Annotated in this window: 95 protein-coding genes and 1 tRNA gene (2 of these 96 cut by a window edge); 42 read left to right on the top strand and 54 right to left on the bottom strand. The window is 65.9% G+C overall.

Going from position 1 to position 115,343, the window contains the following annotated elements; translation table 11 throughout:
• The 4 genes from nagA to AC3WJR_RS12365 all read left to right on the top strand — a co-directional run.
• On the top strand, nucleotides 1–223 hold the 3' end of the coding sequence (gene nagA / locus AC3WJR_RS12350) for an N-acetylglucosamine-6-phosphate deacetylase (protein ID WP_492725336.1). It extends 935 nt beyond the left edge of the window; only the last 223 of its 1,158 coding nucleotides appear in the window; its start codon lies beyond the left edge, outside the window; the stop codon is at nucleotides 221–223.
• Nucleotides 224–263: 40 nt separating this feature from the next.
• Nucleotides 264–2,801, top strand: a complete 2,538-nt coding sequence (gene ptsP, locus AC3WJR_RS12355; RefSeq protein ID WP_492725337.1) for a phosphoenolpyruvate--protein phosphotransferase — start codon at nucleotides 264–266, stop codon at nucleotides 2,799–2,801.
• Nucleotides 2,798–4,528, top strand: coding sequence for an N-acetylglucosamine-specific PTS transporter subunit IIBC (gene nagE, locus AC3WJR_RS12360; RefSeq protein ID WP_492725338.1), 1,731 nt, complete (start codon nucleotides 2,798–2,800; stop codon nucleotides 4,526–4,528). Before ptsP (AC3WJR_RS12355) ends, nagE begins: the two co-directional genes overlap by 4 nt.
• A gap of 100 nt (nucleotides 4,529–4,628) precedes the next feature.
• A complete protein-coding gene (locus AC3WJR_RS12365; RefSeq protein ID WP_492725339.1) occupies nucleotides 4,629–5,519 on the top strand; it encodes a DMT family transporter in 891 nt (296 codons plus the stop codon).
• Nucleotides 5,520–5,602: 83 nt separating this feature from the next.
• On the opposite strand, the gene galA is transcribed toward AC3WJR_RS12365, so the two are convergent.
• A complete protein-coding gene (gene galA / locus AC3WJR_RS12370; protein WP_492725340.1) occupies nucleotides 5,603–8,515 on the bottom strand; it encodes a beta-galactosidase GalA in 2,913 nt (970 codons plus the stop codon).
• A gap of 36 nt (nucleotides 8,516–8,551) precedes the next feature.
• Nucleotides 8,552–9,289: a GntR family transcriptional regulator gene (locus AC3WJR_RS12375; protein WP_492725341.1), complete on the bottom strand. Its 738-nt coding sequence runs from the start codon at nucleotides 9,287–9,289 to the stop codon at nucleotides 8,552–8,554.
• Nucleotides 9,290–9,530: 241 nt separating this feature from the next.
• Here AC3WJR_RS12375 and AC3WJR_RS12380 point away from each other — a divergent pair, with 241 nt between their 5' ends.
• From AC3WJR_RS12380 to AC3WJR_RS12405, 6 genes are read left to right on the top strand one after another with little or no spacing between them, the layout of a single operon-like run.
• A complete protein-coding gene (locus AC3WJR_RS12380) occupies nucleotides 9,531–11,882 on the top strand; it encodes a beta-N-acetylhexosaminidase (RefSeq protein WP_492725342.1) in 2,352 nt (783 codons plus the stop codon).
• Complete coding sequence (locus tag AC3WJR_RS12385) at nucleotides 11,882–14,485, top strand: beta-mannosidase (RefSeq protein ID WP_492725343.1); 2,604 nt, start codon at nucleotides 11,882–11,884, stop codon at nucleotides 14,483–14,485. Before AC3WJR_RS12380 ends, AC3WJR_RS12385 begins: the two co-directional genes overlap by 1 nt.
• Entirely contained in the window at nucleotides 14,482–17,031 is a 2,550-nt protein-coding gene (locus AC3WJR_RS12390) for a glycoside hydrolase family 3 C-terminal domain-containing protein (RefSeq protein ID WP_492725344.1), read from the top strand. The genes AC3WJR_RS12385 and AC3WJR_RS12390 overlap by 4 nt, the downstream gene beginning before the upstream one ends.
• The gene (locus AC3WJR_RS12395) at nucleotides 17,028–18,458 is read left to right on the top strand and encodes a glycoside hydrolase family 125 protein (RefSeq protein ID WP_492725345.1); all 1,431 of its coding nucleotides are present in this window, start codon (nucleotides 17,028–17,030) and stop codon (nucleotides 18,456–18,458) included. Before AC3WJR_RS12390 ends, AC3WJR_RS12395 begins: the two co-directional genes overlap by 4 nt.
• Nucleotides 18,455–20,773: a GH92 family glycosyl hydrolase gene (locus tag AC3WJR_RS12400; protein WP_492725346.1), complete on the top strand. Its 2,319-nt coding sequence runs from the start codon at nucleotides 18,455–18,457 to the stop codon at nucleotides 20,771–20,773. The genes AC3WJR_RS12395 and AC3WJR_RS12400 overlap by 4 nt, the downstream gene beginning before the upstream one ends.
• Nucleotides 20,774–20,787: 14 nt before the next feature.
• Nucleotides 20,788–22,725: an alpha-L-fucosidase gene (locus AC3WJR_RS12405; protein WP_492725347.1), complete on the top strand. Its 1,938-nt coding sequence runs from the start codon at nucleotides 20,788–20,790 to the stop codon at nucleotides 22,723–22,725.
• A gap of 368 nt (nucleotides 22,726–23,093) precedes the next feature.
• Here AC3WJR_RS12405 and AC3WJR_RS12410 read toward each other — a convergent pair whose 3' ends face one another.
• The 5 genes from AC3WJR_RS12410 to madL all read right to left on the bottom strand — a co-directional run bounded on the left by AC3WJR_RS12410 (nucleotide 23,094) and on the right by madL (nucleotide 29,062).
• On the bottom strand, nucleotides 23,094–25,136 hold the full coding sequence (locus tag AC3WJR_RS12410) for an L-dopachrome tautomerase-related protein (protein ID WP_492725348.1): 2,043 nt from the start codon (nucleotides 25,134–25,136) through the stop codon (nucleotides 23,094–23,096).
• A 109-nt stretch (nucleotides 25,137–25,245) separates the two neighbouring features.
• On the bottom strand, nucleotides 25,246–27,150 hold the full coding sequence (gene acs / locus AC3WJR_RS12415) for an acetate--CoA ligase (protein ID WP_492725349.1): 1,905 nt from the start codon (nucleotides 27,148–27,150) through the stop codon (nucleotides 25,246–25,248).
• A gap of 25 nt (nucleotides 27,151–27,175) precedes the next feature.
• The gene (locus tag AC3WJR_RS12420) at nucleotides 27,176–27,862 is read right to left on the bottom strand and encodes a GntR family transcriptional regulator (protein WP_492725350.1); all 687 of its coding nucleotides are present in this window, start codon (nucleotides 27,860–27,862) and stop codon (nucleotides 27,176–27,178) included.
• 1 nt (nucleotide 27,863) lies between these two features.
• Nucleotides 27,864–28,631, bottom strand: a complete 768-nt coding sequence (madM, locus tag AC3WJR_RS12425; protein ID WP_492725351.1) for a malonate transporter subunit MadM — start codon at nucleotides 28,629–28,631, stop codon at nucleotides 27,864–27,866.
• A complete protein-coding gene (gene madL, locus AC3WJR_RS12430; RefSeq protein ID WP_492725352.1) occupies nucleotides 28,628–29,062 on the bottom strand; it encodes a malonate transporter subunit MadL in 435 nt (144 codons plus the stop codon). Before madL ends, madM begins: the two co-directional genes overlap by 4 nt.
• A 154-nt stretch (nucleotides 29,063–29,216) precedes the next feature.
• Here madL and mdcA point away from each other — a divergent pair, with 154 nt between their 5' ends.
• The 7 genes from mdcA to AC3WJR_RS12465 are packed head-to-tail and all read left to right on the top strand — an operon-like array spanning nucleotide 29,217 to nucleotide 35,178.
• Complete coding sequence (mdcA, locus tag AC3WJR_RS12435) at nucleotides 29,217–30,884, top strand: malonate decarboxylase subunit alpha (RefSeq protein ID WP_492725353.1); 1,668 nt, start codon at nucleotides 29,217–29,219, stop codon at nucleotides 30,882–30,884.
• Between the two features lie 14 nt (nucleotides 30,885–30,898).
• Nucleotides 30,899–31,216 (top strand): malonate decarboxylase acyl carrier protein, encoded by a 318-nt coding sequence (gene mdcC / locus AC3WJR_RS12440; RefSeq protein WP_354279324.1) that lies wholly within the window; start codon nucleotides 30,899–30,901, stop codon nucleotides 31,214–31,216.
• Complete coding sequence (locus AC3WJR_RS12445) at nucleotides 31,213–32,118, top strand: biotin-independent malonate decarboxylase subunit beta (protein WP_492725354.1); 906 nt, start codon at nucleotides 31,213–31,215, stop codon at nucleotides 32,116–32,118. Before mdcC ends, AC3WJR_RS12445 begins: the two co-directional genes overlap by 4 nt.
• Nucleotides 32,105–32,827 (top strand): biotin-independent malonate decarboxylase subunit gamma, encoded by a 723-nt coding sequence (locus AC3WJR_RS12450; RefSeq protein ID WP_492725355.1) that lies wholly within the window; start codon nucleotides 32,105–32,107, stop codon nucleotides 32,825–32,827. The genes AC3WJR_RS12445 and AC3WJR_RS12450 overlap by 14 nt, the downstream gene beginning before the upstream one ends.
• The gene (gene mdcG, locus AC3WJR_RS12455; RefSeq protein ID WP_492725356.1) at nucleotides 32,820–33,437 is read left to right on the top strand and encodes a malonate decarboxylase holo-[acyl-carrier-protein] synthase; all 618 of its coding nucleotides are present in this window, start codon (nucleotides 32,820–32,822) and stop codon (nucleotides 33,435–33,437) included. The genes AC3WJR_RS12450 and mdcG overlap by 8 nt, the downstream gene beginning before the upstream one ends.
• Nucleotides 33,434–34,270, top strand: coding sequence for a triphosphoribosyl-dephospho-CoA synthase MdcB (mdcB, locus tag AC3WJR_RS12460; protein WP_492725357.1), 837 nt, complete (start codon nucleotides 33,434–33,436; stop codon nucleotides 34,268–34,270). The genes mdcG and mdcB overlap by 4 nt, the downstream gene beginning before the upstream one ends.
• Entirely contained in the window at nucleotides 34,267–35,178 is a 912-nt protein-coding gene (locus AC3WJR_RS12465) for an acyltransferase domain-containing protein (protein ID WP_492725358.1), read from the top strand. The genes mdcB and AC3WJR_RS12465 overlap by 4 nt, the downstream gene beginning before the upstream one ends.
• A 5-nt stretch (nucleotides 35,179–35,183) precedes the next feature.
• On the opposite strand, the gene AC3WJR_RS12470 is transcribed toward AC3WJR_RS12465, so the two are convergent.
• Entirely contained in the window at nucleotides 35,184–35,783 is a 600-nt protein-coding gene (locus AC3WJR_RS12470) for a CC0125/CC1285 family lipoprotein (protein ID WP_492725359.1), read from the bottom strand.
• A gap of 86 nt (nucleotides 35,784–35,869) precedes the next feature.
• Nucleotides 35,870–39,274: a TonB-dependent receptor gene (locus AC3WJR_RS12475; RefSeq protein WP_492725360.1), complete on the bottom strand. Its 3,405-nt coding sequence runs from the start codon at nucleotides 39,272–39,274 to the stop codon at nucleotides 35,870–35,872.
• A gap of 308 nt (nucleotides 39,275–39,582) precedes the next feature.
• Here AC3WJR_RS12475 and AC3WJR_RS12480 point away from each other — a divergent pair, with 308 nt between their 5' ends.
• The 4 genes from AC3WJR_RS12480 to AC3WJR_RS12495 are packed head-to-tail and all read left to right on the top strand — an operon-like array spanning nucleotide 39,583 to nucleotide 45,684.
• On the top strand, nucleotides 39,583–41,145 hold the full coding sequence (locus tag AC3WJR_RS12480; RefSeq protein ID WP_492725361.1) for a tryptophan halogenase family protein: 1,563 nt from the start codon (nucleotides 39,583–39,585) through the stop codon (nucleotides 41,143–41,145).
• A gap of 8 nt (nucleotides 41,146–41,153) precedes the next feature.
• Nucleotides 41,154–42,653 carry a tryptophan 7-halogenase gene (locus AC3WJR_RS12485; RefSeq protein ID WP_492725362.1) on the top strand — a complete coding sequence of 500 codons (1,500 nt, stop codon included), beginning with the start codon at nucleotides 41,154–41,156 and terminating at the stop codon, nucleotides 42,651–42,653.
• Complete coding sequence (locus AC3WJR_RS12490; protein ID WP_492725363.1) at nucleotides 42,650–44,164, top strand: tryptophan halogenase family protein; 1,515 nt, start codon at nucleotides 42,650–42,652, stop codon at nucleotides 44,162–44,164. Before AC3WJR_RS12485 ends, AC3WJR_RS12490 begins: the two co-directional genes overlap by 4 nt.
• Nucleotides 44,143–45,684: a tryptophan halogenase family protein gene (locus AC3WJR_RS12495; protein WP_492725364.1), complete on the top strand. Its 1,542-nt coding sequence runs from the start codon at nucleotides 44,143–44,145 to the stop codon at nucleotides 45,682–45,684. Before AC3WJR_RS12490 ends, AC3WJR_RS12495 begins: the two co-directional genes overlap by 22 nt.
• A gap of 16 nt (nucleotides 45,685–45,700) precedes the next feature.
• Here AC3WJR_RS12495 and AC3WJR_RS12500 read toward each other — a convergent pair whose 3' ends face one another.
• Nucleotides 45,701–46,717, bottom strand: a complete 1,017-nt coding sequence (locus AC3WJR_RS12500) for a cupin-like domain-containing protein (RefSeq protein ID WP_492725365.1) — start codon at nucleotides 46,715–46,717, stop codon at nucleotides 45,701–45,703.
• A gap of 476 nt (nucleotides 46,718–47,193) precedes the next feature.
• Here AC3WJR_RS12500 and AC3WJR_RS12505 point away from each other — a divergent pair, with 476 nt between their 5' ends.
• From AC3WJR_RS12505 to AC3WJR_RS12520, 4 genes are all read left to right on the top strand, one after another.
• Nucleotides 47,194–49,695: a TonB-dependent receptor plug domain-containing protein gene (locus AC3WJR_RS12505; RefSeq protein ID WP_492725366.1), complete on the top strand. Its 2,502-nt coding sequence runs from the start codon at nucleotides 47,194–47,196 to the stop codon at nucleotides 49,693–49,695.
• A 75-nt stretch (nucleotides 49,696–49,770) separates the two neighbouring features.
• Complete coding sequence (locus AC3WJR_RS12510) at nucleotides 49,771–51,375, top strand: flavin monoamine oxidase family protein (RefSeq protein WP_354279310.1); 1,605 nt, start codon at nucleotides 49,771–49,773, stop codon at nucleotides 51,373–51,375.
• Between the two features lie 5 nt (nucleotides 51,376–51,380).
• Nucleotides 51,381–51,812, top strand: a complete 432-nt coding sequence (locus AC3WJR_RS12515; RefSeq protein ID WP_492725367.1) for a c-type cytochrome — start codon at nucleotides 51,381–51,383, stop codon at nucleotides 51,810–51,812.
• A gap of 22 nt (nucleotides 51,813–51,834) precedes the next feature.
• Entirely contained in the window at nucleotides 51,835–52,344 is a 510-nt protein-coding gene (locus AC3WJR_RS12520) for a RidA family protein (RefSeq protein WP_492725368.1), read from the top strand.
• Between the two features lies 1 nt (nucleotide 52,345).
• Here the strand turns inward: AC3WJR_RS12520 and AC3WJR_RS12525 are convergent, their stop codons facing one another.
• From AC3WJR_RS12525 to AC3WJR_RS12555, 7 genes are all read right to left on the bottom strand, one after another.
• The gene (locus AC3WJR_RS12525; RefSeq protein WP_492725369.1) at nucleotides 52,346–52,927 is read right to left on the bottom strand and encodes a PilZ domain-containing protein; all 582 of its coding nucleotides are present in this window, start codon (nucleotides 52,925–52,927) and stop codon (nucleotides 52,346–52,348) included.
• A gap of 5 nt (nucleotides 52,928–52,932) precedes the next feature.
• Complete coding sequence (locus AC3WJR_RS12530; protein WP_492725370.1) at nucleotides 52,933–53,463, bottom strand: hypothetical protein; 531 nt, start codon at nucleotides 53,461–53,463, stop codon at nucleotides 52,933–52,935.
• Nucleotides 53,463–58,502 (bottom strand): hypothetical protein, encoded by a 5,040-nt coding sequence (locus tag AC3WJR_RS12535; RefSeq protein WP_492725371.1) that lies wholly within the window; start codon nucleotides 58,500–58,502, stop codon nucleotides 53,463–53,465. The genes AC3WJR_RS12530 and AC3WJR_RS12535 overlap by 1 nt, the downstream gene beginning before the upstream one ends.
• Before the next feature lie 75 nt (nucleotides 58,503–58,577).
• On the bottom strand, nucleotides 58,578–59,702 hold the full coding sequence (locus AC3WJR_RS12540; protein ID WP_354279304.1) for a hypothetical protein: 1,125 nt from the start codon (nucleotides 59,700–59,702) through the stop codon (nucleotides 58,578–58,580).
• A gap of 44 nt (nucleotides 59,703–59,746) precedes the next feature.
• Complete coding sequence (locus AC3WJR_RS12545) at nucleotides 59,747–60,220, bottom strand: hypothetical protein (protein ID WP_492725372.1); 474 nt, start codon at nucleotides 60,218–60,220, stop codon at nucleotides 59,747–59,749.
• Nucleotides 60,221–60,231: 11 nt separating this feature from the next.
• Nucleotides 60,232–61,122, bottom strand: a complete 891-nt coding sequence (locus tag AC3WJR_RS12550; protein ID WP_492725373.1) for a hypothetical protein — start codon at nucleotides 61,120–61,122, stop codon at nucleotides 60,232–60,234.
• 252 nt (nucleotides 61,123–61,374) lie between these two features.
• The gene (locus AC3WJR_RS12555; protein ID WP_492725374.1) at nucleotides 61,375–62,124 is read right to left on the bottom strand and encodes a response regulator; all 750 of its coding nucleotides are present in this window, start codon (nucleotides 62,122–62,124) and stop codon (nucleotides 61,375–61,377) included.
• Nucleotides 62,125–62,143: 19 nt separating this feature from the next.
• On the opposite strand from AC3WJR_RS12555, the gene AC3WJR_RS12560 reads away from it, so the two are divergent.
• Nucleotides 62,144–62,794, top strand: coding sequence for a response regulator transcription factor (locus tag AC3WJR_RS12560; protein WP_492725375.1), 651 nt, complete (start codon nucleotides 62,144–62,146; stop codon nucleotides 62,792–62,794).
• Between the two features lie 149 nt (nucleotides 62,795–62,943).
• Here AC3WJR_RS12560 and AC3WJR_RS12565 read toward each other — a convergent pair whose 3' ends face one another.
• From AC3WJR_RS12565 to AC3WJR_RS12580, 4 genes are all read right to left on the bottom strand, one after another.
• Nucleotides 62,944–63,255, bottom strand: a complete 312-nt coding sequence (locus AC3WJR_RS12565) for a hypothetical protein (RefSeq protein WP_354279299.1) — start codon at nucleotides 63,253–63,255, stop codon at nucleotides 62,944–62,946.
• A gap of 879 nt (nucleotides 63,256–64,134) precedes the next feature.
• Nucleotides 64,135–64,545, bottom strand: coding sequence for a hypothetical protein (locus AC3WJR_RS12570; RefSeq protein WP_354279298.1), 411 nt, complete (start codon nucleotides 64,543–64,545; stop codon nucleotides 64,135–64,137).
• Nucleotides 64,535–65,428: a DNA/RNA non-specific endonuclease gene (locus AC3WJR_RS12575; RefSeq protein WP_492725376.1), complete on the bottom strand. Its 894-nt coding sequence runs from the start codon at nucleotides 65,426–65,428 to the stop codon at nucleotides 64,535–64,537. The genes AC3WJR_RS12570 and AC3WJR_RS12575 overlap by 11 nt, the downstream gene beginning before the upstream one ends.
• A 242-nt stretch (nucleotides 65,429–65,670) precedes the next feature.
• Nucleotides 65,671–65,757, bottom strand: a tRNA-Leu gene (locus AC3WJR_RS12580).
• A gap of 97 nt (nucleotides 65,758–65,854) precedes the next feature.
• Between AC3WJR_RS12580 and AC3WJR_RS12585 the strand changes: the two genes are divergently transcribed.
• The 8 genes from AC3WJR_RS12585 to AC3WJR_RS12620 all read left to right on the top strand — a co-directional run bounded on the left by AC3WJR_RS12585 (nucleotide 65,855) and on the right by AC3WJR_RS12620 (nucleotide 76,480).
• Nucleotides 65,855–66,790: a complex I NDUFA9 subunit family protein gene (locus tag AC3WJR_RS12585; protein ID WP_492725377.1), complete on the top strand. Its 936-nt coding sequence runs from the start codon at nucleotides 65,855–65,857 to the stop codon at nucleotides 66,788–66,790.
• An 80-nt stretch (nucleotides 66,791–66,870) separates the two neighbouring features.
• Complete coding sequence (locus AC3WJR_RS12590) at nucleotides 66,871–67,680, top strand: undecaprenyl-diphosphate phosphatase (protein ID WP_492725378.1); 810 nt, start codon at nucleotides 66,871–66,873, stop codon at nucleotides 67,678–67,680.
• Between the two features lie 159 nt (nucleotides 67,681–67,839).
• The gene (locus AC3WJR_RS12595; protein WP_492725379.1) at nucleotides 67,840–69,282 is read left to right on the top strand and encodes an NAD(P)-dependent oxidoreductase; all 1,443 of its coding nucleotides are present in this window, start codon (nucleotides 67,840–67,842) and stop codon (nucleotides 69,280–69,282) included.
• The gene (locus tag AC3WJR_RS12600) at nucleotides 69,279–70,034 is read left to right on the top strand and encodes a DUF2059 domain-containing protein (protein WP_492725380.1); all 756 of its coding nucleotides are present in this window, start codon (nucleotides 69,279–69,281) and stop codon (nucleotides 70,032–70,034) included. The genes AC3WJR_RS12595 and AC3WJR_RS12600 overlap by 4 nt, the downstream gene beginning before the upstream one ends.
• Nucleotides 70,031–74,551, top strand: coding sequence for a glutamate synthase large subunit (gene gltB, locus AC3WJR_RS12605; protein ID WP_492725381.1), 4,521 nt, complete (start codon nucleotides 70,031–70,033; stop codon nucleotides 74,549–74,551). The genes AC3WJR_RS12600 and gltB overlap by 4 nt, the downstream gene beginning before the upstream one ends.
• A gap of 189 nt (nucleotides 74,552–74,740) precedes the next feature.
• On the top strand, nucleotides 74,741–75,181 hold the full coding sequence (locus AC3WJR_RS12610) for a hypothetical protein (RefSeq protein ID WP_492725382.1): 441 nt from the start codon (nucleotides 74,741–74,743) through the stop codon (nucleotides 75,179–75,181).
• Between the two features lie 284 nt (nucleotides 75,182–75,465).
• Nucleotides 75,466–76,137 (top strand): glutathione S-transferase family protein, encoded by a 672-nt coding sequence (locus tag AC3WJR_RS12615; protein WP_131526591.1) that lies wholly within the window; start codon nucleotides 75,466–75,468, stop codon nucleotides 76,135–76,137.
• Nucleotides 76,124–76,480 carry a tRNA-binding protein gene (locus AC3WJR_RS12620; protein ID WP_492725383.1) on the top strand — a complete coding sequence of 119 codons (357 nt, stop codon included), beginning with the start codon at nucleotides 76,124–76,126 and terminating at the stop codon, nucleotides 76,478–76,480. Before AC3WJR_RS12615 ends, AC3WJR_RS12620 begins: the two co-directional genes overlap by 14 nt.
• Here the strand turns inward: AC3WJR_RS12620 and AC3WJR_RS12625 are convergent.
• The 12 genes from AC3WJR_RS12625 to AC3WJR_RS12680 form a co-directional block, all read right to left on the bottom strand.
• Nucleotides 76,472–77,941, bottom strand: a complete 1,470-nt coding sequence (locus AC3WJR_RS12625; protein WP_492725384.1) for a hypothetical protein — start codon at nucleotides 77,939–77,941, stop codon at nucleotides 76,472–76,474. The two genes, AC3WJR_RS12620 and AC3WJR_RS12625, sit on opposite strands and share 9 nt — an antisense overlap.
• A gap of 55 nt (nucleotides 77,942–77,996) precedes the next feature.
• The gene (locus AC3WJR_RS12630; protein WP_492725385.1) at nucleotides 77,997–78,425 is read right to left on the bottom strand and encodes a hypothetical protein; all 429 of its coding nucleotides are present in this window, start codon (nucleotides 78,423–78,425) and stop codon (nucleotides 77,997–77,999) included.
• A 12-nt stretch (nucleotides 78,426–78,437) separates the two neighbouring features.
• Complete coding sequence (locus tag AC3WJR_RS12635; protein WP_354279286.1) at nucleotides 78,438–78,971, bottom strand: demethoxyubiquinone hydroxylase family protein; 534 nt, start codon at nucleotides 78,969–78,971, stop codon at nucleotides 78,438–78,440.
• Nucleotides 78,972–78,973: 2 nt separating this feature from the next.
• A complete protein-coding gene (locus AC3WJR_RS12640) occupies nucleotides 78,974–79,441 on the bottom strand; it encodes a disulfide bond formation protein B (protein ID WP_492725386.1) in 468 nt (155 codons plus the stop codon).
• A 1-nt stretch (nucleotide 79,442) separates the two neighbouring features.
• Nucleotides 79,443–80,786, bottom strand: coding sequence for a S41 family peptidase (locus AC3WJR_RS12645; RefSeq protein ID WP_492725387.1), 1,344 nt, complete (start codon nucleotides 80,784–80,786; stop codon nucleotides 79,443–79,445).
• Nucleotides 80,787–80,893: 107 nt separating this feature from the next.
• Nucleotides 80,894–82,087 (bottom strand): murein hydrolase activator EnvC family protein, encoded by a 1,194-nt coding sequence (locus AC3WJR_RS12650; protein WP_492725388.1) that lies wholly within the window; start codon nucleotides 82,085–82,087, stop codon nucleotides 80,894–80,896.
• On the bottom strand, nucleotides 82,088–82,510 hold the full coding sequence (locus AC3WJR_RS12655) for a 23S rRNA (pseudouridine(1915)-N(3))-methyltransferase RlmH (protein WP_492725389.1): 423 nt from the start codon (nucleotides 82,508–82,510) through the stop codon (nucleotides 82,088–82,090).
• Between the two features lie 48 nt (nucleotides 82,511–82,558).
• On the bottom strand, nucleotides 82,559–82,969 hold the full coding sequence (gene rsfS / locus AC3WJR_RS12660; protein ID WP_238542218.1) for a ribosome silencing factor: 411 nt from the start codon (nucleotides 82,967–82,969) through the stop codon (nucleotides 82,559–82,561).
• An 8-nt stretch (nucleotides 82,970–82,977) separates the two neighbouring features.
• A complete protein-coding gene (locus AC3WJR_RS12665; protein WP_354279281.1) occupies nucleotides 82,978–83,595 on the bottom strand; it encodes a nicotinate-nucleotide adenylyltransferase in 618 nt (205 codons plus the stop codon).
• Nucleotides 83,592–83,876 carry a type II toxin-antitoxin system RelE/ParE family toxin gene (locus AC3WJR_RS12670; RefSeq protein WP_492725390.1) on the bottom strand — a complete coding sequence of 95 codons (285 nt, stop codon included), beginning with the start codon at nucleotides 83,874–83,876 and terminating at the stop codon, nucleotides 83,592–83,594. The genes AC3WJR_RS12665 and AC3WJR_RS12670 overlap by 4 nt, the downstream gene beginning before the upstream one ends.
• A 7-nt stretch (nucleotides 83,877–83,883) precedes the next feature.
• Complete coding sequence (locus AC3WJR_RS12675; RefSeq protein ID WP_354279279.1) at nucleotides 83,884–84,138, bottom strand: CopG family ribbon-helix-helix protein; 255 nt, start codon at nucleotides 84,136–84,138, stop codon at nucleotides 83,884–83,886.
• A gap of 30 nt (nucleotides 84,139–84,168) precedes the next feature.
• The gene (locus AC3WJR_RS12680) at nucleotides 84,169–85,437 is read right to left on the bottom strand and encodes a glutamate-5-semialdehyde dehydrogenase (RefSeq protein ID WP_492725391.1); all 1,269 of its coding nucleotides are present in this window, start codon (nucleotides 85,435–85,437) and stop codon (nucleotides 84,169–84,171) included.
• Nucleotides 85,438–85,508: 71 nt separating this feature from the next.
• On the opposite strand from AC3WJR_RS12680, the gene AC3WJR_RS12685 reads away from it, so the two are divergent.
• A complete protein-coding gene (locus AC3WJR_RS12685; RefSeq protein ID WP_492725392.1) occupies nucleotides 85,509–86,576 on the top strand; it encodes a DUF3667 domain-containing protein in 1,068 nt (355 codons plus the stop codon).
• A gap of 159 nt (nucleotides 86,577–86,735) precedes the next feature.
• On the opposite strand, the gene ftsH is transcribed toward AC3WJR_RS12685, so the two are convergent.
• From ftsH to ruvB, 6 genes are all read right to left on the bottom strand, one after another.
• On the bottom strand, nucleotides 86,736–88,688 hold the full coding sequence (gene ftsH / locus AC3WJR_RS12690; RefSeq protein ID WP_354279276.1) for an ATP-dependent zinc metalloprotease FtsH: 1,953 nt from the start codon (nucleotides 88,686–88,688) through the stop codon (nucleotides 86,736–86,738).
• An 81-nt stretch (nucleotides 88,689–88,769) separates the two neighbouring features.
• The gene (gene tilS / locus AC3WJR_RS12695; RefSeq protein ID WP_492725393.1) at nucleotides 88,770–89,795 is read right to left on the bottom strand and encodes a tRNA lysidine(34) synthetase TilS; all 1,026 of its coding nucleotides are present in this window, start codon (nucleotides 89,793–89,795) and stop codon (nucleotides 88,770–88,772) included.
• A gap of 1 nt (nucleotide 89,796) precedes the next feature.
• Entirely contained in the window at nucleotides 89,797–90,795 is a 999-nt protein-coding gene (locus AC3WJR_RS12700; protein ID WP_492725394.1) for a tetratricopeptide repeat protein, read from the bottom strand.
• Between the two features lie 52 nt (nucleotides 90,796–90,847).
• Nucleotides 90,848–91,768 (bottom strand): helix-turn-helix domain-containing protein, encoded by a 921-nt coding sequence (locus AC3WJR_RS12705; RefSeq protein ID WP_492725395.1) that lies wholly within the window; start codon nucleotides 91,766–91,768, stop codon nucleotides 90,848–90,850.
• Between the two features lie 108 nt (nucleotides 91,769–91,876).
• Nucleotides 91,877–94,147, bottom strand: coding sequence for a phosphoenolpyruvate--protein phosphotransferase (gene ptsP, locus AC3WJR_RS12710; protein WP_492725396.1), 2,271 nt, complete (start codon nucleotides 94,145–94,147; stop codon nucleotides 91,877–91,879).
• A gap of 68 nt (nucleotides 94,148–94,215) precedes the next feature.
• On the bottom strand, nucleotides 94,216–95,238 hold the full coding sequence (gene ruvB / locus AC3WJR_RS12715; RefSeq protein WP_492725397.1) for a Holliday junction branch migration DNA helicase RuvB: 1,023 nt from the start codon (nucleotides 95,236–95,238) through the stop codon (nucleotides 94,216–94,218).
• Nucleotides 95,239–95,297: 59 nt separating this feature from the next.
• Here ruvB and AC3WJR_RS12720 point away from each other — a divergent pair, with 59 nt between their 5' ends.
• Nucleotides 95,298–96,203, top strand: coding sequence for a 2-hydroxyacid dehydrogenase (locus tag AC3WJR_RS12720; RefSeq protein ID WP_492725398.1), 906 nt, complete (start codon nucleotides 95,298–95,300; stop codon nucleotides 96,201–96,203).
• A gap of 16 nt (nucleotides 96,204–96,219) precedes the next feature.
• On the opposite strand, the gene AC3WJR_RS12725 is transcribed toward AC3WJR_RS12720, so the two are convergent.
• The 7 genes from AC3WJR_RS12725 to AC3WJR_RS12755 form a co-directional block, all read right to left on the bottom strand.
• A complete protein-coding gene (locus AC3WJR_RS12725) occupies nucleotides 96,220–96,438 on the bottom strand; it encodes a type II toxin-antitoxin system HicA family toxin (RefSeq protein WP_492725399.1) in 219 nt (72 codons plus the stop codon).
• Nucleotides 96,416–96,643, bottom strand: coding sequence for a type II toxin-antitoxin system HicB family antitoxin (locus AC3WJR_RS12730; protein ID WP_492725400.1), 228 nt, complete (start codon nucleotides 96,641–96,643; stop codon nucleotides 96,416–96,418). Before AC3WJR_RS12730 ends, AC3WJR_RS12725 begins: the two co-directional genes overlap by 23 nt.
• Nucleotides 96,644–96,657: 14 nt before the next feature.
• The gene (gene ruvA / locus AC3WJR_RS12735; RefSeq protein WP_242138679.1) at nucleotides 96,658–97,254 is read right to left on the bottom strand and encodes a Holliday junction branch migration protein RuvA; all 597 of its coding nucleotides are present in this window, start codon (nucleotides 97,252–97,254) and stop codon (nucleotides 96,658–96,660) included.
• A 133-nt stretch (nucleotides 97,255–97,387) separates the two neighbouring features.
• Nucleotides 97,388–97,873 (bottom strand): crossover junction endodeoxyribonuclease RuvC, encoded by a 486-nt coding sequence (ruvC, locus tag AC3WJR_RS12740; RefSeq protein WP_492725401.1) that lies wholly within the window; start codon nucleotides 97,871–97,873, stop codon nucleotides 97,388–97,390.
• Nucleotides 97,874–98,161: 288 nt separating this feature from the next.
• Nucleotides 98,162–98,905, bottom strand: a complete 744-nt coding sequence (locus AC3WJR_RS12745; RefSeq protein ID WP_277968114.1) for a YebC/PmpR family DNA-binding transcriptional regulator — start codon at nucleotides 98,903–98,905, stop codon at nucleotides 98,162–98,164.
• A gap of 136 nt (nucleotides 98,906–99,041) precedes the next feature.
• Nucleotides 99,042–99,281, bottom strand: coding sequence for a DUF2312 domain-containing protein (locus tag AC3WJR_RS12750; RefSeq protein ID WP_010160912.1), 240 nt, complete (start codon nucleotides 99,279–99,281; stop codon nucleotides 99,042–99,044).
• A gap of 206 nt (nucleotides 99,282–99,487) precedes the next feature.
• A complete protein-coding gene (locus AC3WJR_RS12755) occupies nucleotides 99,488–99,784 on the bottom strand; it encodes a DUF1244 domain-containing protein (RefSeq protein ID WP_354279266.1) in 297 nt (98 codons plus the stop codon).
• Between the two features lie 82 nt (nucleotides 99,785–99,866).
• Between AC3WJR_RS12755 and pyk the strand changes: the two genes are divergently transcribed.
• Entirely contained in the window at nucleotides 99,867–101,321 is a 1,455-nt protein-coding gene (gene pyk / locus AC3WJR_RS12760; protein WP_492725402.1) for a pyruvate kinase, read from the top strand.
• Between the two features lie 148 nt (nucleotides 101,322–101,469).
• Here the strand turns inward: pyk and AC3WJR_RS12765 are convergent, their stop codons facing one another.
• Nucleotides 101,470–102,087 carry an HAD family hydrolase gene (locus AC3WJR_RS12765; RefSeq protein ID WP_492725403.1) on the bottom strand — a complete coding sequence of 206 codons (618 nt, stop codon included), beginning with the start codon at nucleotides 102,085–102,087 and terminating at the stop codon, nucleotides 101,470–101,472.
• A gap of 7 nt (nucleotides 102,088–102,094) precedes the next feature.
• Nucleotides 102,095–102,220: a type B 50S ribosomal protein L36 gene (gene ykgO, locus AC3WJR_RS12770; RefSeq protein WP_004210176.1), complete on the bottom strand. Its 126-nt coding sequence runs from the start codon at nucleotides 102,218–102,220 to the stop codon at nucleotides 102,095–102,097.
• Between the two features lie 151 nt (nucleotides 102,221–102,371).
• Here ykgO and AC3WJR_RS12775 point away from each other — a divergent pair, with 151 nt between their 5' ends.
• Complete coding sequence (locus AC3WJR_RS12775) at nucleotides 102,372–103,061, top strand: DUF4136 domain-containing protein (RefSeq protein ID WP_492725404.1); 690 nt, start codon at nucleotides 102,372–102,374, stop codon at nucleotides 103,059–103,061.
• Nucleotides 103,058–104,206, top strand: a complete 1,149-nt coding sequence (locus tag AC3WJR_RS12780) for a M14 family metallopeptidase (protein ID WP_492725405.1) — start codon at nucleotides 103,058–103,060, stop codon at nucleotides 104,204–104,206. Before AC3WJR_RS12775 ends, AC3WJR_RS12780 begins: the two co-directional genes overlap by 4 nt.
• Nucleotides 104,207–104,268: 62 nt before the next feature.
• Here AC3WJR_RS12780 and AC3WJR_RS12785 read toward each other — a convergent pair whose 3' ends face one another.
• Complete coding sequence (locus tag AC3WJR_RS12785; protein ID WP_354279261.1) at nucleotides 104,269–105,990, bottom strand: tetratricopeptide repeat protein; 1,722 nt, start codon at nucleotides 105,988–105,990, stop codon at nucleotides 104,269–104,271.
• A gap of 175 nt (nucleotides 105,991–106,165) precedes the next feature.
• Nucleotides 106,166–108,274, bottom strand: a complete 2,109-nt coding sequence (locus AC3WJR_RS12790) for a tetratricopeptide repeat protein (protein ID WP_492725406.1) — start codon at nucleotides 108,272–108,274, stop codon at nucleotides 106,166–106,168.
• Between AC3WJR_RS12790 and gpmA the strand changes: the two genes are divergently transcribed.
• The 3 genes from gpmA (at nucleotide 108,189) to AC3WJR_RS12805 (ending at nucleotide 111,032) form a co-directional block, all read left to right on the top strand.
• A complete protein-coding gene (gpmA, locus tag AC3WJR_RS12795; RefSeq protein WP_354279259.1) occupies nucleotides 108,189–108,875 on the top strand; it encodes a 2,3-diphosphoglycerate-dependent phosphoglycerate mutase in 687 nt (228 codons plus the stop codon). The two genes, AC3WJR_RS12790 and gpmA, sit on opposite strands and share 86 nt — an antisense overlap.
• Before the next feature lie 437 nt (nucleotides 108,876–109,312).
• A complete protein-coding gene (gene purE, locus AC3WJR_RS12800) occupies nucleotides 109,313–109,792 on the top strand; it encodes a 5-(carboxyamino)imidazole ribonucleotide mutase (protein ID WP_492725407.1) in 480 nt (159 codons plus the stop codon).
• 172 nt (nucleotides 109,793–109,964) lie between these two features.
• On the top strand, nucleotides 109,965–111,032 hold the full coding sequence (locus AC3WJR_RS12805) for a 5-(carboxyamino)imidazole ribonucleotide synthase (RefSeq protein ID WP_492725408.1): 1,068 nt from the start codon (nucleotides 109,965–109,967) through the stop codon (nucleotides 111,030–111,032).
• 173 nt (nucleotides 111,033–111,205) lie between these two features.
• On the opposite strand, the gene AC3WJR_RS12810 is transcribed toward AC3WJR_RS12805, so the two are convergent.
• From AC3WJR_RS12810 to AC3WJR_RS12825, 4 genes are all read right to left on the bottom strand, one after another.
• Nucleotides 111,206–111,508 carry a hypothetical protein gene (locus AC3WJR_RS12810; protein ID WP_354279256.1) on the bottom strand — a complete coding sequence of 101 codons (303 nt, stop codon included), beginning with the start codon at nucleotides 111,506–111,508 and terminating at the stop codon, nucleotides 111,206–111,208.
• Between the two features lie 20 nt (nucleotides 111,509–111,528).
• Nucleotides 111,529–114,342: a M16 family metallopeptidase gene (locus tag AC3WJR_RS12815; protein WP_492725409.1), complete on the bottom strand. Its 2,814-nt coding sequence runs from the start codon at nucleotides 114,340–114,342 to the stop codon at nucleotides 111,529–111,531.
• A gap of 127 nt (nucleotides 114,343–114,469) precedes the next feature.
• Nucleotides 114,470–115,042, bottom strand: coding sequence for a serine acetyltransferase (locus AC3WJR_RS12820; RefSeq protein WP_492725410.1), 573 nt, complete (start codon nucleotides 115,040–115,042; stop codon nucleotides 114,470–114,472).
• A 140-nt stretch (nucleotides 115,043–115,182) separates the two neighbouring features.
• Nucleotides 115,183–115,343, bottom strand: partial view of a penicillin acylase family protein gene (locus AC3WJR_RS12825; protein ID WP_492725411.1) — the 3' end only. It continues 1,975 nt past the right edge of the window; only the last 161 of its 2,136 coding nucleotides appear in the window; its start codon lies off the right edge, out of view; the stop codon is at nucleotides 115,183–115,185.

Raw genomic sequence — 115,343 nt, forward strand, 5'->3', positions numbered from 1 at the left:
GGTCCGTAACACCGTCGCAAAGCTCGGCGTTGCACCCGAACAAGCGGCGGCAATGGCGGCGACCAATCCGGCTGCCTTCCTTGGCCTGTCGCAAACGCACGGCAGTCTCGCCGTCGGGCAACGCGCGGATTGGGTCGTGCTGGACGCGGGCTTCCACCCGGTATCCACGACGATCGGCGGCACCCGAAGCGAAGGCACGCGGCACGACGCCGGTCCGGCCTGAACGCACGACCGCCCCTACCCACCCCTATTAAGGAGACATCATGGCGCCGATCATCCTGGCCGCACCCCTAGAAGGTTGGGTTACGCCGCTCGAGGCGGTGCCCGATCCGGTGTTCGCAGGTCGGATGATGGGCGACGGAATCGCGATCGACCCGACCGGCGATACGCTCCATGCCCCCTGCGCCGGGCGGATCGTCGGCCTGCAGGCGACGCGCCATGCGGTCACGATCGAGACGGAGAGCGGCGCGAAGATCCTGATCCATCTCGGGATCGATACGGTCGCGCTCGACGGCAAGGGTTTCACCACGCTGGTCGCGGTGGGTGACCAGGTGGCCGCGGGCGATCCGCTGATCCGCTTCGACCTCGATCTGCTCGTGCGCGAGGCCCGCGCTGTCGTCACGCCGATCCTGCTGACCGATGCCACGGGCTTCACGCTCACAGCGTTCGCGCCCCCCGGCGCGATAACCGTCGGCGCCCCGTTGATGACCCTGCACCGCACGGCCCCGCCCCAAGAGAAGCAGCAGCAGCCGCAAGAGCCGGAACTTGAATTCGGACGCCATGACGACGACCCCACCATCGTCCGACGCACGCTCCGCATCGATCTGCCCCACGGCATTCACGCCCGCCCCGCCGCCCGGATTGCAGCACTTGCCCGCGAAACCCGCGCCGCCCTCTCAATCGAGAAGGATGGACGCAGCGCCTCCGCGCGCAGCCTTACCGGCATGCTCGGGCTTGGCATCGCGCTCGGCGACGAGATTGCGGTTGTCGCGCGCGGCGGCGATGCCGATGGCGCGGTCGATGCGCTGGTCACGCTGTTGTCGACCGGGCTCGCCGAAGCGCCCGCCCCCGTTGCGCGCGTCGCCGCCGTGGCGGATAGCGCGCCCCTGCCGCCGGGCGCACTCCGCGGTGTCCCCGCGGCCCCCGGGCTTGCGGTCGGACCCGTGCAGCATCACCGCAACAGCGACATCGACGTCCCGCGCGAAGGCCGTGGCATCGCGCTCGAACAGGCCGCGTTCGGCGATGCACGCGCCGCGCTCCGCGCCGACCTCATCGAACAATCCGCAACCCAGAAGGGCGCTGCCCGCGAGATCCTCGTCGCGCACGAGGGGTTGCTCGACGACCCCGACCTCCACGCCGCGACCGAGGCCGGGATCGCGCGCGGCGAAAGCGCGGCCTATGCGTGGCGCAGCGCGATCCGCGCGCAAGCCGATGCGCTGCGCTCGGGCGGCAACGCCCGCCTTGCCGAACGCGCGGGGGATCTGCTCGATCTCGAACGACGGCTGCTGGCAAAGCTGGTCGGCGTGACGAACGACCGGCATGCCTATCCCGCCGGGACGATCCTCGTCGCCGACGACCTGCTGCCGTCCGACCTGATCGCGATCGCCGACGGTCTTGCAGGGCTGTGCATCGCACGCGGTGGTCCCACGTCGCATGTCGCGATCCTCGCGGCGTCGATGGCGCTGCCCACGCTGGTCGCGGTCGGCGATGCCGCATTGGCGATCCCGGACGGTGCGCGCGTCGTGCTCGACGCCAGCAACGGGATGATCCTGCCTACGCCCGACACGCAACAGCTCGCGCAGGCGGAGGTGGAACAAGCCGTCACCGCACGCAAACGCGCCGACGCTTTGTCGCAGGCCGCGATCGCCTGCCACACTGCGGACGGCACCCGGATCGAAGTGTTCGCCAATCTCGGTGCCGCCGCCGAAGCCGGCCCCGCGGTCGCCAACGGCGCCGAGGGTTGCGGTCTGCTCCGCACCGAATTTCTCTTCCTCGAGCGCGACACTGCGCCGACCGTTGCCGAACAGCATCATGAGTATCAGACGATCGCCGATGCGCTCGAAGGCCGTCCGTTGATCGTGCGGCTGCTCGACATCGGCGGGGACAAACCCGCGCCGTATCTTGCGATGGCGGCCGAGGAAAACCCGGCGCTCGGGCTGCGCGGCATCCGCGTCGGACTGGCGCACACCGGCTTGCTCGAGGATCAGCTGCGCGCGATCCTCGCGGTCAAGCCGATCGGCCAGTGCCGCATCATGCTGCCGATGATCTCGCGCGTCGAGGAAGTCCGCAGCGTCCGCCTCGTGCTCGACCGGCTGCGCGACGAACTCGGGATTTCCGCCGCGATCGAACTTGGCATCATGGTCGAGACCCCCGCCGCCGCGGTCACCGCGGACACGCTCGCGCGCGAGGCGGATTTCCTGTCGATCGGCACCAACGACCTGACGCAATATACGCTCGCAATGGACCGCGCCAATCCGGCGGTGGCAAGCGCGCTCGACGGCCTGCACCCCGCGGTGCTCCGCCTGATCGAGCAGACCTGCCGCGGCGGCGCGATGCGCGGTCGCTGGACCGGCGTCTGCGGCAGCCTCGCGTCGGACCCGCTCGCGGTGCCGATCCTGCTCGGGCTCGGCGTCACCGAATTGTCCGCGGCCCCCGGCGTCGTGCCGACGATCAAGGCGCGCGTCCGCGAGGTTTCGCTCGATGCCTGCCGCGACCACGCGCGTGAAGCGCTGGCCTGCGCGTCCGCCACCGAAGTCCGTGCACTTGCCCGCCGCTTTGCCTCCAGGGAGATCCCGGCATGAAGACGCTCCTCGCCGGACTCCAGTCGCTCGGTCGCGCGTTGATGTTGCCGATCGCGGTGCTCCCGATCGCGGGGCTGCTGCTGCGGCTCGGCCAGCCCGATTTGCTCGGCATCCCCTTCATGGGTGCGGCAGGTCAGGCGATCTTCGACCATCTCGGGCTGCTGTTCGCGCTCGGCGTCGCGACCGGCTTCGCGCGCGACGGCAATGGCGCGGCGTGTCTCGCAGGCGTCACCTGTTTCCTGGTGACGACCGAGGCGGGCAAGACCTTGCTCGTCGTGCCCCCATCCGAACTGACGGGCTTCACCGGCCCCGCGGTCGACCTCGCCACCGCGGCGTGGAAGGCGAAGGTGATGGCGCGGCTCGACGTGCCGATCGGGATCCTCTCGGGGCTCGTCGGCGGTCTCTTCTACAACCGCTTCTCCGCGATGAAGCTGCCTGAGTATCTGGCGTTCTTCGGCGGGCGACGCTTCGTACCGATCGTCAGCGGGCTTGCCGGACTGGTACTCGCCGCGATCATCGGCTTCGCGTTCCAGGGGATCAGCGCAGGGATCGACGCGATCAGCCTCGCCGCCACCGGCGCGGGCGCGACCGGCGTATTCATGTTCGGGCTGCTCAACCGGCTGCTGCTCGTCACCGGGCTGCACCATCTGCTCAACAACATCGCGTGGTTCGTGGTCGGCGACTATCACGGCACGACGGGCGATCTGCGGCGCTTCTTCGCGGGCGACCCGACCGCCGGAAGCTTCATGGCGGGGTTCTTCCCGGTGATGATGTTCGGCCTGCCCGCCGCCTGTCTCGCCATGTATCACGCCGCAAGGCCAGAGCGGCGCAAGGCGGTCGGCGGGATGCTGTTCAGCCTCGCGCTCACCTCGATGCTGACCGGCGTGACCGAGCCGATCGAGTTCAGCTTCATGTTCCTCGCCCCCGTGCTGTTCGGCATCCACGCGGTGCTGACCGGCCTGTCTATGGCGGTGATGGACGTGCTCGGCGTCAAGATGGGGTTCGGCTTCTCGGCGGGGCTGTTCGATTACGTCCTCAACTTCGGCAAGGCGACGCGGCCGCTGATGCTGCTGCCGGTGGGCGCGGTGTATTTCGCGCTCTATTACGGGCTGTTCCGCTTCTTTATCGCACGCCTCGACTTGCAGACGCCGGGGCGCGAGCCGCTGACGGATACGCCGTTGGCGGCGGCTCCTGTTGCAGCGGGCGGGCGCGGTCAGGCGTTTACCGATGCGCTTGGCGGCGCAGGCAATCTCGCCTCGGTCGGCGCGTGCACGACGCGGTTGCGGCTGGTCGTGCGCGATCAGGCGCTGGTCGATGATGCGGCGCTCAAGGCGCTCGGCGCGCGCGGGATGATCCGCCCGTCGGCCACCGCGCTGCAAGTGGTGCTGGGTCCGGTCGCGGATATCGTCGCGGTCGAGATCCGCGATGCGATCGACGCCGGGGTTGCCGAACCGGTCGCCGCGGTCGCCGCCCCCGCCGTCGTGGAGGAAGCCCCCGCCTCGGCGCTGACCCTGGCCCCGGCGCTGGCAACGGCGTTGGGCGGTACGGACAATATCGCGGACAGCACACAGCATCACGGTCGCCTGCGCGTCACCCTCCGCGATGGCGCGCGCGTCGACGCTCCCGCGCTGGATGCGCTCGGGGTCCACGGCGTGGCGCGGCCTGCGCCGGGCGTGCTGCACTTGCTCGGGGACGAGGCGGTGCTGAATCGTCTGGTAAGCGCGTAACGCCAAACGCGCTCGCGCCGCGCGTCCGCTCACGACCACGCGTTATTTCCGGCAACCATAAACGGGGCGACGACGATCGCCGCGCAAGGTAGGCGACTTCATGGCTAACCCTATCTGGATACCGGCGACGCTGTTGGCAGCGACCTTCCAGGTCGGTCGCAATGCCCTGCAACGCAGCGTCATGACGACATCCGGCCCGTGGGGCGCAACCCTCGTGCGCTTCCTGTTCGGCCTTCCCTTTTCGGTCGTCTTTGTGCTGGTGGCGTTGCTGTTCGTGCCGAATGTCGACCTTCATTGGTCGGGCGCGTTCTGGCTTTCGGCATCGGTCGGGGCAGCAAGCCAGATTCTCGCCACCGCCGCGCTGTTGAACGCAATGCATCGTTCCGGCTTTGCGGTCGGCACGGCGCTCCAGCAAAGCTCGCTGCCGCTGGCGGCCCTGCTCGGGCTGGTCATCTATGACGATCGGATCAGCGGCATTGCGTGGCTGGGTGTGGGAATCACGACGGTCGGGCTTGCAGCGCTGAGCTGGCCTTCTCCCCGGCAGTTTGGCGCCTCGCTTTCCGGGGCGGCGTTCGGTCTGGCGTCGGGCGTGTTCTTCGGCTTTTCGCTCAACGCTTTCCGACACGCCGCCCTCGCGCTTGACGCGCAGCATCCGATCTTTGCAGCGATCGTCTGCGTCGCGGTGGTGCAGGCGATGCAGACCGCGGCAATGGTCCTGTTCCTGGCGTGGCGCGACCCGGCGACGCTTGCCAACGTGCTGCGCGCCTGGCGGCCGTCGCTGGGTGCCGGATTGTGCGGCGCCTGTGCGTCGGTCGGGTGGTTCGTGGCGCTTGCGCTCTCGCCAGCTGCACCCGTCCGCGCGCTCGGCATTATCGAGGCGCCGATCGCCGCCATCGCCGGGCACAGGTTCTTCAGCGAGACGGTGAGCGCCCGGCAGATTGTCGCAGGCACCGCGATCATCCTTGGCGTGTTGCTCACCTCCCTTTTCTAAGGGTCGGGCTTGCGACGTTCGGCGGGGTGCGCGACTGAATGCCGGCCCCCTTTGTCTCAAGCCACGGGCACACCCCGCAGACCCTACAGCGCCGACAGCGTCACTGGCCCCATCACCCCTGATGCCGAAGCCACATCCGCTTCCACCAGCAGCACGATCCGCCGTGTTCCCCCGCCGGGCGAGATCCGCGCGTCGATCGGCGCAGGCGCAGCACCCGGTTTGTCCGCGACCCGCACGCCATCGACCCACAGTTCCGCACGCCCGCCGACCGCCGCGAAGCGCAACCGCCCCCCGCCAGCACCAACCGCCCGCCACGGCACGATCGACGACCGATAGACGCGCCAGCGCCCGCCAGACCCCGAAGGGGTCGCCGTGCCGCTCGCAACGAACGCCCAGCTGTTATTGTCGCCATCGCTTGGCGCGAGCTCAGGCGACGGGCGCGCGTCGAACGGCATCGACCGCCGCCATTGCGCGATGCGTTGCTGCGCGGGCGTGACCTCCACCTTCGGCGGCGGCGCGACCGCAAGCTGGTCGATCGTGAGCCGTGCCGCGGCCAATCCGGGCGCACGCGCCTCGACCGTGATCCGCCCACGCCCCTCCCCCGCGCGCACGATCACCTGCGCCAGTCCGTTGAACAAGGAGCGCGCGCCCGATCCAGCTGCCGACTGCTCGGGCTCGTGGCTATTGGGGTCGCCATTCCCCAACCCGATGATCGCGGCCCCCGTGACCGTGAACTGCACCGGCAAGTTCGCGGTCGGCACATGCCGCCCGCGCGCGTCGACAGCATCGACCGTGATCGGCTGCGCATCCTCGCCATCCCCCGCCATCACGCTTCGCGCAGGCGTCAGGCGGAGCGCAACCGCAGCCCCCACGGTCTCGTTCGCCGCCCGCGCGACGATCCGCCCACCGCGCAACGCGACGACCTCGATCCGCCCGGGCGCATAAGGCACCGTCCAGCTGTTCCCCATCCAGCGATCCACCGCCTGCGTCCCGAGCTCGCGCCCGTTGAGCCGCAGCGCCACCTGTTCGGCATTGCTCATCACCAGCACCATGATCGGCTGCCCCTCGCGCCCCGGCCAGCTCCAGTGCGGCGCGAGGCTGACGACGGGCGCATCATCGACCCAATGCGCGCGATGGATGTCGAAGGCGGTCTTGGGGAAACCGCACAGGTCGAGGATCCCGAAAAAGCTCGCGATCGTCGGCCAGGCATAAGGCGTCGGCTCACCGTGGTAGTCGAACCCGGTCCACACGAACCCGCCCGCGACGAAGGCGCGCTCGGCGATCTTCTTCCACGTCGCTCGGTGGGTGTCGCCCCAGCTCGCATTCTCGACATCATAGGAGGAAGCGATGTGCTTCGCCGGATCGCCCGCAAACGCGCCGCGCGTCTCATAGGCGCTGGTGTCCTCCGAACTCGTCATCGCGCGCTTGGGGAATTGCGCGTGGAAGCGATCGTAATCGTTCTGGTAGTAATTGAACCCGGTGACATCGACCACGTTGGCGACCGTCACCGGATCGAAGAACGACCCGTTGAGCGCGGCGGTGATCGGGCGGCTGTCATCGAGCTTGCGCACCGCATGCGCCATCCGCCGGACCATCTCCACGCCCGCCTCGGTTGCCTGCATCGGTTCCTCGTTGAACACCGACCACAGGATGACGCTCGGATGATTGCGGTCGCGCCGGATCAGCCATTCGAGCTGCGCGAGGTAGTCGGGGGCCGGGTTGAACTGGCGGTTCTCGTCCATCACGACGAACCCCATCCGGTCCGCCAGATCGAGCAGTTCGGGCGCGGGCGCGCCATGCGAACAGCGGATCGCATTGCACCCCATCGCCTTCAGCCGTTCGAGCCGCCAGCGCAGCACCGCATCGGGCACCGCGACGCCGACGCCCGCATGATCCTGATGCAGGCAGACGCCCTTGATCTTCACATGCCGGTCGTTGAGGTGAAAGCCCTGCGCCGGATCGAACCGGATCGTGCGGAAGCCGATCGCGACGCGGCGTTCGTCCACCACCGCACCATCGCGCCGCACCGTGGCGACCAGCGTATAGAGCTGCGGCGTCTCAATCGACCATAGACCCGGTGCCGCCACGTCGAGCGTCAGCGTCGCGTCGGCATCGTCCAACGGCGTAACCGTGACCGAAGATTCGCCTCGCGCCACCGTTCGCCCTTCCGGGTCGTGCAAAACCGCCTCAAACGTGACCGAAACCGGCGCGCGATCGACACTGAACAGCGTCGCGACGACTGGAACCTGCCAGCGTCCGTCTGCTTTCCGACGCGGATCGGCGTGCAAACCGTCGCTCGCAATCGCGACCGCCGCGCGCCTGACAAGCCAGGCGTGGCGGTAGATCCCGGCGCCTTCATACCACCAGCCTTCCATCGCCTGCGCATCGACGCGGATCGCGATGACATTCTCCGCATCCCCAAACCGCGCGAACGGGGTCAGGTCGACGATGACCCCGGTATAGCCCGACCAGCTGTGCGCCGCGACGCTCCCATTGACCCAGATCGTCGCATTGGTCGCGATTCCATCGAAGTGCAGCTCGATCTTCTTACCGCGATCCGCTGGATCCAGCCGCAGCGTGCGGCGATACCAGCCGATCCCGCGCGGGCGATAGCCCTGCGAGATATTCGCTGTCTCGACAAAGGGTTGCGCCGCCGCCCAGTCGTGCGGCAGCCGCACCGCGAGCCAGTCGGAATCATCGAACGCCATCGCCGCAGCGCCCTGCGCATTGCCCGCCTTGACGCTCAGATAGGTCTGTTCGTGATTGGCGGGTGGCGGCGGGACGACATCGCCTTCATGGAACCGCCAGCCGCGTTCGAGCCGGATCCGCGCCGGATCGATCTCGGGCAGCATCGGCGGCAGCACTCGCGTCGGTTGCGGCATCGGCAGCGCGCCCGCGTCGTCCGGCGCGATCTGCCGTGGGGCGGCGGCGAGACTGCCGCTCGCGGCTCCCGCCGCGCTCGCGGCGGACGCGAGCAGGAGCTGACGACGGTTCATGGCAAAACTCCGGGGTAGGGACAGGCGCGCTGGCGATCAGAGATCCGACAATTCCGCCACGAAATCATAGGCATCGCCGCGATAATAGGACCGCGTGAATTCCGCCGCGCGCCCGTCTTTCAGGAACCCCCGCCGCTCGATCAGCAAGCCCGGATGCCCCGCATCGACCCCGAGCATCCGCGCATGTTCCGCCCCGAACGGGATCGCGCGCAGCCGCTGGAGCGCGCGAACCGGTCGGCTGCCGGCCTTGTCGAGCGCGGTGTACAGCGATTCCTCGACCGCGCCGATCGCGGGCAGGCAATAGCCCGCGATGGTCGAGAATTCGAGCGCCATCGGCTGTTCGTCGGCAAAGCGGATACGGTGGAAGCGAAACACCGGCGTCCCCGGCGACAGCCCCAGCGACATCGCTTCCTCCGGATCGACCGTCCCCGTCGTCCGGCTGATCCAGCTGCTCGACGCGGTCTTGCCGCGCGCCGCCATGTCCTCGGAAAAAGACGACAATTTGGAGAAGCTCTTCTCGACACGCCCGGTCACGAAGGTGCCCGCGCCGCGCCGCCGTGTCAGCAACCCTTCCTCGACCAGCCCGCCGATCGCCTTGCGCACCGTAATACGCGAAACATCATAATCGGTCGCCAGATCGCGTTCGGCCGGGATCGCATCGCCCTGCGCGAGCACGTCCTGACCAATGGCATCGCGGATCAGTTGCTGCAGCTGAAGGTACAATGGCGCAGGATTTCCCTCGCGGAACGTCCCGATCTGATGTGTAAAAGCCACTGCCCACCCCTTGTCGAGCGCGCGATGCCCCGCGCCCGCGCGACGTTCGTTGGAGGCGAGACTAGTCAATGTTCCGATGGTGATCAATCGGCATAGTCCGCAACCAAATTGGTATGCGGAAACGAGGGCGCCCGCCGGGATTGCCTGACGAGCGATCTGCGACGGTCGCTTGCAAGTGGACCTATATTGGTTACACCTCTTAGCAAGACGCGGGAACACTCGACGGGGCGGAGGAATGGGCTTGGCAAGATTTGCGCAGACTATTGGCTGGATGCTGGGTGCGGTCGGCGCGATCGGCGTCGCGCCAGTCGCCGAAGCGCAGCCGATGTCGCCGGCCAAGCCCTTGGCGGTGCTGCCTCTTCCAGCGAGTATAGCGGCGAAACCCGGCACTCTCGTCATTTCGTCGAAATCTGCAATCGCCACGCCGCCCGGGGATGCCGAGGCCGCTTCGGCCGCCCGCCTGTTGATCGCGCACGTCATGACGACCCGCGGGATCACGCTGCAAACGGGCAAGAACGATGCGCCGATCCGCTTCGTCCGGGACCGAACCATCACCGGACCGGAAGCGTATCGGCTCGACGTCGACGCGACCGGGATCCGCATTGCCGCCGCGTCCCGCAACGGGTTCGTGTACGGCGCAATGACGCTGGCGCAGATGCTCAGTCCCGATCAGGCGTTCGGCAAGCCTGTGACGGTCGCGGGCGTCACGATCACGGATGCCCCCCGCTTCGCCTGGCGCGGCCTGATGGTTGATGTCGCGCGGCACTTCCAGCCGATGCCGTCGCTGTACAAGATCGTCGACCAGATGGCGGCGGTGAAGCTCAATACGCTCCATCTGCATCTGACCGATGACCAGGGCTGGCGGTTCGAAGTCAAACGCTATCCGAAACTTACAGAGATCGGCGCGTTCCGGTCGCCGCCGTCCACCGGCGGCCCCGCCCCGACGACCCGGGTCGGCGGTTTCTACACCCAGGTCGAACTCCGCGCGCTGGTGCGCTACGCCGCCGATCGTGGGATCACGATCGTTCCCGAAATCGACCTGCCCGGCCATGCTCAAGCGTTGGTCGCAGCCTACCCCGAGCTGGGCGTATTGGGTGACCGGCCCGCAGTCTCGCACGACTGGGGGATCAACCCGTATCTGCTCAACCCCGGCCCCAAGGGCGTCACCTTCGTCAAGAACGTGCTCGACGAACTGATCGCCGTCTTCCCCGGCAGCTACGTCCATCTCGGTGGCGACGAGGCGATCAAGGATCAGTGGCAACGCTCGCCGCAGGTGCAGGCGCAAATGGCGTCGCTCGACATCAAGACCGAGAACGCGCTGCAAAGCTGGCTGATCGACACGTTCGGACGCTATCTCGCGAGCAAGGGTCGCCGGCTGATCGGCTGGGACGAGATCCTCGAGGGCGGCTTGCCCCCGTCCGCGTCGGTGATGTCGTGGCGCGGCGAGCAGGGCGCGGTCGATGCGGCGAATGCGGGGCACGATGTCGTCCTGTCGCCCGATCCGATGCTGTACCTCGACAATCTGCAGAGCGGCAGCGCGGACGAACCGCCGGGGCGGCTCAAGGTCCAGACCCTCGCCGCGATCTACGGCTATGATCCGATGCCCAAGGGGATCGACGCCGCGCACGCCCGACACGTGCTCGGCGCGCAGGCGAATGCGTGGAGCGAGTATCTCGTAACGCCGTACCAGATGCAGCACGCGCTGTTCCCGCGCGCGGCGGCGCTCGCCGAGACGACCTGGTCGCGTGCGCCGCGCGACTTCGCCAGTTTCGCGAACCGGCTGTCGCCGCAGGTCGCGCGCTGGCGGCGGGGCGGGATCGAAGTCGCGGACAGCGCCTTCGCGGTCGGCTACACGCTGCAAAGCACGCGCGGCGACGCACTCCGCACCGGCAAGACGACGGTCGCGCTGGCGACGCAAGTGCCGGTCGGCACCATCCGCTACACGCTCGACGGTAGCGCGCCGACCCCGCGGTCCGCCGCTTATGCTACCCCGCTGACCGTCGCGCCCGGCGTCACGATCAAAGCCGCCGCGTTCGATGCCGACGGAATCGCCACCGCGAAGGTCCGGGACTTCGCCACGAGCCGCGCCGCCTTGCTATCACGCACGCCGTCCGATCTCGTCGCCTGCCCGGGGCGGTCGTTCGGGTTGCGGATGCCGATGACCGCGGATGCCGAGACCAACGGTCCCGCGGTCAACATCGGCGTGTTCGACACGTGCAGCGTCTATCCCGCCGCCCCGCTCGACGTCGCGGGCGGCTTCACCGTCGACGTCGCACGGATCGCGCGCAACTTCGGGCTGGCGCACGATACTGCGGACGTGCGCCAGCATTTCCGCGTCACGCCTTACGGCGAACTGCTCGTTTCGCTCGGGTGCCGCGACACGAGCGGTCGCGCGGCCGCCAAGGACGCGCCGCCGACCAAGGTGATCGCAAGCTTTCCGCTCCCCGATCCCGCGACCGCGCCGACACGCATGACCTTTTCCGCTACGCTTCCACGAATGACGGGTGACCACGACCTATGCTTCCAATTCACGTCGCCAGCCGAGGGGCCCAATTACGCGCCGCTGTCCGTCCAGCTGACCGAGCGCCGCTGATGCGCCGGGCTTTGCGCAGCGCCTTCGCCCTGACGTTGCTCGCCTCGGTCGCCGCACCGCTCGCTGCCGCGCCGCGTTCGGCGATCCAGCTCGACGACGGCTGGCAGGCGCGGATCGCGCCGTCGGACGGTGCTGCGATCGCCGCGCACCGTCCCGAGGCGCGCTGGTTCCCCGCGCGCGTGCCCGGCAGTATCCAGCAGGACCTGATCGCGCGCCACCGCGTGCCCGACCCGTTCCTCGCCACCAACGAAGCCGCGATCCAGTGGGTCGGGCGGGCCGACTGGCAATATCGCCGGACGCTCGCGGTGACGCCCGCGCTGCTCGCGCGCGATCATCTCGATCTGGTGTTTGACGGGCTCGACACCTTCGCGACCGTGACGATCAACGGGCATGCGGTGCTGACCGCCGACAACGCGCATCGCCGCTGGCGGATCGCCGCGAAACCGTTCCTTAAAGTCGGCGCGAACGAGATCCTCGTCACCTTCGCCGCGCCGATCAAGACGTTGCAGCCGATGGTGATGGCGCAAAAGGCGTCGCTTCCGGGCGAATATGATTCCGCGTTCGGCGACGAGCCCAAGGGCCGCCAGACCTCGCCCTACATCCGCAAGCCAAAGTATAACTACAGCTGGGACTGGGGCCCGCGCATTCTCAACGTCGGGCCGTGGCGCCCGGTGCGGCTCGAGGCGTGGGACAGCGCACGGATCGATACGCTGCGGGTCGAGCAGGATGCACTGTCCGATGCCGAAGCACGATTGCTCGCGAAAACCACGATCCAGGCCGATCGCCCCGGCCCCGCGCAGATCCGCGTCACGCTGACCGGCCCCGGCGGCACCAACCAGACCGTCACGCAAGCAGTGACACTCGCCGCAGGATCGAACGCCGTCTCGCTGCCGATCACGGTCGCGCACCCGCAACGCTGGCAGCCCGTCGGTTACGGCGCGCAGGCCCTGTACAGCGTGTCCGCCGCGCTCGAACAGGACGGGGCCGCAACCGACACCGCGGACCGCCGCATCGGGCTGCGCACGGTCGAGCTGATCCGCGACAATGGCGCGATGGGGTTCCGCGTCAACGGCATCCCGATTTTCGCCAAGGGCGCGAACGTCATTCCGTTCGACAGCTTCCCGACCCGCGTCACGCCCGCATCGATGCGCCTGCTGGTGACCGCCGCGCGCGACGCGAACATGAACATGCTGCGCATCTGGGGCGGCGGCTATTATCTCGACGACGCCTTTTACGACATGGCGGACGAGATGGGCCTGATGGTGTGGCAGGACTTCATGTTCGGCGGATCGGTCACCCCGCCCGATGCCGCCTTCCGCAAGAACGTCCAGATCGAGGCGGAGGAACAGGTCGAGCGGCTCGGCAACCATCCCTCGATCGTCCTGTGGGCGGGCGGCAACGAAATTTTGTCGGGCTGGGAAAACTGGAGCGATCGCAAGGCGTTCAAGAAAATCGTCGGCGCGGACGAGCAGGAGCGGATCGGCGTCGGCATGGCGGTGCTGTTCGATCGCGTGTTGCGCGATGCGGTGCTGACCCGCTCGCCGGGCACGCCCTATTGGCCGGGCTCGCCCTCGAACGACTATGACGGCCCGGCCGATACCGACAAAGCGGGCGACCGGCATTTCTGGGACGTCTGGTCGGGCTCCAAGCCGGTCGAACGCTATCTCGACGCCTGCCCGCGCTTCATGTCGGAATATGGCTTTCAGGCCATGCCCGACATGGCGACGGTGCGCGGCTTCGCGGGCAACGGCCCGCTCCAGCCGACCAGCCCGGTGCTCAAGGCGCACCAGAAGTTCCTCGCCGGCGAAGGCAATGACCGCCTGTTGCTCTACATGCGCGACCGGCTGGGCGAGCCCAAGGACATCGCCGACTTCGTCTATCTGAGCCAGGTCAACCAGGCCGAGGCGATTGCGCTGGCGGCGCTTCACCATCGCTCCTGCCGCCCGGTGACGATGGGGTCGCTCTACTGGCAGCTCAACGACGTCTGGCCGTCGATTTCCTGGTCGAGCATCGATTACGACGGGCGCTGGAAACTGCTCCATTATGCCGCGCGCCGCTTCTTCGCGCCGCAGGTGATCGTCGCCGAGCATAAGGACAATGCGACCCGGATCGCATTGGTCTCGGATGCGACCACCCCGATCGCCGCGCGCTGGCGCGTCCGCGCGTTCGATATGACGGGCAAGCCGCTCGCCGAGCAAGGCGCGGAAACCACGCTCCCCGCGCTGTCCGCCACCGACGTCGCCAAGCTCGACGATGCGGCGCTGTTCGCCGGAGCCGACCCCGCGACGAGCTATGCGGTCGCCGAACTGATGATCGGCGATGCGGTCGTCAGCCGCACGATCATCGAACGCGGCGTCCCCAAGACGATGCGCTACCCCGACCCTGGCCTGACCGCGACTTGGTCCGGCGACACGGTCACCGTGCGCGCAACCGCGCTCGCGCGCGCGGTGATGCTCGATTTCGGCAGCATCGGCGCGCACCCGTCCGACGACGGGTTCGACCTGTTGCCTGGCGAAAGCCGCACGATCACCGTCACGTCCAAGGCCACGCCAAAGGCGCTTGCCGCCGCCCTCACCCTCCGTTCGCTGGGATCCCGCCGATGATCTGGTTGTTGCTCGCCGCCGAGGCCGCGCAAGTCTCGCCCAACCTCGCCACCATGACCCCCCAGCAGAAAGCGGCGCAACTCCAGAGCAGCGCGCCCGCCGACCCCGCCGCCGGGCTGCCCGCCTATGACTGGTGGAGCGAGGGCCTCCACGGGATCGCGCGCAACGGCTATGCGACGGTCTTCCCGCAAGCGATCGGCATGGCCGCAACGTGGGACGCGCCGCTGCTCAAGCGGATCGGCGACGTCGTCGCGACCGAGGCGCGCGCCAAGTTCAATGCGCAGCCGGTGAATGCGGATCGCAAGATCTACGAAGGGCTGACGATCTGGTCGCCCAACATCAACATCTTCCGCGATCCGCGCTGGGGCCGCGGGCAGGAAACCTATGGCGAGGATCCGTATCTGACCGGGCGGCTCGGCGTCGCCTTTGTCACAGGTCTGCAGGGTCCCGACCCCGCGCACCCCAAGGTCATCGCCACGCCCAAGCATTTCGCGGTCCACAGCGGCCCCGAGGCGGGCCGCGACAGCTTCGACGTCGATCCGTCGCCGCAGGATCTGGAAGCGACCTATCTCCCCGCGTTCCGCCTCGCAGTGACCGAGGGCAAGGCGCAGTCGCTGATGTGCGCGTACAACTCGATCCTCGGCGTCCCCGCATGCGCCAACGCGCCGTTGATGATCGATCGGCTGCGGCGCGACTGGGGCTTCAAGGGCTTTACCGTGTCCGATTGCGATGCGGTCGCCAACGTCCACATGTACCACCATTACCGGCTCGATGCCGCGGGTGCCGCCGCGGCTTCGCTCAAGGGCGGGACCGACCTCAACTGCGGCAACACCTATGCCGCGCTGCCCGAGGCCCTGAAGCGCGGGCTGGTCACGCAGCAGGAGATCGACACCTCGCTGCAACGCGCGCTCGACGCCCGCCGCGCGCTCGGCATCGCTTACGGCGCGACCAGCCCGTGGTCGAAGATTTCGCCCAAGGAGATCGGCACGCCCGACCATCATGCGGTCGCGCTGGAGGCCGCGCGCAAGGCGATCGTCCTGCTCAAGAACGACGCCAACCGCTTGCCGCTCAAGGCCGGCACCCGGATCGCGCTGATCGGTGCGGACGCCGATGACGTCGGTGTGCTCCAGGGCAATTACCACGGCACCGCGATCACGCCGGTCACGCCGCTGGAAGGGATCCGCCGCGAATTCGGCGCGGCCAACGTCCGCTATGCGCAAGGCTCGCTGCTAGCCGACGGCTCGGCCGTACCGATCCCCGAGACCGCACTCCGCTCGAATGGCGCGCCCGGCTTGCAGGCCGAATATTTCGCCACCCCCGGCGCGACCGGCACCCCCGTCGCGACGCGGCGCGAGCGCCACATCGATCATGACACCAACCGCGCCGCCCCCGCCCCCGGCCTCGGCGCACAATGGAGCGCGCGCTGGACCGGCGAGCTCGTGCCACCGGGGCCGGGCAATTATCGCCTGATCGTCGATGCCCCCGCCTGCTGGAAATATTGCAAGTCGCACGATGCCGCGCGGCTGTGGATCGACGGCAAGCCGCTGTCGCAAGGCGAGATCAAGAAGGGCCGGATCGACGTTCCGTTCACAAGCGATGGCCGCCCAGTCGCGTTCAAACTAGAGTTCGACCATGTCAGCGACGACGAAGGCGTTCGCCTGCTGTGGCTCCCCCCCGCCGAACCGCTGATCGCCGAGGCAGTCGCCGCAGCGAACGCGTCCGACGTCGTGGTCGTGTCGGTCGGCCTGTCGCCCGATCTCGAAGGCGAGGCGCTGTCGGTCAGCGTTCCCGGTTTCGTCGGCGGTGACCGCACCGACATTGCGCTGCCGTTCGCACAGCAGCGCCTGATCGCGGCGCTCAAGGCGACGGGCAAGCCGATCGTGCTGGTGCTCACCAGCGGCAGTGCGGTCGCGCTCGACCCCGCCAATGCCGATGCGATCCTCGCCGCCTGGTATCCCGGAGAATCGGGCGGCACCGCGATTGCCGACACGCTCGCCGGACGCAACAATCCGTCGGGTCGCTTGCCGGTCACTTTCTACGCCAACACGACCGACCTGCCCGCCTTCGTCGATTACGGGATGAAGGAGCGGACCTATCGCTACTTCACCGGCACGCCGACCTGGGGCTTCGGTCACGGCCTGAGCTACACCAGCTACGGCTATACCGCGCCGGTCGCGCGCGTCAGCGTCGCCGCGGGGCAAAGCGCCACGGTACAGGTCCGCGTCGCCAATACCGGTGGCCGCGATGGCGAGGAAGTCGTCCAGGCATATCTCGTCCCGACCACCACCGCCGCAGGGGGCGGGACCACCCCGGTCCTCCAGCGTCAGCTCGTTGGCTTCACCCGCCTCGCGGTGCCGCGCGGTAAGACCCGCACCGCCAGCTTCACGCTCGATCCACGCAGCCTCAGCCTCGTCGCGCGCGACGGCACGCGCACGGTCGAGCCGGGCGCGTATCGCGTTTTCGTCGGCGGCGGTCAGCCCGGCACCGCGCCGGGCGCGTGGATCGACCTCACGATCACCGGCACCCGGCAGGAGCTCCCGAAATGATCGTGACACGCCGCGAAGCCATCCTCGGGGGCGTGGCGGGGGCTACGCTCGCCGCAACGCCCGCGCTCGGTGCGACCCCGCTACCGAGCAAGCGCCCCGCGGTCGACGCGCGCCGCTTCACCAGCCGCGCGGTCGAGCGCGAGATCGCGCGGGTCTCGGCGAAGATCGGCGATCCCAAGCTGCGCTGGATGTTCGCCAATTGCTATCCGAACACGCTCGATACCACCGTCAGACTGAGCACGGTCGATGGCGGCCCCGATGCGTTCGTCATTACCGGCGATATTCCGTGTCTGTGGCTGCGTGATTCCTCCGCGCAGATGACCCCCTATCTCCATCTCGCACGCGCGGATGCGCCGCTGCGGCAAGTCTTCCACGGTCTGATCGCGCGCCAGGCGCGCTCGATCCTGATCGACCCCTATGCCAATGCGTTCATGGAAGATCCGTCCGCCAAGACCGACCTGAGCTGGTCGCTGTCCGACAAGACCGACATGAAACCCGGCGTCGCCGAGCGCAAATGGGAGATCGATTCGCTCTGCTACCCGATGCGGCTCGCGCACGGCTATTGGCAGGCGACCCGCGACCGCGCGCCGTTCGACGCACGCTGGGCCGAAGCCGCGCGGCTGAGCATCGCGACCTTCCGCGTGCAACAACGCAAAGACGGTCCCGGGCCGTACAGCTTCCTGCGCAAATCGGATCGCAATATCGAGACGATGCCGCTCGACGGCTACGGCAACCCGTCGCGACCGGTCGGGCTGATCCATTGCGGGTTCCGCCCGTCGGACGATGCGTGCCTCTATCCCTTCCTGATTCCGTCCAACCTGTTCGCGGTCACCGCGCTTCGCGAACTCGCGGTCGTCGCACAGGGCGCGCGCGGGGACTCGGCGCTCGCGCAGGACGCCACCGCGCTCGCCGATGAAGTCGCGCGTGCGCTGGTCGAACATGGCCGGATGCGGCTGCGCGATGGCAGCGAAGTGTGGGCCTATGAGGTCGACGGCTTCGGCAATGCGATCTTCATGGACGACGCCAACGTCCCCTCGCTGTCGGGTCTCGGCTATCTCGGCTGCGTCCCCGCGAACGACCCGCTGTGGCTGCGCACCCAGGCCGCGGCGTGGAGCCCCGCCAATCCCTATTTCTTCCGGGGGAAAGCGGGCGAAGGGATCGGCGGCCCGCATGTCGGCCTGCGCCAGATCTGGCCGATGTCGCTCATCATCCGCGGCCTTTCCAGCGACGACCCCGCGACGATCCGCGCCTGCCTCAAGACCCTGCGCGATACCGACGCGGGCACCGGCTTCATGCACGAAACCTTCGACCAGGATGATCCCGCGCAATTCACCCGCTCGTGGTTCGCCTGGGCCAACGGCCTGTTCGGCGAGCTGATCGTCCGTGTCGCCAACACCCGCCCCGCTTTGCTGGAAGGCACCTTGTGAGCATCGACCGTCGTACCCTGATCGGCAGTTCCGCCATCGCCCTTCTCGCCAGCGCAATGCCACTCCGCGCCGCCACGCGCCCTGCCGCCACCGCGCCCAATTTGTTCGTCGGCACCGGCGGCGACGGGCATACCTACCCCGGCCCGACCCTGCCGTTCGGGATGGTCCAGCTCAGCCCCGATACCGACGTCACGCGCTGGGATACGTGCTCGGGCTACCACCACGGCGATAGCTCGATCATGGGGTTCAGCCACACCCATTTGTCGGGCACCGGGATCGGCGACATGCTCGACGTGCTGGTCGTGCCGACGACGGGTCCGGTGCAGTTGCTCCCCGGGCCGATCGACAATCCCGACGCGGGCTACCGGCAGCGCTATTCAAACGAAGTCGCCGAGCCGGGCTCGTACCGTGTCCAGCTCGAATCGGGGGTGCGTGCCGAACTCACCACGACCGAGCGGACCGGCTGGCATCGCTACACCTTCCCGCACGGCGCCGGGCATGTGCTGATCGACCTGTCGCATCTCGTCCACGACACCTCCGACAAGGCCCCGTTGATCGACGATGCGACGCTCGCGATCGACGCCGACGGGACGATCACCGGCGGTCGCCGCGTGTTCCGCTGGGCGAAGGGCCGCCGAATTCACTTCGCGCTGCAATGCTCGCGCCGCCCCGACCGCGTGACCTTCTATGGCGACGGCGATGTCGAGCAGCCCGCCGGCACCCGGCAAGTCGCAGGCAAGCGGCTCAAGCTCGCGCTTCACTTCGACGATGCGGGGGCGGCACCGCTGCTGCTGCGCTGTGGTATTTCGGGTGTCGATGTCGCGGGCGCGCGCGCCAACCTTGCGGCGGAAGCGTCGCATTGGGACTTCGACCGCACCTTGCGTGCCGCGCGCAAAAGCTGGGCCGACACATTGGGCGCGGTCCAGGTCGAGGGCGGGACTGCCGACCAGCGCACGATCCTCGCCTCGGCGCTGTATCACGCGCAGCTTGCCCCCACGCTGTTCTCGGACGTCGACGGGCGGTACGTCGGGCTCGATGGGCAGACGCACACGGTCCCGCGCGGCGGGGCCGCCTACAGCAGCTGGTCGCTGTGGGACACGTATCGCGCGCTCCACCCGCTGCTCACACTGATCGCGCCCGTGCGCACCAAGAGCCTGATCGACGACCTGATCCGCCAGACGCAGCAATCCCCTTATGGCCCGCTGGTGTGGCCGTTGCAGGGCAAGGAAACCGGCACGATGATCGGCTGGCACGGCGTCGTCCCGCTCGCCGAAGCCCGCGCGAAAGGCATTCCCGCCGACTACGCCGCCGCCTGGCCCGCAATCGCCAAGCGCAGCTTCGATTTCGCCGCCCCCGACAAGGACAACAGCCTCGGGCGCGACCTGTACGACCGGCTCGGCTATGTCCCCGCGGACAAGGTGTTCGAAAGCGTCAGCCGCACGCAGGAATATGCCTATGACGACTGGGCGTCGGCGCAGATCGCCCGCGCCGCCGGTGCGACCACCGACGCCGATCGCCTGCTCAAGCGCTCGGGCAACTGGCGCAACGTGATCGACCGCGAGACGGGCTTCGCGCGCCCCCGCTTCGCCGACGGCACATGGTGGACGCCGTACGATCCGATCCAGCTCGGCCACATGCCGCGCCCCGGCTGGCGTGACTATACCGAGGCGAACGGCTGGCAGGCGACCTTCCTCAACCAGCACGATATCTACAGCCGGATCGCCCACGTCGGCGGCGACACGGCGTTCGCGGCCAAGCTCGACGCGATGTTCTCCGCGCCCTCGACACTCCCCGCCAATGCGCCGCCCGATATCTCGGGGATGCTCGGCCAATATGCGCACGGCAACGAACCCGACCAGCATACCGCATACCTCTACGCCTATGCCGGCCAGCCGTGGAAGGCGCAGGCGATGGTCCGGCGGCTATGCACCGAAATGTACCGCAACGCGCCCGACGGCATCATCGGCAACGACGATTGCGGGCAGATGAGCGCGTGGTTCGTCTTCTCGGCGCTCGGCTTCTACCCGGTCGATCCGGTCGAGGCGGTCTATGTTTTCGGCTCCCCCCTGTTCGAACGCGCGGACGTGCGCGTCGGCGACCGCCGCACGTTGACGATCGACGCACCCGGCAACCGCGCCGATACGCCCTATGTCACTGCAATCACCTGGAACGGCAAACCCTGGACCAAGAGCTGGATCGACCACGCCACGCTCAGCGCCGGTGGCACGCTCCGCTTCACCATGTCGGCCAAGCCCAACCCCGGCTTCGGTGCGGCACGCGGCGATCGTCCCCCATCCTTCGGCCATTCGGCATGACCCTGGAGACTTCCATGACCAGCTTCTCACGCCGCTCGGTAATCGCCTCCGGGCTCGCCGCCACCGCCGCCACCGCCGTCCCCGCGCTGACGCCCCCCGCGCTCGGCAAGTCCCCTGTCGGCGCGCCCAAGCCTTGGGGTGCGACCCCGTCGCCCCGCCAGCTCGCGTGGCACAAGCGCCAGCAATATGCCTTCATCCACTTCTCGATCAACACCTTCACCGACAAGGAATGGGGCTACGGCGACGAGGACCCGAAGCTGTTCGACCCGACCGACTTCTCCCCCGACCAGATCGTCGCGGCGGCCAAGGCGGGCGGGATGACCGGGATCATCCTGACCGCCAAGCATCACGACGGTTTCTGCCTGTGGCCGACGCTGCTGACCGAACGCTGCATCCGCAACACGCCCTACAAGAACGGCAAGGGCGACATCGTCGGCGAGATGGCGGCGGCAACCCGCCGCGCCGGGCTCGACTTCGGGCTCTATCTGTCGCCGTGGGACCGGCATCACCCCGAATACGGCCGCCCAGCCTATGTCGACTATTTCCGCAAGCAGATCGTCGAACTTTGCACCCGCTACGGGACGCTGTTCGAATTCTGGTTCGATGGCGCGAATGGCGGCGACGGCTATTACGGCGGCGCGCGCGAGACGCGGAAGATCGATGCCCCCGCTTATTACGACTGGAAGACGACGGTTGCGCTCGTTCACCAGCATCAGCCGATGGCGTGCACGTTCGATCCGCTCGGCGCGGATATCCGCTGGGTCGGGAATGAGGACGGCGTCGCGGGCGACCCCTGCTGGCCGACCATGCCCAATCACCCCTATGTCCAGAGCGAGGGCAATAGCGGGGTGCGCGGCGCGGAATTGTGGTGGCCCGCCGAGACCGACGTGTCGATCCGCCCCGGCTGGTTCTATCACGCGGACGAGGACGGCAAGGTCAAGCTGCCCGACCGTCTGCTCAAGCTGTACGACGAATCGGTCGGGCGCGGCACCAACCTCAATCTCAACCTGCCGCCCGACCGGCGCGGGCGCATCGCCGACACCGACGCGGCGGTGCTCGCGTCGTTCGGCGCGGCGCAGGCGGCGACCTACCGCACCGATCTCGCGCAAGGCGCGGTCGCGCACGCCAGCGCCGAACGCGGCGCGGCCTTCAGCGCAGCGCGCGTGCTCGACGGGCGCGACGACAGTTACTGGTCGACCCCCGACGCCGACCACAATCCCGCGCTGACGCTCGACCTGCCGCCGGGGCGCAGCTTCGACCTGATCCGGTTGCGCGAATATCTGCCGCTCGGCCTCCGCGTGACGCGCTTCGCGGTCGATGCCGAGGTGGACGGCGTGTGGAAGACGCTCGCCGAGCATGAGGCGATCGGCGCGCAACGTATCATCCGCTTGCCCCAAGCGATCACCGCGCGGCGGCTTCGACTGCGCATCCTCGACGCGCCCGCCTGCCCCGCGATCAGCGAGATCGCGCTGTTCCGCCAGGTCGCGCCCGTCGCAGTCGCCCCCAGCACGCGCAAGGACCCGACGGTCCTGTCGACCGCGGGCTGGCGGATCGTATCGGCCTCGTCGCCCGGCGCGGAAGCGTTGCTCGACGACGATGCCGCGACCCGCTGGACCACCCCCGCGCCGACGCCCGGTACGCCCGCCACCGTCACCATCGACATGGGCAAACTGGTCCGCCTCGCGGGCGTGAGCATCACCCCGTCGCGCACGCTCGCCAAGGACGTCTCGCCGCCGCGCGGCTATCGCTGCGAAACCAGCGTCGACGGCAAACGGTGGGAGCCCGCGGGCGCGGGCGAACTCGCCAACATCGCTTATGCGCTCGCGACGCAGCGGCTGCCGTTCGCCAAGGCGCGCGACGCACGGTGGTTGCGACTGTCGTTCGACGCGACCGCGCTTCCGGCGGCGTCGCTTGCGCTCGCGGGGATCGGCGGGTTCATCGCGGCGGGTTAGCGGTGCATCCGGTGGTGGGGAGGCGGGATCGCCCCCCCACCGTTCGTTTCGAGCGTAGTCGAGAAACCCGCGCTGTGCCCGGTTTCTCGACTACGCTCGAAACGAACGGGAGGAGTGAAGCCCCAAATCCTACGGTGGATCGCGCTCGAATCCCCCCACCGTTCGTTTCGAGCGAAGTCGAGAAACCTGCGCTGTGCCCGGTTTCTCGACTACGCTCGAAACGAACGGGAGGGTTGGGGCACCCCCATCCCGTTCGGGCTGAGCGAAGTCGAAGCCCCCTCTCCCCACAAACCGCGGTCCGTTTAACAAAGGACCCTTCGACTTCGCTCAGGGCAAACGGTGGTGAGAGCAAACCTGGAGCCGTGGCCTCAGCGCCGCCCGCCCTTCCCCGGCATGAACGCAAACAGCTGCGTCCTCAGCGAAGCCGGCGCCCCCGGCTTGAACCAGTTGGTGTCCTGAATGTGGCTCGCGGTCACATAGATCCGCCCGTCCGGCCCTTCGGAAAACGTGTCCGGCCAGCGCAACCGCCGATCGTTCAACACCGGCTCGACGTGATCGCCCGCGAGCCGGGTGATCGCATTGTCGGTCGGCGAGGTCAGGTACAGCGTCCCCGCCTTGCTCATCCACAGCCCGTCCGCGACGTGCGTCTGCGCGACCGTCTTCACGCCCGCCGCGCGCGCCGTCTCGGCCACACCCTCGCGCAACAGCGCGGTGTCGATCGCATACAAAGTCTTGCCGGTCAGCGCCTGATAATAAAGCGTCTTGCCGTCGTTCGAGATCGCGATCCCGTCCGCCGAGAAAGCGGGCTGGCGACCATCGGGGCGCACCAGCGGCTTGCCGTCGGTGGTCACCTTGACGGTCTTGTCGATCTGCGTCGAGACATGTCCGTCGAGCGCACGGAAGCCCTTGCCGCTTTCGAGGTCGATCACGATAATCGCGCCGCGCGTCCCGCTGTCGGTGATATAGCCGGTCTTGCCGTCGGGCGAGAAGCGGATGTCGTTAAGATAGGTCCCCTGCAACGCGACGTCGCCCGGCACCAGGATCGTCTTCACGACGCGATTGGTGGCGAGGTCAATCTTGACCAGCTTGGGCGCGCCTTCGAGGATCTTCTCATTGCCCGGCGCGCCGGGGTCGAGCACCCAGAGATTGCCGTGGCCATCGGGCACGATCGACTGGACGCAGACGAAATATTCGCTGACCGGCAGCTCGGTCGCGCGCGCGTTGCGCCAGCTGTTCCACTTGGCGTCGGGATAGGGCTTGAGCGACCCGTCGGCCATCACTTCGGCGACCGAAATCGGCGCATCGTCGGTCCAGCGCGGGAAGTTGACGAAGCGGCGGCCGTCGGCGGTCACCGCGACGCCCGTCACCTGATGGTCGAACGTCGCCACTTCGCTCAGCGCGTTGGTCGCGGGGCGAGTTTGCGCTTGCGCCACGCCGAACGCGGCGGCGGCGATCAGGCCCGCGGCGGCGATGCCGGCGAGGAGGGGCTTGGTCTTGGACATATAAAAACTCCGGTCATGCGTGTCGGCGAGGGTCTGGGGGTCGCCAGTAAAAAGATGGATGAGGTGTCGCGCCACCGCTTGCGGGTGCTCGCGCTGCGGAAAATGGCCAACGCCTGAAATCCGGATATAGCCGAACGGTCCGGTAAACTTGTCCGGCACGCCCGCGCTGGCGGACGGCGGATTGACGCCATCGGCGTCGCCCTGGATGTAGATCGCGGGCAGTGCGAGCGAGCGCGTCGCCTTGACCTTGTCCTCGAGCCACTGGCTGCGCGGATCGGGCTCGGCCTCGTCCCAGCGCGCGCGATAGCTGTGGAGCGTCACGTCGACCCAGTCCGGATTCTCGAAGGACTGCGCGACGCGGTCGAACGTAGCCTCGTCGAACCAGCCGCGCGGTGCCCAATTGACCCAGTGGATATGCGCGAAGCCCTTGGGATCAGCGCGCACGGCTTCCGCGCCACGCGCGGTCGCCATGAACCAGTGATACCAGGTCCGCTGCGCCTGTTCGAACGGCGGGGTCGGTGCGCCGCCCATCCGCGGCATCGACGACAGCAGCGCGATCCGCTCGACCCGCTCGGGCCAGCCGATCGCGAGTGCCTCGGCGGTGGTCGATCCCCAGTCATGCCCCGCGACCATGAACCGCTCGATCCCGAGCCCGTCCATCAGCGCGATCGCGTCCATCGCGAGGATCGCGCTGTTGCCGGTGCGTGGCCCGTCGCCCAGCCGCGTTTCCCCGAACCCGCGCAGCGTCGGCACGATCACGCGCAAACCCGCCTCGGCCAGAGCGGGAGCGACCGCGTCCCAGGTCGAGGCGTCATCGGGCCAGCCGTGGATCAGCAGCACCGGCTGGCCGGCGGGGTCGCCGTGCTCGGTGTAGGCAATCGAAAGATGTTCAGTGACGAGGTGCGGCATTGGGCGGGGTGGCCTGTATCGTTGACCACCCCACAACCCGGTCCGCCGCCGCGCGTTCCGCCGGGATGTTGCCAACCCAGCTCGCGAACCCGTCCCGTGCTCCTGCGCCTTACGCCTTCGCCACCTGACTGTCCGCCACCAGTGCATCGACCACGCTCGGGTCCGCCAGCGTGGACGTATCCCCCAATGCCCCGGTATCGCCCTCGGCGATTTTGCGTAGGATGCGGCGCATGATTTTGCCCGAGCGCGTCTTGGGCAGACCGGGCGCGAACTGGATCGCATCGGGTGTCGCGATCGGGCCGATCTCGTGCCGGACCCAGTCGCGCAACGCCTTGCGCAGCGTCTCGTCCGGCTCGACCCCGGCGTTGAGCGTGACATAGGCGTAAATGCCCTGCCCCTTCACGTCATGCGGGAAGCCGACCACCGCGGCTTCGGCGACATCGGCATGGAGCACCAGTGCGCTCTCGACCTCGGCGGTGCCCATGCGGTGCCCGGACACGTTGATGACGTCGTCGACCCGGCCCGTGATCCACCAATAGCCATCGGCATCACGCCGCGCGCCGTCGCCGGTCGTGTAGACCCCCGGATACAGGCTGAAATACGCCTCGAAGAAGCGCGCCGGATCGCCCCACAATCCGCGCATCTGCCCCGGCCAGGATTTCGCGATCACCAGATTGCCCTCGGCCGCGCCTTCCAGCCGCTGGCCCTCGGCGTCGAGCAACTGCGGATCGACCCCGTAGAAGGGCAAGCTCGCCGACCCCGGCTTGGGCGGCGTGCCGGGCAGCGGCGTGATCATGTGCCCGCCGGTCTCGGTCTGCCACCACGTGTCCATCACCGGGCACCGCCCTTCGCCGACGACGTCGTGATACCAGCGCCACGCCTCGGGATTGATCGGCTCGCCGACCGAGCCGAGCACCTTCAAAGACGCGCGGCTTGTACCGGTGACGAAGGAATCGCCCTCCTTCATCAATGCGCGGAGCGCCGTCGGGGCGGTGTAGAGCGTCGTCACCTGATGCCGGTCGACGACTTCCCACATCCGCGCCGCGGTCGGCCAGGTCGGGACGCCCTCGAACATCAGCGTCGTCGCGCCATTGGCGAGCGGACCGTAGACGATGTAGCTGTGCCCGGTGACCCAGCCAATATCCGCGGCGCACCAATAGACCTCGGGCGCGGCATAATCGAACACGGTCGCATGCGTCATCGCCGCCCACAGCAGATAGCCGCCGGTGGTGTGGACGACCCCCTTGGGCTTGCCGGTCGATCCGCTGGTGTAGAGGATGAACAACGGGTCTTCCGCCGCCATCGGCTCGGGCGGGCAATCGTCACCGACCGTCGCGACCGCTTCGTCATACCAGACGTCGCGCCCCGCGGTCATCGCGACCTCGGCCCCGCTTGCGCGGACGACGAGGACATGGTCGACCTTGCCCGCGATCTTGATCGCTTCGTCGACGCACGCCTTGAGCGGCACCGCGCGCCCGCCGCGACGGCCTTCGTCCGCGGTGATGACGATGTGGCTGTCGCAATCCTCGATCCGCCCGGCAAGCGCCTCGGCGGAGAAGCCTGCGAACACCACCGAATGCACCGCGCCGATCCGCGCGCAGGCGAGCATTGCGACCGCCGCCTCGGGGATCATCGGCATGTACAGCGTGATCCGGTCGCCCTTCTTCGCGCCCAGCCCCTTCAGCACATTGGCGAAGCGCGACACTTCGCGGTGCAGTTCGGCATAAGGGATCGCGCGCGGTTCGGTCGCGGGGTCGTCGCCCTCCCACAGGATCGCGACCTGGTCCCCACGCGTCGCGAGATGCCGGTCGATGCAATTGACCGAGACGTTGAGCACGCCGTCGTCGAACCACTTGATCCGGAAGTCGTCCTTGTCGAACGACCAGTCGCCCGCGCGCGTCGGCGGCGTCATCCAGTTGAGCCGCTCGGCCGCTTCCAGCCAGAAACCGTCGGGATCGGCCAAAGACCGCGCGTGCACGGCTTCGCGATGCGCGAGCGGATGGGTGTCGGACATGGGGGGACTCTCCTTTACGATTTTTTCAGCCGATCCCGTCGTGGTCGGCAATATAGCGGTCGAGGGCGCTCGCCGCATTGAGCATGTGCGCGCGCATCCGTCGTGCGGCGGTCTCGCCGTCGCCTTCGGCGATCGCGGTCATCACGCCGTCATGCTCCTCGCGCGAGCGGACGATGCGACGGCCCTGCCGCAATTGCGTCCGCCGGAAGGCGTTGAGCCGAGTCCGCGTGGCGATCGCCTGTTCGGCGAGGAAGGCGTTGTGCGTCGCATGATAGAGGGTCTCGTGGAACGCACGGTTGAACGCGTCATAAGCATCGACGTCGTTCGCCTCAACCATCGCCAGCGAGCTTTCGTGCAGCTGGATCAACCGGCTGCGCTCCAGCGGGGTCATCCGGTTGGTGGCGAGCCGAACACACATCGCCTCGATCTCGGCCATCGCCTCGAACATGTCCATGATCCGCTCGGGCGTCAGTCGCGTGACCACCACGCCACGGCGCGGGCGCATCTCCGCCAGCCCGCTTACCGCCAGTTGCCGCAGCGCCTCGCGCACCGGCGTCCGCGATGCACCGAACCGGTCGGCAAGCTGCTGCTCGTCGAGCTGCGTCCCCGCCTTGAGCGTGCCGCTCGCGATTTCGTCGGTCAGCGCGTTGCGGATGCGCACCGACAGCAAGGTCCGGTCGTCGCTCAGATCCTCGGGCTCGATATCCGCCACGTTACCCTCCCACCGTCGCCCGCACCGCAAGGTACAGGATCGACGGCGCCACGAGACAGCCCAAGCCCGTGTGGAAGGTCGCGGTCAAGGCCCCATAGGGCACCAGCCGCCGATCGGTCGCGGCCAGCCCGCCCGAAACCCCGCTCACCGTCCCCATCAACCCGCCGAACACCATCGCGCTGCGCGGATTGTTGAGCCCGATGAAGCGCGCGACCAGCGGCGTGCCGATCATCACCAGCACCGCTTTCAGCACCCCGGTCGCGATCGACAGCGCGATCACCGCCGAACTCGCGCCCAGCGCAGCGCCCGTCACGGGCCCGACGATATAGGTCACCGCGCCCGCACCGATCGTCGTCATCGACACCGCATCGGTATAGCCGAACGCCGCTGCGACGAGCGCGCCGAACACGAACGGCACCACCGTCCCCAGCCCGAGCGCGATCGCGCCGATCAGCCCGGCCTTCTTGGCCTGCACCACGTCGACCTCGAACGCGGTCGCGACGATCGCGAAATCGCGCAGCATCGCGCCACCCATCAGCCCGATCCCGGCGAGCACCGGAATATCCGCGACGCCCTTCTCGCCCCCGGTCCACACGCCGCCGAAGAAGGCGGCGGCAAGCCCGATGATGATCGCGATCGCCGAGCCATGGACTCGCCCCCGCGTCAGATATTTCGAAATTGCGTTGGAGAGCCACATCACCAGCCCGACGACGGCGAAAGCGGTCAGCAGCGCGTTGGCGGTGAACACATGGATGATCATCTCGCTCATGCCGGATCCCCCTTGGCGACCCGCGCCGCTTCGGCCGCGACCAGGCTTTTCGCCTCGATCTCGTCCATCGTCTCGCTGGTGCCGCCCAACCGGCTGAGCAACGCGACCAGACCGAAGCACAGCAGCAGCGCGCCGACCGCGGCGATGACGACGACCGGGCCGCCTTCCATCGCGGCGACGACATTCTGCTGCGCCGCCATCGCGACGACGATCGGGATGTAAAGCGCGCCCCAGAATTCGACGCCCAGTTTCAGGCCGTGGCTCATCAACCCGCGTTTGCCGAGCCACAGCCGCGACGCGATCAGCAGGATCATCGCGATCCCGACTCCGCCGACATTGGCCTTAACCCCGAGCCCGACCCCGAGCAGGTCGCCGAGGTAAACCCCCAGCAACGTGCAGATGGCGAGCAGCGCCACGCCGGAAATGGTCATGCCGCCCACCGCGGTACTCGAGCCGTGGGGCTCAGCGTATGCATCATCACGCGTTGCATCCTTCCGTGTACACCGATCTACCGCCGATACGCCTTACTGTATGCACAGGCTTGCATTAACCGCAATAGCCAATACAAGGATCGCATTCGAAGCAATGTTTGGATACGATCAGGCGATGCGCGACTGGAACAGCAAACAAGCCGCACGGACGGCGCGGATCGAAGCGGGCAGCCGCTTCGCCACGGGCAAGCTCGTCGACCCCGCCGACCTGACGTCCTTCCTTGAGGCGATCCTCAACCCCGGCGACCGCGTCTGTCTCGAAGGCGACAACCAGAAACAGGCCGACGTGCTCGCCCGGGCACTCGCCGCGGTCGATCCGGCGCAAGTGCATGATCTGCACATGGTGCAATCGGGCGTCGTCCTCCCCGAACATCTCGACCTGTTCGACAGCGGAATCGCGAAGCGACTCGATTTCTCCTATTCCGGTCCGCAGTCCGCACGGATCGCCAGGATGCTGTTCGGCGGCAATATCGAGCTTGGCGCGGTCCACACCTATCTCGAACTGTTCGCGCGCTATTTCATCGATCTGACCCCGCAGGTCGCGCTGATCGCGGCGGTCAGCGCGGATCGCGACGGCAATCTCTACACCGGCCCCAATACCGAGGACACGCCGACCGTGGTCGAGGCGACCAGCTTCGGCAACGGCCTCGTCGTCGCGCAGGTCGGCGAGATCGTCGACAAGGTCCCGCGCGTCGACATCCCCGGCGATCAGGTCCATTTCCTCGTCGACGCGGCCAAGCCCTTCTATGTCGAACCGCTGTTCACGCGCGATCCCGCCGCGATCACCGAGACGCAGATCCTCACCGCGATGCTCGCGATCAAGGGGCTGTACCAGCCGTACGGGATCCGCCGACTCAACCACGGGATCGGCTTCAACACCGCGGCGATCGAGCTTCTCTTGCCGACCTACGGCGAACGGCTCGGGCTGAAGGGCAAGGTCTGCACCCATTGGGCGCTCAACCCGCATCCCACGCTGATTCCCGCGATCGAGGCGGGCTGGGTCGAGCAGGTCCATTGCTTCGGGTCGGAAGTCGGGATGGAGGACTACCTCCGCGCACGCCCCGACATCTTCTTCACTGGCCCCGACGGGTCGCTCCGCTCCAACCGCGCCTTCTGCCAGACCGCCGGGCTGTACGCGTGCGACATGTTCATCGGCTCGACGCTCCAGATCGATCTCGCCGGACATAGCTCGACCGTTACGACCAACCGCATCGCCGGGTTCGGCGGCGCGCCCAACATGGGGTCGGACGCACGCGGGCGACGTCATCCGAGCGAACCGTGGCTGCGTGCAGGGGCCGAGGCCGACCCCGACGGCCCCGCCCCGCTGCGCCGAGGCCGCAAGCTCGTCGTCCAGATCGGCGAGACCTTCGGCGACGGCAACACGCCAATGTTCGTCGAGCGGCTCGCCGCGCTCGACCTCGCCGAGAAGCTCGATCTCGATCTCGCGCCGGTGATGGTCTACGGCGACGACGTCACGCACATCGTCACCGAAGAAGGCATCGCCAACCTGTTGCTGTGCCGCACCAGGGACGAGCGCGAACAGGCGATCCGCGGGGTCGCGGGCTATACCGAGGTCGGTCGCGGGCGTGACAAGGCGATGGTCGAGACGCTTCGCGCGCGGAAGATCATCCAGCGCCCGCAGGATCTCGGGATCGATCCGCTCGATGCGGATCGAAGCCTGCTCGCCGCGCATTCGATCAAGGACCTGATGCTCGCATCGGGCGGATTGTACCGGCCACCGAGCCGCTTCCGGAACTGGTAAGGGACAGCGCCGATATGCAAACGCTTCGCTATGACATTGCCGCCCCGCGCGCGGCGGGCGGCACCCGGCCGATCGCGCTCGTGGGCGTCGTCGCCTCGGGCAATCTTGAGGTGCTGCTCGAACGCGGCGGCCCCGCCGACCGCTGCACGATCGAAATCGCGACCACCGCGCAGGGGTTCGACGACCTGTGGGCCGCCGTCACCGCCGATGTCGTCGCCGCGCGCGGCGGCGGGGGCTTGCGGATCGCGATCAACGACGGCGGCGCACGCCCCGACACCGTCGCGCTGCGGCTCGCGCAGGGCATTCGCCTGATCGAGGAGCCCGTCGCATGAGCAGCAATCCCATCCGCCAGAGCTGGTATGAAGCGAGCGCCCGCGCGCGGATCGCCGCGCTGGTCGATCCCGACAGCTTCGCCGAATTCATCGGCCCGGAAGCGCGCGAGACGAGCCCGCATCTCCCGATCTTCGACCTGCCCCGCCAGTTCGACGACGGCATTGCGGTCGGCGCAGCGACGATGGACGGCACGCCGGTGCTCGTCGCCGCACAGGAAGGCCGCTTCATGGGTGGCGCTTTCGGCGAGGTTCACGGCGCGAAACTGACCGGGCTGCTCCGCGCCGCCGCGACGCTGAAACGCGACGTGGTGATCGCCTTCGATACCGGCGGCGTGCGACTGCAAGAGGCCAATGCCGGCGAACTCGCGATTGCCGAGATCATGCGCGCGGTGCTCGACGCGCGCACCGCCGGGGTCCGCGTGATCGGGCTGATCGGCGGGCGCGCGGGATGTTACGGCGGCGGCAGCCTGATCGCGGGCTGTTGCTCGACGCTGGTCATCTCCGAACAGGGGCGATTGAGCGTCTCCGGCCCCGAAGTGATCGAGACCAATCGCGGCGTCGAGGAATTCGACTCCCGCGACCGCGCGCTGGTGTGGCGGACGATGGGGGGCAAGCACCGCTATCTGATCGGCGGGGTCGACGCCTATGTCGACGATGACGCCGCCGCCTTCCGCGCCGCCACGCTCGCCGCATTCGCGCGTCCGGCAACGCTCGACCAATCCGTCCTGGCCGCGGAACAGGCACGTCTCGAAACGCGGCTGGCGCGGTTCGGGGATGCGGTCGACGGGCGCGACGTGTGGGCTACGCTCGGCATTACCGATGCCGCCACGATCCCCGATCTCGCCACCGCCGATTTCCTTGCCGCCGCCACCCACCGGGAGAGCGCCGATGACGCCCGCTGATATCCTGACCTCGCTGTTCCCTGCGGGGCATGACGTGACCACCTCGGGCGCGTTGCTCCGCGGCACAGCGCAGATGGACGGGGGCGGTGTCGTGCACGTTCTCGGCATCGTCGACGGCGCCTTTCCCGGCGTCGACGAAGCCGTCGAGATCGCAGGCGATGTCCTCGCGATCGCCGCCCGCGACGACGCCAGCCCGATCCTGTTCCTGCTCGATTCGGGCAGCCAGCGGATGAGCCGTCGCGACGAATTGCTGGGGTTGAGCGAAACCCTCGTGCATCTCGCCAAGGCGCTCCACCACGCGACGAACAGCGGGCATCGCACGATCGCCTTGCTGTACGGTGGCACCGCGGCGGGCGCATTCATCGCGACGGCGCTCGCGTGCGACACGCTGGTCGCGCTCCCCGGCGCGCATCCGGCGGTGATGGACCTGCCCTCGATGGCACGCGTCACCAAGCTGCCGCTCGCGGTATTGGAGGCCAAGGCCGAAACCACCCCGGTGTTCGCGCCCGGCCTCGACAATATCGTCGCGACCGGCGGGATCGTCGCTGTGTGGGATCCGGATCAGCCGCTGGCCGAACCCTTCTCCGCGCTGCTTGCCGCGCCCCCCGCCGGGGATTCGCGCGCGGTTCTCGGTGCGACGCGCGGTGGCCGCCCCAAGGCCGCCGCCATCGCTGCGGAGGTTGAACGGCTGGCGCTCGCACATGGCTGATCTTGCGCGCCATACGCTCGTCTACCTCGCACCCGAGACATGGGCACCGCTGATCGCGCCCGACGAGCCTGACCTCTTGCGCAACTGGGCCGCCGATGGCCGCCCGGCGATCGCACGGCGCATCCTGTGCGACGATGGCGATGCGATAGCGCTCGGCGTCCCGCTCCCGCCCGCGCTCGGCAAGCGCCGCGTTGCGCTCCGCTGCGCGCCCGAAGCGGTCGTCCGCACCACGCCACCGCCGCTGCTCCGCGACGCCGCCGCCGCCGCACCGCGCGCCTGGCAGATGACGATCGCCGCGCTGTTGCTTTGCGACCCCAAAATGCGCTGTTTCGGCAGTCTGGCGTGGCAGCATCTGACCGGTCTCGACTATCTCACCGACACCTCCGACATCGACCTGATCCTCGAATGTGCCGCCCCCGCGATCGCCGATGCGCGAGCCGCGAAGATCGAAAGCGTCGATGCTGCCGCACCGATGCGGATCGATGCCGAACTCGTCGCGCCGGACGGAGCCGCCGTGCAGTGGCGCGAATGGCGGTCCGACGCCGATCAGCTCCTTGCCAAATCCCCCGCCGCCGCGCGGCTGGTGGATCGCACGGCGCTGTTCGCATGATCGCCGCTTGCGCTTCCCCTGCGCCGGATGACGCCGCCGGCGCGATCGGTGCACTCGCCGCCGATTGCCTGATCCGCGAGGTCGAAACCTGGCCCAAGCCCGGCCTCGTCAGCCATGTCGACAGCGGCGCGCATGACGACATGGACGTCGACACGCTCCGCCGCAGCGCACGCGTGCTCGCCCCCTACTTCGCCGATCTCGCAGATGCCGGGGCACACGGCGCGGGGATGGACCGGCTCCGCGCGATCGGGATCGCGGCGGAGGCGGCGATGCGGCGCGAGACCGGCGGCGTGAACACCCACCGCGGCGCGATCTTCGGCCTCGGGTTGCTCGCCGCAGCGGCGGGATTCCGTGCGCGCTACGGCGTCGCCGCCGCGCTTGGCGGGATCGTCACAGCGCGCTGGGGCGCGGCGATCATCGGCGGCCCTATCGACCTCCATAGCCACGGCAGCATGGTCGCGCGGCGCTACCAAGCGGGCGGCGCACGCGTAGAAGCCGCAGCGGGGTTCCCATCCATCTATGCCGTCGCGCTCCCCGCGCTCGCGGAAGGACGGCGGCTGGCGCGCGACGAGGAGGCCGCGCGCGTCCACACCTGCATGACGCTGATCGCGGCGGTCGAGGACAGCAACCTGCTTTATCGCGGCGGCCCCGCCGGGCTTGCCTACGCGCAACGCGCGGCGCGCACGTTCCTCGCAGCGGGCGGGGTCGGCGCATCGGACTGGCGCGCGCGTGCGGCGGAAATGCACGACGGCTTCGTTGCCCGACACCTCAGCCCTGGCGGCTGCGCCGACCTGCTCGCGATGGCGCTGTTCGTCGAGGCGATCGGGGGGTGACCCTCGCATTGCTCTGCTCGGGTCAGGGGCGGCAGGACCCCGCGCTGTTCCGGCTGTTCGAGGGCCGAGCAGCCCCGATCCTCGACGCCGCGTCGGTCACGCTCGGTACCGACATCCACGCCTTCGTCGCGCACACATCGGAGGCGGACCTCTACGCCAATCGCGCCAGCCAGATCCTGTGCGTGGCGCGCGCGCTGGCGACCGCGGACGCGCTGTTTCCCGGTGGCGCACCGCCCGCCACGCTGGTGGCGGGGTATAGCGTCGGCGAAGTCGCCGCCTGGGGGGTCGCGGGCGTCTGGTCCCCGGCGGATACGCTCGCGCTCGTCGATGCCCGCGCCCGTGCGATGGACGCGGCGAGCGGTCCCGACGACGGCCTCGGCTATGTCCGCGGATTGTCGCGCGAAACCGTCGCCACGCTGGCTGCAGCGTTCGATTGCGCGGTCGCGATCGTCAACCCGGATCGGCTGATCGTCGTTGGCGGCACCCGCGCTGCGGTGGCTGCACTCTGCACCGCGGCACTCGCGCAGGGGGCACTCCGTGCGGGCGCGATGCCGGTGCATGTCGCCTCGCACACCCCGCGCCTGACCGACGCCGTCGCCCCGTTCGCGCACGCGCTGGCGGAGATCGACCCCCTCCGCCCGAAACTCCGGCTGATCAGCGCGACCGATCAGGGCATCGTCGGCATCCCCGCACGCGCCACTGCCGGTCTTGCCGCGCAGGTGGCGACGACGATCGACTGGGCGGCGCTGCTCGAGGCGCTGGCGGAACGCGATGTCACGCATGTCCTCGAACTCGGGCCGGGATCGGCGCTCGCCGAGATGGCGCGCCCCGTGCTGCCCAATGCGCAAGTCCGCGCGGTCGATGATTTCCGCACGCTGGAAGGCGTGCAGGACTGGCTAGGGCGCTAGCGCGCTTACTTCTTCGGCGTGATTTCCGCGATGACGTCCTTCGCGGTAAAGATCTGCGGCGCGGTCGTCTGCCCGCGCAGCAGCGTCTCGCGGTCCGCCGCCATCTGCACCAGCAGCACCGTCTGGTTGACCTGCCGCGGCGTCCAGCGTTCGAGCATCTGATACGGAACGTCGCCGCCACCGAACCCGCCCGTGCTCGGACCGGTCGGGACCGACGGACTGCTCACCCCCGGTGTCCCGCCCGATTGATCCCCCTGACTGCCCGTTCCCGCCGAGACCGACCCGCCCGTCAGATTGGGGCCGCCGCGCGACGAAAGGCTGCTCGTCCGGCTCGATTCGACCTGTCGGGTCTGTGTCTCGAGCACCGCGAACAGCGGCTGCCCCGCCGCGACGGTCAATTCCGCCGCGCGCAGGAAGGCGAAGCGCGCGACCTGTTCCGTCGACATGTTCTCGGCCCCGGTATAAGTCACCGTGGTCCGCCCGTCGGCGGCGGGCGCGGCATAATAGCCGACCGCGCCGGGTCCGGCGGCGGCCTGATAGGATGGGCCGGTGGTGGCACAGCCGGATACGCTGAGGGCTACGGCGAACAGGACAAACGCTTTCATCGCATGATCCTTTCTGGCCCGGGCCAAAGGCGGTTGGTCAGCGTATGGCCATGCCGGGCGGTGGCCGTTCCGCCCGGCATCGTGCGCTACATCTGGAAGATCGCGCCGATCACGACGCGGCGGTCGTTGAGGAAGCTGAAGCGGTCGTACATCTGGCCGCTCTGGTCGATATAGGCGCGCGCCTTGCTCTTGGTGTCGAGGATGTTGGCGATCGAGCTGCGGATCTGGACCCGCCCGAGCGTATATTTCAGCGACGCATCGAGGAAGCCCGCCGCGGAATTGTAGATCGGGTTGCCCGTCACATAGTCACGGTAGGTGGTCAGATATTCCGACCGCCAGTTATAGGCGAGACGCGCTTCGAGCCGCTTGTCCTGATAGATCGCGACCGCGTTGGCGATATGCTTGGACTGGCCGAGCAGATCGCTCACGCCCCAGCGGAACACCGTCGTCAGATCGTCGGGAACGCCGTCCCCGTCACTGTCCACGCCATTGCCAGGCGGCGTGGTCGAGGCGTCGATATACGTATAGTTGCCCTGCACGCCGAGATATTTAAGCGGCCCCGGCAGGAAATCGAAGAACTGCTGATAGCCGATCTCGATGCCCTTCACCTTGGCCTTGGCTTGGTTGACCGGGCCATTGTAGATGATCCGCGTCCGCGTCCCGTCCAGCGTCACATCGCCGAGCACGAGGTCGCCGTTGGTGATGATGTTCGACAGGTCCTTGTAGAAGCCCGCGACCGACAGATACCCGCCCTTGAAATACCATTCATACGACAAGTCGAAGCTGTTCGCGGTGGTCGGTTTGAGGAACGGGTTGCCGCGGCTGACCCGGACTTCGCCGACGCGGATACTTTGCGCGCCGCGATCGATGCCGCGGAGCGGATCGTTGATGTCGGTGATCGGCGGGAACGCCGTGCGTTCGGTCGTCACGACATATTCCTGCGATGCGCGCAGGTCCTGCACGTTCGGGCGGCTCAATCCCTTGCTGAAACCGAAGCGGATCAGCATCTCGCGGTTGAGGTTCCACTTGACGTTGAACGACGGCAACCACCGTTCGTCGACCAGATCGACCTTGGTCGGAATCGCCGCCTGCGCCGCGTAAGCAATCGATTCCGGCAGGAAATCCGCCGGATCGTCGCGGCTTTCGGCATCGTCGGTACGAGTCCGAACGCCGGTCGTCGGGTCGATCGCCGGCGTCTGGATGTCCGCCACGAACGGCCGGAACGCCCGGAACCCCGACGATGTCAGGTCCGTCCGCACGTAGCGCAGGCCCACGTTGCCGTCGATCGACATGCCGTTGCCGAAGGCCTGTTTGAAATCGACACGGAGATACGCGTTCTTGGTCTTCTCGGTGATGTCCGACGTGTCTTCGGGCCGGAACACCGCGCTGCCGAAGCTCGATCCGTCCGCCACCCCGCGCGGCACCCAGCCATAGCGATCGGCGAGTTGCGGCTCGCTGTTGATGTAGTTCCGGAACTTGGTGTAATCCGACAACAGCGATTCATTGACGAAGACGAACGAATTGTTCGTGCCGCCGACGACGCCGCCGCGGAAGAATTTGCTGAAATCGACCGACTGGAACCCCGCCGCCGGATCCTTGAACGTCCCCGCCACGGCGAAGCCGCCGCGACCATCCCATGCCGGGGCGATCGACCCCCAGTTGAGCGCCATTTCCGAATTGACCTGGCTCCGTTCCGAGAAGCGCGCACCGAACTTGATGCTGTCGAACCAGCTCGCCAGCCCGTCGCCGCCCGACACGTCATACGCGAGATCCCCGCGCAACGCGTAGAGATCCCCCGTACCGACCTGGAAGCGGTCGGCGGCGAACTGCCAGTTGGCGCCGTTCAGATCGCCGCTGTTGGTCGGGTGCGGAATATACACCGCAGGGTTGCCGTTCGCCGCATCGGCGTCTCCGGTAAAGCGGGTCTGGCCCGGATTGAACCGATGCGCCGGGTCGATCACGAAATCGATCGTGGGATGGTCGAGGTTCTGCTTGATGTTCCAGTTGAGGTAGGTGTTCATCCCGCCCCAGATCTCACGCTGCTTCGCGCTGGCCTTGGTATATTGGCCGTCCAGCGTCAGGCTCAGCCGATTGCTCACCTTCCACTTGAAGTTGAGCGTGAAATCCTGCGTGCGCGAGCGCTCCTGCTTGCCGATGCCGAGCGACCCGACCGGTGCGCCGCGCGCCCCGGTCCAGGAATCGGCGTTGTTGGTGACGAACCCCGATTCCATCAGGCCGCCCTTGACCGGAATGAGCGTTTCGCAATCCCCCGGGTTAGCCGGGAAACCGCCCGGGCCGCTGCACATCGGAAGCCCTGCCGAGCTGAAATTGGGGTTCAGCTTGATGTTGCTGACTCCCATGGTGGTGCCCGTGTCGTGCTCGGGGAACCATTCCAGCGTGCGCTCGACGCTGTCGATGTCGAGATCGACGCGAATGTACTTCGCGGTCAGCTGCATGCTGTCGTTCTTCCACTGACCGGCAAGGTAGTAGCTCTTGCGGTCGCGGTCGACGTCGTTGGTGCGCATCTGGAACCCCGGCGTCGCACCGATGATCTGCGAAGGATCGACCCCGGTGAACTCGCCCAGCTTGTTCGCGCCGGTCAGCGAGGTTTCGGGGATATTGCCGCTCGCGTCGAGAACGCGCGGCATCGGCGCATTCTGCTGCCACCCGTTGATCCGCGAGTTGAGAATGGACTGCGAGAAGGACCCGATGATGCCGAATTCGCCGATGCCCGTCTTCCAGCGGTTCCCGATGGTTACGCTACCAGCGGGAGACCATTTTTTACGAAGATCCGAATAGGTGGTGTCGAACGCGACGGCGAAGACGCCGGCCTTGCGATCGAACGGCTCGAGCGTGCGCAGGTTGATCGTGCCGCCAATGCCGCCTTCGATTAGATCGGCGCTCTGGTTCTTGTACACGTCGACGCCGCCGACCAGTTCGGGCGGGATGCTCGAGAAGTCGAGCGCACGTCCGCCGTTCGCGCTGAACGCATCGCGGCCGTTGAATTCCGACCGCACGAAGCCGAGACCGCGGACGAGGTTGCCGCGGCCTTCGGGCGACGGGAAATCGGGGCTGGCACCACCGGTCGGGAAGCGCGAGATGGTGACGCCCGGAATACGCCCGATCGCTTCCGCGACCGACAGATCCGGCAGCGTCGCGATATCCGACGCACTGATCGAGTCCACGAACGTGCTCGCGCGGCGCTTGATTTCCTTGGCCGAGTTGAGCGCGCCGCGAATACCCGTCACGACGATATCGCTATCACCCGCAGGCAAATTGTTGCGCGGGAGGGTGGCGGTCGGGCTCGCTGAGTCGATCTGCTTATTGTCCTGCAGCGGCACTTCGGTCTGTTCTGGTGGAACGATGTCGGTGCGCGGACGCGACGTCTGCGCCGACGCTACTGCCGGCAAGGAAAGCAGCGTAATTGCCGATGTGGCGAGCAGGATGCTCTTCGCCGAACATGGCATGGCCGTACGCGCAGAAAACCGCATGATGGTATCCCCTCCAAACCGGACTGCTCCGGCAACTCCCAGTTTCCACCCTGTCGGTCCGCTGGTTGTTGGTGCGTGGCCATTTTGGCCATCACACCGCGGATCCCGAGTGAATGGAACTTTTATACTCTGACTTAATCACGCCGCAATGGGGCTTTTGAAATAATTCCGAATCGGCCCGAAAACCGCTCAAAACTGCGCCTTTGACCGTATTCCGAGAACACCAATCATGACAAAATGTTACAGAAATTGAACTCTCGGTATTGGACACGCCCGTGGGCGATGCTACCCCGACTGGGGGAGTAGAGATGCCAGCCAAGCCGTCCGACGGTGCGCGCGCACGCGCATCCGAAATCACCAGCATCTGCATCGTCGGCGGCGGCACCGCCGGCTGGATGACCGCGGCCGCGCTGGCCAACAAGCTCAAGGGCTTGCCCGTCACGATCACGCTGATCGAATCCGCCGAGATCGGCACCGTCGGGGTCGGCGAGGCGACCTTGCCGCACATCCGCGCCTTCAACGTGGCGTTGGGCATCGACGAGGCGGAGTTGATGCGCGCGACCGAGGCGACGTTCAAGCTTGGCATCGAGTTCTGCGACTGGGGCCGAATCGGCGATCGCTACATCCATCCGTTCGGTGATTTCGGCCCGGCAATCGATGGCGTTCCCTTCTACCACTATTGGCTGCGGTTGCAGGCGGCGGGTGCCACCGGACGGCTGGCCGACTATTCCTTTCCGATCGTCGCGGCCGAACACAGCCGTTTTCAGCACCCCTCGCCCGACCTAGATCGTGTCGAGTCGACGTTTGGGTATGCTTATCAGTTCGATGCGTCGCTCTACGCCGCGTTTCTCCGTCGCTACGCCGAAAAGCACGGCGTCGAGCGCCATGAGGGCAAGGTCGTGGACACGGTTCTGGACGGTCAAACGGGCTTTATCGACACGATCACGCTGACCGACGGGCGCGCGGTCAAGGCCGATCTGTTCGTCGATTGTTCCGGGTTCCGCGGTCTCCTGATCGAAGGCGCGCTTGCGTCGGGCTATGACGACTGGAGCAACTGGCTGCCGTGCAACCGCGCGGTCGCGGTGCCGACGCAAAGCCGTGGTCCGCTCGGGCCCTTCACCCGCGCGACCGCGCGGACCGCGGGATGGCAATGGCGGATCCCGCTCCAGCATCGCGTCGGCAACGGCCATGTCTATTGCAACAGCTTCATCTCGGACGATGACGCCGAACGCCAGCTGGTCGAGAACCTCGACGCGCCGATGCAGGCGACCCCGCGGCGGCTGTCCTTCACCACCGGGCGTCGACGCGATTTCTGGAAACGCAACGTCGTCGCGATCGGGCTGGCGGGCGGCTTCCTCGAACCGCTCGAATCGACCTCGATCCACTTGATCCAGGACGGCATTACCGAATTGCTCGCGCTGTTCCCGGATCGCGGGTTCGATGCCCCGAGCATCGCCGAATACAACCGGCGGATGGGGCTCCACTATGAACGCGTCCGCGATTTCCTGCTGCTCCATTATGTCGCCACCCAGCGTGACGACAGCCCCTTCTGGCGCCATTTCCGTGCGCTAAAGCTGCCCGACAGCTTGCAGCAGAAGATCGACGCGTGGACGACGCGCGGCTACGTCATCCCCTATGAATTCGGCCTGTTCCTGCCACCCAGTTGGGTCGCGGTGATGATGGGACAGAATCTGATGCCGACAGGGCATGATCCGCGCGCCCATGCGATCGGCGACGCAGCGCTCACCGCGCGCGCCGCCGCGATCCGCGATTCGGTCGCTGGCGCGGTCCGCGCGACCCCCGATCATGCCGACTATATCCGGCGGATGGGCGGCGCGGGCAGCCTCTCGCGCGCGGCGACGGCGGCGTAACCGCGATCGTGTCCGCTTCCGCCAACCGGTCGCCATCACCGATCGCGCATATCCTCGTTTGCGGGGGCGGCCTTGCCGCCTGGATGACGGTCGCCAGCCTCGCGCGGCAACTTGCCCCGGCGATCCGTATCACGTTCGTCGATATCGGCGGTACGGCCGAGAGCGACCTGTTCTACGGCAACGTCACGTCGCCGTCCGCCTATGCGTTCAACCTTGCCGCAGGCGTCGCCGAACCCGCACTGACTCTCGACAGCGACACCGCCTTTTCGTGGGGGACGCGCTACGATCACTGGGCGGGCGGGAAACGGTCGTGGACGCAATGTTTCGCGCTGCCGTTCCCGGTCGTCGACGGCGTTCTGCTGCATCAATATCTGGCGGCGGTCGGGATCGACCGGCTTGAACCCTATCTCGTCGCGGCAATGGCGGCGAAGCGCGGTGCCTTCGCGCATCCGCCCCGCGACCCCGCCAAGGCGACGCAGCATCCGCTGTCGCGCGCGGACTATGGCTATCAGTTCGATCCCGCATCCTACGCGCGTCTGTTCGAGACCGCAGTCGCCGACGCACCGGGCCGGGTCATTCGCATCGCAGACGCGCTGGCATCGGTCGAGATCGACGCGGATGCCATCGCCGGAGTCCGGCTGAGCGATGGCCGCGCGCTGAGCGCCGACCTGTACGTCGATTGCAGCGGCCCAGCGGCGGTTCTGCTGTCGCACCTCGTCCCTGACGGTGAGGCCGGGCGCCGGATCGGCATCGCCGCAAGCGACGCCCCTGCCGCCCGCCCGGGACGTCCGGTTCGTACCGTCACGCCGACTCCGTACGGCTGGCGCAGCGACGTTCCCCTGCGCGGTCGAACCCGCCGCGTCACGGTGTACGACCCCGCGGATCGCGACGCGGGGCTCGCCGCGCACGGCTCCGCGCCCGCGCTTGCCGGCGAGGCCACGCTCCACCGCCGCCCCCATGCCTGGGCCGCCAATTGCGTCGGGATCGGCCATGCGGCCTATGTCCTCGAACCGCTCACGCCCGCACCGATGATACTGCTCGAACGTGACCTGGAACGCCTGCTGTCGCTCATTCCCAACACCGGGAGCATGGCGGTCGAGCGCGGTGAATATAACCGCCGATATCAAGAGGATACGCAGAATGCTGCGCTGTTCGCCTGTGCGATGTTCGCCACGAACGGACTCCCCGACACGCCCTATTGGCGCGCGGCGCAAGGGGAGCCACAGCCCGATGCACTGGTGCGCAAGCTCGAGATGTTCGAGACCCGCGGGCTGCTGGTCGCCTACGACCTCGAGCCGTTCCACCCCGAGGACTGGACGATCCTCCATCTCGGCATGGGGCGTCGCCCGACGCGCCACGATCGCCTCGCGGACCGCGCAAACCCGGCGCAAGTGACCGCATTCCTGGCCAATCTCGAGCGCAGCGTGGCGCAAAGCGTCTCAACCCTGCCCGATTGCGACACGTATCGGCTGCAACTCGAGCACTATCTGCTCCGAAACCGGCGATGATCATGCAGCAATATCTCAAGAATATCGTCATCGTCGGCGGCGGAACCGCAGGCTGGATGACCGCCGCCGCGCTCTCCAGCCTGCTCGAACCGCGCGACGTGACGATCACCGTGGTCGAATCCGACACGATCGGAACGGTCGGCGTCGGCGAGGCGACGATCCCGGATATCCTTGCTTTCAATCAGATGTTGGGAATCGACGAGGCCGAATTCATGGCCGCGACCGACGCGACCTTCAAACTCGGGATCGAATTCGTCGGCTGGGGGCGCGCCGACAGCCGCTATTTCCACCCCTTCGGCCAGCACGGCGCGGACATGCGCGGGATCGATTTCCACCAATATTGGATGCGCAGCCGCCTCGACGGAAACCCTGCGCCGATCGATGCTTACAGCCTGTGCGCGGTCGCCGCCCAGGCCGACCGCTTCGCCCTGCCCGACCCCAATCCGCGGTCGGTCCGGTCGCAACTGCGCTACGCCTATCATTTCGACGCGACGCGCTACGCGCGCTTCCTGCGCCACTATGCCGAGGCACGCGGCGTGCGCCGGGTCGAAGGCATCGTCCGAAACGTGCGCCAGGCGACCGATGCCGAGGCAATCGCTGGTCTCGACCTGGTCGATGGCCGCGCGGTCGACGGGGACTTCTTCTTCGATTGCACCGGCTTCCGCGCGCTGTTGACCGCGGATACCCTCGGGATCGGCTATGACGACTGGAGCCGCTGGCTTCCCTGCGACCGCGCGCTCGCAGTGCCCAGCGCGCATACCGGCCCGCTTCCCCCTTACACCCGCTCCACCGCGCGTACCGCCGGGTGGCAATGGCGGATCCCGACGCAGCGCCGCGTCGGCAACGGCCATATCTATTCGAGCGCCTTCCTGTCGGATGATGCCGCGGCGGATATCCTGCTCGCCGGGATCGAGGGACCGGCCCTTGGCGATCCGCGCCAGCTCCGCTTCACCGCCGGATGTCGGCAGCGGTTCTGGACGGGCAATTGCATCGCGATCGGGCTCGCCGCAGGATTCCTCGAACCGCTCGAATCGACGTCGATCTATCTGATCCAGGAAGGCATCAGCCGCTTCATCTCGCTATTCCCCGCCGCCCCCATTCCGGACATCGTTCGCACCGAATACAACCGCCACATGCGCACCGAATTCGAACAGGTCCGCGACTTCATCATCCTGCATTATTGCGCGACCGAACGCGACGACAGCGCTTTCTGGAACCACTGCCGCACGATGCCGCTGCCCGATACGCTCAACCACAAGATCGCCCTGTTCCGCGAAACCGGACGCATCTTCCGCTACGAAGAGGAACTGTTCGCCCGGCCGAGCTGGGTCGCGGTGATGCTCGGCCAGGGCATCGTCCCTACGACCTGCGACCCGATCGTCGCGACCCTCCCGAGCGGCGACGTCGCGCACAGCCTGCTGTCGATGCAGCGCGCGATCCACACGGCGGCAGAGCAGATGCCGACGCATCAGCAGTTCATCGCGCACTATTGCGCGGCGCAGGCGGCGTGACCGCGGTGGAGAACGCGCGCATCCGCAAGGTCGTGATCGTCGGCGGCGGCACCGCCGGATGGATGGCCGCCGCAGCGCTCTCGCGCGTGCTGGCGGGCGGCAACATCGACATCCGCGTGATCGAGTCCGAAGCGATCGGCACGGTCGGTGTCGGCGAGGCGACGATTCCGCATATCCAATATTTCAACCGACTGCTTGGGATCGATGAGAACGACTTCGTCCGGCGCACCGCGGCGACGTTCAAGCTCGGGATCGAATTCGTCGACTGGGGGCGGATCGGCCAGCGCTATATTCATCCCTTCGGCAGCTATGGCCAGGAGATGGAAGGCATTCACTTCCACCACTTCTGGTATCGGCAGTCGCAGGCGGGGGGCGCACTCCCGCTCGATCGCTTCAGTATTGGGGTCGGCGCGGCGCGCGCGAACAAGTTCCAGCGGCCCGATCCGTCGCTCGTCAACTCGCCACTCGCGACGATCGCTTATGCGTTCCAGTTCGATGCTGCGCTCTATGCGCGCTATCTGCGCGAACTGGCGGAAGCGGCGGGCGCGCAGCGGACCGAGGGCAGGATCGTCGATGTCCGGCTCGACGGCGAGACCGGGCATGTCGATACCTTGCTGCTGGAAGATGGAAGCGTCGTCGCAGGCGACCTGTTCATCGATTGCTCCGGCTTCCGGGGGCTGCTGATCGAGGGTGCGCTTGGCACCGGCTATGACGACTGGAGCCACTATCTGCCATGCGACCGTGCGGTGGCGCGCGCGTGCGAGCGCGTCGGCGACCCGCTGTCCTACACGCGCGCGACCGCCAAGGCGGCGGGGTGGCAATGGCGAATCCCGCTCCAGGCGCGGACCGGCAACGGCTACGTCTATTGCTCGGACCACATCGACGATGCGGAGGCGTTGCGCACGCTCGACGCAGGGCTCGACGGCAAGCCCGTCACCGATCCGAACTTTCTGCGGTTTACGGCGGGCGTCCGGCGCAAGGCCTGGAACAGAAACGTCGTTTCGCTGGGCCTTGCATCCGGGTTTCTCGAGCCGCTCGAGTCCACGTCGATCCATTTGATCCAGTCGGGGATCGCACGGTTGCTCACCAACTTCCCCGACAGAAACTTCAACGCGCCTGACATTGATTACTACAACCGCCGCACGCGCCTGGAATACGAACAGATCCGCGATTTCCTGATCCTCCATTACAAGGCGACCGAGCGCGATGACACTGCGTTCTGGGATCGCTGCCGGACGATGCCGATCCCCGCCTCACTGGAGGAGCGGATCGCTATTTTCCGGGAGAATGCGCGGCTGTACCGGCATGACAACGAATTGTTCAGCGAGACGAGTTGGCTTGCCGTGCTCCACGGCCAAAACATCGTGCCCAAAAGCCATCATCCGATCGCAGATTTCCTATCGGAAGACGAATTGGCCGCGCGGATGACGCGGATCGCTGCAGCGATGGACGGCAGCGTCGCGCGGATGCCCAGCCATCAGGCCTTCATCGACCATTATTGCGCGATCGACCGCCGGTAAGACTCTTCGTACCGCCTCAGCGGCGCAGTTCGTCCATTAGATACTGTTTGACCGCCGCAACCCGCTCGGGCGTCATTTCGCCAAGCGCGCCGCGCCCACCTGCCGGAAGATGCGCAACCGCATCATGCGCTTGACCGAATACGTAGTGATCGAACCACGCATGCCAGATATCACGCTCGCGTTCGGGCAGATCGCGGATCGTCATGATCGCATGCATCAGCGTCTTGAACGGCGAGCCCGGCCAAGCGCGCTCTCCGATGTTCCACCAGTAATTGACCAGCACATTCACCGCATCCAGCGCCTCGACCTGATGCCACCACATGTACGGCACATAGACCGCATCCCCCGGCTCCAGATCGGCTTCCTCCGCCGTCGCCATCGCCTCGGCATAGCGCGGGTACCGCTTCAGATCGGGCGCGCGCAGATCCACCATGCTGACCGGTGGCCCTGCAAAGGTGAAGTCGAACGGACCGACGTACAGGTTGCGCACCTGCTCGGGCGGAAAAAACGTGAAACGCCGCCGCCCGCCGACGACCACCGCGATGTTTTCGGACATGTCGAAATGCGTCGAGACCGTCGCGCGATTGCCGATCCATAGCCGCGGACTCGCCCCCTCCCCGACGATGTCGGTGGCGTTGTCGCGGGCAAAGGTGGGGCAGTTCTCCGCCACCGGGATCGCCCCCGCATAAAAGGCAGGCGGCTCAGCCTCTTCACGCACACTTAGCAACACGTCGAGCAATTCCCCGATCGGCGCGATGCGTTGTTGATAATTCAGGCCGCGCAAATCATCGCGATACCAGAATCGCCCCTTGATCTGGGGCGGTCCAAGGAACGCGGGCACCGGTTTGCCAAGGTCGGCGGCCCGGATGTGATCGCACAGTGCTTCCGGCGACTGCAGCGACGCCTGCACCGCCGGCCAGTCCTTCGCCAACCCGCGCAGGATCGCGGGCCGGCGCAACGGGACGATTTCCGACCGGAACCGTGCACGGTCGACACCGTGCCACTCTCGCACTTTGAAAAAGCCGTCTGTCATGCGCGCTCATGTTTCGAGCAAAAGCTGCAAAACATCAATCGCTACGGTGACGGGGCGGTCCGGACGTCGCAGCCTGTTCGATCCGCGCCCCCCCTGCGGTCAGGACGCCACCCGAATATCGTACACATTTCCCCGGATGCGTATTGCCAAGCCGTAAAAAGAATGAAACATTCCAGATCAAGCAACGGAGTAAGTAGATCTTTTAAACTATATAGATGTGGGCGTTATACACCTAGATGGCGATGACCATCGGGATGTGGAGACGATGTCTAGAGGGCAACCATAATGGGGGGCCATCTATGAGAATCTCGACAGGTATATCACGTATCGCTCTGGCGATTTCGTTGCCAATTGCTGCACAACCGGTTTTTGCGCAAGTTACCTTGCAACCCGTCTCTGCCGTCGCTCCAACCGACCCGGACGACGCCGGGCAAGCGGACGAGTCCATCATCGTTACTGGTACGCGCACGACGGGGATGCGTGCCGCCGACAGTCCGGCACCGATCCAGTTGCTCGGTTCGGAAGCGCTACAGCGCACGGGCTCGCCCGATCTGCTGACCAGCCTCGCGCAGAACCTTCCGTCGATCCAGGCGCAGGCTTTTGGCAGTGATCTTCAGGCGCACAACCTCCAGCTGAAGCTGCGCGGCCTCAGCCCGAACCATACGCTCATCCTGGTCAACGGAAAACGCCGCCACGGCACCGCAAACGTCTCGGTTGCTGGCGGTCCGTACGGCGGCAGCGCGGCGCCCGACATCAGCTTCATCGTGCCCGATTCGATCGATCACGTCGAAGTCCTGCAAGACGGCGCCGCCGCACAATATGGCACCGATGCGATCGCAGGCGTGATCAACTTCATCCAGAAAAAGACCGATCACGGGATCAGCGCCAACGCGACGGGCGGCCAATATTACGACGAGGGAGGGGAAACCTACGCCATCGGTGCCAACATCGGCCTGGCACCATTCGACGGTGCCTTTCTCAACATTTCCGCACAGAAAAAGCGCAAGGGGTTCAGCTTCCGCGGCGATATCAACCCGCAAGCGGTCAACCTGCTGCAGAAATACCCGGAGATCGGCAAATTGCCGGGGTACCCCTACACCAACCGGATCATCGGCGACCCGAAGATCGATCAGACTGTCGTCAACTACAATGCCGGATACGAGATCGGCGGCTTCGAACTCTACAGCTCTGGCAGCTATGGCCACAAGACGGCGACGGCTTACGAAAACACGCGTCCGCCGACGACCGTGGTCAGCGGCGCCGGCACCAAGGCCGCGGGCGGTGTTGCGGGCGTGCCCTTCTACCCCGGAGGCTTCCAACCGCAGGAGAATATCCAGGAAACGGATTATTCCTTTACCGGCGGCATCAAGGGCAGCATCGGCAAGATCGGCTTCGACCTCGCCTCCACCTACGGAAAGGATTTCGTCGAGGTCAACGTCCTCAATTCGGCGAACGCGCAGCTGTATCGCGATACCGGCTTCACGCCGACGAACTTCCACAATGGGGACTTCTTCGCAACGCAGTGGAGCAATACGCTCGACCTGACGCACGAACTCGACATCGGGCTGTCCGCCCCGGTCAATATCGCGGGCGGGTTGGAATTCCGGCACGAAACCTACGGCATCAAGGAGGGCGATCCGGCGTCTTATTATGGCGGCGGCGCGCAATCCTTCTTCGGCTACAGTCCAAACGACGCGGGCACGTACAAGCGCGACAACTTCTCCCAATATCTCGACGTCAGTGCCCGCCCGGTGGTCGACCTGCTGGTCGATGCGGCAGTCCGTCACGAACATTACAGCGACTTCGGCGACACCACGGTCTTCAAGCTGACCAGCCGCTACGATTTCTCCAAGGCGTTCGCGCTGCGCGGCACGGTCAGTACGGGGTTCCGCGCCCCGACTCTCGCCGAAGGCGGCTATTCGGGGATCAATGTCGGGCCAAGCTCGGTCAGCGGGGTTCTTCCACCGGCATCGGAGGCAGCCGGTGCATTAGGCTTTGGCGGCCTGAAGCCCGAAAAGTCGACCAACTTCAGCGTTGGCATGGTGTTCAATCCGGTTCGCCGCCTGACGCTGACGATCGATGCGTATCAAATCACGATCCGCGACCGCATCATGATCTCGTCGAGCTTCAGCGGCTTCACCGGCAACCGCTGCCCTGCGGGCTATGCCGGCAGCAACGCTGGCGCCTGTCTTCCGTACGACGACGATCGCTACAAGATCTACAATCAGTTGGCGGTGCTGGGAGCGGTCAACGGCGCGCTCGGGGGCAGTACCAGCATTGGGTCGCTCGCCGATGCCACGAGCATTCCCAGCTACGTCCTGTTCGATGGCGCAAACCGCGCCACCGACGGCAGCGTCGCAGTGCAGAGCTTCGTCAACGGCGTGAAGATGCGGACCCGCGGCGTCGATCTTATGGCCAATTACTCCGCTGGGCTGGGCAGCATGGGGGATGTCGACCTGACCTTCACCGCCAATTACAATGCGAACAAGGTATTGAGCATCAATGCCCTGCCCTCTGCCTTATACTCCAGCACGGCCAACCCGGGCCTGACTGGATTGATCGACACGGGTAGCGTCGTCGAACTGGAACATAGCACGCCGCGGTTCCGGGGGACGTTCAACGCCTTCTGGTCGTGGAACAAGTTCAGCATCAATGCGCGCGAAAGCTTCTACTCCGAGGTCTATTCGTTAGAGACAGCACGCAGCGGTCCGGACGCGGGCAAGTTGATCAAGGTACCGGTCAAGAGCGCATTCCTCACCGACCTCGAAATTGGATATCAGATCTTCGCTCCGCTCAAGATCTCGATCGGCGCGAACAATCTGTTCAACCAGTATCCGACGGAGCGGTCCAAGGAGTTCATCCGCAACGCGCAGTTGACCAACGGAGAGCGCGGATATTCTACCAGCAAGTATCCGACCATATCGCCTTACGGCATCAACGGCGGCTATTACTACGCACGCCTGAACTTCAAGCTTTGATCATGGCGGACAGGCGTCTGGGGCGACGCCTGTCCGCCTTTGTATGCGTCAACGACAATCAACAAGGGGTGTCTGATGAACGACTTGGATATGGGTATGGCGTTGAGTGGCCAGACCCGGCGTTATTTTCTTGAGAAGCTGGCAAAAGCCGGCGGTACGGCGATGTTGCTTGCGGGCATGGATGCACTTGGCTTCGGCATCGGCTCGGCCATGGCGGCCCCGCCGTCGCTCGCCGGAACGCCCAAAAAGAACCGAGTCATCGTGCTCGGGGCAGGCAATGCCGGCCTCGCCTCCGCGTATGAACTCACCAAGGCGGGCTATGCCGTGACTGTTGTGGAGGCGCGCGCCTTCGCGGGTGGCCGCGCACAGACCGCGCGCAAGGGATTTCAACTGACCGAACTCGGTGGCCAGCCGCAGACGTGCGACTTCGACGAAGGGCTGTACGTCAACATCGGCCCGTGGCGGATCCCCTATCATCACCATTCGACACTGCATTACACCAAACTGTTCAACGTGCCGCTCGAGCTGTTCAACAACGACAATGACGCCAGTTTCCTCTACATGGAGAAGGCGCCCGGGCCGCTGGGCGGCAAGCCGATCCGCAAGGGCCAGGTCGCGGCTGACTTGCTCGGCTACACGTCGGAAATTCTCGCCAAGCTGTCGCAACAGGGGGCTCTGGATGCGCAGATGAGCGGCGCCGACAAGGAACGCTTCATCGAGTTCCTGGTGAGCTTCGGGTATCTGTCCAAGAAGGACTTCAATTATACCGGCACGGCAGGGCGCGGCTTTCTCGTCGAGCCTGGCGCCGGGATCAATCCGGGCCCGGGCAAGCCCTCTTCGCCGTACGCCATCACCGATGTCCTTAACAGCGGCATGGGCAAGCTGCTTCACAGCGTCTCCGACTGGGAACAGCAACGCACGATGTTCCAGCCGGTGCAGGGGATGGAGCAGATCCCCAAGGCGATCGCACGCCACCTGCCCGACGGAATGATTCGTTTCTCGACCGAGGTGCAACGCATCCGGCAGAACGGCAACGGCGTCACGATCGACGTTGTCAAGGAAGGGCAGGCCGAAACGCTTACTGCCGACTGGTGTATCTGCACGATTCCCCTGTCGGTGCTGAAGACGATCGACCACGGCCTGTCCCCGCGCTTCAAGACCGCCATGGAAAAGAGCAGCTATGCGCTCGTCGGCAAGATGGGGTTGCAGATGAAACGGCGCTTCTGGGAAGAGGATCATTCGATCTACGGCGGCCATGTCTATTGCGACAATCCCGAGATCAACAGCATCTCGCTGCCCTCGACCGGCTGGCAGAGCCAGAAGGGCGTCCTGCTCGGCTATTACAATTTCGGCGCGGCTGCGGCGAAGGTGTCGGGTAGGTCCGCCGCCGATCGCGTGGCGACCGCGGTGGATTACGGGCAGAAGATTTTCCCGGCCTATAAGGAAAGCTTCGAGACCGGATTTTCGGTCGCGTGGCACCGGGTGAAGTACAACCTCGGCGGTTGGGGCGTATGGAGCGAGGATGCACGCGCGACGGCCTATCCGGTCCTGACCGAACCGGATGACCGCATCTACCTTGCCGGCGAACATCTGAGCTATCTTGGCGGCTGGCAGGCGGGCGCATTCGAGTCCGCGTGGCAGCAGGTCGAACGCCTCCATGCGCGTGCAATGAAGGGGTGAGCGCAATGCGGTACACGATTCCTGTAGCCTTCACCGCCGCCACGCTGGCGGTGGCAGGCATCGCCCAGACCACCCACACCCCGCCATTGGCGGGCGGGGCATCCCCGGCACCGTCCGCGCTGCAAACCTTCACGGACAATTGCGCCGCCTGTCATCAGCCCGACGGCAAGGGAATCCGCGGGGCATTCCCGGCGCTTGCGGGCAGCGCGCTGGTTACGGGCAAACCAGCAAACGCGATCCTTGTCGTCCTCAACGGCCGTGGCGGCATGCCCGCGTTCAAGGGGGATCTGACCAACGCACAGATTGCAACGGCGTTGACCTACGCCCGCGCGTCCTGGGGCAATGCGGCAACGCCGGTCACCCCTGCCCAGGTGGCCGCACTCCGCACCGGCGACGCACCGGACCCGTCGAGCAAGAAACCGATCCAGGCCAATTGATCCGCTGAAGGAAATCATTCGTATGAAGCACATCATCGCGACCGCACTGGCGGCCCTCACCCTCGCCTCAACCGCCCACGCAGCCCCCGCGCAGGTCGATCGCATCGTCAGCCCCGGCCCCGACGGCAAGCCCGGCATGATCCTCAAGGGCGTGATCGTGCCGGCGGGACATGAGACTTTCTATCTGTCGGGTCAGCTGGCGGACCCGATCGACCCCGCGAAGAAAGCGGTGGTCGACGACTTTGGCGACACCAAGACCCAGACCGTCAGCGTCCTTACCAAGATCGAGGCGCTGCTCAAGTCCAAGGGCTATGTGATGGCCGACGTCATCAAGATGCAGGCGTTCCTCGCGGCAGACCCGAAACTGGGCAAGATCGATTTCGCGGGCTTCAACGCAGGCTTCCAGACGTTCTTTGGCTCGGCGGCGAACCCCAACACCGTGGCACGATCGACCTTCCAAGTCGCCAATCTCGTCGCCCCGATGTATCTGGTCGAACTGGAAGTGACCGCGGTCAAACTGCCGAAAAAGTAGCTCAGCGCAGAATCTGCATCAGCGTCGGCAAATCCAGGATCGGGGTGAACTGGAAACCGATGTCCCCATCGCGCGCCCACCGAACAAAGCCGGCGCGCGGTGCGATCCGGTCGATGATCAGCGACGCGGCGGTGTCGATCCGCGGTGCGCCCGCGCCACGCAACCGGGCGCCGCCTGCGCTGAGATCGACCAGTTCGACCGCGACCGTCGATCCACCGATCCGCAACTGCGCCAGCCGATCGGTCGCGAAGCGCGGCGCACGGGCACAATAGCCCTGACGTGTCCCGCGATCCGAGATCGCGCCAAGATCCTGCGGGCTATCGAACGCCAGCCCGACGAGATGCTCCCGATTCCACACCACCCGCGCCGAGCACGGCCCGAGCCCGCGCATCTCGAAGACAAGCTGCTGCCCGATCACGGGCACGGTCAGCGTCTCGATCTTGGCACCGCGTGTGGAGAGGTCACGGACGAAGCAGAACATCTCGCAATCACCCAGGATCAGCTTGCCCGTGGCGAGGACGCGACGATACCGCTCGTCCTCGCGGCGCTCGGTCAATTGGCGCTGTGGGACGATGGGAGCCATGTAGGTCATCGGATCTTTACCCTGTAGCGGATCTGGAAGGAGCCGTTGGTTGTGAAGGTCGTAACCGGCTTGACCCGGATCGCACGGACCCGCGCGTCGTAGCCGTCGGCATCGGGGGTCGGCACGTAGGTCCAGCTCGTGCCGTCGAAGAAGTCGATGCAGTCGGTCGTGCTGGCATAGGACGTGAAACCGCACGTCAGCCCGCTGCCCAGCAATCCGAGCCCGAGCAGACTGCCGTCGAGGAACTCGACCGGCCCCTTCCCCGCCGCCGCAAGATCCGCGACCCGCAGCACGACGCGCGTCGGCAACACGTCCTCGACACTGATATTGCGCACCGGGGTCAGCAGATTACCGGTCGGGTTGGTAAACAACACACGATAATCGACCGTCGCCCCCGGGAGCGCCTTAGGCGCGGCAAGGTTGACCTGATCCGCGACGACGAGCGCGTTCTTGGTCACGGTCAGTGGATCCGCCCTGCCCGCCTGCGGAAGCACCGTGATTCCCAGCCCCACCACCACAAGGATTGCCCGCCACATCACTTCACGCCCCCGAAGATCGTGCGGCCGGCACGCCCGAGCGACCATTGGTCGAACTTGAGCCGCGCGGTGACGTACGCGCCCGAGCGGGTGTAGCGATCCGCCTCGAAGTCGCGGTCGCGATAACCCGTGATGTTGTAACCGACCGAGATCCACACGTTCTGCGCAGGCGATACGCCGGCGGACGGGCCGCCGCTGAACGCCACACTGCCGCGGCCCCAGGCGTGCTGCACCGAACCCTGCACTCCGATGTCGAACCGCCGACCGACATCGCGGCGCAGATCGAAGCCGATCACGTCGATATAGCCAGTGTAATCATCGTCGCCGAACGATCCCCGCACCCACTTTGCGCCATAATAGACCGTTGCCTCGAACCCATGACCCGCGCCTTCCGGCCCGGTGCGGTAATTGACCGCGACGTTGTTGATCAGCCGCAGCGTCGACTGAAAGCCGCCGCCAAACGCGGGCACGCCGATGACGTTGGTGCCGGTGATCCCGGCATCGGCCTGTTCGTTGCGAACCTGCAGACGTTCGAGCAGCGACCAGCGGCTGTCCTGCGGACGCAGCGCAAGCGCGAGGTCGGCGGTACCGAAGGCGGCGCGCGCGCCACGTGTGTCGGTCAGGTCCGAATAGCGCACGCTTGCCGCCAGCGTCCGGCCCTGCCCGAGCGAGCGCAGCGCGTCGGTGTTGATCGTCCAGCGATTGCTCTGGTCCGACCGGCGATATTCGACGCGGCCGTTCCACGACCAGCGCTCGGCGCGATAGCCCGCACCGATCGTCGCCGCGACATAATCGCCGTCATTGCCGTACTGCCCGGCAATCGGGGTGTTCGCGGTACTCGCGAAGGCGTTGACCAACGCGCCGGTCGGTACCCGCCCACGCAGTGTGCTGTTAGCGTCAAGCGTCAGGTCCATGTTCCAGCGCTTGCCGAACTTGATCGACTGGTTGAGGCCATATTGCGCATAGGTCCGCTGGCCGTTCTCGCCGCCGGTCGACGCAGTGTTGCCGACCGGGAGCTCCGCCTGGCTTGCCGCTTGCTGGTTGAGCGTACTCATCAGCTTGGCACCCGACCAGGGGGCGACGTCAAACCCGACGCGTGCGGTGTTTGCGGTGAAATCACGGCCTTGCGAAATCTCATAGCCCGCGAGCAGGCGAATGCCCTCGCGCACGCGCAGCGCAGCGGTAAGTTGCTGGCGCAGCGGGAAGTCGACGCTTTCCTTGTCGCCGCCCGGGGCCACCTGCGCCTGCGCACCGAGCACCAGCTTGCCGTCGAACAAGTCCTGCGTCCCGCCGAGCGTCAGCAGCCGCGAATGCCGTGCCTGCCCGTCGATCCCGCGGTCATCCGCATAGGTGCCGCCGACGAACAGCGTGCCGTGCGTCCGGCGATATTCGAGCCGCGTCTCGGCAGCGGTGCGTGCGCCAGGGGCGTCGAGCTGCGCCGCGGTCCACGCGGTCAGCGTCATCGCAAGCTTGTCAGCGAGTGCGACGCGCCCGTCGATGCCGAACTTGCGTGTCCCCGCCTCGACGACGTTCTGCTGCCCCAGGCCGAACCCGCGATCCTGGCTGCGGCCGTAAACCAGCACGTCGGCGCGGCGGATATGCACTTCGCCCTCGGCGAGCCACGCGCGACCGCTGCCGATCCCGAGCCTGCCACCGGTCGCGACTTCGCCGCGGATTTCGCTGTTGGCGGTCGGCTTGGCCTTGAGGTCGATCCCGGCGACCGTGCCATTGCCCGCGGTTTCGTCGCGCAGTACGCTCGCGCCGAGCTGCGCGCGGCCCTTGGCCAGCCGGATTGCGGCGCGGCCTCCGGTTGCGAGCTGGCGGGTGCGGCCTTCCGTCTCATAATCCACGACGATGAACACCGGGTTGTTCGCGCCGTCGCGCCCCAGCACGGGTTCGCGGAAGCGGATCGTGCCCGCGCTCGCGTCGATGTCGTAATCGATGTGGCGGGTCATCTGCTTGGCCGACAGGATCAGCTCGGGCCGAATCCGGTCGCGAGTCTCGAGCCGGAGCTTGTCGCTGTTGGGGACGATGTCGCGCCCCGACAGGCGGTACGGGCCGGACAGGCCGTTGCCTTGGATTTCGTCGCGCGCATACAGTTGATCGGTGTTCGCCGCGAACGCGCTGAACAGGATGCGATTGCCCTGATATTCGGCCTTCACGCCGTTAAGCGTGCGGCTGTAGCGCGTGAGCTGCGTGTCGGTCAGCCCGGTCTCGAAATCGCCGAGCATTGCGTAGAGGTTGCGGCGTTCCAGTCGCAGGTACAGCTTGCGCTGGGTCGCGGCGTCATAGCCCTGCTGCGAGCCGTCGCCATAGACGGTGTAATAGCGATCCGGGTCGATCGTGCCGAGCAGTCCGCGGCTCCGGTCGATCGTGCGGTCGCTGTCATAGGCGATCGTCGCGAGCCACGAGCCCTTGATCCGCCCCTTGGCATAGAAAGCGAGCTGCCCGTCGCTGACGACACCACCACGCATCCCGCGGGGAAGCGTGCGGCTGTGCGTCTTGAGCGTGTCGTAGCCGAGCGTCCCCGCCCCGAAGCCGACCACCATCCAGTCACGCGCCGCGCCCGCCAGCCAGGCGCGGATGTCGCTGGTGTGGGTCTGGTCCTTTTCGGCCAGCGTGACCGAGACATGCACCGCCCCTGCCTGCGTCGTCGGTTCGAGCGCGATGAACGCGAGCCCGTCGTCGCCGGTGACGCGCGCGGTCGCGGCAGCTCGGCCACGGCCTTCGAGCGGGCGCTGCTGCGCGAGTTCAACGTCGATCGCGGCGCCGTACGGCTGGTCGACCGTGAACGGCACCAGCGTGCCGTCGCGCACCGGGCGGCCGTCGCGATCGGTCACGCGCACCGCGATCAGCGGACGCGTCAGCCCGTCAGCAACCAGTCGGCTCTGCTCGGCGGCATAGGTCGCGCGGATCGCTGCGGTCGACGAATGGACCGTGCGTTCCAGCGTGGTGACGAGCCGCCCCGAGTCATCGAGCACGCGCGCCACGATCCGGTTGTCGCCGTCCTTGAGCCCGATCCCCGACCAGCGCGACACCGCGACGGTCTTGTCGGGGCTGGTCTCGGTCGTGTCGAAATTGAGGACTTCGGCGAGTGTCCCGTTGACGCTCAGCGCAACGCGCTGACCGGGAAGGTGCTTGATCGCGACACGCGTCACCGGCGCACGCGGGTTGGTGTCCGCGGTCGGGAACAGGATCTCGGTCCCCACGGTCTGGCCGGTCACCCAGTCGCGGTCGCCCGCCGCGACGCTGTCGCTCGCCACCGTGATCGGGAGCACATCGGCGGCGGTGGCCTTCACGCCCGTAGGGCGCAGCTGGAAATCGACGCGCTTGAGCAATCCGCCCTCGGCCTCGACGAAGCGGGAGATCGCGCTGCCAGCGGTGCGCGTGTCGCTGTCGCAGGCGACGGGCTCGTGCGAGGCCGGCAGGCTGTTGGTGTCGATCTGGACGACATGCCGGCCCGGGCGAATGCCTTCGACGTGATAATAACCGTCCTTGTCGGTGACGACGAAGGTGCCGTCCTCGAGCACCAGCCGGATGCCGCGAATGCCGATACGCCCGCTGTCGGGATCCCCGCATCCGCCCTCGGTCACGCGCCCGATCAGCATAAAGCCACTGGTGAACAGCAACGGCGTGATCCGCACCGAAGCGGCAGCCTCGTTGCTCGTCGCGCCGGCACTGCCGGACGCGAGGACCCGGTTGAGCGCCTCTCCGGTGGGTGCGCCCGGCGCGATCGAAACGACGTAGCGGATGTCGACGCGCTGCCCGACGGGGATCGGCGGGACCGTGAAGTCGAGCGTGCGACCATCGGCGGCAGGCACGGCCTCGCTTGCGCCGCGCGTCGACCCGCGTTCGTAGCGCAGGCCGGGGGGTAGGATATCAGTCAGGTGGACGTTGCGCGCGGTGTCGGTGCCACGGTTGGTCACGCTCACCAGATATTGCACGAAATCCCCCGGCGACGCCTCGCGCACCGAGGCGGTCTTGGCGAGCAGCAGCTTGCTAGCCCCGGCGCTGTCTAGCGGAATGTCGGAATAGAAGGGGTTGGGCGTGTCGATCGTGAAGCGTTTGCCGAACGAGGCATCGTTGAGGATGAACGGCACGCCCGAGGGGTCGCGCAAGGCGGTCAGATCAGTCAGCGACCGCGTCGTCGGCGCGGTATAATCGCCCGGGGGCACGATCCGCAGGTGGAACACGCCCGGCGCGACGAACGGGAAGCGATAATTCCCCTGCGGAAAATCATAGACGCGCCCGCTGGCGTCGGTCGTCTCCCCGCCGCTGACGACGGTCGACGGATACCGGCTGACCCCGTCGTCGCCGAACACCTCTGCAGGCTGGTCATTGTCGTCGAGCAGCGAGACGATCGCGCCGTCGACCAGTGCACCCGTACCCGAATCGAATACATAGCCTGCCGGGTCGACCAGGATCGACGCGGTGGACGGCAGGCTGAACTCATCCTCGGTGAACGACAGCGTGAAATTTGCGCCGCGCCCGCGCGTCACATCGCATGCCGCGGTTTCGTCGGTGCCGCCACCGCGTTCGGGGACCCCGCCCGCGAACACGCCGGTGTCGACCCCGGTTTCAAGCAGATCGATCTCGCCTCGCGTGGTCGATGTCGTAACCGCGATATGCGAAGTCTCGCGGACTTTGGGGTCGCGGTTCCCACCCACATTATCGAGCACCAGGATCAACGGCGAGGTCACGTCGATCGCAGCCACTTTCGGCGCACTCGCCAAGGTCGCAGCGTCGATTGATGCGGGCGTGAACTTGATCGGGTTCGTCTCGCACTTCAGCCCGGTCAACTGATACCCCACGGGCAACAGGCGGAAACTGAGCGTCGTCGGGCGCTTGGTGCGGGTGACGTCGAGCGTCACGGTATTGGAGGAAACCGATTGTCGGCCGCTCGAGGCATCGAAGCCGAGCGTCGCCGTATTGGCAATGCGCGTCACCTCCGCCGCAACGCCGGGGGCCGCCGTCATGGAGACGGCGGCGGCAAGCCCGACGAGGGCGCCAAGATGCGCGATATGCCTGAATCTGGACATGGCGGGGCGTTCCCCGGCGCGCGGGTTTCGCGCGCCGGAGGGACACTTCTCCTGTAGTGGTGGGCGCGAGGGCGGCTAGTTGATCGTCACCTTGAACGCGACCGCAGTCACCCCGCCGCCGCCGACGGTGCCGAGGATGGCGTTCATGTTGCGGTTGGTGCTGTTGAACGACGCGGTGACGCCGTCGGTCTCGGTCGCGTCGTCGGCATCGTCATCTTCGGTCGAGCCGAGCAGCACGCAACTTCCGCCCGGCGCGCCGATCGTGATCGAGCCGGGCACATAGGTGGTGTTCGCGGGGACCACGTCGTTCAGTTGGACGCCGTTTGCCGATGCAGTAAGCGTGGCGTTGCGGACGAGCAGGCAATATTGCACCGTCGCGCCGGGCAGCGACTTGGGGTTGAGCGTGTTCACGCCGTCCGACAGGACAAGCGCGGACTTCGTTACCGTCAGCGCGACGTTGCGCGTACCGATCTCATACGATGCATAGGCACGACCCTGGCCGTTGCGCGGCAGATCGACGCCGATCCCGTCATTGTCATCGTCGGCGAAAACGATGTCGACCGTATTGTCGGCGTTGGCGAGATTGAGGTCGGTCGGCAACAGGATCTCACCACGCGTGTTGGCCTGTCCGCCCGCCGCCGCGATCACCTGCAGGTTGACGTTCGCCTGGCTCAGTGTTCCCGAACCGGGGACGTTGCCGACGATAAACACCGCAATCGACGCGTCCGGCGCGAGTTCATCGATATAGGCCCTGGTATCGACGCCAGGATCATAGACGCCATTGTTGTTCGAATCGACGAACACCCGCAGGTTGCCCATGTCGAAATCGTCGATTCCGGTCACCAGCCCGTCGGCGATCAACGACTGGCCCGGATCGAGGAAGAAATCCTGGATGCCGTTGGTCGTGTTGGTCACCTTGAACTTGGTGACGGCATCGGTCTGGCCAAGATTGACCTGCGTCTTGGTCCCGCCCTGGTCGGCGATGACGGTGAAGTTGACCTTGCGATCGACCACGAAGGTCGCCGTCGTCGAATTGGTCGTCTGCGCGGTGCCGTTGACGGTATAGGTTACCGACGCGGTGTTGCTGATGCTCGTTCCCGCCGTCGTATTCTGCGCGGCGGTCTGCGCCTGTGCGGTCCCGATGCTGGCGACGGCGGCCGATCCCGTCAGCAGCAAGGTTCGAACCCTGTTCCGAAACATGTTATATACTCCCTGGTTACACGGTGTTTTCTGGTGATGGTCGATCATCGCAGGACGGCATCGAAGGCGAGTTGGCCCTGCGCACCGGCCGTGATCGGACGCTCGAGCCGCCACCGGACGTGGGTGACATCGTTCGGGGTCGCGGCGCGCGTCGTGCCGGTCGCGGTGGCGACGCGCAGGCTCGCGAGCGGCCCATAAGTCTTGCCGTCGACCGAGAGGTCGGGCGCGGCGGAGGTGGCGGCGGGCGCACGATATGCGATCCCCTTGGGAACCGGGTTATCGAGCACGACATTGCCGATCGGCTGCGTGCCAGTGTTGCGATAGGCGAGTACAAAGGTAACGCGGTCGCCGGGGACGATCCGGCGCGCCGGCACGAGCGCAACGCGGACCGTGCCGTCTGGCGCGCGCGTCTTCTGTTCGGTCAGGACGCGCGATTCGACCTGCAACGGTCCCGCCGCGAGCGCGGGGGAAGCGTGGATCGCTGCGGCCACGACGACCACGCATAGGCATTTGTACATCGGTATGTTCCTCACTGTATTTTCACGCTGAACTGGATGCTGCGGCTGCCCGCTGTCGCGACGTCGTCGAGCGCGACGCGGATCGCGGTGGTGGTCGCGCTGCCGGCGTCGTCGTTGCTCGCGTCGGACAACACTGCATCGTCGAGCCGCAAGCTGCCGGGGACATAAGCGGTGCCCGTCGGAACGGGGTCGTCGATCACCACGCCCCGCGTCGCACCGGGGAAGCTTGCGACGAGCCGGTACGTCACGATCGCGCCGGGGATGGCGCGCGCGCTGCCATCCGGCGCGAGCACGCTTTGCGTCTTGGCGAGCGTGGGGACGCCCGCGGTCAAGGCAAGCTGCGTTGTCGCAGTCGCGGTCGCCCCGGTCGAGCCGACGACGGCATCGCCGCCCCCGTCGCCGCCATTCGGGTAAGCCGTTCCCGCGGCGCCGCTACCGGTGCGCGCGGTGGCAACTGCCGTGATGGCGGTCGCCGCCGTGACCTGCGCGCCGTCGAGCAGCGCGAACACGCGGATCGTCTGACCGGGCGCGAGCGGCACCGCAGCACCCGGCGCAAGCGTCTGGTCGGTCGCGGCGGAATAGACCCCGTCGCCGTCGCTATCGATCGCGAGACGGTCGAGCGAGAGACCGGCCGTGCCGCTGCCGATGGTGACGAGATAGTCTTCCTGCCCGTTGCCGGTATTGGTCAGGACGAAGCCTATCGCCACGGTCTCGCCGTTCCGCGCCGTTGCCGTTGCCCGGTCGGCCGCGATCGTCACGTCGAGGATTTCGGCAGTGGTCAACGTGACGGTGTTGGAAGCGAGTGCCTCCACACCGCCATCGGTGGTGCGGGTCATCGTGGCGGTGTTGGCGATCGGCGTGCCCGCCGGTGTCGCGGCAATCGCAGGCGACGCAGCGAACAAGGCGACAGCCGCGGTGGCGCAACGCGACCCCTTGCGCCCAATCCCACCGTTGCTGCCATTCCCTGCTTGCACGCTTCTTACCCACCGTTGCGGTGAAGCCACTCAAGCCGGGTGGGGTTAACGGGATGCTACTTGCGGATGATGGCCATATCGATCTGCGACCAAAGTCTAAGGGGTTGGAGCGGTTTGGTATTCCTTTCGATCACGATGTCTTGTCCGGACAGGCCCAAGCTTTCGTCAGCCGGTAAGGGTTTAGTAAACGCCGCGCGCGTGCGCTGCCCGGGCGAGCGCGTAGATCGCGACGCGTGCTTCACGGCGCGCGGCCTCGCACATCGTCCCATCACCTTCCGATACCGCCAGCCAGCTTTGACCGAGGCGCGCGAACCCCAGGGTTCCGGCAATCCCGGCGATCCGATGCGCAGCACTTCGATCCAGGGCAGTATCCAGCGCGGCGACCGCATCCACCAGTTGCACCTGGAAGCGCCCGGCGAGTGCGTCGATCTCGCTCGCCCCGAACATCTCGGCAAGGCGGGTGATGCCCGCCAGCAATCCGACCGGGCTCCACGCCACGATCGCCGCCGTGACAGCGGCCAAATCAGCAAGGTCCGGCAACACAGCATCGATCAAGCTGTCGTGATCGGTCGTCATGGGTGCGGATGCCAATACAGGGACAAGCCTTGCCGGCGGAGACAACCTGCGGAGGGCCTCGATGACCGGGGACGGGCTGCCCTGCAACGTCAGATCGACGACCACGAGATCGGGCAGGTGCCGTGCATGCGCAAGCGCCTCCGCCATAGTGTCGGCACAGTATACGATATGTCCGATCGTGGACAGTTCCGCCATGATCGACGTCAGCCCGGACATCGGTTCGAAGACGCCCAGAATAGTGAAACCGCGTTCGGAAATTTGCGAGGCTCCCGCTCGAAACCGTTGATCTTGATACAGGACTTTCATACGCATGTAGCCCCAGACGGCACAAGCTGCGCAGAAACGAGACATCATCCGGGAGGCGCGCTACAGAATGACGGCAGGACATGTACTGATCGCGGATGATCATCCACTGACGCGCGAGGGGCTGATCCTGGCGGTCAAGCTCGCGATTCCCGGTGTTGCGATTGATACTGCCGGTTCGATCGATGAAGCCGATCGCGTGATTGCGCTTCGCCGCAAAGGCTACCGTCTCGTTCTGCTGGACTTCGTACTCCCCGATTCCCGCGGATTTTCAGGCCTTTTGCGATTACAGCACGTTCTCGGCCAGACCCCGATCGCCTTTGTCTCGTCCATTCGCGATCCGTCAGTGATCGACGCCGCACAAGTGCTCGGCGCGGTCGGGTTTCTGTCAAAAAGCTGGCCACTCGATCAGCTTACCGCCGGCCTTCGCGACATCATCGTCGGCAAACCGGTATTTCCGTCGATCGACAAGAGCCATTGGCCCACCCATTCGGCGCGCGACTTGCTCGCGACGCTGTCGGGGGCGCAACTGAAGGTCATGCTCGCGCTAGCGGACGGACGGTTGAACAAGCAGATCGCAGGCGACCTCGGTATTACCGAAGCGACCGTAAAGGCGCACATGTCCGCGATCTTCCGCAAGCTCGGCGTCACCAACCGTGCGCAGGCATTGCTGGCAATGCAGCCACTGCTCGGCACGGCGGGGGCAGCGGACAAGCCATGACCGCACGGTGGCCTTCGTTGCTACGACAGGAGCCGGCGGTTGAGCGTTATTGTGTGTTCGAGAAGCGATGCCTGAGTTGCCTTGAGGAAATTTCACCAAGCGAATTTTTCGTGTGATAACGCACTTTACGCGTTTCCCGCAGTCTGCGTTTAGTCGCGCGCCTCGCGTATTGCCTCCAACTCTGCCAGGCGCTTGGGATCGTCAGCCGCCAGTTGTTCTTCGAGGTAGTAGTGATAGGGAATATCCCGCACCAAATGTTCCGCTACGCCTGAAAATTCAGGAGCGATGATCGCGAACGCATCAATCACTTCGCGCAAGAATGCCTTATCCAACGCTTGAAGGTCCGCGCCCAGCATTTCCATCATTTGGACAGCCTCGTCAGGATCGAGCGTGTCGTCATCCGTGAGGTCAAGAAAAAGTGAGAAATGAGCGATGATGCGCGCGACCTGAATAGCAATCATGGTTCCACCATCCTTGCCCTGATATTGCCGACCCTTAGTTTCCTCAGTAGCCTCCTGGCTGCGACTAGCTGCTTCTTGTCGGGAACCTCCCACACAGCGACAAGATTATGCTGTGATAAAACCTCGGACTGCCGAAATATTTGCGCTTTCGCCCGCGGCATCGAACAGACGGACCGTTTCCTGTCGATCAGGGTATCGCCTTGCACACCGTCGAATTTGACTGATCGCTTCGAGCCGTCCAGAAGGGTTCGTGTCAACGTTGGTACTAGGCCGGGCCGTGCGCCCGTGGTGGTGGCGTTATAGGCTTTCCAAGGCTTTTCAGACACAAAGGTCTCCTTTACCCAGCCTATCTGGGACGGTTCCTAGGGCACGAGCGCTTGAAGCGCGCGCAATTGGCGCAAGGTGGGAATTTTGTCAGCGTTGCCCCAAGTACCGCAGTCAACCCGATATTGCCCCCGATCGATCCGGCAGCACGCCCTAAGATCACGCGGAGGCGCTTGGTTAATCGCATCAACCCACGAGCGATATAGATCAGTGTGGGCGTATTTCTCCGTTACAAGAACCTAGTTGATCGTTTCGGCAATCCGGCAATGGTGACGGTCGGCCATATCCCGGTCCGCAGCCAACTCAAAAAGCTCGTCGTCACTCGACATCGAATATGTAAATCCTGCCGCCCCTGCTTTCTGTGCGGCGAGGACAACTGTATATAGTTTGCCAAAAATCCAATATCTTCAAATGTTTACGGTTTGTATACAGTTACCACTTCAAGTATTTAAAGCTTTTATAAATGATATTACCTTACAGCAACGGTTATATGGCGATAATACTATTCATGGATGAGCATTTATTATGCCTAATCAACCAGCGTGTCATTATACATCAGTCCAGTACCCCGTCCTCAGGTGGCCAGGGTGGATAGACGATCGGCTTTTCGCCAAAACGCCGTTGAACCGCACGCGCGCGACGCTCGACGACATCCTCGTCGGGATCAATCTCTTCAGGATAGATATACACAACCTCAAACCTGCCGTCGCGATACAGATACTCCAACTCCATCCAACGTTCATCGCCCTCCTGGGCTTCCCACAGTTCAAGCAGCGCAAAAGGCAGTCGCCTGTTTATTGGCCGACGATACAGGATTTGATTGCCCAGTTCCTTGAAGATTGATTCTCCGACCATGTTGTCATCGAGCTGAGCATAAAGCAGTGTGGGTTCTAATGGATATGCGCGGTCTGCCGCCAACAATTGTCCAATCTCGTCGAGCAGAGCATTGACCTCATCATTTGCCACGATTTCTCTCCGATTGTCTGTTGGGGAATTTCGCACTCTTCTCTTTACCGTCGACTCTCCACCACACATCGATCACCGATGGGCGCACTGATCCGCCATCGAATTGCGGAACGATTCTGACCGTCACGGTTCGCCCGGTGCGCTTGTCTCTCGCCCATTCATCCTCGAGCACACGATAACCGCCGCGATTGAAATTGGCATTCTGCGCGAAGTGATTGAACGCCTCGGTTGGCCCATTGAATCGCGCAGCGACATAATGGCCACCATCATCCGTAGGCTTCCGTTCGACACCGCCCGCCTGCGCCTGCGCCGTGCGGGACCGCACCTGCTTGCCGGCCAGTACAAGTGCACCGGAAACGTTGCGCGTTCGCCCTTTGTCATCGATCTGATATTCGTAACCGTTGCGAACTTCGCTATGCATTTGCGGCGCGCTATTGGAAAAGCCGGACCGTTCTTCAAGGCGTGTCTTTGATTCTGCTGTTTGCTGCTTGCCGGCTGCTATGGTGCTGTCTGACACCTGCAGCTGTTTTTCAGGATCATCAATCCAGGGCTCGCTCGATGAGGCCCCGCCACCTCCCGAAGCGACCGCCGCCACCACCTGTGAATCCCGCACCAGTCGGGCCATTCTTCGGCTTGGGGTTTGGCTTGGCAGCTCTCGGCGATGTCGCCGCTGGACGTGAAATCTTGCTTTGGGGATAGGGCGCCGGAACTGCGCGTGGCTTATGGCGATCTTCCGGATTTCGAGATTGCGGTGCCCCTGCCGATCGTGCCGCAGGACTGCCGCCGCTGCCGGACATCCCGCCGCCAGAAGACCCATTCCCATCGCTTCGCCCGTAAGCGCGCCCCGAACCCGCGAACGTAAAACGGCCATCTGCCGGATCATGCCAATGACTGAATTTGAACTCGACGACGTCCGGGTTCGAGATGCGTGGCAGTCTGCCTGTTCGCAACTACCGAGAAAACGCTGTCTGTCGCTCGTGATTTGCAGACTGTATCATGCCGCCTCGCCCCCATCGATACGACGAGAACATTTGAGCAACATTTTCCAACATGTCAAGATTAACGCCATGGCACCCCTATCGGATACCATAGATCGTCCTGTACGAGATGGAGTAGTCTAAAGACTGGTGCCCGGAAGAGGACTCGAACCTCCACGACCTTGCGATCGCCAGCACCTGAAGCTGGTGCGTCTACCAATTCCGCCATCCGGGCACTGGGTAGGTGGCGGGCCTTAGGGGAGCGTCGTTGGTCTTGTCAACACGCACGATGCTAGGCAGAGGACAGATCGACATTCGAGAAGGCGCTTTCGATGAACAACAAGCTGGTGACTTTGATCGGCGGCGGGGGTTTCCTCGGCCGCTATGTGGCGCAGGCGCTGCTGGAACGTGGTGCGCGCGTGCGGATTGCGCAGCGCGATCCGCGGCAGGCATTTTTCCTCAAGACGCAGGGTGGGCTTGGCCAGACGCAATTCGTCGCAGTCGACATCACCAAGCCCGAATCGATCGCCCGCGCGGTTGCCGACGCGGATGCGGTGGTGAACCTCGTCGGGATCCTTGCCGGCGATTTTCAGAAAATTCAGGTGGATGGCGCGCGAATCGTCGCTGAGGCTGCGGCGCATGCCGGGGTGGAGACGCTCGTCCACATGTCCGCGATCGGTGCGGACAGCGCATCCGAATCGGAATATGGCCGGTCCAAGGGCGATGGCGAGGCCGCGGTCCGCGCCGCCTTCCCCGCTGCGACGATCCTGCGTCCCTCGATCGTGTTCGGGCGCGAGGACCAGTTCCTCAACCGCTTCGCCGCGATGATCGGCAGCGCGCCGATCGTTCCGGTGTTGCGGACCGGCACCAAGTTCCAGCCGGTCTATGTCGGCGATGTCGCACAGGCCGTCGTGCAGGCGATCGACGAGCCCACGATCGCCGCGGGCAAGACGTTCGAACTCGGCGGACCCGATACGATCACGATGGGCGCGCTGGTGCGCTGGATCGCCAAGACGACCGGGCACAAGCGTCGGATTGTCGACCTGCCGGACGCGATCGGCGCGGCGATCGCGGGGCTCGGATTCCTGCCCGGCGCGCCGATCACCAAGGACCAGTGGCGGATGCTGGCGCATGACAATGTCGTGGCCCAAGGCGCTAACGGTCTTGAAGCGCTGAGCATCACGCCCACGCCGCTCGACGCGGTCGCACCGAACTGGCTGGTGCGGTATCGCAAGGGGGGACGCTTCTCTATGGCGGCCGCGGCCTGAGGCACTCGCGGCGGTCAACGCGGTCATCGCGGTAATCGCGCCCGGGGGGACAGACCTGGGGGCGGCAGAAGGGAACGTACGTGAACGAGATCATCAGCATCATCCTGCTCGGCATCGTCGAGGGGGTCACCGAGTTCCTGCCTGTCTCCTCGACCGGCCATCTCATCCTGGCGACCAAGCTGCTCGGCTATGACGCCGCACGCTGGGGCGCGTTCAACGTGATCATTCAGCTGGGCGCGATCCTCGCGATCGTTGCGCTTTACTGGCGGACGTTCTGGGCGGTCGGCATGGGCGTGATGAAGCGCGAACCCAAATCGCTGCTGTTCATCCGCAACCTGCTGGTCGCGTTCATACCCGCCGCCGTGATCGGGCTGGCGATCCACAAGCAGATCGAAGCGTTACTCGGCAACGCCGAGGTGGTTGCAGTCGCGCTGATCGTCGGTGGGCTCGCGATCATCGCGGTCGAGCGGCTTGCCCCCAAGAGCGACATCGTCGGAGTCGCCGATATTCCACTACCAAAGGTGATCGGGATCGGCTTCCTGCAGTGCCTGGCGATGGTCCCCGGCGTCAGTCGCTCGGGTGCTACGATCCTCGGCGCGCTCGCGCTCGGCGTCGAGCGGCGGACCGCGGCGGAGTTCAGCTTCTTCCTCGCGATTCCGACGATGCTGGGGGCAACCGCGCTCGAGCTGGTCAAGAACCGCCATGAGATGATGAGCGGCGAAGGCGTCGGGCTCGGCGCGATCGCATTGGGTTTCGCAGTGTCGTTTGTCGTCGCCTTGCTCGTGGTGAAGTGGTTCATCGGCGTGGTGACGCGCTATGGGTTCGTTCCGTTTGCGGTGTACCGTATCATCGCTGGCGCGATCGCCCTGGCATGTCTTTCAACGTTATAGGTCCACATTGGTACTTTTAAACGTTTCAGAACCTCGTTCCGGCCGGACCCAAATGCCAATTGACTTTTTATAGGTCAGTGTTACTGTCACATATGCCACTTTTGCGGTGACAGCGACATAATAGTACGATAAGCGCCGCATTCTCGAAAGGATGCGTGCATGGCCGACTCTTTGCTGCTCAAGTTCGTCGATCGCGATCAGGCCTATCCGGCCAAGCGCGACCCGGAACTGCGGGCTGAGGATTTTCAGGAAATCGCGGATCGCTATGCGGTCCCCGATGCCGAGCAACAGGCCGGGCGCTGCTCGCAATGCGGCGTGCCCTATTGCTCAGTGCATTGCCCGCTCCACAATCACATCCCCGACTGGCTCCGCCTGACCGCAGAGGGGCGTCTGCGCGAAGCCTATGAACTGAGCAACGCAACCTCGACCATGCCCGAGATCTGCGGCCGGATCTGTCCGCAGGACCGGCTGTGCGAAGGCAATTGCGTGATCGAATTCTCCGGTCACGGCGCGGTGACGATCGGCGCGGTCGAGAAGTTCATCACTGACACCGCCTGGGAAGAAGGCTGGGTCGAGCCGCTCGTCGTCGGCCCCGCACGCGGCCAGTCGGTCGGCGTGATCGGTGCTGGCCCGGCAGGCCTGTCCGCGGCGGAGTATCTGCGCGGCAACGGCTATGACGTTCACGTCTACGACCGCTATGATCGCGCGGGCGGATTGCTGACCTATGGCATCCCCGGTTTCAAGCTCGAGAAGCCCGTCGTTACCCGCCGCGTCGAGCGGCTCAAGGCGGGCGGGATCGTGTTCCACGAAAGCTTCGAGGTCGGTCGCGATGCGACGCTCGACGAATTGCGCCAGCGCCACGACGCGCTGCTGATCGCGACCGGCGTGTACAAGGCGCGCGCGATCAAGGCGCCTGGCGTCGAGCGTGACGGCGTGGTCGATGCACTCGACTTCCTCACCGCCTCCAACCGCAAGAATTTCGGCGATGCCGTCCCCGCTTATGACGACGGCAGCCTCAATGCGGCAGGCAAGCATGTCGTCGTGATCGGCGGCGGCGATACCGCGATGGATTGTGTGCGCACCGCGATCCGTCAGGATGCCGCGTCGGTGAAGTGCCTCTACCGCCGCGACCGCGCCAACATGCCGGGCTCGCAGCGCGAAGTGAACAATGCCGAGGAAGAAGGCGTCGAATTCGTCTGGCTTTCCGCGCCCGAAAGCTTCGTCGGCGAAGACCGCGTGGCGGGCGTGAAGGCGAGCGCGATGCGGCTCGGCGCCCCCGATGCGAGCGGTCGGCGTGCGCCCGAGATCGACCCCGAGGGCGGGTTCGATCTGCAGGCCGACCTCGTCATCAAGGCGCTCGGCTTCGACGCCGAGGATCTGCCGCGGCTGTTCGACGCGCCGGAGCTTGGCGTGACGCGCTGGGGCACGGTGCTGGTCGACAACAAGACGCTGATGACCTCGCTCGACGGCGTGTTCGCGGCGGGCGACATCGTGCGCGGCGCGTCGCTGGTGGTGTGGGCGATCCGCGACGGACGTGACGTTGCGGCGACCATGCATAACTTCCTGAAGGCGAAGGCGCGGACCGCGAAGGTTGCAGCGTGAGATACGCCTGTGTGGTCGCGGGCGCGCTGGCCCTGGTCGGGCCATCCGCCTTTGCCCAGGGCGCGCCGACATCCGTCGCTCAAACTGCCGCACAACCCGGCGCGCCGACGGATCCCGCCCGGCTGGCGGTAGCGCGGCGCGTCGCTGCACGGCTCCTGCCCCCCGGCGTCTACAAGCAGCTCATGTCGGGCTCGATGGACGCGATCATGGGAAGCGTGGGCGGTGCCATGAAAGCCATGCCGCTCGGCCAGATCGCGCAAATGGGCGGGATGAAGGTCGAGGATGCGCAAAAACTCGACAAGGTCGATCTCACCCAGATCATGGCGATCTACGACCCCCGTTGGGAGGAGCGTCAGCAACTCACGATGCACGCGATGCTCGGGGCGATGGGCGACTTCTTCACGACGATGGAGCCCGAGCTTCGCGACGGGATGGCGCATGCCTATGCCAATCGTTTCTCACTCGCCGAGTTGACCGATCTGGATCGTTATTTCGGAACGCCGACCGGGGCGAAATATGCGGCGACCGTCACCACGATCATGACCGATCCTGCGGTCATGAATACGATGAAGGACATGATGCCCAGGATGATGCAGCAAATGCCGCATTTCATGGAGGCGGCCACGAGAGCGACCGCCGCGCTGCCGCCGCCGCGACGGATGGAAGACCTGACCCCGGCTGAGAAAGCGCGCCTTGCGAAGGCGATGGGTACCGAAGAGAACAAGCTGCAAGACCCCAAGGGCACATCATGACCAACATGGACTCCGAACGCCTCCGCCTCGCCGAACACGGCATGTATCGCCCCGAATTCGAGGGCGACGCCTGCGGCGTCGGCCTGGTCGCCGCGGCCGATGGCACGCCGTCGCGCCGGGTCGTGCAATCCGCGATCGATGCGCTGAAGGCGGTGTGGCACCGCGGCGCGGTCGATGCGGATGGCAAGACCGGCGATGGCGCTGGCCTCCACATCGATCTCCCGCTCAAATTCTTCGACGATGCGGTCGCCGCTTCGGGCCATCGCCAGATGCCCAACCGCCTCGCGGTCGGCATGATCTTCCTGCCGCGCACCGATCTCGGCGCGCAGGAGGCGTGCCGCACGATCGTCGAAAGCGCGATCATCGAGGAAGGCTATACCATCTACGGCTGGCGCCAGGTGCCGGTCGACGTGTCGGTGATCGGCCAGAAGGCGCAGGCGACTCGTCCCGAGATCGAGCAGATCATGATCGCGGGCCCCCTGCCCGACCAACAGACCGCCGCCGAGTTCGAGAAGAACCTCTACCTCGTCCGCCGCCGGATCGAGAAGCGCGTGATCGCGGCGCAAATCCAGGGCTTCTACGTCTGCTCGATGTCGTGCCGGTCGATCATCTACAAGGGCCTGTTCCTCGCGGAATCGCTGTCGGTGTTCTACCCCGACCTGCGCGACCCGCGGTTCGAGAGCCGCGTCGCGATCTTCCATCAGCGCTATTCGACCAACACCTTCCCGCAATGGTGGCTGGCGCAGCCGTTCCGCTGCCTCGCGCACAATGGCGAGATCAACACGATCCGCGGCAACAAGAACTGGATGCTCAGCCACGAGATCAAGATGGCGAGCCTGTCGTTCGGCGATCAGTCCGAGGACATCAAGCCCGTCATCCCGGCGGGCGCGTCCGACACCGCCGCGCTCGATGCGGTGTTCGAGGCGATCTGCCGCTCGGGTCGCGATGCGCCGACCGCCAAGCTGATGCTGGTGCCCGAGGCGATGGCGGATTCGATCGACATGCCCGCCGATCATCTCTCCATGTACCAGTATCTCGCATCGGTGATGGAGCCGTGGGACGGCCCCGCCGCGCTCGCGATGACCGATGGCCGCTGGGCGGTCGCCGGGATGGACCGCAATGCGCTCCGCCCGCTGCGCTATGTCCGCACGGTCGACGGGATCGTCATCGTCGGGTCGGAAAGCGGGATGGTCGTCGTGCCTGAATCGACGATCATCGAAAAGGGTCGGCTCGGGCCGGGCCAGATGCTCGCGATCGATCTCGACGAGGGCGTGCTGTACCACGATCGCGCGATCAAGGATCAGATCGCGGGCGAAGCCGATTACGCCGCGATGATCGGTGCGTTCAAGCGGATCGAGGCGCTGCCGCAGCCCGCCGAGGACGCGATCATGCGCTTCGATCGTGCCGACCTCACCCGCCGTCAGGTCGCGGCCGGGCAGACGCTCGAGGACATGGAGCTGATCCTGTCGCCGATGGTCGAGGGTGCGAAGGAAGCGATCGGATCGATGGGCGACGACACGCCGCTCGCGGTGATCTCGGACAAGCCGCGGCTGATCAGCCAGTTCTTCCGCCAGAATTTCAGCCAGGTCACCAACCCGCCAATCGACCCGTTGCGCGAACGCCATGTGATGTCGCTCAAGACGCGGTTCGGCAATCTCGCCAACATCCTCGACACCGAGGATCGGCGCGACGGCGTGCTGGTGCTGCAATCGCCGGTGCTCGATGGCACCGCCTGGGCGCAGCTCAAGGCGCATTTCGGCGCGCAGGCGGCAGAGATCGACTGCACCTTCGAGGCAGGCGGCGGGCCGGAGACGCTCCGTGCCGCGATCGCCCGCATCCGTGCCGAAGCGGTGACGGCGGTGCGCCAGGGCAAGAGCGAACTGTTCCTGACCGACATGGCGATCGGCGTCGACCGGATCGGCATCGCGGGCGTGCTCGCGGCGGCGGCGGTGCATACGCATCTCGTGCGGATGGGGCTGCGCTCCTATGCGAGCATTAACATCCAGACCGCCGAATGCCTCGACACGCATTATTATGCGGTGCTGATCGGCGTCGGCGCGACCACCGTCCATGCCTATCTGGCCGCAGCGTCGATTGCGGATCGCCAGGCGCGTGGTCTGTTCGGCGAGCTGACCCTGGCCGAATGTCTCAGGCGGCACCGCACGGCGGTCGACGAGGGCCTGCTCAAGATCATGTCGAAGATGGGGATCGCTGTGATCTCCAGCTATCGCGGTGGTTACAACTTCGAGGCGGTCGGCCTCAGCCGTGCGCTCGTCAACGACCTGTTCCCGGGGATGCCCGCGAAGATCTCGGGCGAAGGCTATGCCTCGCTCCATCTCAACGCACAGCTTCGCCACGACAAGGCGTTCGACGAGGGCGTCGCCACGCTGCCGATCGGTGGTTTCTATCGCCAGCGCCACACCGGCGAGACGCACGCTTACTCGGCGCAGTTGATGCACTTGCTGCAGAACTCGGTCGCGAACGACAGCTATTCGACCTATCTGCAATTCGCCCGCGGGGTGGAGGCACTGCCCCCGGTCTATCTGCGTGATTTGCTTCAGTTCAAATATCCTGACGAGGGCATCCCGGTCGACCAGGTCGAGGCGATCACCGAGATTCGCAAGCGCTTCGTGACGCCGGGCATGTCGCTCGGCGCGCTCAGCCCCGAGGCGCATGAGACGCTCGCGATCGCGATGAACCGGATCGGCGCGAAGGCGGTGTCGGGCGAAGGCGGCGAAGATCGCACACGCTATCAACCCTACGCCAATGGCGACAATGCCAACTCAGGCGTCAAGCAGATCGCCAGCGGGCGATTTGGCGTTACGGCAGAGTACCTTAACGCCTGCGAGGAGATCGAGATCAAGGTCGCGCAGGGTGCCAAGCCCGGCGAAGGCGGGCAGCTGCCCGGCTTCAAGGTGACAGAGTTCATCGCCAAGCTGCGCCATGCGACACCGGGCGTAACGCTCATCTCGCCGCCGCCGCATCACGACATCTACTCGATCGAGGATCTCGCGCAGCTCATCTACGACTGCAAGCAAATCAATCCGACCGCGCGCGTGTGTGTCAAGCTCGTCTCGTCCGCCGGGATCGGCACGGTCGCGGCGGGCGTGGCCAAGGCGCATGCCGACGTCATCCTGATCGCAGGGCATGTCGGCGGCACCGGGGCCTCCCCGCAGACCAGCATCAAATATGCCGGCACGCCGTGGGAAATGGGGCTGTCCGAGGTCAACCAGACGCTGACGCTCAACGGCCTGCGCGGGCGGATCAAGCTGCGCACCGATGGCGGCCTCAAGACCGGGCGCGATATCGTCATCGCGGCGATCCTCGGCGCCGAGGAATTCGGGATCGGCACGCTGTCGCTCGTCGCAATGGGCTGCATCATGGTGCGGCAGTGCCATTCGAACACTTGCCCGGTCGGCGTCTGCACGCAGGACCAGAAGCTGCGCGACAAGTTCACCGGTACGCCCGAAAAGGTCATCAATCTCATGACCTTCATCGCCGAGGAAGTCCGCGACATCCTGGCACGGTTGGGGTTCCGCAGCCTCGACGAAGTGATCGGCCGGACCGAGCTTCTCCGCCAGGTCAGCCGCGGTGCGGAGCATCTCGACGATCTCGATCTCAACCCGATCCTCGCCAAGGTCGATGCGCCCGACGACCAGCGCCGCTTCAGCCTGACCGGTCGGCGCAACGAAGTCCCCGACAGCCTGGACGCGCAGATCATCAAGGATGCGGGCGCGGTGTTCAGCCGGCGCGAGAAAATGCAGCTGACCTATTCGGTGCGCAACACGCACCGCGCGGTCGGCACGCGGCTGTCGAGCGAGATCACGCGGACCTTCGGCATGTCGGCACTCGCAGACGGGCACGTCCACGTCCGGCTGCGTGGGTCGGCGGGCCAGAGCCTCGGCGCGTTCCTGTGCAAGGGGATCACACTCGAAGTATTTGGCGACGCAAACGATTATGTCGGCAAGGGTCTGTCGGGCGGCATCATCGCGGTGCGCCCGGTGGTGAGTTCGCCGCTCGCGTCGCAGGACAATACGATCATCGGCAACACCGTGCTCTACGGCGCAACCTCGGGTAGCCTCTATGCGGCTGGCCAGGCGGGCGAACGCTTCGCCGTCCGCAACTCGGGCGCGAACGTCGTGGTCGAGGGCTGTGGGGCGAACGGGTGCGAATATATGACCGGCGGGACTGCGGTCGTGCTCGGACCGGTCGGCGCGAACTTCGGTGCGGGGATGACCGGCGGGATGGCGTTCATCTACGACGCCGACGGCAGCTTCGCGCGGCGTGCCAACCCCGACAACATCACGTGGAACCGGCTGTCGTCGCTGCATTGGGAAGCGGTGCTGCTTGGCATGATCCGCGCGCATCATGCGGCAACCGATAGCAAATGGTCGGGTGCGCTGCTCGACGACTGGGGCCGCGTGGTGGATCGGTTCTGGCAGGTGGTGCCCAAGGAAATGCTGACCCGGTTGAGCCATCCGCTCGACGATCGGGTGGAGCAGGTGGCGGCGGAGTAAGGCGGCTTCTTGCGTTCGTTCTGCCGTCCTCCCGCGAAAGCCGGAATCCAAGGTTTTGCAAAACAACGTCTGCTGGCGTTTGCGACCCTGGACTCCCGCCTTCGCGGGAGCACGAGCCGGCCAGCTAATCGACGCGCGCCCTAAAAGCTGCTATAAGCGCCGCCTGACCGCACACCAAAAAGGTACGCTATGCGCCTGTATCTCCTGGGTTTGTTCGCCCTCACCGCCGCCACCCCGGCGTTCGCGCGGGAGCCTGCTCCCCGCCCCGCGCCGCAGATCGATGCGGCACAGGTCGGCGCGCTGCTGTCGAATCCGTTGATCCAGGAAGGGCTTGCCGCGGTCGTCGACCAATATGCGGGGGCCTTGCTCCAGACTCGCGTGGGGCCGGTTGCCAAACTGGCAGGTCCGGACACGGGCATCCGTCAGGAGGACACGCTGGGTGACGTGATCGGGCGGCAGGACCCGCAGTATGCGGACCATATCCATAAGGGTGCGAAGGGCGCGGTCGCCGCGACCGGGCAGGCCGCGAAGGATCTCGCCAGCATGTCCGCCGAGCTCCAGCGCACCGCAGAACGGCTTCGTACTGTGCTGGGAAGCACCAATCTGGGTCTAGATTCGGCACGTAATTAGCGCGCGCGCGACGGGTTTTACGCCATTCGCGCCAGTTTTTTCGCACTGCTTTTGCACCACGCTTTCCCGGCGAAGGCCGGGACCCAGTGGCGATGGCCGGAGTAACGTAGCGCGGCCGATTTTCTCCTCCGTTGCGCTCCTGGGCCCCGGCCTTTGCCGGGGAAGGTTGGAGGAGTGTTCAGGAGGCGGTCCAGCGCCGCATCATCCCGCTTCGTCGGTCGCCCGACCGATAATTCCTGCGCGCCATCTTCCCCCTGCGCCGCACACCTCCTACCACCACGGGCATGTGGCAACTTTATCAATTCCCGCTCTGCCCGTTCTCGCGCAAGGTCCGGCTTCTGCTCGGCGAAAAGGGCATCGGCTATGAACTCGTCCGCGAAAGCCCGTGGGATCGGCGGGATGAATTCCTCGACATGAACCCGGCGGGGCAAGTCCCCGTGCTGGCGGACCAGACGCGCGGGATCCTGCTGATGGATTCCATGGCGATCTGCGAATATCTCGAGGAAACGGTCGAGAAGGCCGCGATGATCAACGGCACCGCGACCAGCCGCGCGGAAATTCGCCGCCTCGTCGCGTGGTTCGACACGCAGTTCTTCGCCGATATCGTCGCGCCGCTGCTGCATGAGCGGATGGAAAAGCGCCTGGTCACGAAGGAGCCGCCCGATTCGAAGCGGCTTCGCGACGCGATGAAAGCGGCGGTCCGCCATCTCGATTATACCGATTACCTGCTCGACCATCACAACTGGATGGCGGGCGCGACGATGAGCCTTGCCGATCTCGCCGCCGCGGCGCAGATTTCGGTCGCGGACTATCTCGGCGGGATCGACTGGAAGAATCACGAACAGACCGCGAAATGGTATCGCGGGTTCAAGAGCCGCCCGAGCTTCCGCCCGTTGCTGTCCGAGCGGATGGAGGGAATCATGGCGCCGAAACATTATGACGATGTCGACTTCTGAGCCTACTCCCCGGATCGACTTCGGGGATTTCCTGAAGGTCGACATTCGCGTCGGCACGATCGTCGAAGCGCTCCCCTTCCCGCAGGCGCGCAAGCCCGCCTACCGGCTGGTGATCGACTTCGGGCCCGAGGTCGGGACCAAGCGATCGTCGGCGCAGATCACGGTGCACTATACGCTGGACGAGCTGGTCGGGCGGCAAGTCGCGGCGGTCGTCAACTTCCCGCCGCGCCAGATCGGGCCGGTGATGTCCGAAGTGCTCACCCTCGGCTTCCCGGACGAAGCGGGCGAAGTCGTGCTGATCGCGCCGGACCAGCCGGTCCCGAACGGCAGCCGTCTATTCTGACAGCCTGCGTTCCGCACGCTGCGTCTGCCACACGATCAAGCCGAGCAGCGGCAGCGCGATGTCGAGATAGAGCGCAAAGCCGAACCACGCGTTCCAGCCCCAGAACAGATTGGGGAGCGTCTCGAGCTTGCCAGTCAGGAACAGGCCGAGAAAATTCCGCGTCCACACCGGCACCGCCATCGTCTCCGCCGCGAAGATGTCGGTGCTGGCGATGATCAGGTTGATGACGATCGACACCGCCAGCAGTGCAGCCGCCGCATACCGCGCCCGATCGCTGGAAAGCGATGCCCAGAACGGTGCGAGCCCGAGGCCAAGGAACGCGATCGCCGGAACCGAATGCCGAGGCCCCACCGAGGCCCCACCGTCCCAGTAGAAATAGGACGCATTGACCGACACGACGATCGCGACCACCGCCACCGCGAGCCAGCCGAGATCGCGCGTAGCGGGACGGCGGATCATGCGGGCCAACCCGACGCCGCCGACGATTAGCACGGGCGACACCCACAACAGTCCGCGTCGCAACCCGAACACGATCCCCCACATCGCTACCGGCTTGGGATAGGTCAGTCCGAACAGCCCCTGGTTCATCCCGTCGAAACCGACGACACCCTGATATCCCAGCATGAACGGCGTGCCGAAGGCGATCATGTTATACGCCACTACCGGCACGATCGCCGCCCCCGCACAGATCACCGTAATGCCATAGATCCGGCCACGAACCCGCGCCACGGCACTGCGCGTGCGCCACAGCGCCCAAACGCCGATCGCGATGCCGCTGAGCGCCGCCTGAAACTCGACCGCCACCGCCCAGCCGAGCGCAAGCCCCGCCAGTACCGGATAGCGCCAACGCGTGAGCGCGCGTGGCCCCGACGTCCCGCGCCAGATCGCCCAGGTCGCAATCACCAGCAGCGCCGCCACCGGCGCATGGCCGAACAGGCTGGTCGACCAGCCCCAGACGATTGACCCCAGTGCATATCCTAGCGCGGCGAACAGCCCCGCCGCGGGACTGCCGGTGATCCCCGTCCCGAGATCGAGTAACAGCACGGCGGCACATGCAGTGAGCAGCGCGACGCTGGACGCAACGACTGCGGCAAGGCGGATACCAAGGAACTTCATCAGTCGTGGATTGGCGATGTCGATGACCTGATCGCTAGCCTTCGCACCGGACAAGCGGTCGGCTGCCCAGACGGCGGGGACCGCCATCAGCGTCATGCCGGGGGCCTTGTCCATATAGTAATGGCGTGCGCTACCCTCGCCAAACTGCGCCTTGTCGATCGTCAGCGACTGGTAGTGATCGATCCGCGCGTCGCCCTGCTCGACCAGCGCAAGCGCCGCGAACAACCGCGTCGCGTTATTGGGGTTGAACGCATAGGAGCCGAACCAGACGCACGACAACCAGACCAGCGCGAACAGCATTGCCGCGACCGCAGGCGGGCCGCGGACCGCATCTGGCCGCGACATTCGGTTGTCTGCGGTCATCCTAAAGCGCGGGTCAGCAGCGGTCCGCACCGACCCGCTATTCGAGCGCCCGGTCGACCGCGCGCTGGTCTTTCTTGGTGGCCTGGCGCTCGCGCTTATACTGCTGACCGCGCTGCGCGAGGCACCCCATCGAGCCGCCCGCACCGACCGTCGAGCAGGTGCCGATTCCCTCGACCCCGACCTTGTCGTTCGCTTCTGCCTTGGCCGCCCAGCTCTGGTTCTCGGGTGTCACTTCCAGTTCGCGCAATTCCTTGGGGATGCGGAACTGCTCACCCGGGGCACGCCGCACGCACACGACGATCTCGTTGCCGTTGGTGTCGGTCGGGCATTTCTGGTTGCCGTAGATCGTCATCGTCGGGGTCGGCACGTTCTGCGCGGCAAGCGGTGCCGACACGAACAAGCCGGAACCTGCCGCCGCCAGTGCAGCGGCAGTGATCGTCAGCCGGGGGAACAAGGAACGGGTCATCAAGTCTCTCCGTCAAATACGCTTGGCTGTCGCGATCGCGACCTTGCAGCCGAGCCGGATCAGCCCGCTCAATACCGGATAGCCGACTGCGCTTTCGGCACCCGCGGCCAGCGCGGTTTCGCGGTGCTCGACCTCTTCGGCCTGGAAGTCCCGGATCGCGTCGGTCAGCTCTGGATCGCTGTCACCCAAGGCGACGAGCTGATCCTCATAATGCTTGTCGATCTCGGTTTCGACCGCGGCGGTACACGCCATCGCGGCTTCGGGGCTGATCGCCGCGGTCACCGCACCCAGCGCGAAGCCCGCGACGTTCCAGATCGGCTCGAGCAAGGTCGGGCGAACCCCGCGACGCGCCATCATCGCGTCGAAGAATGCGCGGTGGCGCTCCTCCTGATTGGCCATGCCCGCAATCGCGCGCGCCGCCGGGCTGCGATCCCCAAGCACCGCCAATTGCCCTGCGTAGATCCGCGTCGCGCCGAACTCCCCGGCCTGATCGACCCGGATCATCGATCGGCTCGCGCGGCGCGCGTCACCCGGTTTCCAGCTCATGCTCATTTCCTCCGCAATGCCCAGAAGATGGCGATTGCCCCCGCGATCGAAAAGACCGCGTTGAACCCGGCGAGCGAAATGCCGCCCAGCGTCCACTGCGCAACGTCACAGCGCACGATCGGTGCCTTCATGATCGACTCGAGCGTGACCGGCCCGGTCATCGTCGAGGTGCATTCGGTGAAGCCCTGCCACCAGTGATATTCGACCCCGGCGTGAAACACGCCGATCGCGCCGCTGACCAGAACCGCGACCGCGGCGAGCACAACGAGCAGGCGCTGCGTCCCCCGCCCCGGCACGACGAAGGCAAGCACCGCGAGGACGAGCGCGACGATATGCGGATAGCGCTGGAACCAGCACAATTCGCACGGATACAGCCCGCCGACATATTGCGACGCGAGCGCGCCGCCGAGCAGTGCCCCGGGCACGATCAGCGCCAGCAGGCGCGCGAGCGGAAAGCGATCGGTTGTCATGTTATTTGGAGGCCGTCGCCGACCGCGGCGCCACGGTGCCGAGACGACCGATCGTCTGGAGCGCGTAGCTCATCTGGAAATCCTCGATGCCCTTGGCCTTCAGCTGTTCGGGCGTTGCCGCGAAGCGTGGGTCGGTCTTGGTGTCTTCCTCGATCGCGGCATTGTCCGCCTTGACCTCGTTGATCAGGTGGCGGCGCAAATCATCCTCACGGAAGACGGGGCGCGATTTGTAATCCGGATCGGAAATCTGCGGCACTGCGATGTCGGGCTCGATCCCGCCTTCCTGCACCGACCGGCCCGACGGCGTGTAATAGCGCGACGTCGTCAGCCGCAACGCAGCGTTCGCGCCGAGGTCGATCACGGTCTGCACCGAGCCCTTGCCGAACGAGCGTTCGCCCATGACGAGCGCGCGGTGATGATCCTGCAACGCGCCCGCAACGATTTCCGATGCCGAGGCCGTGCCCGCGTTGGTCAGCACGACGATCGGTACCCCGTGCGTAAGGTCGCCCTTCACATAGCTTTCGGCATAGAAAGGTTCGATATCCGCCTTGTCGCGGCCGCGCTGCGACACGATCTCACCGCTGCTGAGGAAATTGTCCGCGACCGCGATCGATTCGTCACGCAAGCCGCCGCCATTGTCGCGCAAGTCGATGATATAGCCGAGCGGATCATGCCCCAGCTGCTTCTGGACGCCCTTGATCGCGGCGGTCACCGCGTCGCCGGTGTGTTCCGAAAACGTATTGATGTTGATGACACCGACACCGTCCTTGACGCTCCACTTGACCGGCTTCTGGACGATCTTCTCGCGGATCAGCGCAACCACCATCGGCTTGTCGCGGCCCGGGCGCAGCAGGGTGAGGCTGACCTTCGACCCCGGCGGCCCGCGCATCTGCGTGATCGCCTCGTCGAGCGACTGGCCGAAGATCAGCTTGCCGTCGATATGCGTGATGTAATCGCCCGACTTGATCCCGGCACGCCCGCCCGGCGTGTCTTCCTGCGGCGCGATGACCTTGATTGCGCCATCCTGCATCGTCACCGTCAGGCCAAGCCCGCCGTAGCTGCCGAGCGTCTGGATCCGCAGATTGTCGTAATCGAGCCCGGTTTCATAGGCGCTATGCGGATCGAGCGCCGCGAGCATCCCGTCGATCGCGCCCTTCACCAGCGTCTTGTCGTCGACCTTGTCGACATATTCTGCCTTCACGCGATTGTAGACGTCGAGAAACACCGACATCTCGCGATAGGTGCCGGTATCGATTGCAGCCATCGCACTGGTCCCCACCGGCACGATCGCCAGCACTGCCGCGATCGCGGTAGCTTGCAGCAGGGACGTTGAGAAACGCGACATTGGCGGAATACTCGAGCGGCAGGAGGGCAGATCATACCCTAGCCGGGTTTATGGGTTGATCAAAGCACATGGCGCATGAACGCAAGTGGAACAAGGCGGTGCGGTGATCATCCCAGCAGCGGGGTGAAATCGATCGCGCGGTCGCGCCGCCGCAGCTCCACCGTTACGCGCGGCGACTCCGCCGCGGGGCCCGCCTCGGGGGTTGTCCCGATCGGGCTTCCCTGGCCTATGCGCTGCCCGACCGAGAGCGGCGTCGCCCCCAGCCCGAAGACGAGCGAGGTCCATCCCCCGCCATGATCGAGGATGACGATCGTGCCATAGCCGCGAAACGGACCCGCGAACGCGACGCGCCCGGCCGCCGGGGCGACGACCGCGGCACTGCTGCCGGGTGCGAACGTCATCCCGCGCGACCGTACGCCCGCGTCAGAGAGTTCGCCGAAACCGGTCACGAGCTTGCCCGTCGTCGGCAAGCGATACGGTGCGCCGTCCGGCCAGCGGGGTATGGCCGTCGTTCCGGTGACCCCCGCGCGCGCCGGACGAGGACCGGGACCCGGCAGGGCTGCCAACGCCCGTTCCGTGGCAGACTGGGAGTCGGCCTGATCCATCAAGTCGACGATCTCGCGCGCGGATTCCCCCAGCGCAATCGCGCGATCCGATTCGAACAATGCATTGCGTCCCAGCGACCGCGCGCGCAGACGGTGTGCCAGTTCGAGACGGTTGAGCGCGAGCCGCTGTCCCTCCAGCCGCGACCGGCTCTCGGCGAGCGCCCGCCCCGCCAGCGCGCTCTGCGTCTGGAGCTGCCGCGCACGCGCTAGCTCCTTGCGGACGCGTTGGGTTCGCGCCCGCAGCACCGGCAATGCTCCGGCAAGCACCGCGCGAACATGGACCAGATCGTCGAGCGATCCGGGCTGCACCACGCTCAGCACCGCAGGGCGGCGCGCCAGCGACTGCAACGCCGCAAGCAGACGCGCGACGGGACGTTGCTGCGCAGCCAGTTGGGCGCGTTGCGCTGCCATCAAACCGGCGACGATCGAAACCTGCGCCTGGCTCGCAACGATATCGGCTTCCGCCTGCTCGATCCGCGCGGCCACCGCCGCTTCACGCGCGAGCGCCTGTCGCGCCTGATCCCGCTCCACGTTCGCACGCTGCTCAAGCGCCGCCGACCGTTCGGCCGCCGCGCGCGAGTCCGCCCTAGCCCGTGACAATTGCGTGCGCCGATCGAGCGAGGGTTGCGCCGGCGCCATGCTTGTCGCGCACAGCGATCCTGCCGCGACCAGCGTCAGCAGCGTGCGTGCGCGCATTCAGCCTTCACGGTGGTACGGATGGTTGGCGAGGATACTGGTTGCGCGCCACAATTGCTCCGCGAGCATCGCGCGTGCGAGCAAGTGCGGCCAGGTCGCCCGGCCGAAACTCAACAGCAGATCCGCCTCCGCCCGCGCGGCATCGTCGAAACCGTCCGCCGCCCCGATCAGGAAGCGGACTTCGCGTACGCCGGAATCACGCCATTTCTCGAGCGTGTCGGCAATCTCGCGCGAAGGGAGCACAACACCTGTCTCGTCGAGCAGCACGATCCGCGTGCCCGGATCGACCACGGGCATCTTGCCCCCGGTGTCGGGCAACTCGGTCAGCTTGTACGGCCAGTTCAGCCGTTTGACATAGCGATCGACCAGTTCGGACTCGGGCCCACGCCCGATCCGCCCGCGCGCAACGATATGCAGCAGCATTGGTCCCCACCTGTCCGTCCGCCCGCGCCGTGGCGCGGACGGATCGCCTTATGCTTCGCCGCCGAACGGGTCGGGCGTGGCGGGCGGGGTCGGCGCGTCGCCGAAGGCCCACATCCGCTCGAGATTGTAGAAGCTGCGAACCTCGGGGCGGAACAGATGGACGATCACGTCGCCTGCATCGATCAACACCCAATCGGCGGTGGGCAGGCCCTCGATCCGGGTCGACCGGCGGAGTTCGCCCTTGATCTTCTCGGACAGTTTCTGCGCCATCGACGCGACCTGACGAGTCGAGCGACCGCTTGCGATCACCATATAGTCCGCGATCGTCGATTTGCCCGCGAGCGGAATCGAGATGGTATCGACCGCCTGATCGTCGTCGAGCGACGCGAGCACGAGCCGATGCAGCGCCTCGACCTCATCGGGTTCGGACGCGCGATACACAGGAGAAGATGAAGCCAAGGCGATTCCTATTCTATAGGGGAAGTGACAGCATCTGGCAGGAAATGCCGCTGCCAGGCGGGGTCTGCAGCACGAAGCTGCGTCGCGGAGCGCGGGTCGGGGCGGAAGCGCAACAGCACGAGGGCCGGCAATCTCCACTGCGTCCAGTTCTTCGCCTGGTGTGCGGGCCGACGAGCGCGCCGCAACCAACCCATCGCGGGAGCCGCGAGAGCATCGCTGTCATACCCCGGACGCGCGATTACCGCAATCGGAACCTCACGCGCGATTCTGCGCCACCCTTTCCACTGGTCGAACTGCGCGAGATTGTCCGCCCCCATCAGCCAGATGAAGTGCTTCTTGGGGTAAAGGCGGCGCAATTTGGTGACGGTATCGACGGTGTAGCGTGTGCCCAGGCGCTGTTCGATCGTGCTGACGCGGATCGGTGCGCGGCGGGCCATCCGCGTCGCGGACGCAACGCGTGCGGCGAACGGCGCCATGTCGCTGCGGGTCTGCTTGAGCGGGTTGCCCGGCGAGACCAGCCACCATACTTCGTCCAGGCCCAGCGCCTTGATCGCGGCAAGGCTGATCGCGCGGTGCCCAGCATGCGCGGGATTGAACGACCCGCCGAGGATGCCGATGCGAGTCATTCGAACGTCCAGTTCTCGCGTCCGTGACGGATGCGAAGGATCTGGATCCGGTCATCAAGCACCCGGTAGATCAGGATATAGGGCGACGCGGGGATCCGCCATTTTCGCGCGTCCTCCCGCCGCAGGACGGGTCCTGCGCGCGGCATGGTTCCAAGGAAGGCCGCAGCCGCCTGAATCCGATCCGCCATGCGCTCGGCTGCGTCATTCGAATATGCCGACCAGTAATCGTCGATATCGTACAGATCCGCGATGGCGGGTCCGGTCCACTCGATCCTGTTCACCGCAGGATCAAGCGACGCCGCGCTGTTGCCTGCGCGTCTTGAGATCCTCGAAGACCTGATCCTGACCGGTCAATTCGCCACGATCCGCCGAATCGATGCCAGCCTGAACGAACGCCTCAAATTCCGCTTCCGCTTCGACCGTCCGCCGAATGGCCTCCGCCGCAAACCAGGCGCGGCTACGCCCCTGCGCCGCGGCGATACGGTCGACAGATGCGAGTGTCTCCGCGTCGAGCCGCGTCGTGATGACCGATGTCTTGCTCATGCACCAGATGTATACAAGCGGTGCAGACGGTCAACCCCGCACCTGGCCAGTCCCGTAGCCAACCCATTTATACGTTGTCAGCCCTTCCAGTGCGACCGGACCACGGGCGTGCAGCCGCCCGGTCGCGATGCCGATTTCCGCGCCGAGCCCGAACTCGCCGCCATCGGCGAATTGCGTCGAGGCGTTCCACAGCACGATCGCACTGTCGACCTGTGTGAGGAAACGGTCGGCAATCACCGAGTCCGAGGCGATGATTGCGTCAGTATGGTGCGACCCGTGACGCGCAATGTGGGCGATCGCTCCGTCCACCCCGTCGACCAGCGCGGCGGAGGCGATGGCATCGAGATATTCGGTATCCCAATCGGCGTCGCTCGCGTGCGGCAAATCGGGAAAGTGCCGCGCCAATGTGGCGTCGACGCGGACCTCGCACCCGGCGTCGGATAAGGCTGCGACCAGCGCCGAAGCCTGCGGATAATCGCGGTCGATCAGCAGCGTCTCCATCGCGCCACACACACCGGTGCGGCGAAGCTTGGCGTCACGGACGATCGCCTGTGCCATCGCCGGATCGGCGGAGGCATCGACATAGACGTGGTTGATCCCGTCGAGATGCGCGAGCACCGGTACGCGCGCCTCCGCCTGGACGCGCGCGACGAGGCCCTTGCCGCCGCGCGGGATGATCAGATCGATCGCCGCGCCGCCGCTCGATCCGTCCGCAGTGAGCATCGCGCCGACCGCAGCGCGATCGATGGTCGGCACGAGTTGGGCTGCGTCAGCGGGGACACCGTGCGCGGCGAAGCCATCGATCAGCGCGGCGTGGATCGCGCGGTTGCTTTCGATCGCCTCCGACCCGCCGCGCAGGATCACGGCGTTGCCCGCCATCACGCCAAGCGCCGCTGCGTCGGCGGTGACGTTGGGCCGGCTTTCGTAGATGATCCCGATCACCCCGATGGGCACGCGAACCCGGCGCAGCACCAGCCCGTTGGGGCGCACCCGCTCATCGATCAAAGCGCCGATGGGGTCGGACAGGCTTGCGACCGCGGCAACGCCGTCCGCCATCGCACCCACGCGCGCGCCGTCGAGCCGCAGGCGATCGAGCAACGCGTCGGAAAGCCCGGCGGCGGTTGCCTTGGCCATATCGACCGCATTGGCGGCAACGATCGCCCCTTCGGCCGCGCGCAACGCATCCGCCGCGGCGCGCAGCGCGCTCGCCTTCGTCGCGGTCGGCAAGGTGGCGAGCGTTCGTGCGGCGGCGCGCGCAGCGCGCGTCAGGTCGGCAACAAGGGCGGTTGCATCGGTCATTACGGGCTCGCTATCATGACCCCGGGGATTGCGGCAAAGCCTATCTGCGCCGCGCATCAGGGGAAAAGCGCATGAGCGAACTGTCGGCGGCGGGGGATGCAGCGACGGGGGTACTCGTGGCGCACGCAATCGACCCCTATCGAGATCAGGCGGCTCAAGGGCATACGACCGCTGGCTTGTGCCTGAATTGCGGGACACGGCTTTCGGGCGATTTCTGTTACCGGTGCGGCCAGGCAGCGCATGTCCATCGCACGCTGGCCTCGATCGGGCATGACCTGTTGCACGGCGTCTTCCATTTCGAGGGCAAGATCTGGCGAACGCTCCCCATGCTGTTCACCCGCCCCGGCGCACTGACCCGGCGCTATATTGCGGGCGAACGCGTACGGTTCGTATCGCCGCTGGCGCTGTTCCTGTTCTCGGTGTTCCTGATGGTCGCGACGTTCGAAACGGTGGGCGGCCCGATTGGCGGCACCAGTGTGGCCGAACGGCAGGGCGCGAAAATGACGCCTGCAAAGCTGCAAGCCGAAATCGACGACACCCAGGTCCGGATCGCCGCGCTCGAGCAACGCCGCAATCAGGCGGGTAACACCGCCGAAATCGCAATCGAACTGAAGGCATTGCGCAAGACCGCGGAGGGGCTGCAATCGGCCAAGGCGCTGACCCGCGGCGATTTTAGCAAACCGATCACCGTGGGCGAGATCAACACCGGCAGCGCGGTGCTGGATGAACGGATCGCGCACGCCTTCGCCGAACCCAAGCTGTTCCTCTACAAGCTGCAATCGACCGCATATAAGTTCAGCTGGGCGCTGATTCCGATCTCGCTGCCGTTCATCTGGCTGCTGTTCGCGTTCCGACGCGATGTCGGACCGTATGATCACGCGATTTTCGCGATCTACTCGTTGTCGGCGATGACGATGGGGACGGTGTTCCTCACGATCCTGCTCGCGATCGGGGTTCCCGGCAAACTGATCGCGACGATCTTCGTGCTGGGACCACCGCTGCACATGTATCGTCAGCTCAAGGGCGCGTATCGGCTCAGCCGGTTGGGCGCAGCGTGGCGGACGGTGGCGCTGGTGTGCTCGGCGTATCTGGCGGGCTTGCTGTTCTTCGTCGGGGTGCTGGGGATGATCGCCGAATAGGCGCGACAGCTATCGGTAAAGTGTTGGCCACAGGATGGTCAGCGGGGACGTGAGAATAGTCGGGTCGCATCGATACCAGGCCATCTCATGACGGTGCCCGATACGAAAAAAGGCGCCGTCCCGGTCGGGACGACGCCTTGTTCCGAACTCCTGTGTGGCTCAGGCCCCGGCTGGTGCCGGGCTACCGAACGGGCCACCACCCTTGGGTCGCCGCGTCTTGGGGATCGACGTGCCCGCGCCGGGGACGGTCGGGCTTTTCGGCCCATCGTCCCGCGACATGCTGCCGTCCGCGATCAGTGACTTGATCTCGTCGCCCGAGAGCGTCTCATATTCGAGCAACGCCCCTGCGAGCAGGTGCAACTGATCGATATGATGCGTCAGCAGATGCTTGGCGCGGTCGAGGCCACCCTGGACGATCGTCTTGATCTCGTCGTCGATCAGCTGCGCGGTCTGGTTCGACATGCGAACCGGCTGCGAGCTGGAATAGCCGAGGAACGACTCGCCTTCCGGCTGGGCATATTCGACCGGGCCAACCTTGTCCGACATGCCCCATTTGGTGACCATGTCGCGAGCCAGACCCGTCGCATATTGGATGTCCGAAGACGCCCCCGACGAAACCTTGTCGTACCCGAAGATCACTTCCTCGGCGACACGACCGCCCATGGCGACCGCAAGGTTCGCGTACATCTTGTCGCGGTGATAGCTGTAGGAGTCCCGCTCCGGCAGACGCATCACCATACCCAGAGCGCGGCCACGCGGGATGATCGTTGCCTTGTGGATCGGGTCCGATGCCGCCTCGTGGATCGAAACAATCGCATGGCCAGCCTCGTGATAGGCGGTCATCCGCTTCTCGTCCTCGGTCATGACCATCGAGCGCCGTTCGGCACCCATCATGACCTTGTCCTTGGCTTCCTCGAATTCGGCCATGGCAACCAGACGTTTGCCCTTGCGCGCCGCGGTCAGCGCCGCCTCGTTGACGAGGTTGGCAAGATCGGCACCCGAGAAGCCCGGCGTACCGCGCGCAATGACACGTGCGTCGACGTCGGGCGCAAGCGGCACTTTCTTCATATGCACTTCGACGATCTTGATGCGACCCTCGATGTCGGGCCGAGGCACGACGACCTGACGATCAAACCGGCCCGGACGCAGCAGCGCAGGGTCAAGCACGTCGGGACGGTTGGTTGCGGCGATGATGATGATGCCTTCGTTCGCCTCGAACCCGTCCATTTCGACCAGCAGCTGGTTGAGCGTCTGCTCGCGCTCGTCATTGCCATTGCCAAGCCCGGCACCGCGATGACGACCGACCGCGTCGATTTCGTCAATGAAGACGATGCACGGCGCAGACTTCTTGGCCTGCTCGAACATGTCGCGGACGCGGCTTGCACCGACACCAACGAACATCTCGACGAAGTCCGAACCCGAGATGGTGAAGAACGGAACACCTGCTTCACCCGCGATCGCGCGGGCAAGCAACGTCTTGCCGGTACCCGGCGAGCCGACCAGCAACGCGCCCTTAGGGATCTTGCCGCCGAGACGCGCGAACTTGGTCGGGTCCTTGAGGAACTCGACGATCTCCTCCAGTTCCTCGCGGGCCTCGTCGATGCCAGCGACATCGGCGAAGGTGACCTTGCCTTCCTTCTGCGTGAGCATCTTTGCGCGGCTCTTGCCGAAGCCCATCGCGCCCGACCCACTGTTCTTCTGCATCTGGCGAAGCACAAAGTAGCCAAGGCCAAGGAACAGGAAGAACGGCAGCGACTGCATCAACAGGATCTGCCAGATCGGCGCGCCATCTTCAGGCTTGGCGCTGATCACGACGCCCTTTTCACGCAGGCGGTCGGTCAGACGCGGGTCCTGCGGGGCGAAGGTGCGGAATTTGGTGTTGTCGGTATAGGTGCCGGTGACGACCTCGCCTGCGATATTGACGTCGCGCACCGTGCCGCCCTCGACCTTGTCGAGGAAGGCGGAGTAGGCGATCTGGTTCGCACCGGTCGTCGCGGTCCGCGTGTCGATCAACGTTACGAAGAGCGCGAGTGCTACCAGGATACCGACCCAGATAAGCAGCGACTTCATCCAGGGGTTCGGCCCTTCGGGCGGCTTTTCGTTATCGTTCATGGGTGGGTCGTACCTTTCTCGAACCCTGAAGATAAGCACAGAAGGATTAATGGCAATGGAACGTCACAGGGGAATCGTCGATCAGCGTGATCGGCGCGGCGGTTCTGTGTCGAATCGCCACATTCCGGCGTCTGCAGACCCCATCACGCCGCCTTGCGTTGCCGAAATGCCGGCCTGAAGGGCGGTCAGCAATGGCTCGATGTTGCTGGAATGATCGAACGCGGGGCGGGTGATTCGCGCGGACTGACGAATATCGAGAATGGCCCTGCGCACCAGCATCCGCTGCACCGCGCGCGGCAAGTCCGCGATGCGCAGCTTGATACCCTCCAAACCGACCGGGACGAGCCGCTCGCTCCACAGCCATTCGGCGATCTCTTCGAGCGCCGAATGCGCCTCGCCCACATGCTGCGCAGTGCGGGCAAGCCCCACCGGGTCGAGCCACGGCGTTTCCGCAAGCAAGCGCCGAACCCGGACGCGTTCGAACTGCTGATCGGCGTTGCTCGGGTCATCGACGAACGGCACGTCGGCGGAAACCACCACCGCGCGAAGATCAGCACGTCGCCATCCGAGCAGGGGTCGAACGATCGCAAACCCGGTCGGGGTCTCTCCCCCTTGAAACGCAATTCGGTGAGACCGAATACCGGCCAGCCCCGCCGGACCGCTCCCGCGGACCGCACGCATCAGCACCGTCTCGGCCTGATCCTCGACATGATGCGCAGTCGCTAGCGCAACCGCCCCCATCTCGGCGACCCAGCGTCCGAGCAGATCGTAGCGCAGCGCGCGCGCCGTCTCCTGAATCCTGCTGGGGCCGATCGCATCGCGCAACTCCAATGTTTGGTGCGGCACGCCCGCGGCGGCACACCAGCGTGCCACCATCGCCGCTTCGTCGACCGCCGCCGGGCGCAAGCCATGATCCACCGTCGCGGCACGGATCTGCCCCGGAAACGCGGCCGTCGCCAAAGCAAGCATCGCCATGCTGTCGGGTCCGCCCGACACGGCGAGCGCGAGCGATGCACCTTGCGGTAACGGCCCGCCCAACGTCTGCGTGAGATCCACGCCGAACCGCGCCACCTGCGCGGGATCAAGCCCCGGAACGGGGCGCGTCATCTCACGAACAGTTCGACGCCGCGCGCCCCTTGGCGACGCCGGCCTTCATGCGCGCGTCGGCGTCGACCTTGGCGCCATAGGTCCGTTGAAGCTCGGTATAGACCTTGCACACCTGCGCCGCGGGTTTGTCGAGTTTCACCAGCGCCTGCGCGAGGTAGAACAGGCTCTCGGGTGCGCGGTCGCCGTCCGGCCAGTTCTTGTAGCTATCGTAAAAGGCGAGACTGGCGAGCGACGGCTTGTCGTCATCGAGATACGATCGGCCCAGCAGGTTTTGCGCATAGCTTGCGCGCTTGTGCTTGGGATATTTGCTGACGACGGTTTTGAACTGCGTCTCGGCCTGGGCATATTGCTTGGCCGTCCACAGCCGGTAACCGTAGAGATAGGTATCCTCGACGGGATCGCCGGTCTCGGGCCGCTCGACGCTGGTCGTGGCCGCGGCGTTCGTTACCGCAGGCGCTCCGCGCGTGGGATCGCCCATCGTCGGGGCCTCCAGCGTACCGCCGCCACGCCCCGGCCCGACACCGCCCGATGGCGACCGCGTCGGAGCGGGCCGATCGGCGGGACGCTCCATCGCCGGCTGATCGGCGGGTGAATCGCCGAACCCGCCAGACGAGCTGCTCGGGGGCGGGGCGGCGGCGCGTGCCGCGGCTGCGTCCGCTTCCAGCGTCTTCAGACGCCCCTCGAGCACATCGACCCGGTGCTGATTGGTCTCGATCTCGCCCGTCATCTGGCGAAGCTGCGATTCGAGTGAGTCGACGCGCGCAGTGAGGTCCGCCACCGGGCTTGCGGCAGGCGTCCCTGGGATCACGGTCTGTGGCTGCGCTGCGACATTGTCGGGTTCGACATAGGCGTTGCCACCCGGGAACACCTTGCGCTGGACTGCGCGCATCTCGCTCTCAAGCCGCCCGACGCGGCCTTCAACGTTGGACTGGGCAACCGCGGGTGTGCTGCCAAGCGCGGACGCCGCGAGCAGGATCGTAACGATTGGAAAACGGCGCATCATGCACCCCCCGGTGCGAGGTAAGGACAAATCACGGCGATCGCTTCAGGCATCACGGCGTGGGACGATTGCTGCCGCCAGCGGCGCCAGGTTCAGGCGAGGTCGGCGCGGCGATATTGAGCGCATTAGCTGCAGCGGGGGCCGGACGCTGATCGCCTTGCGATGTCGCGGCGGCATCGGTCGGGGTGGCCGCAGGCTGTCCGCGCGCGATCAGCGCAGCGGGGTCGACCTTGACGTCCTTGATCGCACGCTTGCCGTCGCCCAGCGGTGCAATCGGCTGCCCGCCGACCGTGACGCGCAGCTTGTCGGGACGTCCCACGTTGATCATCGGGCCGACCGCATCCTCGGGAACGGTGTACGCCTCACCCGGTGCCAGCGTCCCGATGTAGAGCGTCTTGTTCGCCGAATCGTACACTTTCAGCCATACCTCGTCGGTTGCGGTCAGCACGACCGGGCCGTCCTTCGGCGTGGGGATCGGTGCGCTCGCGGGCGGGGCAACCGGAACCGTGCTGGCAACCGGCGCCGTGCCGGCGGGGATATTTTCCTCGCTCCGGAACAGGCCAGTGCCATACCACAATCCGGCACCGATCAGCAGGATCACCGCCGCAAGCATGGCGCCGAACGCGAGCCCGCGGGTCGGGCCACGCGATGGCTCGACGATTTCATACGCCTGATATTCGACCCGGCGCGGAGTGCTTGGTTTGTCGACCGCACCGCGAATGTCGCGTCCGATCGACACTTCGTCGACGCCGACCGCACGGGCATAGGCCTTCGCAAAACCGACCGAATAGGTGATCGACGGCAAGGCCGCGAAATTGGATTCCTCAATCGCCTCGAGCTGACGCACGGGAATACGCGTCCGCGCAGCCACTTCGGCGAGCGAAAGCCCCATTGCGTCGCGCGCGTCGCGCAGCCGCTCCCCTGCTGTCTTTGGGAACAGCGTCGCCTCTTCAGGCGGTGTCGGATCGGTCATGCAGTCCTCCGGTCGAACGGTTGCGCCCCAGGTGCGTCCGGCCCTCGCCCCCGTGTCTCACAAAGCGAGCGGGACAAGTCAACGCCTTGCGCGTCCGCTACGCGTGCTTCACGCCAGTTCGACGCCGTGTTGCCGCGCCCATTCGGCCAGCGCGCCGCGCATGTCGCGCGGGGGCGCCTTGAGCAATGTCGCCATATATTCCGTCAGCGCTGCACGGTCGAGCGTGCGGACCATCGCCTTGATCGGACCCACCGCGGCGGGAGTGATCGACAGCCGTTCGATCCCCAGCCCGATCAGCGCCATCGCCTCGAGTGGCCGTCCGCCCATTTCCCCGCAGACGGTGAGCTGCACCCCGGCCGCCCGGGTCGGGTCGACCAGTTTAGCGAGAAAGCGCAGGATCGCCCCGCTCAGCCAGTCATAGCGCTCGGCGAGCTTCGGGTTTGCACGATCGGCAGCGAACAGGAATTGGGTCAGGTCGTTGGTGCCGACCGACAGGAACGATATGTTGGGGAGCAGCAGATCAAGCTGTTCCGCAAGCGCCGGGACCTCGAGCATCGCGCCGTAGCGGATTTCGGACGGCAGCTTCTTGTTGCGTGCCGATAGCCAGTCACGCTGCGCCTCGAACAAGGCGCGCGCCTCGTCGAATTCCCACGGCTCGCTGACCATCGGGAACATCACGTTGAGCGTCCGCCCCGCCGCCGCCTCGAGCAAGGCGCGTGCCTGGACCTTCATCAGCCCGCCGCGTTCGAGCGCGAGCCGGAGCGCACGCCAGCCCATCGCCGGGTTTTCCTCGTCGGCGTCGGTCTTGTTGAGATAGGGCAGCGCCTTGTCCCCGCCGATATCGACGGTGCGGAACACCACCGGGCGATCACCTGCCACCTCAAGCACGTCTCGGTACAGCCGCTGCTGGCGTTCGCGGGATGGCAACGTCGCCGAGACGAGGAACTGGAATTCGGTGCGGAACAGTCCGATCCCGTCCGCGCCAGTCATGTCGAGCGCGGCGACGTCGTCGCGTAGCCCGGCGTTGACCATCAGCGTCAAGCGGTGGCCGTCCTTTGTGACGGGGGCAACATTCTTGAGTGACGCAAACACCGCGCGGCGTTTCTGGCGGACCTGGAGCGCCGTATCGAACGCTTCCTCCATCGCGGACGACGGCCGCGCGAAGACGTTGCCTGCGGTTACGTCGAGCAACAGCATGTCCCCCTCCCCGACCAGCCGCCGGATATCACGCACCCGACCGAGCACCGGAACGCCCATCGCCCGCGCGACGATCGTAACATGTGCGGTGAGCGAGCCCTCCTCGAGGATCACGCCCTTCAGCCGGCGACGGTCATATTCAAGCAGTTCGGCTGGTCCGAGGTTGCGTGCGATCAGGATCGTGTCCTGCCGCAGCCCCATTTGCGCGGCGGTGCCCATTTGTCCCGAGACGATCCGGAGCAGCCGGTTCGACAGATCTTCGAGATCGTGCATCCGGTCCGCGAGCAACGGGTCGTCGATCTGCCGCATCCGCATCCGAGTCCGTTGCTGGACGCGCTCGATCGCAGCCTCGGCGGTCAGGCCGCTGTCGATCGCCTCGTTGATGCGACGGCTCCAGCCCTCGTCATAGGCGAACATCTTGTAGGTCTCGAGCACTTCCTCATGCTCGCCGCCACCACCGAATTCGGCTTGGCTGGCGAGCCGCTCGATCTGATCGCGCATCTTGTCGAACGCGGCATAGACCCGGTGACGCTCGGCCTCGGCGTCCTCGGCGACAGTGTGCTCGACGTGGACGCGTGGCTGGTGGAACACCGCGCAACCGCTCGCCATGCCGTCGACGAGCTTCAGCCCGGCAATCCGCATCGGCGCGGTCGATTGCGGACGCATCGTCGCGGCACCGCTTGCGTCGACCAGCTCAGCATTGGCGATCAGTTCGCTCAGCACCATCGCGACGGTCTGCAGCGCCTCGATCTCGACATCGGCGTAGCGGCGCGATTCGACATGCTGGACGCACAACACTCCGACCGCGCGTTCGCGCCGGATGATCGGCACCCCCGCGAAACTGTGGAAGCGATCCTCGCCGGTTTCGGGGCGATAGGCGAAATCGGGGTGCGACGCGGCTTCGTCGAGATTGAGCGTCTCGACCTGTTCGGCGATCGTCCCGACCAGCCCCTCGCCCAGCGCCATCTTGGTAACATGCACCGCTTCCTGCGCGAGACCGCGGGTCGCGAACAGTTCGAGCACGCCTTCGCGCAACAGGTAGATCGAGCAGACCTCGCTCGCCATCGCTTCGCCGACGATCCCGACGACCGCGTTGAGCTTGGCTTGTGCAGGCGTTCGCGACGCCATCACATCATGAAGACGGACGAGAATTTCGCGGGCGGAGGCGGCGGCAGATGGCATGCTATGGCGCTAACAGATTGCTTGGCTGCGTTCCATCTTGCGGCGCACAACGAAATGTTGCCGGCAACTCAGCCGTCGAACAGGCTTTCCTGGCTTCCGGCGGGCGGATTGAGCCCGAGATGCTTCCACCCGCCTGCATTCAGGCACCGCCCGCGCGCGGTGCGCGCGATCAGGCCTAGCTGGATCAGATATGGCTCGATCACTTCCTCGACCGTGTCGCGCGGTTCGCTGAGGCCCGCCGCGAGCGTTTCGACCCCGACCGGTCCACCGCGATAAATGTCCGCGATCATCATCAGGTAGCGCCGGTCCATCGCGTCCAGCCCGAGCTTGTCCACCTCGAGCCGGTTGAGCGCACGGTCGGCCTCGGTCGCATCGACGCTTTCCCGTCCGGCGGCATGCGCGAAATCACGAACGCGGCGCAGGAGCCGACCGGCGATCCGCGGCGTCCCACGCGAGCGGCGCGCGACTTCGGTCGCGCCCTTGGGGGTGATCGCGAGGCCGAGCAGCCCCGCCGCGCGCGTCACGACCCGCGTCAATTCCTCGACCGTGTAGAAGGACAGCCGCACCGGGATGCCGAAACGGTCGCGCAGTGGCGTAGTGAGCAGCCCCTGCCGCGTCGTCGCGCCAACCAAAGTAAAGCGCGGAAGGTCGATCCGGACGCTGCGCGCACTCGGCCCCTCGCCGATCATCAGGTCGAGCGCGCGGTCCTCCATTGCGGGATACAGCACTTCCTCGACCGCAGGCTGCAAGCGGTGGATCTCGTCGATGAACAGCACGTCGCCATCCTCGAGATTCGTCAGCAGCGCCGCGAGATCGCCCGACTTGGCGATCACCGGACCCGACGTCGCGCGGAAGCCGACGCCCATTTCACGCGCGATGATCTGCGCGAGCGTGGTCTTGCCGAGCCCCGGCGGCCCGAAGAACAGCACATGGTCGAGCGCATCACCCCGCGCACGCGCCGCCGCGATGAAGACGCGCAGATTCTCGCGCGCGGCCTTTTGCCCGACGAAATCGTCGAGCGACTTGGGGCGCAGCGCGGCATCGACGTCCTCGGGCGTGCGGGTAGCATTGAGGATGCGGTCTTCGGTCATCGTGTCGCGATAGCGCGCGGTGGCTGGGCGGGGCAAGGCACAGCGGGTAAGGTGTGGCGATGGCTGACCTTCCCGATCTGTATCTCATCGCCGACATGGCCCCCGATCTGGTCGCGGCGCTCGAGCAGCGCTTCACGGTGCATCGAGGCGATCCGCCCGCCACGACGCGCGCAATCTGCGGCGGCGGGAGCAGCGTGATCGACGCCGCGCTGATCGAGCGGTTGCCGGCGTTGGAGATCATTGCGATCAACGGCGTTGGCTATGACGGCGTCGACCTGGACGCAGCCAAAACGCGCGGGGTTCGCGTGACCAACACCCCCGACGTGCTGACCGATGACGTCGCCGATCTTGCGATCGGTCTATGGCTCGCGGTCGAGCGGCGGATCGCCGCGAACGACGCCATAGTGCGCGACGGCGGCTGGAATGTCCCGCTCGCCCGGCGCGCGAGCGGGCGGAAGATCGGGATTTTCGGGCTGGGCCGGATCGGGCAGGCGATCGCACGGCGGTCAGAGCCGTTCGGTGGCGCCATCCTTTACACCGCGCGTAGCGAGAAACCGGTTGCGTGGCAGTTCGTGCGGGACGTCACTGCGCTGGCCGCCGCATGCGACGTGCTGATCCTTGCTGCTCCCGGGGGTGCAGATACGCAGGGCATCGTCGATACGGCGGTGCTGGCGGCGCTGGGCAGCAATGGCGTGCTCATCAACGTGGCGCGCGGCAGCCTAGTCGATCAACGCGCGTTGGTCGCAGCGCTGGAAGCGCGCGGGATCGCAGGCGCCGGGCTAGACGTCTTCGCGGACGAACCCGCCGTGCCGGATGCGCTCAAGACGATGCCGAACGTTGTCCTATCGCCGCATCAAGGGAGCGCCACGGTCGAGACCCGCGCGGCGATGGCGGCGCTGGTGCTTGCCAATCTCGATGCGCATCTTGCAGGCGAGCCGTTGCCGAGCGCGGTTGCGGAGCGCTAGCGCGTTACGTCGACAATCACTTCATCGCCTCAAGCAGTTCGTCGACCGTGACATCAGCCTGAGCGAGAATGCCGGAGAGTGTGCCAAGTTTCAGCTCACTGCGCTCGGGCACTACACAGGTCAACGAACCACGCCGGAGAACGATATGACTGCCCTTCTGGCGAACCCGGACAAAACCGAGTCGCTCCAACGCCCGGATCGCGTCGCGACTGCTAAGCCGCGGCAGACGAGGCATTATCGTTCACAGTGATGGTACTGAGAAGGATATTGCCGCGAACACGCAAAGGCGCTTCTTCGAGATAGAGCTCAACTGCTTCTCTGAGGTTTGCCAAAGCTTCTTCTATCGTCTCACCATCGGTGGTCGTCATGGTTTCCGGATTGTGAGCGACGTATCCGCCCTCTTCGGCAGGGGTCAGGACAGCGGATAGTTGCATGATCATCTCCTCAATCCTTGTTACCGCGCCGCCTTGCGCAGCGCCAGCCGGACCAGCGCGTCGAGCGTTGCACCTGTGCCAAGTTCTTCCTCCGCCGCCGCGACTGCGCTGCTCGCCTCCGCTGGGCGGAAGCCGAGGTTGAGCAGCGCTGATACCGCATCCGCGCCCGCACCGACCGGAGCGACCATCCCGCTCCCGCCGCTGCCGAGCGCGATGCCGCCGGTCTTGTCCTTGAGTTCGCGGACGATCCGTTCGGCGAGCTTGGGGCCGACGCCGTTGGCGCGCGCGACCATCGCCTTGTCCTGCGCGGCGATCGCGCGGACGAGGTCGGTCGGTTCGAGCGCGGACAGGATCGCGAGCGCGACGCGCGCGCCGACGCCCTGGACGCCGGTCAGCAGGCGGAACCAGTCGCGTTCCGAGGCACTTGCGAAACCGACGAGACGGATAAAGTCCTCGGCGACCAGCATCTCGGTGTGGAGCATCACCGGCTCGCCGACCGGGCCGATTGCCGAGAGCGTGCGCGAGGAGGCCCCGACGAGGTAGCCGACCCCACCGACGTCGATCACCGCATGATCGAGATCGGTCGCGCTGAGGACGCCGCGTAAGTGAGCAATCATCGCACAGGCGCCAAACGAGGCATTAGCGTAAGTCCTTGTAAACAGTGCAATTAGTCAGACGGGCCAATATCCACCAATCGCGTGGCGGCGGTACCGATGCGTAACCGGAACGGGCGGCGCGGGGAAAGCGAAATCAGGGAATGCGCCGCGCGCTCGCCATATGGTGCGCATGGCAGATCGCGACCGCGAGCGCATCCGCCGCATCCGCGCCGTGGATCTTCACGCCCGGAAGGAGGCGCGAAACCATCGCATGCACCTGCGCTTTGTCCGCGTTTCCGACACCGACGACCGCCTTTTTGACCAGGGTTGCGGCATATTCTCCCACTTCCAGCCCGACTCGCGCACCCGCGCACAGCACGACGCCGCGCGCCTGGCCGAGTTTGAGCGTGCTTTGCGGGTTGGAATTGACGAACACTTCCTCGACCGCGCAGGCGTCGGGCTGGAGATCGACGATCAGCGCGGCGAGCATTGCGTCGAGATGCGCCAGCCGCCGCGGGAGCGGGGCGGCGGTGTCGGTCTTAAGGCGGCCGTTGGCGACGTGGCTCAGGCGGTTGCCTTCGGCTCGGATCAGGCCCCAGCCGGTGGTGCCTAGGCCTGGGTCCAGGCCGAGGATCAGCATTTCTGGCCGGGCGAAGGGGGTTTCACGCAAAGGCGCGAAGCCGCGAAGGAAGAAGGTGTTGGGACTGTCATTGGTTTGGCCAAGTTGAGGAAGGGGTTCTCGCACGAAGGCACGAAGGCACGAAGATTGAAGGCAGGGAGGTGATTTGCCCGGCGTGCCGGGAGACATAAACTTCTTCTCTTCGTGGCTTTGCGGCTTTGCGTGATGAATCCTTACTTGAGCCCTTCTCGGTGAGACACTGCCCCACCCCAACCCCTCCCCTGAAGGGGAGGGGCTTTTAGGGAAGGGTTAGCCTAGCTTTTCGAGGATCGCGTCGGATACTTCGTAATTGCCCCAGACCGTCTGTACGTCGTCATCGTCGTCGAGCACGTCGATCAGCTTGAACAGCGTCGCGGCATCGTCCTCGCCGACTTCGACCATCGTCTGCGGACGCCACGCGAGCTTCGCGCCCTCGGGCTCACCGAGCACCGGGGTCAGCGCCGTCACGACTTCGTGGAGCGACTCGTTCGAGGTCCAGATCTCGTGACCCTCGTCGCTCGACTGGACGTCCTCGGCCCCTGCTTCCAGCGCCGCCTCGAACACCTTCTCCGAATCGCCCGCCGACGCGGGATAGGAAATCAGCCCCATCCGGTCGAACGCATGACTGACGGAGCCCGACGCGCCCAAGTTGCCGCCGTTCTTGGCCATGCCGGTGCGGACGTTGGTCGCGGTGCGGTTGCGGTTGTCGGTGAGCGCCTCGATGATCAGCGAGACACCGCCGGGACCGAAGCCCTCGTAGCGGATTTCCTCGTAATTCTCGGTATCGCCCTTCGATGCCTTGTCGACCGCGCGCTGGATGTTGTCCTTGGGCATCGACTGCGCCTTGGCGGCGTTGATCGCCATGCGCAGGCGCGGGTTCATGTCCGGATCGGGCAGGCCCATCTTCGCCGCGACGGTGATTTCGCGGCTGAGCTTGGAGAACATGCCCGAGCGCTTCTTATCCTGCGCGCCCTTGCGGTACATGATGTTCTTGTATTTGGAATGGCCTGCCATGGGTCTCTCTGCTTTGCCTGCGCGTCACCCCGGCGCTTGGCCGGGATCCGTCCTGTGCCCCATCGCATACCGTCCGGGGCGAAGTGGATGCTGGAACAAGTCCGGCATGACGGCAAGAGTGTAGGTCGGTCGGCGCTTACGCCAGGCCGAGCGCCTGCTTGTAGGTCTCGAGCAGCATTTCCGCCTCGTCGCGGTGATGCTTTTCCATCTTGCGCAGGCGCACGATGGTGCGGATCGTCTTGACGTCGAACCCGGTCGACTTGGCTTCGCCGTAGACATCCTTGATGTCGTCCGCGATGCCCTTTTTCTCTTCCTCGAGCCGCTCGATGCGCTCGATGAGAAGGCGTAGCTGGTCGGCGGCGATGGTCTCGCTCATGAAAAGTCCCCTGCAAACAGATCGTGGACCATCCGTCCCGAACAGGGGCCGGGCAGCGTCTGGGCGTATCGGAGGCGACACGCGGAGAAGCGGGCGCTTGGCGATACGCCGGATCGACACGCTCGGTGGCGGTTCAGGGCGAATGGCGGTGGACGCGGGCCTTACCCATCCGCGCGCCCCGCGTCACCCCCCTAGCCCGCCACGGCTCATGCATTCTTGGCGACGCTGTCCTTCATCCGCTGCAATTGCTCAGGCGTCGCGTCGCCCTGGTGATGCGTCTTCCACTCGGAATACGGCATGCCGTAGATCGTCTCGCGTGCCGCATCCTTGTCGAGCGTGCCGTGCGATGCTTCCTGCACCCAATCCGACAGGCAGTTGCGGCAGAAGCCGGCCAGACCCATCAGGTCGACGTTCTGGGCATCGTCGCGGTGGCGCAGATGCCGTACAAGCCGGCGGAACGCATCGGCCGCCACCGAATCGTCTAGGTCATTCAAATCGGTCATCGATGCGCTCCAAAGGTTGATCGTGCGGAGATAGGGGTTAGAGCGGCACGCGCAACGCCACTCCCCAGGGCAAGGACATTCCATGACAAAGGCCATCAGCCCCCGCGCGCGCAAAGTCCGCATTCTCGCGACGCTCGGTCCCGCAAGCAACTCCCCCGAAATGATCGCCACGCTGTTCGAGGCGGGCGCCGACGCCTTCCGCGTCAACATGAGCCACGGTGACCAGCAGTCGAAGGTCGCGGTGATCCAGGCGATCCGCGCGCTCGAGAAGACCTACAACCGGCCCTCGACGATCCTGGCGGATCTGCAGGGGCCGAAACTGCGCGTCGGCAAGTTCGAAGGCGGACGCGTTGAGCTCGTCACCGGCAGCAGCTTCACGCTCGACCGCGATTCGACCCCCGGCGATGCGACTCGCGTCGAACTGCCGCACCGCGAGATCTTTGAGGCGATCGAGCCGGGCGCGCGCCTGCTGCTCGACGACGGCAAGCTCGTGCTGCGCGTGACCAGCCACACCGAGACGACGATCGTCACCGACGTCGTCGTCGGCGGCGCGCTGTCGAACAACAAGGGGCTCAACGTTCCCGACGTCGTGCTGCCGATGGCCGCGCTGACCGAGAAGGATCGCAGCGATCTCGCCTTCGCGGTCGACCAAGGCGTCGACTGGATCGCGCTCTCCTTCGTCCAGCGGCCCGAGGATTTGGCCGAGGCGCGCAAGCTGATCGGCGGCAAGACCGCGCTGCTCGCCAAGATCGAGAAGCCCTCCGCAATCGAGCGGCTCGAGGAAATCGTCGAGGCATGTGACGGCGTGATGGTCGCGCGCGGCGATCTCGGCGTCGAATTGCCGCCGGAGAGCGTTCCGCCGCTGCAGAAGCGAATCATCGAAGTCTCGCGCCGGCTCGGCCGTCCGGTGGTGGTCGCGACGCAGATGCTCGAATCGATGATTTCGTCGCCCTCGCCGACTCGCGCCGAAGTCTCCGACGTCGCGACCGCGATCTATGACGGTGCGGATGCGATCATGCTGTCGGCGGAAAGTGCCGCGGGCGCATGGCCGACCGAATCGGTCGCGATGATGAATGCGATCGGCGAAGCGGTCGAAAAGGACCCGACGCATGGCGACCGGATTCATTTCACGCAGATCCATTCGGACCCGACCACGGCGGACGCCTTGTCGGAAGCCGCCAAGAACATCGCGCATACCGTCGATGCCGCGGCGATCATCTGCTTCACCGCTTCGGGCTCGACCGCACGTCGTGTCGCACGCGAGCGGCCGGGCGTGCCGCTGATGGTGCTGACCCCCAATATCGAGACCGCGCGGCGTGCAGGTCTGCTGTGGGGCGCCTATGCGGTCCACACCAAGGACGTCGATTCGTTCGAGGCGATGGTCGCCAAGGCCAAGCGCATGGCGCTGCGCCACCGGATCGCCAAGGCCGGTGACCGCCTGATCATCATCGCGGGCGTCCCGTTCAAGACTCCGGGGTCGACCAACGTGCTCCACGTGGTGCGGATCGTCGGCGATGAGTTGAAGGATTACGGCTGATTTCGGTAACCCCGGGCTTTGTCCCGGGGTTCACCCTGGCGCGCTTACGTGCTGCGCTCGTGTTCGTGCACGGACAGGAGTTCAGAGTGGCGAAGCGCCACGCCCGTGACCCTGGGCTCCTGCCTGCGCAGGAGCACAACGTTTCAGATCAACTGAGAATTCCGTAGTTCACCAGATCGGCGCGTAGCGTCTCGGCATCGGTGAACAGCACAGCGGGCATACCAACGCTGTGCGCACCGGCAACATTGTCTTCGCGATCATCGACGAACAATGCGTCCTCTGCCGCCAGCCCGAACCGATCGAGCGCGAGGCGGTAGATTGCCGCATCGGGCTTGGTCAGCAACTCGTCGCCCGACACCACGATATCGGCAAAGCGATCGAACAGCTCCGCCTCACGATCGCGGAACGGCGGCCAGAACTCGGCGGAAAAGTTGGTGATCGCGTACAGCGGCACCCCCGCCGCCTCGATATCGAGGATAAGCGCGTGCATTCCCGGAAGCATCCCCCCGAGTTGCTCGACGAACCTTGGACCCCATGCAGCGATTAGATGGGCATGATCCGGATGCGCGGCCGCAAGCTCCGCCGAGGTTTCGGCGAAGGGGCGGCCAGCGTCATGCTGGAAGTGCCAGTCCTTGGTCGCGACATCCCGCAGAAACGCATCGAGCGCCCGATCATCATCGATCAGGCGCTCATAGAGGAACCGCGGGTTCCAGTCGTACAGGACGTTGCCGACGTCGAAGACGACGGCACGCGTCCGGGCACGCATCGGGTGATTAACCCTGGCGCGCCTTGAAGCGACGGTTGGTCTTGTTGATGACGTACGTGCGCCCACGACGACGGATCACGCGGTTATCGCGATGACGACCCTTGAGCGACTTCAGGGAATTGCGGATCTTCATGATCGATTCGCTTTGCAAATTCTGGAATGTGGAAAAGAGGCGCTCGCATATGGGCCGCGGGAAGCTTAGTCAAGATCGGGTTGCCGCGGAACCCCAACCGGGCATCGAAGCGTTACCTCATCGCAACAAGTTCTCTTAAAGGCGCAAGCGCATGAAAATCGGTTTGGGATTGGCATTGGTGGCGGCCTCTTCGCTCACGGCGTGCGCAACGACGCCGCGGAGTGGCCCGGTGGAAGTGACCCGCTTCCATCTCGGCGCTCCGCTCGAAACGGGCACGATCGCGGTCGAGCCGATGCAGCGCGGGACGGTCGGGCGCTATGGCACCTATGGCTCCAACGTCGGCGTCGAGCCCTCGCCGCAGAACCCGCAGCAGCGAGTCCCGATCGAGACCGGCCTCGAGTTCCGGAATTACGCGAATGCGGTTCAGGACGAGGCACTGCGGCATGGCTTCACGACCGCCAGCACGCCGATGTCGTCGCAATATCTCGCGGTCGTCGGCTATAGCCGGCAGTTCCGCGAGACCACGCCACAGAGCAGCGGCGTGCAGGTCGGCCTCGGCGGCGGTGGCGGTGGCGGCGGGTATCGCGGCGGCGGGCTGGGGCTCGGCGGCGGGATCTCCTTCCCGATCGGACGGCCCAAGTATCGCGCCATCGCGCTGACCGACATGCAGGTGCAGATCCGCCGCCGCAGCGACCAGACGATCATCTGGGAAGGCCGTGCGCAGACCAGCGCGGACGAGCGGGCTCGCGATGCACAGCCCGACGCGGTCGCGCGGAAATTGGCCGCGGCGCTGTTCCAGGGCTTCCCCGGGGAATCGGGGCGCACTATCACGGTGAAATGATCGCCCTCACCAACACCATCGCCATCACCGCCGCATTCGACAGCGGCAACATCCAACTGGTCGGGATCGAAGCGGGGGGCAGCCATGCCGCCCGCATCGATCTCAACATCGCGCATGATCGCCAGTCGGATTTCTATCAGTGGTTCCACTTCCGCGCCTCGGGCGTGAAGGGCACCACCTGCACTTTCCGCATCCTCAATGCCGGCGGCTCGGCCTATCCGTTCGGCTGGCCGGGCTACAAGGTGCGCGTCAGCACCGACCGGATCCACTGGCGGATGATCCCGACGCGCTATGTCGACGGGGTGCTCGAATTCGAATGGACCGGGACCGGCGACCTCGCGTGGTTCGCCTATTTCCAGCCCTATACGATGGAACGCCACGACGATCTCGTCGCACGCATCGCGCTCGCGCCGGGGGTGACGCATCGGGAACTCGGGCAAACGCTGGACGGGCGCGCGATCGATTGCCTTGCGGTCGGCACGGGGGCGAAGCCGGTGTGGTTCTATGCGCGGCAGCATCCGGGCGAGAGCATGGCCGAATGGTTCATGGAGGGGCTGCTCGAACGGCTGACCGACACGGCTGCCCCGGGCGTGGCCGCGCTGCTGGAGAAGGCGACCTTCTACTGCGTGCCCAACATGAACCCCGACGGGTCGTTCCGCGGGCATCTGCGCACCAATGCGGCAGGGGTGAACCTCAACCGCGAATGGCTTACCCCGACGGCGGAGAAAAGCCCCGAGGTGCTGTGCGTGCTCGCCGCGATGGACCGGACCGGGGTGGATTTTGCGATGGACGTCCACGGCGACGAGGCGATCCCGGCGAACTTCTTTGCAGGGTTCGAGGGGATCCCGTCATGGACCGAAGCGCAGGGCGCTAAATATACCGATTTCGGGAAGCGGCTCGAGGCGGTGACGCCCGATTTCCAGACCGCCAAGGGGTATGACAAGGCGGCACCGGGGCGCGCGAACCTGTCGATGTCGACCAACCAGGTGGCGGAACGGTTCGGGGCGGTGTCGATGACGCTGGAGATGCCGTTCAAGGATCATGATCCCAACCCCGATGCCGAATTCGGCTGGTCGGGCGAGCGGTCCAAGGCATTGGCGCATGCGTGCCTGGACGTGCTGGCCGGGATGATCGACGAGATCTGAGCCCCGCTCTCCCCGTTCGTTTCGAGCGACGTCGAGAAACGGCCCTTCGCGCCCGCGGTCGATCAGCCCGTTGCCGGAAGCAAGGCGGCGGCGGTCGGCTGTTCGGGCGTTGCGAACGGACCATGAGCGACGGGCAGCAGCGTGCTGCGCGCATCATCCTTGAAGTCGCGCACGATCAGTTCCTTGCCGAGCCTCAGCCGTGGACCCGGCGCGGCGGGGGAGGACTGAACGACTTTGTACAGCCCGCCGACTGCAAGGTCCGAGGCTTGCGCTCCGGCAACGGCAAAGCTGTTGTAATAAGCGATCAGCGGAAGAATGCCGTCCGGATCCAGACGGTTGGCCCTGGCGATGAACCGCCTGGCCTCCTCGAGCCGAAGCGGACGCTCTCCGGCGGGCGCGCGCCCGGCCAATCCGGCAAGTGCCGTCCCCTTCCACACGAGCGCGCGCGTGTCCGTCGGTGCCTGCGCGATCACGCGGTCGGCGGCGGCGAGACATGGATCCGGATTGTCACTCCGGCATTCGGCTTCGGCCAGCAGCAACTGGTTTTCGATCAGGTCGGGAAATCGGGTCGCATTGCCGCGCAGCCGCGCGAGCCAGGCTGCACGCCGGGCAAGCGCCGTCGAACGGTCGCGGCCTTCCTCCTCAGGGACTTCGATCCGCGCGCCCAGTTCGAGCCGGCCCCGGATGAGCCCGGCCTCCGCGCGCGTCAGCCGGAGGACGGTCGGGGCCGGCGTGCGCGCGACCGGAAAGGTCATCCGCTCGGCCTGCACCGCGCGGCCCCGGTAGGCGTTGACGGCGCGCTGGAGCTCGACCGGACTGCCCAGGGCATCAGCCGCGGTTTTCAAGTCTGCACCCCCCGCCAGGGCGCTGAGGTACTTTTGCAACCGCGGCTTCCACGTGTCCGAGAAATACAGCAGGTGCACCAGCCGCCACGCCTGATAGGGCGTCCAGATGCGCCCCTTGCCCGAGAGATAGCGGCCATCCAGGATATTCCTCACCGGATAGTCGCCGTACTGCTTCATCACCTGGAAAAAGCCGGTCGGAAGCTGGCCATATTCGACGAAATCCTTGTCGGCGACCATCGTCGCGAACATCTCCCCGAACCCCTGCAGGAACCAGCGCGGGTAGGCCGCGGGGAAATAGGTCATCAGGTAATTCTGGGCAAAGCCTGCGTAGAGGCGCGAGTCGGCCGACTGGCAGAAGGCGATCTCGTTAACCGGAAGAAGGGCAACGATCCCGCCCCAGCTCTCCGATCCATCGGGATTGGATGTGGGCGCAAAGCTTACGCTCACCAACCCCGTATCGCCGTCGCTTTGACAATCCCGGCGCGACGGACGGCCGATGGACGGCTGAAGGACCAGGTTCGAGCCCGCTTGCGTCGCCGCGAGAACTGGCCCCTCCTCCCGGGGGTCGTAGTAAATGGTTTTGGAGAAAGGCGTCGGAAAGGGGCCATATTGCCAGCGCAGGTCGGTCAGCCGAAGCTGCTCGAACTCTGCGGCAGCCCCAATCATCGTCACCGCGATCTTGATCGTTTCGTCGGGCTTGTCCACCCGCCCGGTCAGGGCCGACAGCAGGAAGTGCAGCTTCTCGAGGTTGTGCGCGGTATCCCGCAAAGCCTTCTCGTCGTCCTGGCTGAACACCACGACGTGCGGCGTTTCCGCCATGCGCCAGTTGCTCATCTCAACTTTGGTCTTGGGAATTCGGGTACCCGTGACCGTGATGGTCAGATCCCCATTCTTCACCGGCGCAGTCAGTTGCGCCTGCGCCGGGAGGCTAAAGATCATACCGACGATGACAAGCCACCACCGCATCCTGTGAAGCTCCACGTTCCGCAAAGGCCTTCAAGGCAACATTAAGCGCCCGATTGGGCCAAAAATCGAGTCCTTAATGGTATACCCTCGTTGCAGACTCGCTGATGGCGACATTCACTTGGAAGCGCAGTCTGTATAGTAGCTAGTTTTAGTTACCGCGTAGCACAGTTTGCGGCAGCAAGGCGGCTGCCGTCGGCTGTTCAGGCGTTGCGAACGGACCATAAGCGACCGGCAACAGCGTGCTGCGAGCATCATCCTTGAAATCGCGCCCGATCAGTTCTTGCCCGAGCTTCAGCCGTGGACCGGGCGCGGCGGGGGAGGACTGAACGACTTTGTAGAGCCCTCCTACGGCGAGGTCCGAGGCTTCCGTACCGGCAACGGCAAAGCTGTTGTAATAAGCGATGAGCGGAAGGATGCCTTCCGGATCCGCGCGGTTGGCTTTGGCGATGAACCCTCTGGCTTGCTTTAGCCGAGGCTGACGCTCGACGATGGGCGCGCGCCCAGCCAATGCGGCAAGCGCCGTGCCCTTCCACACGAGCGCGCGCGTGTCCGTCGGGGCCTGTGCCATCACCCGATCAGCGGCGGCAAGACAGTCTTGCGGATTGCCGCTGCGACATTCGGCCTCGGCCAACAGCAGCTGGTTTTCGATCAGGTCGGGGAAGCGGCTCGCGTTGCCGCGCAGCCGCGCGAGCCATGCCGCGCGCCGGGCAAGCGCCGTCGAACGGTCGCGGCCTTCCTCGGCAGGGACGTCGATCCGCGCGCCAAGCTCGAGCCGGCCCCGGATCAGACCCGCCTCCGCCCGCGTCAGACGGCGGACGGTCGGGGCCGGGGTGCGCGCGACAGGAAAGGTCATGCGCTCGGCCTGCACCGCGCGGCCCCGGTAGGCGTTGACGGCGCGCTGAAGCTCGGCCGGACTGCCCAATGCGCTCGCGGCGCTTTTCGGGTAGGCCCCGTTCGCCACGGCGTCGAGATAGGTCCGCAAACGCGGCTTCAACGTGTCCGAAAAATACAGGAGATGGACCAGCCGCCACGCGTGATAGGGGGTCCAGGCCCGGCCCTCGCCCGAGAGATAGCGGCCGCTCAGGATGTCCGTTACCGGATAATCGCCATAATGCTCCATGACTTTGAAGAAACCGGGCGGGAGCTGGCCGTATTCCACATGGTCGTCGCTAGCGACCATCGTGGCGAATATTTCCCCAAAGCCCTGCAGAAACCAGCGCGGGTATGCCGCGGGGGAATAGGTCATCAGGTAATTCTGCGCGAAGCCAGCGTAGAGCCGGGAGTCGGCGGTCTGGCAGAAGGCAATCTCGTTCTTCGTAAGCTGAGGGGCGATGTCTGCTGTTGTCGGATCGAGCCTGGAGACGTCACCGGGAACGATGCTACCACCTGTGAAGCTGAATACGACGAATTGATCCATGGGATAACCGCCGTCATCGCGAAAGCAATTGCGGTTCGTTGGACGGCCGTCCGATGGCCGGAGAACGACATTTACCCCGGTCCCGGTGGTTGCAAGCACCGACCCTTCTTCGCGCGGATCGTAATAGACGGTCTTTGCGAAAGCCTTCGGAAACGGCCCATATTGCCAGCGGAGGTCGGTCAACCGAAGCTGCTCGAACGTCGCCACATCGCCAATCATCGTGACGGCGAGCTTGATCGTCTCGTCCGGCGCGTCCACCCGTCCGGTCAGCGCCGAGAGCAGGAAGTGGAGCTTTTCGAGATTGTGCGCGGTACGGCGCAAATCCTTCTCGTCGTTTTCGCTGAACACGACGACGTGCGGCGTTTCCGCCATGCGCCAGTTGCTCATCTCGACCTTGGTCTTGGGGATACGGGTGCCCGTGACCGTGATGGTCAGGTCACCGTTCTTCACCGGCGCGGTCAGTTGCGCGTGGGCCGGGAGGGTGGCGACCATGCCGACGACGAAAAGCCACCACCGCATCATTTGAAGCCCTTCCTTCAGCCAAAGCCTTCGGATTGACATCAAGCGCCCGATCGCGTCCGAAATCGAGTCCTTTCGATGCGAGGGTCGTTGCTCCAGACCCGCCGAAGGCGACGTTTGCACACACCGAAACCGTCCGCACCCCCAACCCCGAGGTTGATCGCGCCCGCCCCAGACGATACCCCGGCGCGCAACTGGGTCCCCGGCCGTCCGTCGGGGAAGGAGACCATCGCACATGCCAACGCTCGTCCTGATCCGCCACGGCCAGTCCAGCTGGAACCTCGAGAATCGTTTCACCGGCTGGTGGGACGTCGACGTCACCGAAAAGGGGATCGAGGAAGCGCGCGCAGCAGGGCGATTGATGGCGGAGAAGGGGCTGGATTTCGACCAGTGCTTCACCTCGCTCCAGACCCGCGCGATCAAGACGCTCAACCTCGCGCTCGAGGAAATGCACCGGCTGTGGCTGCCGGTGGAGAAGGACTGGCGGCTTAACGAGCGGCATTATGGTGGGCTGACCGGGCTCAACAAGGCGGAGACCGCGGAGAAGCACGGCGAGGCGCAGGTCCATATCTGGCGGCGCAGCTTCGACGTGCCGCCGCCCCCGATGGAGGCAGGCAGCGCCTATGACATGACGCAGGACCGGCGCTACGCGGGGATCGAAATCCCCGCGACCGAAAGCCTGAAAGATACGATCGCGCGCGTGCTGCCGTATTGGGAGTCGCGGATCGTGCCGGCGTTGAAGGATGGGCAGCGCGTGCTGATCTCTGCGCACGGCAACTCGCTGCGCGCTTTGGTCAAGCATCTGTCGAATATTCCCGACGACGAGATCACCACGCTCGAGATCCCGACCGGCCAGCCGATCGTCTACGAGCTCGACGATGCGCTGAACGCAACCGACCGCTATTATCTGAACGAACGCTGAGGCGGGGGCCGTCACCCTGGCACGAGGCTGGGTGACGGCGGTACGCGATACTCGGTACGCTTTACTGTGGAACACATTCTGTCGTCCGGGCACGAAGCCCAAATCCACCAGCAGCATTACGCCAACGCTACTATTACCCGCCGATGGTGGATGCCCGGGGGGGAGGCAGCCGTCACGACGTGTTACGCGGAATGTATTCGGTACAAACTCGCCAACGACGCGGCAGAGCCTCGCGCCGTCAATACGCGCCATACACTCCCAACGGGTGAGAGGACCGGCGATACATTCGACCGGAGGCTTTGACGGACGCCGCTACTAAACACGTATCGGCTGAGTAATGGCGTAACTCGCGTGACCGCGAGTGGTTCCCTCGCGCCATTCGCTGACGGACGATACGGACGGTTGCTCTTCGCGCAGGCCGCCGCTACCTCCGGGCGATGGAACCCTCGGTCGGCATCATCATGGGCAGCACCTCCGATTGGGAGACGATGCACCACGCGGCGGATCTCCTTGAGGAACTGGGCATTTCGCACGAGGCCAAGGTCGTCTCGGCACATCGTACCCCCAAGCGGCTGTACGATTATGCCGACAGTGCGGCAGGCCGCGGGATCAAGATCATCATTGCGGGCGCAGGCGGTGCGGCGCATCTTCCGGGCATGGCGGCGGCGCTGACGCATCTGCCGGTGCTCGGCGTGCCGGTCGAGAGCAAGGCGCTCAAGGGCGTCGACAGCCTCTACTCGATCGTCCAGATGCCCGCGGGAATCCCTGTGGGCACGCTCGCGATCGGCAAGGCGGGCGCGAAGAACGCGGCATTGCTCGCAGCGGCGATCCTGGCGCTGTCGGACGCGGATTTGAGCGCCCGATTGCAGGCGTGGCGCGCGGCGCAGACCGATGGCGTGGCGACCGACCCTGCATGAAGCACGACGGGCGATCCCTCGCTCCTCCCCTCCCTGAAAGGGAGGGGTTGGGGGTGGGTCGGCCTAGGGCAGGCGTCCGGCCGAACAACGGACCCACCCACCCCCGGCCCCTCCCTTGCAGGGCGGGGAGACCCGCTACTATGCCCCCCCCTCACCCGACGGACTCACGCGCATGACCCCCCTCCCCCCCGGATCGACCATCGGCATCCTCGGCGGCGGGCAGCTCGGGCGGATGCTCGCGGTGGCCGCGGCGCAGCTTGGCTATCACGTCCGCATCCTCGCGCCCGACGAGGAAGCGGTCGCCGCACAGACCGCGTCGAGCTTTACGCGCGCGGATTATCACAGCCGGATCGTGCTCGATGAATTCGCCGCCGCGGCGGATGTCGTGACCTATGAATTCGAGAATATCGCGCTCGATCCGGTGCGCTATCTCGCGGCGAAGGTGCCGGTCCACCCTGCGCCCGCCGCGCTCGGCATCGCGCAGGATCGTGCCGCGGAAAAGGCGTTCGTCGGCGAGATCGGCGGCCGCACTGCGCCCTGGGCCAAGGTCGAGACGCTCGCCGAGCTGGAAGCCGCGGTCGCAGAGATCGGTTGCCCCGCGATCCTCAAGACGCTGCGCATGGGCTATGACGGCAAGGGTCAGGTGCGGATCACCAGTCCTGACGCGGTTGCCGACGCGTGGGACGCGATCGGCGGACGGCCCGCGGTGCTCGAAGGGTTCGTGACGTTCAGCCACGAATTCTCGATCCTGCTGGTGCGCCGCGCCGACGGGCAGATGGTCAGCTATCCGCCGCCGTGGAACGAGCATGTCGACGGCATCCTGGCGCGCTCGACATTGCCTGCGCCACCGGAGATCGCCTCGCAATGGGGCGAGGCGGCGGCGCTGGCGGGGCGGATCGCGGACCGGCTCGACTATGTCGGCGTGCTCGCGTGCGAGTTCTTCGCCTCGCCGGATGGCCCGGTGTTCAACGAAATGGCGCCGCGGGTCCACAATTCGGGACATTGGACGATCGAGGGCGCGGTGTGTTCGCAGTTCGAGAACCACATCCGCGCGATCTGCGGGCTGCCGCTGGGGGATACCGCGCTGACTGCGCCGAGTGTGGCGATGGAGAATCTGATCGGGCATGCCGCCGACCGCTGGGCGGAGATCCTCGCGGAGCCGGGGGCGCACCTGCACCTGTACGGCAAGGAAACGCGGCCGGGGCGCAAGATGGGGCATGTGACGCGATTGGGGCGGTGATTCTTCTCCCTCTCCCCGCTTGCGGGGAGAGGGCCGGGGAGAGGGGCAGTCCAGCAGCGCTGCGCTATGATACTGCCCCTCTCCCCTGAAGGGGAGAGGGAGAAGAAGGCTAATGAAAAACGGCCCGCGCTCGGGGGGAACGCAGGCCGTCTTTCAGCGCAACCGTACAGGCGTTACGCCTGGCGCGTGCCCGTCATCGGGAAGCTGCCGAACGCGCCTGCGCCGACCGAACCCGTCAGCGTGTCGCCTTCGGCGGTCGCACTGCAATCGAGGCTCATCGGCATCGGGACGGTGATCGACATCGTCCACTTGATCGTGTCGCCCTCGACCGTGCCGTCCTTGATGTCGACCGCGCCCATCGCGCCGACCTGGCTTCCGGTCCAGCTGTTGCCGTCGGTCTTGACGGTCAGCACTGCCTTCTGGTCGCCCAGCGGCGACTTGACGATCGTATCCCAGCTTCCATCGACAGCAGCCATCGTATCTCTCCTGAATCAGCTCAACGCACGTCCGCTACGGACGCCGCGGGGACCACCTCGACCGGTAGCCCGATGCTGTCAAGCTGGCCGCGGACCTTGCTTGCGTCGCCCACCACGACCCAGACGAACTTCGACGGGTCGAGCGCCTTGCGTGCCGCAGCGTCAAGCTCGGCTGCGGTCATCGCGCGATATTTTTGCGGGAGGGTCGCGAAATAGTCGTCCGGGCGGCGATAGAGCTCGTTCGACTGCATCGCCCCCAGCACCGCGCCCGATGTCTCGAAATTGCCCGGAAGCGAGCGGACGGAGTCGGTGATCGTCCGGTCGAACTCGGCGGGAGTGATCCCCTTGGTGGTGAGGAACGCCTTGATGTCGCCCTGCAGCGCCTTGATCGAATCCCCGGTGCGGTCCGCCTGGACGGGGGCCGACAGGACATACGGTGTTTGATACTCCGCGCGCCGGAAGCCGCCGTTGACGCCGTAGGACCAGTGCTTGTCCTCGCGCAGATCCATGTTGATCCGCGACGTGAAGTCGCCGCCAAGCGTATCGTTCGCGGTGGTGACACCCAGCAGATCATCCGTCCCGACCAGCGCGGTCGGGGCCGCGCCGACGATCAGCGACTGGGGCGAATCGGGCCGATCGACCAGCACGATCCGCGGGGTCGCGGGGGTGGCGGCGGCGGTGAAGTCCTTGGTCCCGCGTGGGCCGGTCGGGGTCCAGTCGCCGAAGCGCGCGTCGAGCGCCGCGGTGATCTCGGCGAGCGGACGGTCGCTGACGACGAAGATCTTTGCGGTATCGGGGCGGATCCAGCGGCGCTGGAACGCGATCAGATCGTCGCGTCCGAGCGTCGCGACCGCTTTGGCGTCCCCGCTCCCGATCGCCTTGGCGTAGGGCGAGCCCGCGCCGTAGACCAATTTGGGATAGATCCGCGTCGCCAGCCCGTTCGGGCTGGTGAACTCGGCGGCGATCCGCGACAGTTGCTGGTTCTTGAGCCGCGCGACTTCGGCGGGGTCGAACTTCGGGTTGCGGACGATGTCGGCGAACAGCTCGGTCGAGGCGGCGAGGTTCGCACTTGGCGTGAACATCGAGAGGAAGGTGCGATCCGCGCTCGACCCGGCGGAAACATTCGCGCCCAGCCGTTCCTTCGCCTCGGCCAGCGCGATCGAGTCGCGCGTGGTCGTGCCTTCGCTCATCATCGCGAGCGTCAGTTGCTGCGTGCCGAGCTTGCCCGGCACGTCCGCCGCGACGCCTGCATCGAAGCTCATCACCGCCTGGGTGATCGGCACAGCGTTGCGATAGGCATAGACCAGCTCGATCCCGTTGCGCAGCTTGGCGCGCTCGATCTTCGGGTAGACCAGCTCGCCGAGCGTGCCGACCGCGGGCAGGCCGCCGCGCGTGCCCTTGACCACGGGTTCGGGCGCGGTGACGACCTTGGCGGGCGGGGTCGATTCGACATAGGCATCGCGCGCACCGGGAACGACCGTGAGGCCGTACACCGGGCGCGACAGCCACTTGGCGGTAGCCGCCTTGACCTTTGCGGGCGTTTCCGCGGCGAGCGTGGCAAGCTGCTTCTTGTAAAAGCCAGGATCGTCCGAATAGAGCGCGCCCTGCGCGAGCGCGACTGCCTTGCCGCCGAAGCCGCCGGTCGACTCAAGCCCGGCAATCGTGCGCGCGGCGTCGCGTGTCGCGACCCGCTGGACTTCGTCCGCAGTCGGGCCGTTGGCGATGAACTCGGCGATGATCTCGTCGAGCCGCTTGGCGACCAGCGCGGGATCGACACCGGGGCGGACGTCCGCGCTGATCGTGAACATGCCGACCTGCGAGAAGGACTCATTGCTCGCCGACACCGAGACCGCGAGCTTTTCCTTGCGGACCAGCGCATTGTCGAGCCGGCTGCTCGACAGACCACCGAGCGCCCCCGCCGCGACATCGAGCGCGACCGAGTCGGTATCGTTCAACCCCGGCACCGCCCACATCCGGTGGATCCGCGTGTTGGCGACGCGATCCTTCATCGTCTCGAACTTGGCGACCGGGAGCGTCGGCACGGGTGCGGCGGGCGCAACGCTCTGCGGGCCCCGCGGGATCGCACCGAAATATTTGGTGACGAGCGTCTTCGCTTGCGCCGCGTCGACATCGCCCGACAGCACCAGCACCGCATTGTTGGGGCCATAATGCCCGCGGAACCAATTCTTGACGTCCTCGACGCTGGCGGAGTCGAGATCGGCCATCGAGCCAATCGTCGAATGGCCATAGGGATGCGACGCGGGGAACAGCGTCTCGACCTGCTTATACTCGACCAGACCGTAGGGCTGATTGTCGCCCTGCCGTTTCTCGTTCTGGACGACGCCGCGCTGCTCATCGACCACTGCGGGGGTCAGCGCGCCGAGCAGATAGCCCATGCGGTCGCTCTCCAGAAACAGCGTGCGCTCGAGCGCGGCGGCGGGGACGGTCTCGAAATAGTTGGTGCGATCGAAATAGGTCGTGCCGTTGAGGTCGGTCGCGCCGATCGCCTTGGTGTAATCGAAATAATCGCCCGGCGCATTTTCACTGCCGTTGAACATGAGATGTTCGAACAGATGCGCGAAGCCGGTCTTGCCCTTTGGCTCGAACTTGGAGCCGACGTTGTACCAGACACTGACCGCCACGACCGGCGCCTTGCGGTCGGTGTTGACGATGACGCGCAGGCCGTTGGGGAGGCGGAACTCGCTATAGGGAATGTCGACCTGGCGGACGAGATCCGCGACCGGGGCGGGCTTGGGAAGAGCGGTCTGCGCGAAAGCGGGCGTGGCGAACGTCGCCACCGCAACGCCGGAGAGCGCGATAAGCTTGACGGTCATGCTGGTGTGTTCCCCGGAATAAACGGTCTGGGCAGACCACTGTGCTATCCGGGTATAGCAATGGGGTTTGGCGTTGCAATCGGCCTTGCGCAGGGTCGGCATCGGCGATGCCTGATCGCCGAACGGATCAGTCCAGCGCGAAGCGGCCGATTGCAGGCATGTCATTCCGCACCTCGGCCGAGGCGTCATTCGTCTCGACCAGCGATACGGTGACCTTGGGAAACGAAATCCGCGCCGGATTGCCGACCGCGGTCGCGCCCTTGGGTACGTCGGTGATGACTACCGCATTCGCGCCGATCAAGGCATGCGCGCCGATCGTCACCGCGCCGATGATCTTTGCGCCGGCACCGATATCGACCTGGCCACCGATCGTCGGCACGCCGCCCTTTGCCGCGCCGATCGTGACTTGCTGGAAGATCAGGCAATTCGGGCCGATCTCCGCATCGGGATGGATGACGATGCCATTGGGGTGCGGCAGCAGCAATCCGCCGCCCAGCCGGGCGTTGAGCGGGATGTCTGCCCCCGTCATCATCGTCCAGAAGCGGTGGCGCAGGATCGCGACCCGTTTCTGCACCGCCGGGATCAGCCCAGGCGTGCCACGGGCCCGCTGATACGCACGGATCGACGCCAGCAACGACTTGGACGGCACCCATCCGGTCCGACGCTCGCGCTCCCAATCGGGGATCTCGCTGGAAATCATGGACAATACGCCTTTATATCCCAGGCGCACACCAACCCGCCTGCGGCTCGTTTTCGTACAGACACATGATTACTCAACCGACCATCATAGATGGTAAACGCATGCTTGCGAACGCGGGGTTTCCACCGTCGACACGAGGTTCAGGGCCGATACACCCGCTCTACGCTACGCCGCAGGTCATCTCGCCAGAACAACACCGGCTTCAGCCGATGCGCCGCGAACAACGGCGCCTGGTCCGCATAATGTGGTGACTCCGGTCGTGTCGTCGCAGCACCGAACGGCTGGATCGAGCGGGATTCCA

The organism is Sphingomonas sp. FW306-05-A, from assembly GCF_058782275.1.

What these genes read in the sequence shown, in the direction of transcription:
- ptsP (WP_492725337.1), top strand. Translation starts at nt 264, where the DNA reads ATGGCGCCGATCATCCTGGCCGCACCCCTAGAAGGTTGGGTTACGCCG.
- nagE (WP_492725338.1), top strand. Translation starts at nt 2,798, where the DNA reads ATGAAGACGCTCCTCGCCGGACTCCAGTCGCTCGGTCGCGCGTTGATG.
- AC3WJR_RS12365 (WP_492725339.1), top strand. Translation starts at nt 4,629, where the DNA reads ATGGCTAACCCTATCTGGATACCGGCGACGCTGTTGGCAGCGACCTTC.
- galA (WP_492725340.1), bottom strand. Translation starts at nt 8,515, where the DNA reads ATGAACCGTCGTCAGCTCCTGCTCGCGTCCGCCGCGAGCGCGGCGGGA.
- AC3WJR_RS12385 (WP_492725343.1), top strand. Translation starts at nt 11,882, where the DNA reads ATGCGCCGGGCTTTGCGCAGCGCCTTCGCCCTGACGTTGCTCGCCTCG.
- AC3WJR_RS12390 (WP_492725344.1), top strand. Translation starts at nt 14,482, where the DNA reads ATGATCTGGTTGTTGCTCGCCGCCGAGGCCGCGCAAGTCTCGCCCAAC.
- AC3WJR_RS12395 (WP_492725345.1), top strand. Translation starts at nt 17,028, where the DNA reads ATGATCGTGACACGCCGCGAAGCCATCCTCGGGGGCGTGGCGGGGGCT.
- AC3WJR_RS12405 (WP_492725347.1), top strand. Translation starts at nt 20,788, where the DNA reads ATGACCAGCTTCTCACGCCGCTCGGTAATCGCCTCCGGGCTCGCCGCC.
- AC3WJR_RS12410 (WP_492725348.1), bottom strand. Translation starts at nt 25,136, where the DNA reads ATGCCGCACCTCGTCACTGAACATCTTTCGATTGCCTACACCGAGCAC.
- acs (WP_492725349.1), bottom strand. Translation starts at nt 27,150, where the DNA reads ATGTCCGACACCCATCCGCTCGCGCATCGCGAAGCCGTGCACGCGCGG.
- madM (WP_492725351.1), bottom strand. Translation starts at nt 28,631, where the DNA reads ATGAGCGAGATGATCATCCATGTGTTCACCGCCAACGCGCTGCTGACC.
- madL (WP_492725352.1), bottom strand. Translation starts at nt 29,062, where the DNA reads ATGACCATTTCCGGCGTGGCGCTGCTCGCCATCTGCACGTTGCTGGGG.
- mdcA (WP_492725353.1), top strand. Translation starts at nt 29,217, where the DNA reads ATGTTTGGATACGATCAGGCGATGCGCGACTGGAACAGCAAACAAGCC.
- mdcC (WP_354279324.1), top strand. Translation starts at nt 30,899, where the DNA reads ATGCAAACGCTTCGCTATGACATTGCCGCCCCGCGCGCGGCGGGCGGC.
- AC3WJR_RS12445 (WP_492725354.1), top strand. Translation starts at nt 31,213, where the DNA reads ATGAGCAGCAATCCCATCCGCCAGAGCTGGTATGAAGCGAGCGCCCGC.
- AC3WJR_RS12450 (WP_492725355.1), top strand. Translation starts at nt 32,105, where the DNA reads ATGACGCCCGCTGATATCCTGACCTCGCTGTTCCCTGCGGGGCATGAC.
- mdcG (WP_492725356.1), top strand. Translation starts at nt 32,820, where the DNA reads ATGGCTGATCTTGCGCGCCATACGCTCGTCTACCTCGCACCCGAGACA.
- mdcB (WP_492725357.1), top strand. Translation starts at nt 33,434, where the DNA reads ATGATCGCCGCTTGCGCTTCCCCTGCGCCGGATGACGCCGCCGGCGCG.
- AC3WJR_RS12470 (WP_492725359.1), bottom strand. Translation starts at nt 35,783, where the DNA reads ATGAAAGCGTTTGTCCTGTTCGCCGTAGCCCTCAGCGTATCCGGCTGT.
- AC3WJR_RS12475 (WP_492725360.1), bottom strand. Translation starts at nt 39,274, where the DNA reads ATGCGGTTTTCTGCGCGTACGGCCATGCCATGTTCGGCGAAGAGCATC.
- AC3WJR_RS12480 (WP_492725361.1), top strand. Translation starts at nt 39,583, where the DNA reads ATGCCAGCCAAGCCGTCCGACGGTGCGCGCGCACGCGCATCCGAAATC.
- AC3WJR_RS12490 (WP_492725363.1), top strand. Translation starts at nt 42,650, where the DNA reads ATGATCATGCAGCAATATCTCAAGAATATCGTCATCGTCGGCGGCGGA.
- AC3WJR_RS12500 (WP_492725365.1), bottom strand. Translation starts at nt 46,717, where the DNA reads ATGACAGACGGCTTTTTCAAAGTGCGAGAGTGGCACGGTGTCGACCGT.
- AC3WJR_RS12505 (WP_492725366.1), top strand. Translation starts at nt 47,194, where the DNA reads ATGCGTGCCGCCGACAGTCCGGCACCGATCCAGTTGCTCGGTTCGGAA.
- AC3WJR_RS12510 (WP_354279310.1), top strand. Translation starts at nt 49,771, where the DNA reads ATGAACGACTTGGATATGGGTATGGCGTTGAGTGGCCAGACCCGGCGT.
- AC3WJR_RS12515 (WP_492725367.1), top strand. Translation starts at nt 51,381, where the DNA reads ATGCGGTACACGATTCCTGTAGCCTTCACCGCCGCCACGCTGGCGGTG.
- AC3WJR_RS12520 (WP_492725368.1), top strand. Translation starts at nt 51,835, where the DNA reads ATGAAGCACATCATCGCGACCGCACTGGCGGCCCTCACCCTCGCCTCA.
- AC3WJR_RS12525 (WP_492725369.1), bottom strand. Translation starts at nt 52,927, where the DNA reads ATGGCTCCCATCGTCCCACAGCGCCAATTGACCGAGCGCCGCGAGGAC.
- AC3WJR_RS12530 (WP_492725370.1), bottom strand. Translation starts at nt 53,463, where the DNA reads ATGTGGCGGGCAATCCTTGTGGTGGTGGGGCTGGGAATCACGGTGCTT.
- AC3WJR_RS12535 (WP_492725371.1), bottom strand. Translation starts at nt 58,502, where the DNA reads ATGTCCAGATTCAGGCATATCGCGCATCTTGGCGCCCTCGTCGGGCTT.
- AC3WJR_RS12540 (WP_354279304.1), bottom strand. Translation starts at nt 59,702, where the DNA reads ATGTTTCGGAACAGGGTTCGAACCTTGCTGCTGACGGGATCGGCCGCC.
- AC3WJR_RS12545 (WP_492725372.1), bottom strand. Translation starts at nt 60,220, where the DNA reads ATGTACAAATGCCTATGCGTGGTCGTCGTGGCCGCAGCGATCCACGCT.
- AC3WJR_RS12555 (WP_492725374.1), bottom strand. Translation starts at nt 62,124, where the DNA reads ATGATGTCTCGTTTCTGCGCAGCTTGTGCCGTCTGGGGCTACATGCGT.
- AC3WJR_RS12560 (WP_492725375.1), top strand. Translation starts at nt 62,144, where the DNA reads ATGACGGCAGGACATGTACTGATCGCGGATGATCATCCACTGACGCGC.
- AC3WJR_RS12565 (WP_354279299.1), bottom strand. Translation starts at nt 63,255, where the DNA reads ATGATTGCTATTCAGGTCGCGCGCATCATCGCTCATTTCTCACTTTTT.
- AC3WJR_RS12575 (WP_492725376.1), bottom strand. Translation starts at nt 65,428, where the DNA reads ATGATCCGGCAGATGGCCGTTTTACGTTCGCGGGTTCGGGGCGCGCTT.
- AC3WJR_RS12585 (WP_492725377.1), top strand. Translation starts at nt 65,855, where the DNA reads ATGAACAACAAGCTGGTGACTTTGATCGGCGGCGGGGGTTTCCTCGGC.
- AC3WJR_RS12595 (WP_492725379.1), top strand. Translation starts at nt 67,840, where the DNA reads ATGGCCGACTCTTTGCTGCTCAAGTTCGTCGATCGCGATCAGGCCTAT.
- gltB (WP_492725381.1), top strand. Translation starts at nt 70,031, where the DNA reads ATGACCAACATGGACTCCGAACGCCTCCGCCTCGCCGAACACGGCATG.
- AC3WJR_RS12610 (WP_492725382.1), top strand. Translation starts at nt 74,741, where the DNA reads ATGCGCCTGTATCTCCTGGGTTTGTTCGCCCTCACCGCCGCCACCCCG.
- AC3WJR_RS12615 (WP_131526591.1), top strand. Translation starts at nt 75,466, where the DNA reads ATGTGGCAACTTTATCAATTCCCGCTCTGCCCGTTCTCGCGCAAGGTC.
- AC3WJR_RS12620 (WP_492725383.1), top strand. Translation starts at nt 76,124, where the DNA reads ATGTCGACTTCTGAGCCTACTCCCCGGATCGACTTCGGGGATTTCCTG.
- AC3WJR_RS12625 (WP_492725384.1), bottom strand. Translation starts at nt 77,941, where the DNA reads ATGTCGCGGCCAGATGCGGTCCGCGGCCCGCCTGCGGTCGCGGCAATG.
- AC3WJR_RS12630 (WP_492725385.1), bottom strand. Translation starts at nt 78,425, where the DNA reads ATGACCCGTTCCTTGTTCCCCCGGCTGACGATCACTGCCGCTGCACTG.
- AC3WJR_RS12635 (WP_354279286.1), bottom strand. Translation starts at nt 78,971, where the DNA reads ATGAGCTGGAAACCGGGTGACGCGCGCCGCGCGAGCCGATCGATGATC.
- AC3WJR_RS12640 (WP_492725386.1), bottom strand. Translation starts at nt 79,441, where the DNA reads ATGACAACCGATCGCTTTCCGCTCGCGCGCCTGCTGGCGCTGATCGTG.
- AC3WJR_RS12645 (WP_492725387.1), bottom strand. Translation starts at nt 80,786, where the DNA reads ATGTCGCGTTTCTCAACGTCCCTGCTGCAAGCTACCGCGATCGCGGCA.
- AC3WJR_RS12650 (WP_492725388.1), bottom strand. Translation starts at nt 82,087, where the DNA reads ATGCGCGCACGCACGCTGCTGACGCTGGTCGCGGCAGGATCGCTGTGC.
- AC3WJR_RS12655 (WP_492725389.1), bottom strand. Translation starts at nt 82,510, where the DNA reads ATGCTGCTGCATATCGTTGCGCGCGGGCGGATCGGGCGTGGGCCCGAG.
- AC3WJR_RS12665 (WP_354279281.1), bottom strand. Translation starts at nt 83,595, where the DNA reads ATGACTCGCATCGGCATCCTCGGCGGGTCGTTCAATCCCGCGCATGCT.
- AC3WJR_RS12675 (WP_354279279.1), bottom strand. Translation starts at nt 84,138, where the DNA reads ATGAGCAAGACATCGGTCATCACGACGCGGCTCGACGCGGAGACACTC.
- AC3WJR_RS12680 (WP_492725391.1), bottom strand. Translation starts at nt 85,437, where the DNA reads ATGACCGATGCAACCGCCCTTGTTGCCGACCTGACGCGCGCTGCGCGC.
- AC3WJR_RS12685 (WP_492725392.1), top strand. Translation starts at nt 85,509, where the DNA reads ATGAGCGAACTGTCGGCGGCGGGGGATGCAGCGACGGGGGTACTCGTG.
- ftsH (WP_354279276.1), bottom strand. Translation starts at nt 88,688, where the DNA reads ATGAACGATAACGAAAAGCCGCCCGAAGGGCCGAACCCCTGGATGAAG.
- tilS (WP_492725393.1), bottom strand. Translation starts at nt 89,795, where the DNA reads ATGACGCGCCCCGTTCCGGGGCTTGATCCCGCGCAGGTGGCGCGGTTC.
- AC3WJR_RS12700 (WP_492725394.1), bottom strand. Translation starts at nt 90,795, where the DNA reads ATGCGCCGTTTTCCAATCGTTACGATCCTGCTCGCGGCGTCCGCGCTT.
- AC3WJR_RS12705 (WP_492725395.1), bottom strand. Translation starts at nt 91,768, where the DNA reads ATGACCGATCCGACACCGCCTGAAGAGGCGACGCTGTTCCCAAAGACA.
- ptsP (WP_492725396.1), bottom strand. Translation starts at nt 94,147, where the DNA reads ATGCCATCTGCCGCCGCCTCCGCCCGCGAAATTCTCGTCCGTCTTCAT.
- ruvB (WP_492725397.1), bottom strand. Translation starts at nt 95,238, where the DNA reads ATGACCGAAGACCGCATCCTCAATGCTACCCGCACGCCCGAGGACGTC.
- AC3WJR_RS12720 (WP_492725398.1), top strand. Translation starts at nt 95,298, where the DNA reads ATGGCTGACCTTCCCGATCTGTATCTCATCGCCGACATGGCCCCCGAT.
- AC3WJR_RS12725 (WP_492725399.1), bottom strand. Translation starts at nt 96,438, where the DNA reads ATGCCTCGTCTGCCGCGGCTTAGCAGTCGCGACGCGATCCGGGCGTTG.
- AC3WJR_RS12730 (WP_492725400.1), bottom strand. Translation starts at nt 96,643, where the DNA reads ATGATCATGCAACTATCCGCTGTCCTGACCCCTGCCGAAGAGGGCGGA.
- ruvA (WP_242138679.1), bottom strand. Translation starts at nt 97,254, where the DNA reads ATGATTGCTCACTTACGCGGCGTCCTCAGCGCGACCGATCTCGATCAT.
- ruvC (WP_492725401.1), bottom strand. Translation starts at nt 97,873, where the DNA reads ATGCTGATCCTCGGCCTGGACCCAGGCCTAGGCACCACCGGCTGGGGC.
- AC3WJR_RS12745 (WP_277968114.1), bottom strand. Translation starts at nt 98,905, where the DNA reads ATGGCAGGCCATTCCAAATACAAGAACATCATGTACCGCAAGGGCGCG.
- AC3WJR_RS12750 (WP_010160912.1), bottom strand. Translation starts at nt 99,281, where the DNA reads ATGAGCGAGACCATCGCCGCCGACCAGCTACGCCTTCTCATCGAGCGC.
- AC3WJR_RS12755 (WP_354279266.1), bottom strand. Translation starts at nt 99,784, where the DNA reads ATGACCGATTTGAATGACCTAGACGATTCGGTGGCGGCCGATGCGTTC.
- pyk (WP_492725402.1), top strand. Translation starts at nt 99,867, where the DNA reads ATGACAAAGGCCATCAGCCCCCGCGCGCGCAAAGTCCGCATTCTCGCG.
- AC3WJR_RS12765 (WP_492725403.1), bottom strand. Translation starts at nt 102,087, where the DNA reads ATGCGTGCCCGGACGCGTGCCGTCGTCTTCGACGTCGGCAACGTCCTG.
- ykgO (WP_004210176.1), bottom strand. Translation starts at nt 102,220, where the DNA reads ATGAAGATCCGCAATTCCCTGAAGTCGCTCAAGGGTCGTCATCGCGAT.
- AC3WJR_RS12775 (WP_492725404.1), top strand. Translation starts at nt 102,372, where the DNA reads ATGAAAATCGGTTTGGGATTGGCATTGGTGGCGGCCTCTTCGCTCACG.
- AC3WJR_RS12780 (WP_492725405.1), top strand. Translation starts at nt 103,058, where the DNA reads ATGATCGCCCTCACCAACACCATCGCCATCACCGCCGCATTCGACAGC.
- AC3WJR_RS12785 (WP_354279261.1), bottom strand. Translation starts at nt 105,990, where the DNA reads ATGATCTTTAGCCTCCCGGCGCAGGCGCAACTGACTGCGCCGGTGAAG.
- gpmA (WP_354279259.1), top strand. Translation starts at nt 108,189, where the DNA reads ATGCCAACGCTCGTCCTGATCCGCCACGGCCAGTCCAGCTGGAACCTC.
- purE (WP_492725407.1), top strand. Translation starts at nt 109,313, where the DNA reads ATGGAACCCTCGGTCGGCATCATCATGGGCAGCACCTCCGATTGGGAG.
- AC3WJR_RS12805 (WP_492725408.1), top strand. Translation starts at nt 109,965, where the DNA reads ATGACCCCCCTCCCCCCCGGATCGACCATCGGCATCCTCGGCGGCGGG.
- AC3WJR_RS12810 (WP_354279256.1), bottom strand. Translation starts at nt 111,508, where the DNA reads ATGGCTGCTGTCGATGGAAGCTGGGATACGATCGTCAAGTCGCCGCTG.
- AC3WJR_RS12815 (WP_492725409.1), bottom strand. Translation starts at nt 114,342, where the DNA reads ATGACCGTCAAGCTTATCGCGCTCTCCGGCGTTGCGGTGGCGACGTTC.
- AC3WJR_RS12820 (WP_492725410.1), bottom strand. Translation starts at nt 115,042, where the DNA reads ATGATTTCCAGCGAGATCCCCGATTGGGAGCGCGAGCGTCGGACCGGA.